This window comes from Qipengyuania mesophila (assembly GCF_019711655.1).
Lineage (GTDB): Bacteria > Pseudomonadota > Alphaproteobacteria > Sphingomonadales > Sphingomonadaceae > Qipengyuania > Qipengyuania mesophila.
Map to the genome: position 1 here is coordinate 448,677 of NZ_JAIGNU010000002.1, position 115,343 is coordinate 564,019.

100 protein-coding genes and 1 tRNA gene (2 of these 101 cut by a window edge) are annotated in these 115,343 nt (G+C 63.6%); 62 read left to right on the plus strand and 39 right to left on the minus strand.

Annotated elements, in window-relative coordinates; all coding sequences use genetic code 11:
- On the plus strand, positions 1-721 hold the 3' portion of the coding sequence (locus tag K3181_RS11880) for an SPOR domain-containing protein (RefSeq protein WP_221603312.1). 626 nt of this gene lie to the left of the window's left edge; only the last 721 of its 1,347 coding nucleotides appear in the window; its start codon lies beyond the left edge, outside the window; its stop codon occupies positions 719-721.
- 74 nt (positions 722-795) lie between these two features.
- Here K3181_RS11880 and K3181_RS11885 read toward each other — a convergent pair whose 3' ends face one another.
- Together K3181_RS11885 and K3181_RS11890 are read right to left on the minus strand one after the other, a co-directional pair.
- Complete coding sequence (locus tag K3181_RS11885) at positions 796-2,025, minus strand: dihydroorotase (protein WP_221603313.1); 1,230 nt, start codon at positions 2,023-2,025, stop codon at positions 796-798.
- Entirely contained in the window at positions 2,022-3,047 is a 1,026-nt protein-coding gene (locus tag K3181_RS11890) for an aspartate carbamoyltransferase catalytic subunit (RefSeq protein ID WP_221603314.1), read from the minus strand. Before K3181_RS11890 ends, K3181_RS11885 begins: the two co-directional genes overlap by 4 nt.
- A gap of 104 nt (positions 3,048-3,151) precedes the next feature.
- On the opposite strand from K3181_RS11890, the gene sppA reads away from it, so the two are divergent.
- The 3 genes from sppA to K3181_RS15660 all read left to right on the plus strand — a co-directional run bounded on the left by sppA (position 3,152) and on the right by K3181_RS15660 (position 6,049).
- Positions 3,152-5,032: a signal peptide peptidase SppA gene (gene sppA, locus K3181_RS11895; RefSeq protein ID WP_221603315.1), complete on the plus strand. Its 1,881-nt coding sequence runs from the start codon at positions 3,152-3,154 to the stop codon at positions 5,030-5,032.
- Between the two features lie 78 nt (positions 5,033-5,110).
- Positions 5,111-5,185 (plus strand) — tRNA-Val (locus K3181_RS11900).
- A 174-nt stretch (positions 5,186-5,359) separates the two neighbouring features.
- Positions 5,360-6,049: a helix-turn-helix domain-containing protein gene (locus tag K3181_RS15660; RefSeq protein WP_247715089.1), complete on the plus strand. Its 690-nt coding sequence runs from the start codon at positions 5,360-5,362 to the stop codon at positions 6,047-6,049.
- 167 nt (positions 6,050-6,216) lie between these two features.
- On the opposite strand, the gene dmeF is transcribed toward K3181_RS15660, so the two are convergent.
- The 9 genes from dmeF to K3181_RS11950 all read right to left on the minus strand — a co-directional run bounded on the left by dmeF (position 6,217) and on the right by K3181_RS11950 (position 19,974).
- Positions 6,217-7,179 carry a CDF family Co(II)/Ni(II) efflux transporter DmeF gene (gene dmeF, locus K3181_RS11910; RefSeq protein WP_221603316.1) on the minus strand — a complete coding sequence of 321 codons (963 nt, stop codon included), beginning with the start codon at positions 7,177-7,179 and terminating at the stop codon, positions 6,217-6,219.
- A gap of 150 nt (positions 7,180-7,329) precedes the next feature.
- The gene (locus K3181_RS11915) at positions 7,330-7,941 is read right to left on the minus strand and encodes a cation efflux transmembrane domain-containing protein (RefSeq protein WP_221603317.1); all 612 of its coding nucleotides are present in this window, start codon (positions 7,939-7,941) and stop codon (positions 7,330-7,332) included.
- Entirely contained in the window at positions 7,941-11,276 is a 3,336-nt protein-coding gene (locus K3181_RS11920; RefSeq protein WP_221603318.1) for an efflux RND transporter permease subunit, read from the minus strand. The genes K3181_RS11915 and K3181_RS11920 overlap by 1 nt, the downstream gene beginning before the upstream one ends.
- A complete protein-coding gene (locus K3181_RS11925; protein WP_221603319.1) occupies positions 11,269-12,417 on the minus strand; it encodes an efflux RND transporter periplasmic adaptor subunit in 1,149 nt (382 codons plus the stop codon). Before K3181_RS11925 ends, K3181_RS11920 begins: the two co-directional genes overlap by 8 nt.
- On the minus strand, positions 12,414-13,628 hold the full coding sequence (locus tag K3181_RS11930) for a TolC family protein (protein ID WP_247715090.1): 1,215 nt from the start codon (positions 13,626-13,628) through the stop codon (positions 12,414-12,416). Before K3181_RS11930 ends, K3181_RS11925 begins: the two co-directional genes overlap by 4 nt.
- 78 nt (positions 13,629-13,706) lie before the next feature.
- Positions 13,707-14,006: a hypothetical protein gene (locus K3181_RS11935; protein ID WP_221603321.1), complete on the minus strand. Its 300-nt coding sequence runs from the start codon at positions 14,004-14,006 to the stop codon at positions 13,707-13,709.
- 451 nt (positions 14,007-14,457) lie between these two features.
- Positions 14,458-17,523, minus strand: coding sequence for an efflux RND transporter permease subunit (locus K3181_RS11940; RefSeq protein WP_221603322.1), 3,066 nt, complete (start codon positions 17,521-17,523; stop codon positions 14,458-14,460).
- Between the two features lie 4 nt (positions 17,524-17,527).
- On the minus strand, positions 17,528-18,601 hold the full coding sequence (locus K3181_RS11945) for an efflux RND transporter periplasmic adaptor subunit (protein ID WP_221603323.1): 1,074 nt from the start codon (positions 18,599-18,601) through the stop codon (positions 17,528-17,530).
- On the minus strand, positions 18,598-19,974 hold the full coding sequence (locus K3181_RS11950; protein WP_247715091.1) for a TolC family protein: 1,377 nt from the start codon (positions 19,972-19,974) through the stop codon (positions 18,598-18,600). The genes K3181_RS11945 and K3181_RS11950 overlap by 4 nt, the downstream gene beginning before the upstream one ends.
- A gap of 210 nt (positions 19,975-20,184) precedes the next feature.
- Here K3181_RS11950 and K3181_RS11955 point away from each other — a divergent pair, with 210 nt between their 5' ends.
- Genes K3181_RS11955 through K3181_RS11965 form a run of 3 tightly spaced genes read left to right on the plus strand, consistent with a single transcriptional unit; the run spans position 20,185 to position 22,663 of the window.
- Entirely contained in the window at positions 20,185-20,583 is a 399-nt protein-coding gene (locus K3181_RS11955) for a PepSY domain-containing protein (RefSeq protein ID WP_221603324.1), read from the plus strand.
- A gap of 60 nt (positions 20,584-20,643) precedes the next feature.
- Positions 20,644-21,318 carry a response regulator transcription factor gene (locus K3181_RS11960; RefSeq protein ID WP_221603325.1) on the plus strand — a complete coding sequence of 225 codons (675 nt, stop codon included), beginning with the start codon at positions 20,644-20,646 and terminating at the stop codon, positions 21,316-21,318.
- On the plus strand, positions 21,311-22,663 hold the full coding sequence (locus K3181_RS11965; RefSeq protein ID WP_221603326.1) for a sensor histidine kinase: 1,353 nt from the start codon (positions 21,311-21,313) through the stop codon (positions 22,661-22,663). The genes K3181_RS11960 and K3181_RS11965 overlap by 8 nt, the downstream gene beginning before the upstream one ends.
- Positions 22,664-22,861: 198 nt before the next feature.
- Here the strand turns inward: K3181_RS11965 and K3181_RS11970 are convergent, their stop codons facing one another.
- Positions 22,862-23,743: an endonuclease/exonuclease/phosphatase family protein gene (locus K3181_RS11970; protein WP_221603327.1), complete on the minus strand. Its 882-nt coding sequence runs from the start codon at positions 23,741-23,743 to the stop codon at positions 22,862-22,864.
- 256 nt (positions 23,744-23,999) lie between these two features.
- On the opposite strand from K3181_RS11970, the gene K3181_RS11975 reads away from it, so the two are divergent.
- The 10 genes from K3181_RS11975 (at position 24,000) to K3181_RS12020 (ending at position 34,334) form a co-directional block, all read left to right on the plus strand.
- Complete coding sequence (locus K3181_RS11975) at positions 24,000-24,665, plus strand: hypothetical protein (protein WP_221603328.1); 666 nt, start codon at positions 24,000-24,002, stop codon at positions 24,663-24,665.
- A 76-nt stretch (positions 24,666-24,741) separates the two neighbouring features.
- Positions 24,742-25,314 (plus strand): RNA polymerase sigma factor, encoded by a 573-nt coding sequence (locus K3181_RS11980; RefSeq protein ID WP_221603329.1) that lies wholly within the window; start codon positions 24,742-24,744, stop codon positions 25,312-25,314.
- Positions 25,307-26,251 carry a FecR family protein gene (locus K3181_RS11985; protein WP_221603330.1) on the plus strand — a complete coding sequence of 315 codons (945 nt, stop codon included), beginning with the start codon at positions 25,307-25,309 and terminating at the stop codon, positions 26,249-26,251. The genes K3181_RS11980 and K3181_RS11985 overlap by 8 nt, the downstream gene beginning before the upstream one ends.
- A 62-nt stretch (positions 26,252-26,313) precedes the next feature.
- Positions 26,314-28,608, plus strand: a complete 2,295-nt coding sequence (locus K3181_RS11990) for a TonB-dependent receptor (RefSeq protein ID WP_221603331.1) — start codon at positions 26,314-26,316, stop codon at positions 28,606-28,608.
- The gene (locus tag K3181_RS11995; RefSeq protein ID WP_221603332.1) at positions 28,595-29,341 is read left to right on the plus strand and encodes a DUF2334 domain-containing protein; all 747 of its coding nucleotides are present in this window, start codon (positions 28,595-28,597) and stop codon (positions 29,339-29,341) included. Before K3181_RS11990 ends, K3181_RS11995 begins: the two co-directional genes overlap by 14 nt.
- 45 nt (positions 29,342-29,386) lie before the next feature.
- Complete coding sequence (locus K3181_RS12000; protein ID WP_221603333.1) at positions 29,387-30,559, plus strand: glycosyltransferase; 1,173 nt, start codon at positions 29,387-29,389, stop codon at positions 30,557-30,559.
- A 27-nt stretch (positions 30,560-30,586) separates the two neighbouring features.
- Complete coding sequence (locus tag K3181_RS12005; protein WP_247715092.1) at positions 30,587-31,522, plus strand: hypothetical protein; 936 nt, start codon at positions 30,587-30,589, stop codon at positions 31,520-31,522.
- Positions 31,506-32,027, plus strand: coding sequence for a DUF2141 domain-containing protein (locus K3181_RS12010; protein ID WP_221603334.1), 522 nt, complete (start codon positions 31,506-31,508; stop codon positions 32,025-32,027). Before K3181_RS12005 ends, K3181_RS12010 begins: the two co-directional genes overlap by 17 nt.
- A gap of 6 nt (positions 32,028-32,033) precedes the next feature.
- A complete protein-coding gene (locus K3181_RS12015) occupies positions 32,034-33,194 on the plus strand; it encodes a glycosyltransferase (RefSeq protein ID WP_221603335.1) in 1,161 nt (386 codons plus the stop codon).
- A 27-nt stretch (positions 33,195-33,221) separates the two neighbouring features.
- Positions 33,222-34,334, plus strand: a complete 1,113-nt coding sequence (locus K3181_RS12020; protein ID WP_221603336.1) for an LptF/LptG family permease — start codon at positions 33,222-33,224, stop codon at positions 34,332-34,334.
- Positions 34,335-35,630: 1,296 nt separating this feature from the next.
- Here the strand turns inward: K3181_RS12020 and K3181_RS12025 are convergent.
- The 5 genes from K3181_RS12025 to K3181_RS12045 form a co-directional block, all read right to left on the minus strand.
- Positions 35,631-35,864 carry a hypothetical protein gene (locus tag K3181_RS12025; protein WP_221603337.1) on the minus strand — a complete coding sequence of 78 codons (234 nt, stop codon included), beginning with the start codon at positions 35,862-35,864 and terminating at the stop codon, positions 35,631-35,633.
- A gap of 434 nt (positions 35,865-36,298) precedes the next feature.
- Positions 36,299-37,096 carry a hypothetical protein gene (locus K3181_RS12030; protein ID WP_221603338.1) on the minus strand — a complete coding sequence of 266 codons (798 nt, stop codon included), beginning with the start codon at positions 37,094-37,096 and terminating at the stop codon, positions 36,299-36,301.
- 2 nt (positions 37,097-37,098) lie between these two features.
- Positions 37,099-37,791, minus strand: coding sequence for a hypothetical protein (locus K3181_RS12035; protein ID WP_221603339.1), 693 nt, complete (start codon positions 37,789-37,791; stop codon positions 37,099-37,101).
- 206 nt (positions 37,792-37,997) lie between these two features.
- Positions 37,998-38,855 (minus strand): 3'-5' exonuclease, encoded by an 858-nt coding sequence (locus K3181_RS12040; protein WP_221603340.1) that lies wholly within the window; start codon positions 38,853-38,855, stop codon positions 37,998-38,000.
- Positions 38,856-38,932: 77 nt separating this feature from the next.
- Positions 38,933-39,826 (minus strand): 3'-5' exonuclease, encoded by an 894-nt coding sequence (locus K3181_RS12045; protein ID WP_221603341.1) that lies wholly within the window; start codon positions 39,824-39,826, stop codon positions 38,933-38,935.
- Positions 39,827-40,426: 600 nt separating this feature from the next.
- Between K3181_RS12045 and K3181_RS12050 the strand changes: the two genes are divergently transcribed.
- From K3181_RS12050 to K3181_RS12060, 3 genes are read left to right on the plus strand one after another with little or no spacing between them, the layout of a single operon-like run.
- Positions 40,427-42,127 carry a hypothetical protein gene (locus K3181_RS12050; RefSeq protein WP_221603342.1) on the plus strand — a complete coding sequence of 567 codons (1,701 nt, stop codon included), beginning with the start codon at positions 40,427-40,429 and terminating at the stop codon, positions 42,125-42,127.
- Positions 42,120-42,851: a hypothetical protein gene (locus K3181_RS12055; protein WP_221603343.1), complete on the plus strand. Its 732-nt coding sequence runs from the start codon at positions 42,120-42,122 to the stop codon at positions 42,849-42,851. Before K3181_RS12050 ends, K3181_RS12055 begins: the two co-directional genes overlap by 8 nt.
- Positions 42,848-43,345 (plus strand): hypothetical protein, encoded by a 498-nt coding sequence (locus tag K3181_RS12060; RefSeq protein WP_221603344.1) that lies wholly within the window; start codon positions 42,848-42,850, stop codon positions 43,343-43,345. Before K3181_RS12055 ends, K3181_RS12060 begins: the two co-directional genes overlap by 4 nt.
- 283 nt (positions 43,346-43,628) lie before the next feature.
- On the opposite strand, the gene K3181_RS12065 is transcribed toward K3181_RS12060, so the two are convergent.
- Positions 43,629-44,429, minus strand: a complete 801-nt coding sequence (locus K3181_RS12065; RefSeq protein ID WP_221603345.1) for a hypothetical protein — start codon at positions 44,427-44,429, stop codon at positions 43,629-43,631.
- A 313-nt stretch (positions 44,430-44,742) separates the two neighbouring features.
- Here K3181_RS12065 and K3181_RS12070 point away from each other — a divergent pair, with 313 nt between their 5' ends.
- The 4 genes from K3181_RS12070 (at position 44,743) to K3181_RS12085 (ending at position 46,556) form a co-directional block, all read left to right on the plus strand.
- Positions 44,743-45,612 carry a hypothetical protein gene (locus K3181_RS12070; RefSeq protein ID WP_221603346.1) on the plus strand — a complete coding sequence of 290 codons (870 nt, stop codon included), beginning with the start codon at positions 44,743-44,745 and terminating at the stop codon, positions 45,610-45,612.
- Between the two features lie 123 nt (positions 45,613-45,735).
- A complete protein-coding gene (locus tag K3181_RS15665) occupies positions 45,736-45,945 on the plus strand; it encodes an MFS transporter (RefSeq protein ID WP_345725495.1) in 210 nt (69 codons plus the stop codon).
- 12 nt (positions 45,946-45,957) lie between these two features.
- Complete coding sequence (locus K3181_RS12080; protein ID WP_221603347.1) at positions 45,958-46,152, plus strand: hypothetical protein; 195 nt, start codon at positions 45,958-45,960, stop codon at positions 46,150-46,152.
- On the plus strand, positions 46,125-46,556 hold the full coding sequence (locus K3181_RS12085) for an MFS transporter (protein WP_345725496.1): 432 nt from the start codon (positions 46,125-46,127) through the stop codon (positions 46,554-46,556). The genes K3181_RS12080 and K3181_RS12085 overlap by 28 nt, the downstream gene beginning before the upstream one ends.
- 147 nt (positions 46,557-46,703) lie before the next feature.
- Here the strand turns inward: K3181_RS12085 and K3181_RS15855 are convergent, their stop codons facing one another.
- Together K3181_RS15855 and K3181_RS12090 are read right to left on the minus strand one after the other, a co-directional pair.
- A complete protein-coding gene (locus K3181_RS15855; RefSeq protein ID WP_425594548.1) occupies positions 46,704-46,928 on the minus strand; it encodes an NTP transferase domain-containing protein in 225 nt (74 codons plus the stop codon).
- Between the two features lie 65 nt (positions 46,929-46,993).
- The gene (locus K3181_RS12090) at positions 46,994-47,437 is read right to left on the minus strand and encodes a PAS domain-containing protein (protein ID WP_221603349.1); all 444 of its coding nucleotides are present in this window, start codon (positions 47,435-47,437) and stop codon (positions 46,994-46,996) included.
- A 319-nt stretch (positions 47,438-47,756) separates the two neighbouring features.
- On the opposite strand from K3181_RS12090, the gene K3181_RS12095 reads away from it, so the two are divergent.
- Positions 47,757-48,440, plus strand: a complete 684-nt coding sequence (locus K3181_RS12095; RefSeq protein ID WP_221603350.1) for a response regulator transcription factor — start codon at positions 47,757-47,759, stop codon at positions 48,438-48,440.
- 191 nt (positions 48,441-48,631) lie between these two features.
- Complete coding sequence (locus K3181_RS12100) at positions 48,632-49,678, plus strand: MASE1 domain-containing protein (protein WP_221603351.1); 1,047 nt, start codon at positions 48,632-48,634, stop codon at positions 49,676-49,678.
- A 37-nt stretch (positions 49,679-49,715) separates the two neighbouring features.
- Here the strand turns inward: K3181_RS12100 and K3181_RS12105 are convergent, their stop codons facing one another.
- Together K3181_RS12105 and K3181_RS12110 are read right to left on the minus strand one after the other, a co-directional pair.
- Positions 49,716-49,988, minus strand: a complete 273-nt coding sequence (locus K3181_RS12105) for a hypothetical protein (RefSeq protein ID WP_221603352.1) — start codon at positions 49,986-49,988, stop codon at positions 49,716-49,718.
- A gap of 54 nt (positions 49,989-50,042) precedes the next feature.
- Entirely contained in the window at positions 50,043-50,663 is a 621-nt protein-coding gene (locus K3181_RS12110) for a TetR/AcrR family transcriptional regulator (protein WP_221603353.1), read from the minus strand.
- 129 nt (positions 50,664-50,792) lie between these two features.
- On the opposite strand from K3181_RS12110, the gene K3181_RS12115 reads away from it, so the two are divergent.
- The gene (locus tag K3181_RS12115) at positions 50,793-53,108 is read left to right on the plus strand and encodes a TonB-dependent receptor (RefSeq protein ID WP_221603354.1); all 2,316 of its coding nucleotides are present in this window, start codon (positions 50,793-50,795) and stop codon (positions 53,106-53,108) included.
- 49 nt (positions 53,109-53,157) lie between these two features.
- Here K3181_RS12115 and K3181_RS12120 read toward each other — a convergent pair whose 3' ends face one another.
- Positions 53,158-54,462, minus strand: a complete 1,305-nt coding sequence (locus K3181_RS12120) for a sulfotransferase family protein (RefSeq protein WP_247715093.1) — start codon at positions 54,460-54,462, stop codon at positions 53,158-53,160.
- Between the two features lie 129 nt (positions 54,463-54,591).
- Here K3181_RS12120 and serS point away from each other — a divergent pair, with 129 nt between their 5' ends.
- From serS to K3181_RS12135, 3 genes are read left to right on the plus strand one after another with little or no spacing between them, the layout of a single operon-like run.
- Positions 54,592-55,872, plus strand: coding sequence for a serine--tRNA ligase (gene serS / locus K3181_RS12125; RefSeq protein ID WP_221603355.1), 1,281 nt, complete (start codon positions 54,592-54,594; stop codon positions 55,870-55,872).
- Positions 55,872-56,633 carry a 5'/3'-nucleotidase SurE gene (gene surE / locus K3181_RS12130; RefSeq protein ID WP_221603356.1) on the plus strand — a complete coding sequence of 254 codons (762 nt, stop codon included), beginning with the start codon at positions 55,872-55,874 and terminating at the stop codon, positions 56,631-56,633. Before serS ends, surE begins: the two co-directional genes overlap by 1 nt.
- A 29-nt stretch (positions 56,634-56,662) precedes the next feature.
- Positions 56,663-57,724, plus strand: a complete 1,062-nt coding sequence (locus tag K3181_RS12135; RefSeq protein ID WP_221603516.1) for a potassium channel family protein — start codon at positions 56,663-56,665, stop codon at positions 57,722-57,724.
- A 3-nt stretch (positions 57,725-57,727) separates the two neighbouring features.
- Here the strand turns inward: K3181_RS12135 and K3181_RS12140 are convergent, their stop codons facing one another.
- Positions 57,728-58,126, minus strand: a complete 399-nt coding sequence (locus tag K3181_RS12140; protein WP_221603357.1) for a DUF1761 domain-containing protein — start codon at positions 58,124-58,126, stop codon at positions 57,728-57,730.
- A gap of 76 nt (positions 58,127-58,202) precedes the next feature.
- Here K3181_RS12140 and rimO point away from each other — a divergent pair, with 76 nt between their 5' ends.
- The 7 genes from rimO (at position 58,203) to K3181_RS12175 (ending at position 68,142) form a co-directional block, all read left to right on the plus strand.
- Positions 58,203-59,576 (plus strand): 30S ribosomal protein S12 methylthiotransferase RimO, encoded by a 1,374-nt coding sequence (gene rimO / locus K3181_RS12145; protein ID WP_221603358.1) that lies wholly within the window; start codon positions 58,203-58,205, stop codon positions 59,574-59,576.
- 240 nt (positions 59,577-59,816) lie between these two features.
- Positions 59,817-62,183: an EAL domain-containing protein gene (locus K3181_RS12150; protein WP_221603359.1), complete on the plus strand. Its 2,367-nt coding sequence runs from the start codon at positions 59,817-59,819 to the stop codon at positions 62,181-62,183.
- A gap of 386 nt (positions 62,184-62,569) precedes the next feature.
- Positions 62,570-64,012 carry a glucose-6-phosphate dehydrogenase gene (gene zwf, locus K3181_RS12155; protein WP_221603360.1) on the plus strand — a complete coding sequence of 481 codons (1,443 nt, stop codon included), beginning with the start codon at positions 62,570-62,572 and terminating at the stop codon, positions 64,010-64,012.
- Entirely contained in the window at positions 64,002-65,819 is a 1,818-nt protein-coding gene (edd, locus tag K3181_RS12160; RefSeq protein ID WP_221603361.1) for a phosphogluconate dehydratase, read from the plus strand. The genes zwf and edd overlap by 11 nt, the downstream gene beginning before the upstream one ends.
- 2 nt (positions 65,820-65,821) lie before the next feature.
- Positions 65,822-66,793, plus strand: coding sequence for a glucokinase (gene glk / locus K3181_RS12165; RefSeq protein ID WP_221603517.1), 972 nt, complete (start codon positions 65,822-65,824; stop codon positions 66,791-66,793).
- Positions 66,790-67,401, plus strand: coding sequence for a bifunctional 4-hydroxy-2-oxoglutarate aldolase/2-dehydro-3-deoxy-phosphogluconate aldolase (eda, locus tag K3181_RS12170; RefSeq protein WP_221603362.1), 612 nt, complete (start codon positions 66,790-66,792; stop codon positions 67,399-67,401). The genes glk and eda overlap by 4 nt, the downstream gene beginning before the upstream one ends.
- Positions 67,402-67,485: 84 nt before the next feature.
- Positions 67,486-68,142, plus strand: coding sequence for a L,D-transpeptidase family protein (locus tag K3181_RS12175; RefSeq protein WP_221603363.1), 657 nt, complete (start codon positions 67,486-67,488; stop codon positions 68,140-68,142).
- 8 nt (positions 68,143-68,150) lie between these two features.
- Here the strand turns inward: K3181_RS12175 and tilS are convergent, their stop codons facing one another.
- From tilS to K3181_RS12200, 5 genes are all read right to left on the minus strand, one after another.
- A complete protein-coding gene (gene tilS / locus K3181_RS12180; RefSeq protein WP_282099806.1) occupies positions 68,151-69,020 on the minus strand; it encodes a tRNA lysidine(34) synthetase TilS in 870 nt (289 codons plus the stop codon).
- Positions 69,021-69,090: 70 nt separating this feature from the next.
- Positions 69,091-69,996 carry a tetratricopeptide repeat protein gene (locus K3181_RS12185; protein WP_425594552.1) on the minus strand — a complete coding sequence of 302 codons (906 nt, stop codon included), beginning with the start codon at positions 69,994-69,996 and terminating at the stop codon, positions 69,091-69,093.
- A gap of 108 nt (positions 69,997-70,104) precedes the next feature.
- On the minus strand, positions 70,105-70,935 hold the full coding sequence (locus K3181_RS12190; protein ID WP_221603365.1) for a helix-turn-helix domain-containing protein: 831 nt from the start codon (positions 70,933-70,935) through the stop codon (positions 70,105-70,107).
- A 141-nt stretch (positions 70,936-71,076) separates the two neighbouring features.
- Positions 71,077-73,347, minus strand: coding sequence for a phosphoenolpyruvate--protein phosphotransferase (gene ptsP, locus K3181_RS12195; protein ID WP_221603366.1), 2,271 nt, complete (start codon positions 73,345-73,347; stop codon positions 71,077-71,079).
- Positions 73,348-73,418: 71 nt separating this feature from the next.
- Positions 73,419-73,574 carry a YdcH family protein gene (locus K3181_RS12200; protein WP_221603367.1) on the minus strand — a complete coding sequence of 52 codons (156 nt, stop codon included), beginning with the start codon at positions 73,572-73,574 and terminating at the stop codon, positions 73,419-73,421.
- A 166-nt stretch (positions 73,575-73,740) separates the two neighbouring features.
- Between K3181_RS12200 and K3181_RS12205 the strand changes: the two genes are divergently transcribed.
- Together K3181_RS12205 and K3181_RS12210 are read left to right on the plus strand one after the other, a co-directional pair.
- On the plus strand, positions 73,741-73,950 hold the full coding sequence (locus K3181_RS12205) for a YdcH family protein (RefSeq protein ID WP_221603519.1): 210 nt from the start codon (positions 73,741-73,743) through the stop codon (positions 73,948-73,950).
- A gap of 43 nt (positions 73,951-73,993) precedes the next feature.
- The gene (locus K3181_RS12210) at positions 73,994-74,497 is read left to right on the plus strand and encodes a DUF1465 family protein (protein WP_345725497.1); all 504 of its coding nucleotides are present in this window, start codon (positions 73,994-73,996) and stop codon (positions 74,495-74,497) included.
- Here the strand turns inward: K3181_RS12210 and K3181_RS12215 are convergent, their stop codons facing one another.
- Positions 74,498-75,961 (minus strand): glycerol kinase, encoded by a 1,464-nt coding sequence (locus K3181_RS12215; protein WP_221603368.1) that lies wholly within the window; start codon positions 75,959-75,961, stop codon positions 74,498-74,500. It abuts the gene before it with no gap.
- A 62-nt stretch (positions 75,962-76,023) separates the two neighbouring features.
- Between K3181_RS12215 and K3181_RS12220 the strand changes: the two genes are divergently transcribed.
- The 6 genes from K3181_RS12220 (at position 76,024) to K3181_RS12245 (ending at position 83,030) form a co-directional block, all read left to right on the plus strand.
- Positions 76,024-76,896 (plus strand): MBL fold metallo-hydrolase, encoded by an 873-nt coding sequence (locus tag K3181_RS12220; RefSeq protein WP_221603369.1) that lies wholly within the window; start codon positions 76,024-76,026, stop codon positions 76,894-76,896.
- Positions 76,881-77,570, plus strand: a complete 690-nt coding sequence (locus tag K3181_RS12225; RefSeq protein ID WP_221603370.1) for a DUF4230 domain-containing protein — start codon at positions 76,881-76,883, stop codon at positions 77,568-77,570. The genes K3181_RS12220 and K3181_RS12225 overlap by 16 nt, the downstream gene beginning before the upstream one ends.
- An 84-nt stretch (positions 77,571-77,654) precedes the next feature.
- The gene (locus K3181_RS12230) at positions 77,655-78,437 is read left to right on the plus strand and encodes a hypothetical protein (protein ID WP_221603371.1); all 783 of its coding nucleotides are present in this window, start codon (positions 77,655-77,657) and stop codon (positions 78,435-78,437) included.
- Between the two features lie 89 nt (positions 78,438-78,526).
- Positions 78,527-79,513, plus strand: a complete 987-nt coding sequence (nadA, locus tag K3181_RS12235; RefSeq protein ID WP_221603372.1) for a quinolinate synthase NadA — start codon at positions 78,527-78,529, stop codon at positions 79,511-79,513.
- Positions 79,514-79,536: 23 nt separating this feature from the next.
- The gene (locus K3181_RS12240; protein WP_221603373.1) at positions 79,537-81,654 is read left to right on the plus strand and encodes a prolyl oligopeptidase family serine peptidase; all 2,118 of its coding nucleotides are present in this window, start codon (positions 79,537-79,539) and stop codon (positions 81,652-81,654) included.
- Positions 81,655-81,713: 59 nt separating this feature from the next.
- Positions 81,714-83,030, plus strand: a complete 1,317-nt coding sequence (locus tag K3181_RS12245) for a DUF2254 domain-containing protein (RefSeq protein ID WP_221603374.1) — start codon at positions 81,714-81,716, stop codon at positions 83,028-83,030.
- A 4-nt stretch (positions 83,031-83,034) separates the two neighbouring features.
- Here K3181_RS12245 and K3181_RS12250 read toward each other — a convergent pair whose 3' ends face one another.
- Positions 83,035-83,943, minus strand: coding sequence for a DMT family transporter (locus K3181_RS12250; RefSeq protein ID WP_221603375.1), 909 nt, complete (start codon positions 83,941-83,943; stop codon positions 83,035-83,037).
- Between the two features lie 54 nt (positions 83,944-83,997).
- On the opposite strand from K3181_RS12250, the gene K3181_RS12255 reads away from it, so the two are divergent.
- Positions 83,998-85,110 carry an alkene reductase gene (locus tag K3181_RS12255; protein ID WP_221603376.1) on the plus strand — a complete coding sequence of 371 codons (1,113 nt, stop codon included), beginning with the start codon at positions 83,998-84,000 and terminating at the stop codon, positions 85,108-85,110.
- Between the two features lie 31 nt (positions 85,111-85,141).
- Positions 85,142-86,017, plus strand: coding sequence for an HpcH/HpaI aldolase/citrate lyase family protein (locus K3181_RS12260; protein WP_221603377.1), 876 nt, complete (start codon positions 85,142-85,144; stop codon positions 86,015-86,017).
- On the opposite strand, the gene K3181_RS12265 is transcribed toward K3181_RS12260, so the two are convergent.
- Positions 86,014-86,331 (minus strand): hypothetical protein, encoded by a 318-nt coding sequence (locus K3181_RS12265; protein WP_221603378.1) that lies wholly within the window; start codon positions 86,329-86,331, stop codon positions 86,014-86,016. The genes K3181_RS12260 and K3181_RS12265 overlap by 4 nt on opposite strands.
- Entirely contained in the window at positions 86,328-86,999 is a 672-nt protein-coding gene (gene lipB / locus K3181_RS12270) for a lipoyl(octanoyl) transferase LipB (RefSeq protein ID WP_221603379.1), read from the minus strand. The genes K3181_RS12265 and lipB overlap by 4 nt, the downstream gene beginning before the upstream one ends.
- 58 nt (positions 87,000-87,057) lie before the next feature.
- Between lipB and K3181_RS12275 the strand changes: the two genes are divergently transcribed.
- Complete coding sequence (locus tag K3181_RS12275) at positions 87,058-87,882, plus strand: glycerophosphoryl diester phosphodiesterase membrane domain-containing protein (protein WP_221603380.1); 825 nt, start codon at positions 87,058-87,060, stop codon at positions 87,880-87,882.
- Here the strand turns inward: K3181_RS12275 and K3181_RS12280 are convergent.
- Positions 87,879-88,472: a class I SAM-dependent methyltransferase gene (locus K3181_RS12280; RefSeq protein WP_221603521.1), complete on the minus strand. Its 594-nt coding sequence runs from the start codon at positions 88,470-88,472 to the stop codon at positions 87,879-87,881. The two genes, K3181_RS12275 and K3181_RS12280, sit on opposite strands and share 4 nt — an antisense overlap.
- Positions 88,473-88,609: 137 nt before the next feature.
- On the opposite strand from K3181_RS12280, the gene K3181_RS12285 reads away from it, so the two are divergent.
- Positions 88,610-89,977, plus strand: a complete 1,368-nt coding sequence (locus K3181_RS12285; RefSeq protein WP_221603381.1) for an MFS transporter — start codon at positions 88,610-88,612, stop codon at positions 89,975-89,977.
- A gap of 45 nt (positions 89,978-90,022) precedes the next feature.
- On the opposite strand, the gene K3181_RS12290 is transcribed toward K3181_RS12285, so the two are convergent.
- Positions 90,023-90,367: an arsenate reductase family protein gene (locus K3181_RS12290; protein ID WP_221603382.1), complete on the minus strand. Its 345-nt coding sequence runs from the start codon at positions 90,365-90,367 to the stop codon at positions 90,023-90,025.
- 154 nt (positions 90,368-90,521) lie between these two features.
- On the opposite strand from K3181_RS12290, the gene K3181_RS12295 reads away from it, so the two are divergent.
- Positions 90,522-92,645 carry a TonB-dependent receptor gene (locus K3181_RS12295; RefSeq protein ID WP_221603383.1) on the plus strand — a complete coding sequence of 708 codons (2,124 nt, stop codon included), beginning with the start codon at positions 90,522-90,524 and terminating at the stop codon, positions 92,643-92,645.
- On the opposite strand, the gene K3181_RS12300 is transcribed toward K3181_RS12295, so the two are convergent.
- Together K3181_RS12300 and K3181_RS12305 are read right to left on the minus strand one after the other, a co-directional pair.
- Entirely contained in the window at positions 92,642-93,190 is a 549-nt protein-coding gene (locus tag K3181_RS12300; RefSeq protein WP_221603384.1) for a (2Fe-2S)-binding protein, read from the minus strand. The genes K3181_RS12295 and K3181_RS12300 overlap by 4 nt on opposite strands.
- 22 nt (positions 93,191-93,212) lie before the next feature.
- Positions 93,213-93,980 (minus strand): class II aldolase/adducin family protein, encoded by a 768-nt coding sequence (locus K3181_RS12305; protein WP_221603385.1) that lies wholly within the window; start codon positions 93,978-93,980, stop codon positions 93,213-93,215.
- Between the two features lie 122 nt (positions 93,981-94,102).
- On the opposite strand from K3181_RS12305, the gene K3181_RS12310 reads away from it, so the two are divergent.
- The 9 genes from K3181_RS12310 (at position 94,103) to K3181_RS12350 (ending at position 105,550) form a co-directional block, all read left to right on the plus strand.
- Positions 94,103-95,452: an MATE family efflux transporter gene (locus K3181_RS12310; RefSeq protein ID WP_221603386.1), complete on the plus strand. Its 1,350-nt coding sequence runs from the start codon at positions 94,103-94,105 to the stop codon at positions 95,450-95,452.
- 65 nt (positions 95,453-95,517) lie between these two features.
- Positions 95,518-97,902: a chemotaxis protein CheA gene (locus tag K3181_RS12315; RefSeq protein WP_221603387.1), complete on the plus strand. Its 2,385-nt coding sequence runs from the start codon at positions 95,518-95,520 to the stop codon at positions 97,900-97,902.
- Entirely contained in the window at positions 97,899-98,333 is a 435-nt protein-coding gene (locus tag K3181_RS12320) for a chemotaxis protein CheW (RefSeq protein WP_221603388.1), read from the plus strand. Before K3181_RS12315 ends, K3181_RS12320 begins: the two co-directional genes overlap by 4 nt.
- 56 nt (positions 98,334-98,389) lie before the next feature.
- Entirely contained in the window at positions 98,390-98,755 is a 366-nt protein-coding gene (locus tag K3181_RS12325; RefSeq protein WP_221603389.1) for a response regulator, read from the plus strand.
- 10 nt (positions 98,756-98,765) lie between these two features.
- A complete protein-coding gene (gene cheB / locus K3181_RS12330) occupies positions 98,766-99,854 on the plus strand; it encodes a chemotaxis-specific protein-glutamate methyltransferase CheB (protein ID WP_247715096.1) in 1,089 nt (362 codons plus the stop codon).
- The gene (locus K3181_RS12335; RefSeq protein WP_221603390.1) at positions 99,845-100,708 is read left to right on the plus strand and encodes a CheR family methyltransferase; all 864 of its coding nucleotides are present in this window, start codon (positions 99,845-99,847) and stop codon (positions 100,706-100,708) included. Before cheB ends, K3181_RS12335 begins: the two co-directional genes overlap by 10 nt.
- A 102-nt stretch (positions 100,709-100,810) precedes the next feature.
- On the plus strand, positions 100,811-102,349 hold the full coding sequence (locus K3181_RS12340; RefSeq protein ID WP_247715097.1) for a putative bifunctional diguanylate cyclase/phosphodiesterase: 1,539 nt from the start codon (positions 100,811-100,813) through the stop codon (positions 102,347-102,349).
- A complete protein-coding gene (locus K3181_RS15670) occupies positions 102,346-104,148 on the plus strand; it encodes a methyl-accepting chemotaxis protein (protein WP_247715098.1) in 1,803 nt (600 codons plus the stop codon). The genes K3181_RS12340 and K3181_RS15670 overlap by 4 nt, the downstream gene beginning before the upstream one ends.
- 58 nt (positions 104,149-104,206) lie before the next feature.
- Positions 104,207-105,550 carry a methyl-accepting chemotaxis protein gene (locus K3181_RS12350; RefSeq protein ID WP_221603391.1) on the plus strand — a complete coding sequence of 448 codons (1,344 nt, stop codon included), beginning with the start codon at positions 104,207-104,209 and terminating at the stop codon, positions 105,548-105,550.
- Positions 105,551-105,615: 65 nt separating this feature from the next.
- Here the strand turns inward: K3181_RS12350 and K3181_RS12355 are convergent, their stop codons facing one another.
- Positions 105,616-108,942: an amidohydrolase family protein gene (locus K3181_RS12355; protein ID WP_221603392.1), complete on the minus strand. Its 3,327-nt coding sequence runs from the start codon at positions 108,940-108,942 to the stop codon at positions 105,616-105,618.
- Between the two features lie 29 nt (positions 108,943-108,971).
- The gene (locus K3181_RS12360; RefSeq protein ID WP_221603393.1) at positions 108,972-110,000 is read right to left on the minus strand and encodes a LacI family DNA-binding transcriptional regulator; all 1,029 of its coding nucleotides are present in this window, start codon (positions 109,998-110,000) and stop codon (positions 108,972-108,974) included.
- A gap of 185 nt (positions 110,001-110,185) precedes the next feature.
- On the opposite strand from K3181_RS12360, the gene K3181_RS12365 reads away from it, so the two are divergent.
- The 3 genes in view from K3181_RS12365 to K3181_RS12375 are tightly spaced (at most 56 nt apart) and all read left to right on the plus strand, a layout consistent with a single transcriptional unit that may run on beyond the window.
- Positions 110,186-111,694, plus strand: a complete 1,509-nt coding sequence (locus tag K3181_RS12365) for a flavin-containing monooxygenase (RefSeq protein ID WP_221603394.1) — start codon at positions 110,186-110,188, stop codon at positions 111,692-111,694.
- A gap of 33 nt (positions 111,695-111,727) precedes the next feature.
- Entirely contained in the window at positions 111,728-112,486 is a 759-nt protein-coding gene (locus K3181_RS12370; protein ID WP_221603395.1) for a competence/damage-inducible protein A, read from the plus strand.
- 56 nt (positions 112,487-112,542) lie between these two features.
- Positions 112,543-115,343, plus strand: partial view of a DUF2339 domain-containing protein gene (locus K3181_RS12375; RefSeq protein WP_221603396.1) — the 5' portion only. It continues 148 nt past the right edge of the window; 2,801 of the gene's 2,949 nt are visible here — the first part of the coding sequence; the start codon lies at positions 112,543-112,545; its stop codon lies off the right edge, out of view.

Below are 115,343 nucleotides of genomic sequence, written 5' to 3' on the forward strand. Positions count from 1 at the left end.
ATTGGTTCGCCCCGAAGCCTTCACCACGCGAGTCGCAAACCTCCTCGGCGTCACGCCGCAGGTCGATCCGGGCCAGCCGCAGATGCTCGCGCTGGCCAACCACCCGAGCGTCGACATGCTCGCGGCGCAAGATGCTGGCGGGTATGAAACCTATGACGCCGCTCCGGCGCGCGACTACGCCTTTGCCCAAGAACTGCCGGCTGTCGCCTCTGCGCCGGACTATGCTTCCTCTGGGCCGGATTACGACGACAGCGGCGATGCTGCGATGGCCGATGCCGGGCTTGCGCCGGCATTCGACCGGGTTCGCTTCGTTTCGAGCGAAGTCGTCCAGCCGACGCCGCCCAAGGCCCGCTCGGTCGCGCCGCGTGTCGCGGGAACCGCCACGCCCGCTTCGACGCCGGCCCCGGCCAGCTTTGCCAGTGGCGAGTACAACGTCCAGCTGGGTTCGTTCTTCTCCATGTCGGACGCGCACGAAGCCTGGAAGACGTTCCAGAAGCGCTATCCCGAACTGGGCGATGCGGAACGCGTGATCACCAAGGCCCGCGTCAACGGCAAGATCTACTACCGCGTCGCAGCAACGGGCTTTGCAAAATCGTCGGCACAGTCGATGTGTCGGTCGGTCAAGGGCAAGGGTGGCGGCTGTATCGCCCATGCCGCCAGCCGCCCGCTTCCCGGAGCTCTCGGAGTCGTGAATTCGGACGTTCGGGTCGCAGCGCGCTAGGAAATATCCGGCGCCGCCCAACGTACCATCGAGTGCCCCGTCCGGAGCGATCCGGGCGGGGCTTTCTCGTGTGCTTAGCGTTTGATCGCCACGCCGCCCTTGTAGAGCTGGGCGACCCGTCCCTGCGTCGGCTGGCCGTCGAACGGCGTGTTGCCGGCGGTGGCTTCCATCTTGGCGCTCTGGATGACCCAGGGACGGTCGGGATCAACGATCGCGACATCGGCCTCCTGTCCGGTTGCGAGAGCGCCGGCCGGGGCGCCCAGCAGCCGCGCCGGCGCGGTAGCGACGAGGTCGAAGGCGCGGGGAAGGTCGATCAGCTCGTCGCGCACCAGCGACAGCGTCATGGCCAGCAGCGTCTCCGCCCCGGCCATGCCCGGCTCGGCATCGGAGAACGGCAGGCGCTTGTCTTCCGGCCCACGCGGGTCGTGACCGCTTGCGACGACGTCGATCGTGCCATCGGCTAGCGCCTCGCGGACCGCCTGCCGATCATCCTCGCACCGCAGCGGCGGAGACAGCCGCGCGAAGGTCCGGAATTCGACCGTGGCGAGATCCGAAAGCATGAAATGCGCGGGTGTGACGCCGCAGGTGACCTGTACACCGCGTGCCTTGCCCGCGCGCACCAGGGCAAGACCGGCGCGCGTCGTCACCTGCCGGAAGTGGATCCGGGCGCCTGCCATTTCGGCCAGCGCAATATCGCGGGCAAGCGCGATCGCCTCGGCTTCGGGGGGCGCGCTCGGCAGGCCGCGACGCGTGGCGATCTCGCCCGCAGTGGCAACGGCACTGCCGACCAGCGCCGCATCCTCTGCATGGGCGATCACCACCATGTCGAGCATGGCGGCATATTGCAGCAGCCGCAGCATGACGCCCGCATCGGCGATCCACTGGCGGCCCGTGGCGACGCCCCGCGCCCCCGCCTCGCGCATCAGCGCCAGCTCGGCGATCTCGCGCCCTTCCAGACCGCGCGTCGCTGCCGCGAGCGGGTGGACCCAGAAATCAGGCTTTCCGCTCTTGGCGATGTAGGAAACCCGGCTCGGCAGATCGAGCGGAGGCGACTGATCGGGCATCAGCGCGGCGCGGGTGATCCCGCCGAAATGGAAGGCCGGCTTGTCGATCGCGAAAACGCCGAGATCAACCAGACCGGGCACCACGAGACGCCCCCCGGCATCGACGATCTCGTCGCCGTCCTGCGGATCGACGCCGACGCTGTCGATCAAGCCGTCGACCAGTCGCAAGGCGCCGTCGTGAATGCCATCGGGGGTTACCAACCGGCCAGCGACTATCGTCAGGGGCTGTTGCTGCTTCATGCCGCCTCTCCCCAGCCTGCGACACCGCGTGCGCGGCGGGTGAGCACATCGAGCGCAGCCATGCGGATCGCGACTCCCATTTCGACCTGCCGGGTGATGATCGACCGGTCGATCATGTCGGCGACCTCGCTGTCGATCTCGACTCCGCGGTTCATCGGCCCCGGGTGCATCACCAGCGCATCCTTGGCAGCCCTGTCGAGACGCTCTTTCGTGAGACCGTAGAGATGGTGGTATTCGCGCGCCGATGGGATGAACTGTCCGCTCATCCGCTCGGTCTGCAGCCGCAGCATCATCGCCACATCGGCGCCTTCGAGCGCAGCATCGAAATCGTGAAACACCTCCGCCCCCATGGCTTCGATCCCGACCGGCATGAGCGCGGGCGGAGCACACAGCCGCACCGATGCGCCGAGCGCCTGGAGACAAAGCAGGTTGGAGCGCGCCACCCGGCTATGCAGGATGTCGCCGCAGATCACGATTGTGAGCCCGGTGAAATCCTCCGCCGCAGCGCCGCGAGCGCGCAGCGCATGGCGCAGCGCAAGCGCATCGAGCAGGGCCTGTGTCGGATGTTCGTGCTGCCCGTCGCCCGCGTTGAGCACGGGGCAATCGACCTTGTCGGCGATCAACTGGGTCGCCCCGCTCGAACCGTGGCGGATGACGATCGCATCGGCGCGCATGGCATTGAGCGTTATCGCCGTGTCGATCAGCGTCTCGCCCTTCTTCACGCTCGATTGCGCGGCATGCATGTTGACCACGTCGGCGCCCAGCCGCTTGCCGGCGATCTCGAAGCTCAGCAGCGTACGCGTGGAGTTTTCGAAGAAGGCGTTGATGACGGTCAGGCCCGACAGCAGGTTCTCGTGCTTGGTCGCCTGCCGGTTGAGCGCGACCCACTGTTCCGCCTCGTCGAGCAGGAAGAGAATCTCGTGCCGTTCGAGCTGGCCGATACCGATCAGGTCGCGGTGCGGGAACGCGAGGCCGCCCGCCGGATAGCGGGCCGCGTGCGGCGGGTTTGGCGTCGATGTCATTGAGACCACGCCCTTAGTCGAGCAGCCTGTGCCGCTCAAGCGCTTTCCGGTGGCAAAGTCCCGCGTGCTTCCCTAACTCGGCATGCAGACAGGAGATTTGACGCATGAAATTCGCTGGCAAGGTCTGGCGCCTCTTGGTCGGCATCAAGGACGGGCTGGTGCTCGTCTTCATGCTGCTGTTCTTCTCGGCGCTGTTCGCGGTGCTGACCGCACGACCAAGCCCGGCCTCGGTGCGCGAAGGCGCATTGCTGATCGCGCTCGACGGCGCGGTGGTCGAGGAACGTACCGAGATCGATCCGATCGAGGCGCTGCTTTCGGGCGAGGCGCCGATGGGCGAATACCAGGCACGCGACCTGGTCCACGCCCTCGACGAGGCCGCCGGCGACAAGCGCATCTCCGCCGTCGTGCTCGATCTCGACCGCTTTCTCGGCGGCGGACAGGTCCATATGCAGGAGATCGGCGAGGCGCTCGACCGGGTGCGCGCAGCCGAGAAACCGGTGCTTGCCTATGCCACTGCCTATACCGACGATGCCATGCTCCTCGCCGCGCATGCGAGCGAAGTCTGGGTCAACCCACTGGGCGGTGCCATCGTCGTCGGCCCCGGCGGCGAGCGGCTCTATTACGCCGGGCTGCTCGACAAGCTGAAGGTCAATGCCCGGGTCTACAAGGTCGGCGAATACAAGAGCGCGGTCGAACCCTACAGCCGCAGCGACATGTCCGAGCCGGCACGCGAGAATGCGCGCGCGCTCTATGAAACGCTGTGGGAGGAATATCGCGCCAATCTGAAGAAGGCGCGCCCCGGCGCCGATATCGCCCGCATCACCACCCGGCCGGTCGAGTGGATCTCCGCGGCGAAGGGCGACCTCGCCACCGCGGCCTTGCAGGCGGGCTTGGTCGACAAACTCGGCAGCCGGACCGACTTTGACAAGCGCGTGGTCGAACTGGTCGGCGCAGACGACTGGGGCGATGGCCCCAATGCCTATCCGCACACCGATCTCGCGGTATGGGTCGAGGACAATCCCCTCCCCCGCAAGGGCAAGCCCATCGGCGTGATCACCGTGGCGGGCGAAATCGTCGACGGCGATGCCGGCCCCGGCGTTGCCGGCGGCGACCGGATCGCCGGCCTGCTCGACGATGCGCTCGAAGACGATCTCGCTGGCCTCGTGGTCCGCGTCGATTCGCCCGGTGGCTCGGTTCTCGCCAGCGAGGCGATCCGCGAAGCGATCCTGCGGCACAAGGCACGCGACATCCCGATCGCGGTCTCGATGGCCAATGTCGCGGCGAGCGGCGGCTATTGGGTCTCGACCCCGGCCGACCGGATCTTCGCCGAACCCGAGACGATCACCGGCTCGATCGGCATTTTCGCGGTCGTCCCGACCTTCGAGCAGACCGCGGCGATGGTCGGCGTCACCAGCGACGGGGTGCGCACCACGCCGCTGTCGGGCCAGCCCGACTTCATTGGCGGCTTCACCCCCGAAACCGATGCGATCATGCAGGCCTTCATCGAGAACGGCTACGAAGACTTCCTCACCCGCGTGGGCGAGGCGCGCGGCATGACGCGCGACCAGGTCGACGCCGTTGGCCAGGGACGTGTCTGGGACGGTGGAACGGCGCGACAACTGCGTCTTGTCGATGAGTACGGCGGCATGGAGGAAGCGCTGCAATGGACCGCAGCGCAGGCCGATCTCGGCGACGACTGGCACGTCCAGTATCTCGGCACCAAGCCCTCGACCTATGACACGCTGCTACGCCAGTGGCTGATCGGTGACGGCGAGGAACGGGGATCGGGCGGCGATGTCTTCGCGCGCTTCGCGCAGGGACAGACTGCGCTGGTGACGCAGATCTCGGTCGATGCGCAACGCCTGCTCGGGGCCAGAGGCGCGCAGGCTTATTGCCTCGCCTGCCCAACGACTGCGCCGACCAAGGCGCAGGTTTCCGCTCCCGAGGGATGGCTCGCGAGGGTGGTCGCCCTGCTGTTCGGCTAGGATGCTTGCCACGCGCCGATTCGCACAGTAAAGGCGCGCCCCTGCCCTGCCGCTGCCTCGCCAGCGGCGCAGCCGGGCGGGCGCGTAGCTCAGTGGTAGAGCACACCCTTCACACGGGTGGGGTCGCAGGTTCAATCCCTGCCGCGCCCACCATCTTTTCAATGACTTAGAAGAGATGGCCCGCATTTCCATGAAAAAAACATGAAAAACTTGGGTGGCCATTCGCGAACATTGGCGGGGATCTCGGCGCGATAAGATTTCGAGCTGTCGCCAGCTCCATCGGACAGCATTTCCATAGCGAACCAGAGGGTTACCGCTTTTTCACGATTGGCTGACACACATGGCCATTCAAAATCGAGAGAAAGCATGCCGGCCCATCAACCGATCCTTCCAGCCCAAGCGGTCGAACTCGTTAAATCCAGGAATCTCGACAGAGCTGAGACTCTTCTCGCCGACTTCGCGGCCGCAGGCCTTATCAAGACTTATGCTCTTGTGCGGGAGATAAGACCCGCTGGGGGTCCAACCGAAATTGTTCGCGATGCGCAAATCCCGACTGAGGATTGGGAGATGATCATAGCAACTGAAAATATCCAAATCGCATTGAACGGCGGAACCGTCCGGCTCCAGGGTTCGTCGCTCCAGGGAGGGATACCGTCAGTGCTGATAACCGGGATCAGCTTCTCCGAAACGGCGCTCGTGAAGGTCCTTGATCGGTATTGTGCAGCCTCACCTGCCAGCATCACAAAGCAGGCCAGCGGCTGCAATGCGCAGGCAACAATGAAGTGCACCTCTTCTCCCGCTGAATCTCTCGAATCTCAGAAAGAGGTTGTTCAACCGATCAGGTCCGGCGACCTTACTGCGTCGGTCGCGCAAGCCGAGCAGGCGACGGGGCTGGGTCGAACCACAATCGACAAGCTAATGCGAGATGGGACGCTTGTTAGAAAGAAAGTCGGAAGACGAACTTTAATCACCGTGGAAAGCATCGAGCGTCTGGTTGGTGCAAAGGCAGCCGGTTAGTTACTGAGCTGGATGGGGAGGAGGTCGTGAGGGGTTATGGCCGCTTTGCGCCCCAATATCGGTCATTCCCGCTAATACAATTTGGTCCTAAAAGCCGTCGTTCGCAAAACTAAGCGTAAGCAGCGGAAATGCTGAGCGACTTGGAAGCAGTAGACCGCAGCATCACTTCACGCCGCGTGTCGCAGCCTATGCGCGCCCTCACAGGTGTGCACCTCGATGGTCACGTGTGCGTATTCCTCATGGGTCGCCAGCAGCTCGGCATATTCTTGCGGCGGGAGTGGACGATCGGCAACCAGCGAGACGATGACGGCATAGTGCCCGGGGCCGACCCGCCAAACGTGGAGATCGGTCACCACCGCATCTCCGTCCTCGATCGCTTCGCGAACTTCCGCAAGACGATCCGGGCCAGCTTCCGCGTCAATGAGGACACTTGCCGTATCGTGCATCAACGACCAAGACCACCGAGCGATAACGAACGCGCCGACGAGACCCATGGCAGCGTCCATCCAGGCCCATCCCAAATAGCGGCCGGCGAGTAGCGCGACGATCGCCATGACGGAGGTCAATGCATCGGCGAGAACGTGGAGGTAAGCGGAACGAAGATTGTTGTCGGTATGCGAGTGCGCGTGGCCGTGATCGTGCGAATGATCATGACCCTGATGATGGTGATGATGATCTCCGCCTAGCAGCCATGCGCTGGCCAAGTTGACCAGCAAACCGAGGACAGCCACCCAGATCGCCTCGGAATAGGCAATATTGGCCGGGGCGAGCAGACGCTGAAAGGATTCTACCGCAATACCGATCGCGAAGACCGCGAGAAGCAAGGCGCTCGCGAACCCCGCGAGGTCGCCGACCTTCCCCGTTCCGAAGGTGAAGCGGGGATTGCCGACATGCCGTTTCGCGAACCAGTAAGCGAAGGCTGCCACACCCAGAGCGCCAGCGTGTGTCGCCATGTGAATGCCATCCGCCAACAAGGCCATGGAACCTGTCCACAGTCCAGCGGCGATTTCGAGGACCATCATAGCCGCGGTAAGCGCTACGACCCATCGAGTTCGGCGAGCGTGACTGTCGTGCGACGATCCGAGAAAATCGTGCTTATGGACGGAGGGGTGGGTGTGATCATGATGCATGGCGTCGACCTATTGGCCAGAAGGATAAGCGGTCAACGACGGTTGACCGCAGTGTTGCGAGGGGAGGCTGATGCCTTCGCTTCAAGGCATCAGCCATAGCACAGGGCAGCTCTTTGGCGCCCTCCCGATAGACATCTGGACTTATCTCGCTCAAGCCTCGGCCTCGAGATCCGCAGTCTCGGAATTCGAAGCCTCCCATATCTCTTTGGCAGCGTCGAGATTCAGTAACGCGATACCCATACCAACAATTAGATCAGGCCAGAACGAGAGTGTCATCGCCGTGATGATGCCAGCTGCGATAATGGCTATGTTGGCCAAGACATCGTTGCGGGCTGATAGGAATGCTGCGCGGGTGAGTCCTCCATTCCCATGGCGATGACGAGCAAGACGAATCGCGCATGCGAAATTTACGAGCAGGGCACCCGCGCCGGTGATCGTCAAAAGATTCGCATCCGGCGTGACCGGCGCGCCGAACTTCGCCACAGCCGTCCAGACTGCTGCTATTCCGGGGACCAGAATCAGCAACGCTAGAAATTTGCCTGTCCGAGCTCTCGCTGCGGCCGTCCATCCGAGGGCTAGAAGGATCAGCAGGTTGATCGAAGTGTCTTCGAGAAAATCGACGCTATCGGCGAAAAGCGAGACAGATCCGATGGACAAGGCGGCCGCAAACTCGATACCGAAATAGGCGAGGTTCGCGATCGCGACGAAGCGCACTGCAGCACGCAGATCAGCGGTCATGTTGCTGTTTTCGGACTTGTCCATCAGTCGGTGTCCTTGATCGCTTCGCCATTCATGAATGGCCTGCGGCTTTCAGAACCAATTCCGCGCCTCACTGTCCTCATGAGCCAGTCTATGAGCTCGCGCCATCTTGAAGGGCCGCTCTCGTCCCCGTCTCCCTCGTTGAGGACGAGGCGAGCAATCGCAGGCAACACGAAGAGGGTCAGCGCAGTGGCCGTGATCAATCCTCCGATGACAACAGTCGCCAGAGGTCGCTGCACCTCTGCACCTGTTCCAGTCGACAGCGCCATTGGAACGAAGCCGAGTGAGGCCACGAGCGCAGTCATGAGCACCGGCCTGAGGCGCGCCAGCGCACCCTCGACGATGGCTTGATCAAGCGGGAGAGCTTCGTCGAGCCGCTGACGAATGGCTGTCATCATCACGAGACCATTGAGGACGGCTACTCCGGAAAGGGCAATAAAGCCCACCGCAGCCGAGATGGAGAATGGTATTCCTCTGAGAGCCAATGCGAACACCCCTCCAGCAAGCGCCATGGGGATTGCGCTGAATACCGCAAAAGCGGGTATCCATCCGCCAAGCGCCCAGAAGAGCAGCAGGAGAATCAGCGCGAAGCAGACGGGGACGATCAGCTTGAGCCGCGCCTGCGCCGCCTGGAGATTCTCGAATTGTCCGCCCCACGAGATCGACGCGCCTGGGGGCAAGGCAACCTGATTTTCCACCTTGGCCTGAGCTTCGGCAACGAAGGAACCCAGATCACGGCCTCGCACATTGGCAGAAATGACCACCAGCCGTCGGCCGTTCTCCCGCCGCACTTCAGCGGGTCCTTCGGTGACCTGAAAGCTGGCAAGCTCCCCGAGCGGGACAGTAATGGTGCCGCTTGGCAATTGCACAGGTAATGCCCCCAGCTGATCGATATCGTTCCGGACACGATCGGGCAGTCGCACGACCACATTGAAGCGACGGTCGCCTTGAAAAACGAGGCCGGAAGCCTGGCCGCCGAGCGCGATGGCGACCGTCTGTGAGACATCATCGGCGTTGAGGCCATATCTGGCAATGAGGGCACGATCGAGTGTGACGTCCAGCGTAGGGAACCCGCTAATCTGCTGCACCTTGATATCCTGCGCCCCGGATACGGCTCGAAGGACATCTGCGACGTTCTGAGCAGCCGAGCCTAGGCGTGACAGATCCTCCCCGTAGATTTTGACCGCGACATCGCCCTTCACGCCCGCAATCAGCTCGTTGAAACGCAGTTGGATCGGCTGACTGAACTCAGTCGTATTGCCGAGCAGGACCTCAAGCGCTTCTTCCATCTCGGAGACCAGCTTGGTCTTGTCGAGCGAGGGATCCGGCCATTCGTCACGAGGTTTCATGATGATATAGGTGTCGGAGGCATTGGGTGACATCGCGTCGGTTGCCGCTTCGCCGAGCCCGGTTCGCGCGAATACGTGACTGACCTGCGGAAATTTGCCGAGCACCTTTTCCACCTGGCGCTGCATCACCATGGCCTGCTCGACCGAAACGGAGGGAATCCGCACTACTTCGATCGCGAAGTCGCCTTCGTCGAGCTGAGGTGTGAATTCACTGCCTAGCGTTCCGAAGAGGAGAGCAGCCGCCGCGAATACCGCCACGCCGCCGCCAATCACCCGTCGCGGACGTGACAGCGCTGCCTTGAGCCACGGTTCATACCGGCTTTTCGCAGCCCGAACGACCCGAACCTCTCGTTCGGCGAGGCGACCGCGCAGGAGCAAGGCTATCATTGCCGGAACGAATGTGAGGGAAAGGATGAAGGCCGAGGCCAGCGCGAGCATGACGGTTATCGCCATTGGCGAAAAGGTCTTTCCCTCCACGCCGGTGAAGGTGAGCAAGGGCGCGTAGACCAGAAGGATGATCGCCTGACCGTATACTGTCGGCTTGATCATTTCCTGCGCGGCCTTGCGTGTTTCAGCAAGGCGTTCACCGAGGGTCAGAAGCCTGCCCTCATCATGCTGTCTGGCCGCCAGGCGAGCGATGCCGTTCTCCACGATGATTACCGCACCATCGACGATGAGACCGAAATCAAGCGCGCCCAGGCTCATCAGGTTGCCCGACACGCCGAGCCGATTCATGCCGATGGCTGCCATCAGCATGGAAATCGGAATCACCAGGGCCGCGATCAGCGCGGCGCGAATATTCCCCAGCAGGAGAAACAGCACCACGATGACAAGCAGCGCGCCTTCGGTGAGATTTTTTTCGACTGTCGCTATGGTCTTTTCGACAAGCGAGGAACGGTTGTAGACGGGCTCGACTGTGACCCCCGCTGGCAGGGTTTGTGCAACGGCCTTTAGCTTCGTCGTGCCCGCTTCAGCCACGGTGCGGCTGTTTTCACCGGTCCGCATCAGCAAAGTGCCGATCACGACCTCTTCGCCATCTAGGGATGCTCCGCCGGTGCGAAGATTGCCGCCGATCCGCACCGTAGCCACATCGGCAACCCGAACAGGCACATTCTCACGGGTCGCCACGACCGCGTTCCTGATATCTTCGACCCCTCCCAGTCGGGCGTCTTGCCGCACCAGCAATGCTTCGCCGCCACGATTTATGAAGTTCGCTCCCTTGATGACGTTGGCTTTCTGGAGGGCATCGGACAGGTCCTGAAAGGAAAGGCCATACGCGATCAGTCGATTGGGCTCGGGTTGGACAATGAATTGTTTTTCATAGCCACCGATTGAATCCACGCTCGCCACGCCCGGGACCTGCTGCATTGCGGGCGAGATGATCCAATCCTGGACCGATCTGAGATAGGCAAATCGCGCTTGCTTGGAGTCGAGCCGTTCGCCTTCCGGAGTTAGAAACGAGCCATCCGGCTGCCAGCCGGTGCCGCCCGCGCTGGTCTGACCCTTTGGTTCGAACGACACCGACCACATCAGAACTTCGCCCAGGCCCGTGGCGAGTGGTCCCATACTTGGTTCGGCGCCGGGAGGAAGCGAACCGGCGATTTCGCTGAGACGCTCGGCAATCTGTGTGCGGGCGAAATAGATATCGGTGCTTTCGGAGAAGACGGCCGTCACCTGGCTGAAACCATTGCGCGAAATGGAGCGCGTCATCTCCAGCCCGGGAATACCGGCAAGGCCTGTCTCCACTGGGAAGGTGACCTGGCTTTCTACCTGCGCTGGTGACAGGGCCGGTGCCACCGTGTTGATCTGCACCTGATTGTTGGTGATGTCGGGGACCGCATCGATTGGCAATTTGGTCAAATTGTAGGCTCCCAGCGCCGCGACAAGGGCGACGGCGACAAGGACCCCCCAACGGAAGCGAACGGCGAGATCGAGAACCGGCCTAAGTGGGCCATGGTTCTTCTCGGGCACGGTGTTTCCCTCACTCATCGCCCTCTCCCTGCTTCGCGATTTCCGCCTTGATGAGGAAGGCATTGCGCGAGGCAATCTGCTGGCCTTGTGTCACTCCTGAAAGTATTGTGACCCGGCCTGCAGACCGCTGGCCGGTCGTGACCGGGGCGACACGGAAACCCCGGTTGGTCCTAACGAACACGATCGATTGCCCATTCAAATCCTGCACTGCGTCCGCAGGCACGCTGAGCACGCTGCCGCTTGCGGCCTCGGTCGTCAGCCTGACTTCCACGAAGCTGTCCGGTTGCAAGCTTGGCGGTGCACTTCTTAGAGAAAGGACAGCGGTAGACGCGCGGGTCTGCAAATCCACCGATGGGGTGATCGAGCGAACCCTTGCATCGACCTGTCCTCCACCGGGAAGGCTGATCGTGGCCACGTCTCCTACCGCGACCTTTGAAGCGTCAGCGGGAGAAAGTGCACCTTCGATCTGGAGCCTTGAGGGATCAACGACACGGAACAGTTCTGTGCCGGCGGTCACATAGCTTCCGAGCACCGCCGGCGCTGCGGTCACACGCCCGCCGACAGGCGAGGTTACCGCAATCGAGCGCCCATTGCGTGTAACGCCGGCCGCCTGCACTGCTGCGCGCGCGCGCGTGAGTTCCGCGCTCGCCACGGAGAGCGCTGCTTGTGCGGCTTCGAGGTCCTGCCGCGCGGTGACGTTCGCTTCGAACAAGCGCTTTTCGCGGTCATAGGCTGCTCGGGCCTGCTGCGCTCGGGCGGCAGCTGATGCGACCTGTTCAGCAAGCGTTGCAGCCTCGGCGCTTTCGAGGAGGGCAACCGTCTCACCGCGCCTGACCGGATCGCCGAGCGTCTTCAGGATGCTAGCGACGACCCCGTTGGCGCGAGCATCGAGGCGCGCGACCGCACTGGGCGCGGCACGAACGGTGCCAGGCACGATCAGTTCGCCGGCATCACCTGCCTCGACGGACGCAAGAGCGATCTCTGCCGTCTGCATTTGCGCATCCGTAAGTCGTATTTCCGAGGGAATGCTTTCAGAGGCTGTCTGTGAAGGTGGCGGGGCGTCGGTGGGTGCGTTTCCGGCGCTACCCCAGATGATCCAGATTAGGATCGCTGCGATGGCGACCGCGCCCAGTGCGATGAAGGTTTTTCTGCGTGTCATGGCATGGTCTCCGGTGTGGCAGTCAGCCGCTGCAAGTTTGCGCCGGCCCTTGCTTGCGCTTCGTGCGCTTCGATGAGTGCCATACGGACGGCATCGAGCGTCGCCGCCGCGTCGAGCACGTCGATCAGCGTGAATTTTCCATTACGGTAGCCGATCTGAGCGAGGCGCAGCGCCTCTTGAGCTTGTGGCACGCTTCGTTCTTCCAGGGTCGCGACCCGCGCCGCGGCAGCCTGATATTCTGCCCGGGAGCTGGCGAGTTCCCTGGCAGCCTCTGCCATGGCTGCAGCGCGGCGAAACTCCGCTCCCCGTGCGCGCGCCTCCGCAGCCGAGATGGCGCCTTGATTGCGATTGCCGAGCGGGATGCTGATGGACGCTCCGGCGATGAATGCCCGGTCCCCGGTTTCTTCGAACCGCCGCACACCGGCGCTTAGCGATAGATCGGGCACTGAATTGGCGCGCTCTTGCGCGATGACCCGGTTGGCGGCGTCCGCTTCCGCACCGGCGAGTTGCACGCCAATCGTGTTCTCAGGTGCGATTGCAATGACGCCCGGGAATTGAGGCCATTCGGGCACAACTTCGTCGGGAGGCGATTGCGAACCCCACAGCGAAGCAAGGGTCGCCCTTGCCGAGAGATCTGCCGCTTCGGCCTCTTGCAGTCGCGCTTCGGCCTCACCCAGCGCCGCCTCTGCCCTTAGAGCGCGAAGAGGAGGTTCGCGCCCGGCGTCGACCAGCTCACGCGCGATGCGGGCCAGTTCGCGGTTGCGTTCGACCACACCCCGGGCGAGATCCAATCTGGATCTGGCACTGACTGCCGCCGCATAGTTTTGCCGAACGTCTGCACCGAGCTGCGCCATCGCAAGAGCTGCCCGCAGTTCGGTTACGCGCGTTTCGGCTTCGGCAGCGCGGATGCGGGCTCCACGCTTACCGCCAAGCTCGACACGTTGACTTGCCGCAAGCGTTGTTTCGGTAGAATTGAAGCCTCGAAAGGCGCCACTTCCCCCAACGTTTTCCACGTCGAGAGATACCTCCGGATTGGGACGGAGCGCCGCCTGACGCTCTAATCCTTCCGCAGCCTCGACGTCGGTCTCCAGCGCGCTAATGGTAGGCGACTCTGCTCCTGCGCGCTGGAGTGCTTCTTCCAATGTTATTGTTTGCGCGTTTGCGTAACCACACCACGTGATTGCAAAACCCGCAGCGATGAGCGCGACCATGCGCGCCAAGCCTTTGTGCATTTGAAACTCCGAATCTGAACCTCGTCGACCACGCCTTTCGCGCGGCGTCGCGTGAGGTCAGATTCGGGGCGGTCGCAGCAGAGAGCCTGTCGGCGATTCGGCTAAGAATGTTTCGATGAAGTCGACGACCATCGTTGTAGCTCGATAATCTGCGTCGGCAATGGAGCGATCTTCGAAGCGAAGATCGAGATGGAATTGATGCTGATGGGCTTCGCTTGTTCCCTTGTTCGAAGGGAAGAAATCCAGCGAATCCTCGAGCACGTCGAAGCTGCTGACGACCTTGGCAGCCGTAGAGTTGGACCCTGCAGCAACAGCTTCGGCACCGAGATGCCCGGCAGCATCGAGGGGCTGCAGCACATAGAGAAACGCTGCCGCAAAAAATAGCAGCAGCCGTCCAGTCCTCGATGTTCTCAGCGTAGCGAAGATGGCTCTAAACTCATTCCGAGTAGGATCACTTTCTCGATGAGGTAAGGGACTGTGCTTCGTTTGACAATCGCCAAAGGCATCTCGGAATCTTTATTTCCGCTTGCGACCTGCCTGACAGACGCGAATCAATGCGAGATTCGTGTGCCCGAGATAGAGGGTTAATCCGCCCGATGCGAGGCTTTGGCCTGATGCGAACTACCTGATTCCTTATGCCCCAAGCGGGAGGCCGTCGGTCCGCACCCAGCCCAATAGGCCGCAGAGCTGCCTACGGGGAGCAGCCCGTCTACAATGCGCCCTCATTTCGGACGTTCAACCGCGATAACGTATCGCCCAAAAGCTGACTTTCGGAATTAGGGTAGATCAGATTCTGCCCATACTCGGTCTAAACTGGATCTTTTGCGAACCCCTCGTCCTTCTCGCTTCTCATTGCCAACATCGCAGGCAGGAAAAGCAAAACCAACGGCACCGCAGCAAGCAAGCCAAAGATGATCGAGGTTGCCAATGGCTGTTGCAGACCCGCTCCCCGGCTGAACCCGATAGCTAGCGGGAGCAAAGTGAGGATCGCTATCAGGGCGGACATCAGGATTGGGCGCAGGCGCTTTGCCCCTGCCTCGCGCAGTTCGGCGAGGCCGATTTTTCGATCTTCTGGCAGTTCGGCGAGGTAGAAGATGATCAGTTCGCTCACCATACCGACCACCATCGTCAGCCCCATCAGTGCCGAGATATTGAGTTCGATGCCGGTGATCCACAGGCCCAGTAGGCTGGATGATGCAACCAGCAGGATTGTGGTGACCGCGGCCAGTCCCCAATAGAACCGGCCATAAAGGATCGTCACCAGCAACAAGGTAAGCAGGATCGCCGCTGAAAAGACCATGGCGAGGTCGGAGAAGCTCTGCTGCTGCTGACTGTAAAGTCCGCCATATTCCACGCGGATACCCGCTGGCAGGTTGAGCGCCTGAACCTTGCTCTGCACCTCGCTCATTGCCGCACCCAAGCTTCGCCCTTCGAGTCGCGCGGTCACGCCGATGAACGGCGCGAGCTGTTCGCGTGTGAGCTGCTTTGCGCCGCCGACGACCTCAACCGTGGCAACCTGAGCCAGTCGCACAGAATGCCCATCCGGCGCGCGCAGCACCATATCCTGCACCTGTGCGATATGCTGGCGCAGGTCTTCCGGGCCGCGTACGCGCACGCCCACCAGTTGCTCACCATCGCGGATCTGCGTGGCTACGGTCCCGTCAATCAGGGCCGAAAGCTGGTCCGATATGGCCTGTGGGTCGAGCCCCGCCTGCACCGCCGCGCCGCGATCAACCCGCACGGTGATATCACTGCCCGCAACGCGCAACCCATCGACTACCTCGACCACGCCCTGAATGCCTGACAGCGTGCTGCCGACCTGCTTCGCCGCCGCTTCCAGCTGGGTTTCATCGTTGGAGAACAGCTTGACCTCGATCGGCTGCGGCACGGCTGTTAGATCGCCGATAAGGTCTTCCATCAACTGCGCCGTTTCGACTTCCAGCGCTGGCACCTGTTGCGCAACCTTGTCGCGGATTTCGCTCATTACTTCTTCAATATTGCGGCGGCTACCGCCACTGAGGCGCACGAAATAATCGCCTTCCGATGCTTCCGTCAGCCCGCCGCCCAGCTGGATGCCGGTGCGCCGCGAATAGCTGGCCACTTCGGGTGTGGAGGAGATTATCGTTTCGACCTGACGCAGCATCTGGTCGGTATCGTCGAGCGCGGTTCCTGGCGGTGCGCGATAGTCGAGGATGAAGCCGCCCTCGTCCATTGCGGGCATGAAGCCGGAGGGGACGTGCGACCATGAGAGATAGCCGAGCACGCCCAGCACGCCGCCCACCAGCAGCACGGTGAGGCCGGGGCGCGCCAGCGCCTTGCCGCCAGAACGGTCATAGGCGCGGATGAGCGGGTTCATCACCTTCTCGCCCTTCTCGACCTGTTCGGCGTCCTTCTCCGTCAGCCAGCGCGAGGCCAGCAGCGGGATGGCGAAACGGGCATAGAGCAGTGAAACTACAAGACAGGCGACCATCGTGATCGCCAGCGATTTGAAGAACCCGCCCGTAACGCCGCTGATGAAGGCAAGCGGGATGAAGACAACGATGGTCGCGAAGGTCGAGCCGAGGAGCGGGCGGCCCATTTCCGCCGCCGCGCCCAGCAGATGCTGTTCATCGGTCGAGCTCTTCTCCTGCATCCGGCGCATCATGTGCTCCAGCACGACCACGGCATCGTCGATCACCAGACCGACTGCCGCCGCCATGCCGCCCAGCGTCATCATGTTGAAGCCAAGGCCCAGCAATTCCAGCGCCACGCAGGCGGCCGACAACACGGCAGGAAGCAACAGGCCAGTCAGCACCATTAGTCGCCACGATCGCAGGAAGACGAACAGCACCAGACCCGCCAGCAGCGCGCCGATCAGGATGGCGTCGCGCACGGCATTGGCGGCACCAGAGACCAGTTCGGACTGGTCGTAAAACGGCGTGACCTTCACCGATGGCGGGAGACCGGACTGATCGAGGCGCTGCTGCACGTCCTTCACGATCTTGACTGTATCGCCCTGCAAGGCCTGCCGCACATTCAGCAGCACCGCGCTCTGCCCACCGCTGTTGATGAGTGTGTAGCTGGGTTCGAGCGAACTGGAGATGCTGGCGATGTCACCAAGACGCACCACGCCGGGCCCGGCCTGACCGCCCACGGTGACAGGGGCGTCCTCCAGGTCGGCTATGGAGATCAGCCGGTCATCCACCAACACAAGGAACAGCTGATGCTGATCGGTCAGGCGACCCAGGCCGTTCACCGCGTTCTGCGCGGCGAGCGATTTGCTGACATCGTCCAGCGTCAGCCCCAGCGCACCAAGCCGGGCCGGATCGAGATTGACCGCAAATTCGCGCGGGGAAGAGCCAAGGATATCGACCCCAGCAACCCCGTCGACCGAGATCAGCGATGGTAGCAGCTTGAGTTCCGCCAGTTGCCGCAAATCGGCGGGCGAGAGACTGTCCGATGTAAGGGCGATGCCATAGACCGGGAAAATGGTCGGATCGGATCGCCGGACATCGAAACGTGCGCCTTGCGGCAGGTCGGGCAGGATGGAGGCCAGCGCCGCTTCCGTTTCCAGCGTGGCGGCGACCATGTCCTGCCCCCAGGCGAAATCGACCGCCACTTCGGCAGAGCCGCGACTGGTGGTGGAACGCACGCTTTTGGCGCCGGGGACCGCACGCAGAGCAATTTCCACCGGGCGTGTGATCGAGGCAGCCATGGTCGCCGCATCGCGTTCACCTGCATCGACCGACACGACAACGCGGGGATAATCGATAAAAGGAAACAGGCTAACCGGCAGACGCCAGCCCGACATGACACCGGCGATGGTAAGCAGCGCCACGGCCAGCAGGATCGCAGAGCCATGCTTGCTGATCGAGGAACGTGCAGTCTTCGCCATCCAATCAGTTACTCGATGCGGTGGCGGATGGTGTGGGTGCGGGAGACGGCTTGGCTGTTGTGACCTTAACACCGTCGCTCACTGCAGCAGCGCCTTTCACGACAACTACGTCGCCAACGGCAAGTCCGCTGGCAATGCCGACATTGTCGCCATCACGTGCGGCAACCGTCACTTCGACCCTCTTGGCCACGCCCTTGGTGACGGTGAAAACATAAGGCTGGCCAGCATCATCGAGCAGTGCTGCATAAGGGATAAGGATCGCATTTGGGTCGCTTGAAACGACGATTTCGCCCCGCAACGGCTCGCCCGGGGCAATTTCGGTCTGCGCCGGGATCGTAGCGAAGACAGAAGCCAGTCGCGTGGTCGGATCGACAACAGGATCGACGGCATTTACGCGCACGGAGAAATCGGCGCTGCCTTCGGAACCCAGGATGCGGATGGTGTCACCCACCCGCACCTGACGGGCCAGCACAGGATCAATACCGAACTGGCCTCGCACATCGGAATCGGCGGTAAGGCGGGCCACGGCTGTTCCAGCGGGGACAAGATCGCCGGTCGAATAGTCAAGCTGTGTCACCGAACCGCCAATCGGCGCGCGCAGCGTCGTGCTCTGCCCGCGCAGGCTTCGCACCGTCGCATTGGCAGAGGTTGCGCTGGCTTGCGCCAATTCGACGTCCGCATCGCTCATCAGCCCGTCTGCACGAAGCCGCCTGGCACGGGCCAGAGCCTCGTTGGCTTGATTGGCGGTGGCGGTTGCCTGCGCGATGCTGGCCATGGTTTGTGGGCTGGGGCGTAGGCTGACAACCGGCGCGCCTCGCCGAACATAGGAACCGAACGGGGCGTAGATGCGATCGACAATAGCATCGACCGGTGCGACCAACGCACGCTGTCCGGCGGCATCGGCAGACACCGTGCCATATACCGTCACGGTCTTTGCAAGATTGCCCAATTGCGCCGTTGCCGTCTCGACCGAGACTACCGGATCGGCTTGCTCCGTGGGCTGGGATTGAGAACATCCCGCAACAGCTAGCACCATGGCCGCAAGCATCGTTCGGGCTGAAAGCGGTTTAGTGGTCATGGGCGGTTCCAGTTTTGCCAGGGAATCCCGCTGGCGAGTTCCAGGGCGATATATTGTTCGGCAAGGCTCTGCTGCACGCTGGCAAGCAGCAACTGCTTGTCCCGCAGCGACTGGCGGGCGGTCATGGCGGTTGCGAGTGGCAAATCGCCTCGACCTGCCGCTCTGGCCGTGGCGTCCGAGAATTGCCGGAGCGGAGCGATTTCGGCTGAGAGCCGCGCTTCCTCTCGCTGCAAGTCGCCAATCAACGCCAGCGACTGCGCCAGATCGGCGCGCACGGCAAACAGGCGCGCATCATATTCAGTGCGCAATGCCTCCCGAGTAGCCCGCTCGATGGCGATCTGCCCGCGATTGCGGTTCCAAAGTGGCAGGGTGAAATCGAGCAGCGTGCCAATAATGCCATTGTCGCTGGAATCGCGCGTGACGCTGAAGCCTAGATTGAGCGACGGAAACTGATTGATGATCGCCTGCCGCACATGCGCCTCTTGCGATGCATAGGCCGCACGCAGCGCAGCAAGGTCAAGCCGTTCTTCTATCGCCGCATCAGTAACTGCCGTCAGACGAGGAGCGGCGGGAGCACTTTCGGGCATCGCCAGCTCGACCGCGAAATCGGGGGGCACACCTAATTGCCGCCGCAAATCCTGCTGTACCCCGGTCAGATCGATCTGCGCGGTGTAGGCTCTGTCAGCAGCATCCAGTGCAGCGATACGTGCAGCCTGCAACTGGTCTGGCGGAATATCTCCGCGCCCCGCAGCGCGCAGGGTTCTTTGCAGCAGATCCTCCGCGTCTGCGCGATTGGCCTCCGCCAGTTCCGCAATCCGTTGCAGATAGTAGACCCGCACCCCCAGCAGGCGCACCTGCTCCACCACCTGCCATTCTGCCCATGCCAGATCGAGCCGAACCTGATTGAGCCCCTCCTGCGCCGCATCCACCCGTGCGCCGCGGCTGCGGAGGCTGTTGATGTCCTGCGCGATCTGCGCTCCGATAGTGCCAGGGAGCGTAGTGGCAGGGCCGGAAATCACCCGGTCTGCTGACAATCCGACTGAGGGATCGGGGATCAGCCGCGCATCGAGCAATTGCGCCTCGGCCACGCCGGTTTGCTTGCGCAAAGCGATCAGATCGGGGTTATAGAGCAGCGCGATCAGGCCCAGCGCATCCCTATCCAGCGGTTGCGTCACATCCACCGGCCTACCAGCCAGAAACGGACGCTCGATCAGTGCGGCATCTTGCACCAGACCTTCCGGCGCTGTGGCGAGAATCGCGGCCTGATTATCGAGCGGTTGGGGCTGATAGGTCGCACAGGCAGACAGCGAGCCAAGGGCGGTCAGGGGTATAAGCGCGCTGCATCGATTTCGTATTGCATTGCGCAGCTTCAAACCTGTCCTCCATCAGATCTCTCAAACCTTTAAGGGCAGATGTCTCATCGGGTCCAGCCCGCTCCCCCCACCTTACTGAATTGTATGTTCCGTGCAGCTGCCGCCAATCTATTCTTACCAAATTGTATTTGGAGCGAATGACCGCCGCAATCTGGGCGCCGCCATAAGAAGCTCACGGTCCATTCACGGATCGAGTGAAGGAGCTGAAAAATGAAGACCATGACCACCAAGAACAAACTGATCGCTGCCGTGCTGAGTGTCGTAGCACTCGGCGGCATTGGCGCAGCAGGCATCGCCAATGCTGAAAGCCTAGGCATGAATGGCGCCGAGACCGAACGGTCCGAAGCGCAGGAAGATGCAGCTGAAGCGCGGATGCTCGCCAGCACGACAATCACGGCCAGCGATGCTGCACGAATCGCAGCGGAACACACCGGCCTGAAGGTCGCCGAAGTCGAACTTGACGATGAAGCGGCGACGCCCGCCTGGGAGGTGAGCGTCGGCTCGGGCGCGGATGAGCAGGAAGTGAAAATCGACGGCACATCCGGCAAGGTCCTCTCCGTCCAGGCGGACGATGAGGGCGATGAAAATGGCGAACAGGACGACGACTGATCGCATAAGGAAGCGGCGGGTTGCGGCCCGCCGCTTCTTATCTGCTAAAGCCACACCGACATGAAGATACTTGTAGCCGAAGACGACCACGAGACGGCCCAGTTCGTGGCCAATGGCCTGCGCGAACTGGGCCATGTCGTGGATGCCACGGGCGACGGCCGTGAAGCCTTCATGATGGCGGGCAGCGAGCCTTATGATGTGCTGGTGCTCGACCGGATGCTGCCAAGGATGGACGGCCTCGCCATCATTCGCGGGCTTCGCTCGATGGAAACTATGACGCCAGCGCTTTTCCTGACTGCACTAGATGGCGTGTCGGACCGGGTGGATGGTTTGGAGGCGGGCGGCGATGACTACCTCGTCAAACCTTTCGCCTTTTCAGAGCTTGCGGCAAGGGTGATGGCGCTTGGCCGTCGTCCGCGCCAGACTGCCAATGCGCAGACGGAACTAGCCGCAGGTGGGCTCAAAATGGATCTGCTCGCCCGCACGGTCACCCGTGATGGCAAGCCGATCACCCTGCAACCGCAGGAATTTCGCCTGCTGGAATTCCTGCTCAACAACGCCGGGCAAATCGTGACCCGCACCATGCTGCTGGAAGGTGTGTGGGGTTTCCATTTCGATCCGGCGACCAGCATCGTCGAAACCCACATCAGCCGCCTGCGGTCAAAACTGGACGATGGATTCGACCAATCGGCCATCCGCACAGTGCGCGGCGCGGGATACATTATCGATGGGTAACGCCAGCTTCTGGCGCTCTGGCGCGTTTCGCACCGCTATGCTGTCCGGGGTGTTGTTCGTGGGGATGACAGTGGTCTTGCTGGCGCTGGTATATCAAGTCGCCACGTCGACGATCGAACATCAGATTTCCGCATCTGTGGAAGCGCGCGCCCGCACTTTGGAGCAAGCGCTGGAGGAGGATGACGATGTAGAAGAGCTATCGCATATTGTCCCCGCGCAGGAAGAGCTGTTTCGCTATGTCGAAAACGCCGAAGGCAAGGCTCTGATCGCTGACCTCGTGCCCCGGCAGCACCTGATGGGAGCCGACGTCCTTTCAGCAGATCAGGTTCTTCACCATTTTGTCGAAGGAGAGCGGCTCGACGATTCCGGCATTATCGGCTTTGGTATGCAAAGTCGCAATGGCGGCTATGTCTATGTTGCGCAGGAGGATGAGCAGGTCAGCGAGTTGCGCGAGGCACTGCTTCAGGCTGGGCTAGTAGCGACCGGCCTTGCCATTCTCCTTTCATTCCTTCTGGGTTGGTGGATCGCACTGCGCACTTTCCGCCGTATCGAGGGGCTGAACAGCGTCGCAGCCAACGTCATGGGCGGCGATATGGCCCAGCGTATGCCGGTCAGCGCGAGACGGGACGAGATCGACCTGCTGTCCGCGCAGCTGAACCGTATGCTGGCCCAACTGGAAAGCGTGATGGGCGCGATCCGTCAGGTCACCAATGACATTGCGCATGACATGAGGACCCCTTTGGGGCGCCTCCAACGCAAGCTGGAGCAGGCCCAGGTCAAAGATGATCCTGATGCTGTCAATGCCTTGGTCAGCAGTGCACTCGATGAATCGCGGACGATGCTCGACATGTTCGGTTCGATGCTGCGGATCGCCCAGATAGAGGGCGGCGGGCTGCAGAAGCATTTTGTGCGTTTCGATCTCTCAGCCATGCTGATGGACCTTGCCGAAACGTATCGTCCCGCCATAGCCGATGGTGGCCGAGAGCTTGTAGCGAATATTCAGTCAGGCATAGAAGTGTTCGGCGATCGCGCGCTTGTGCAACAGATGTTCTCCAACTTGGTAGATAATGCGGCGGTACATACCCCTCGCGGAACTATCGTTCGCGTTACGTTGGAAAGACGAGGAAATGATTGGATGGCCAAGGTCGCTGACACTGGCCCCGGAATCGATCCGGAGCATCGACCCCAAATTTTCGACCGCTTCTATCGTGCCGACGCATCCCGAACCACACGTGGCAGCGGTCTTGGTCTTGCACTGGTGAAAGCCGTGGCTGAAGCGCATGAATGGGACATCTCGATTGCCAACGGAGGTGGTTTGGCATTGGAGATCCGTCCAGTGAAATAGGTAAGCGACCCGCATGTCGAGTTCGGATCGATCGAAAAGCGTCTTTTCTCTACATCTTGCCGAAAGGAGACAGCCTCCTTGCGGCCCCATGCCCGCCTGTCGGCAAGGCACCCTCACTTCGGACACTAGTGCGTTCGTTGACAGGGCCTGAAAGCGGCCCTTCGACCATGTTGCCAGGCTACAATCCGTGTGCTCCCACTATTCGGATAGTTGAAAGCGTACGACAAAGCCGGCGTGGTCCGACAGTGCATCCGGACCATTCACCGGGAAGGGCACGCTCGCATCGAGGATTTCGAAATGCCGCGATCGACCGTCCGCAAAAATGATCATGTCCTTATTGCGTGCCACGACACCGTCGGCCTCCTCAAGCGATCCGGGATCGACCTTCAGACCAACCAGCGCCTCCTTCAGAGCGTCACGCGAAGATGCGCCCAGCGGGGCATGCGCATCGAACACCGCCTGCCGGGATGGCACTAGGCCGACGTTGGTGTCGCCACCAAAAATCGTCGACGTTCCCGCGCTGATGTTTTGCAAGACAGTCTCTCTTAGCGCTGCAACCTGCCAGACATGGGCTCGGTCAGCTCTGGCAACCGAAACATGGGTCGAATTGCGCGAATTGAGGTGCGTGTTGACCACCGCCACCGGTTCGCCTTGTCCGGGGACGGCGACCCAGGCGATCATCACCCCTTTCGAGGCGAGGCAGTCGAATCCGGCGCAGGCTCCCGCTGGGAAAGCGATGCTCTCGCTGCGAACGATTGGATAGTCCGACAGGATGAGCAGGCCGCTGTCGAGCACCGGAGCGCTTTCCTCGCCACGATCCCATCGGCTCGCCGCGGCAAAGTCGGCTCCGAGAAGCGTGTTCCCGCGATCCGGGGCCCGGGTAGGCCCTCTCGCCATGAAGCGGTAGCCGGCAGCGGCGGCAATCGAACGTGCTTGGGGTGTGAAGGCTTCTTGCAAGAGCACGATGTTCGGCTGCCTGCCCGCTGCGCGCATCGCGGCCAGTCGCTCGCCGATTGCCGCAACCGCGTCGGCCCGGCCAGTGGCCAAGGGCCATGGCTGGGCCTTGATGTTGTAGGTCATGACCGAGAGATTGCCATCCTCGGTTGTCCGAGCCGTCACGGCTGGTGCAAGTCGACCCTGCGGACGTGGCGACACGGGCGCCATTACGCACATCGCAAGGAGCACCCAACCGAAACCGCGCCAGACTATCATGTGAATTCCCGCAACGACCTGCATGGGCCAGACGGTGCCGAAGAGAGAAACCCGCATCTGATGCGGAATTCGCCGTGCCGCATCGTCTTGCCTGTGAACCGAACACTTTGGCGGAGACGGATTCATGCGGCTGGCAATGCTGATCCCGATTGCGGGGGCTGCGACCCTCTTGGCTACTCCGGTGTGGGCGAATGACAGAGAACTGAATGCACGATCGAACGCGGGCGTGTCGCAGATTGAATACGTCGTTCATGGGCAGCGCGACATCGCACGACGTCGCGGATTTGATGCGGAATGGGACGGGAGTTCGCTGCACTTCTCACTCGATCGCATTCGTCGCGGCGACAAGAACGAATTTCCACAATCGACAACTGGCAGCCCGTGGGCGCGCCAGATCTCGCTCGACGGCCGCTACGAACATGAAATCGCAAGCGGCCTGTCGGTCTCGATCAACGGCCGGGCGACATACGCAAAGTCGGGCACGGTGGACGGTCCCCTCCTGACGCGCAGATCGGCCGTCCTGTCGCGCGAGATCGGCGTTTCGCTCCTTTCGCCGACCACCTACCTGGCACTTTTGCAATTTCGCAGCGGCGGGTGGGATGGTGCAGTGCTTGGCGATACCGCGAACCGGATGGCCAACGGGGAAGCAGCCGCCCGCCGCGGATTGGCACTCGAGGCCGGTTTCGGCGGCATCGGCCGGCCGCGGCTCGCCCTACGGATCGAAAACGCTCGTGCCGGCACGCTGGGCCTCGACAACCGCGCGTTCGTGTCGTGGCGTGCGAGCTTCTGACATGATCGGCCTTGCTGTGCGGCCCGCGGTGCCAAATGCATTGCCAGAACGATACCGGAGTTCCTATGCTCGCTTGATGGAGGGTGCGCTTTCTGAAGCTGAGGACAGCGGGCTGCGGAAGCTTGCCGCTGAAATGCGCCCGCAATTGGTGCGCTTTATCGTGTCGCGAGGCTGCGAACCGGACGAAGCGGAGGACGTCTACCAGGATCTGTTCGTCAAACTTGCCGGCTGGCGCGGCGGCCCGGTCGCGAACGCGCGTGCGTATCTCTTCCAGATGACCAACAATCTGGTCCGTGATCTGAGGCGTGGTGCCCGCCGGCAACAGGGCCGCGACGATGGATGGGCACGCAGCCAGTACGGCCAGGACCTGATGAGCGATCCGCAACCGACGCCCGAACACACGGCGCTCGATCGCGATTTCCTTGCCAAGGTCGAACGCGCCCTTGCCGCAATGCCGCCGCGCACGGTCGAGATCCTGCGCCTCTATCGCGTTGATGGCGTGGGCCAGAAAGCGATCGCCAGCCGCCTCGATATCAGTCTGAGTGCGGTCGAGAAGCACCTGCAGCGCGCCTACCGTGAATTGCAGCTGGTCCGTGCCACGCTCGAGGGCGAGACGCGGGCAGCCCACATGGAGGACAGCCATGTCTGATCGCATTCCGGATCAGTTGCGCGCCGCTGCGACAGCCTGGCACCTCAAGCTGGCAACGGCTTCCGAGGAGGACTGGCTTGCGTTCACCGACTGGCTGGAGGCCGATCCGGCGCATAATCGGGCTTACGAGGATGTCCTCGCCGCTGAGGACGAAGTCGATGCGGCGCTGGCAGTGGCCGCTTTTCCCGAGCCCGTTGTCATTGATGACGTCGAAGAGCCTGCTGAACTTCCCGTATCCGGCGCTGGATGGAAGTGGGGCGCGCTTGCGGCCAGCCTCGTTGCCGCTGTCGCGCTGACCTTCCAGCTTCTGCCACGCGATGACAGATATGCAATCGAGACGTCGGCGGGCGAGACGCGGACCGTCGCCCTTGCCGACGGGGGAGAAATCGCGCTCAACGGCGACACGCGCATAATCCTCGACCGCGGCGATCCAAGATTTGCCGAACTGCGATCGGGCGAAGCTCGTTTCGAAATCGTCCACGATGCATCCCATCCCTTCGTCGTGACCGTGGGTGAGGACCGGCTGGTCGACATCGGAACAGTGTTCAATGTCGCGCTTGACGATGCGAGGCTGCGCGTGGGGGTGAGCGAAGGATCGGTCCGCTATGAAGCCGCCGGCGCTGAGGTCGAACTACGTCCCGGCGACGTTCTGACTGCCGATGGGAGCGGCGCGAAGGTCGCCCGCCAGTCTGCGGCAAGCATCGGGAGCTGGGCGGATGGCGCGCTGGTCTACGAGGCGGCCCCTCTGGTCGATGTCGCGGCCGATTTGACTCGTGCCACGGGCTCTAGCTTCACTGTCTCCGATGCCTTGCAGGCCCGGCGCTTCAGCGGTGTAATCCAGACGACCGGCGATGCCGAAAGCGTCGGTACACGCGCGGCGGACGTCCTTGGTGTATCCGTAGCCAGGAATCGGGACGGCTGGATCTTCAACCCCTGACAATGCGACCCCATGCACCGATCCTCCTGGCACTCCCTCTTGTCGTGGCGAGCGCCCCCGCCATGGCAGCCGATGCGATCGAGTTCGACATTGCACCGGGGCGGCTCGATCGCGCGCTGATGCTCTTCGCACGGCAGGCGGGTGTGTCTATCAATACCGGTATCCCGGGTCTCGCCAGCGCCCGCACCCGAGGCCTCAAGGGGCGACATTCGGTTGAAGGCGGGCTCAGGATCCTGCTGGCGGGAACTGGTTACGGATTCACCCTGTCAGGCAGCACGGTGCGCATCGCCCGCCTGCCACGCGCGGAGCGTGCGCCGGCGCGTCCTGCGCCGGGGCCTGCACCTGCCCCCGCGCCTTCTCTACCGCCACCCGAGCCGATCATCGTTACCGCGAGCAAGCGCGATGCGCTCCTGGTCGACTACCCGGGCACTGCACATGTCGCCACGCTCTCGTTGCCGGACAGCCTGCGCCTTGGAGCACGCGGCAGCGCGACGCTGCTCCGCGAATTGCCCGATCTAACGTCGACCAATCTCGGTGCGGGACGGAACAAGATTTTCATCAGAGGCATCGCCGACAGCAGCTTCAACGGCCAGAACCAGGCGACGATCAGCCAGTATTTCGGCGAGAGCCGGCTGATCTACAGCGCGCCCGATCCCGATCTTACTCTCTACGACATCGAACGCGTCGAGGTGATCGAAGGACCGCAAGGGACGCTGTACGGCGCGGGATCGCTGGGCGGTGTCATCCGCCTCCTGCCGCGCCCGCCCGATCCGCAGGAAGCCGAAGCGGCTGCTACGGCAGGGCTCACATTCACCGGGGGAGAGGTGGGCTACGATACGGCGCTGATTGGCAACCTGCCCTTGGGTGAGACGTCCGCCCTGCGCGCCGTGGGCTATCGCATCATTTACCCCGGCTACATCGACGACCCGCAGCGCGGCGTGTCCCACACCAACCGGACGTCGATCGGGGGTGTTAGGGTGGCGGCGCTGACCCGACCGGCCGAATGGCTGGAGCTGGAAGCCGGGATCGTCGCCCAGAACATTGGCACGCGAGACGGGCAATATACGAACACCGGCACTAACGATCTTGTGCGCACTTCGGCGATCGCCCAGCCGTTCGACAATGACTACCGGCTGATCTACCTGACCGCCCGGGCCGATGTGCTGGGCGCGGAGCTCGTCTCGAACACCAGCTATGTCGATCATGCGATCGATACGGTGTTCGATGCCACCCGCCCGTCGGACACTGCTCCGCGCGCGTTCGAGGACGACAACAAGGTCTCGCTCATCACGCATGAAAGCCGCCTCTCCGGGTCGGGCGGCGCCTTTTCGAGCTGGGTGCTCGGCGTCAGTTTCGTCGACAATGTGAACCGCGTCTCACGCGCCTTGGGGGATCCGTCCGATCCCGAAATTTTTGCGGAGTCTCGCTCTGAAACCTTCGATGTGGCTCTCTTCGGGGAAGCCAGTATCGACGTGTCCGATCGCCTTACGCTGACTGGCGGGGCACGGCTATCCTACAATCGACAGGTGGAGGAGGCCCAGAGTTTCGGAATTGCGATCGATCTCGAGCCACGTCGGTCGGTCTGGCGAGTCTTGCCGACTGCAGCGATTTCCTGGCGCCCGTTCGACGATTGGCTGGTCTATGCCCGCAGCCACGAAGGCTACCGTCCGGGTTCCCAGCGGATCGTATCGCAGGGCGGTAGCGTGGATGCGGTTCAATTCGACCCGGATGACCTCCTCACAGTGGAGGCCGGGGTTCGCTTCGGTACGTCGGTGGATTCGCGATTTTATGGGGGATTGGCTTTTGCCCATTCGCGATGGGAGGACGTCCAGGCTGACCTGATCACCGAAGATGGTTTCCCGTATCTCGCGAACATCGGCTCGGGTTTCGTCAACTACGTCTCGGCGCGTGTCGGCTGGCGTCCGTCGAGTGGACTGACTCTCGATCTGAGCGGGTTCGCCTCATCGAACAAGATCAGCGAACCGGCGCCTGAATTCGCCGCACTCGATGAGGGCGACCTGCCGAACATCGCGGAAAGCGGCGGCCGGCTCGCGGCTAGTTACAGAAGGAGTTTGGGCGCAGCGAACCTCCAGCTGGACGGCAGCGTCGGCTACATCGGCAAATCCTATCTCGGGATCGGCCAGGCGTTCGAGCGCGAGCAGGGCAAATATTTCGATACGACCGTTGGCGGTCGGCTCGAATTCGGCAATTGGGGCTTGGCGCTCGATATCGACAATATCCTCGACAGCCGTGCGAACCGCTTTTCCTTCGGCAATCCGTTCACGCTGGCGAGCGAAGACCAGCGCACCCCCCTCCGCCCCCGCACCATACGGATCGGCCTCGATGCAAGGTTCTAGCTCGAAACGCCTGCTCGCCTCGATCCACGATGTCGGCCCGGGATCGGAAGCCGCTGTCGACAGGCTTGTCGCAACCTTCGAGCGACACCTCGGTGGCTTGAACTTCGCCATGCTCGTAGTCCCGGACCACTGGGGTCGGCACCCGCTCGCTGGCAATGCCGCCTTCGCTCGCAAACTTCGCGACTGGTCCGATGCCGGGGTGGAAATGTTCGTCCACGGCTGGTTCCACAGGGACTCCGCAGACCATTCCGGCGTCGCGGCCCTGAAGGCCCGACACATGACCGCTTCGGAGGGCGAGTTCCTCGGTCTCTCCGCCGATGAGGCGGCCCGCCGGATGCGTGATGGCAAGTCATTGGTCGAAGAGATCATCGGGCGGGAGGCGGCCGGCTTCATCGCTCCGGCCTGGCTCTATGGCCAAGGCGCGATGACCGCTCTGCGAGCGAGCGGCTTCGCCCTGGCAGAAGACCATTTGCGCGTCTGGATTCCGGAAACAGGGCTGACGCTATCGCGCAGCCCGGTGATAACCTGGGCGAGCCGGACGCGGGCACGAACCGCGTCGTCACTCGCCGTCGCGCGACTGGCGCGGTCGACCTTCCATCCCCTGCGTGACGTGCGCCTGGCGGTCCATCCGGGAGATGTCTCGAAGCAGTCCATCATCGACAGCATCGAGGCGACGCTCGCAGCATTCACAGCACGGCGGCAAGCGGGGCGCTACAGCGATCTGCTCCGCTGATCGACGGGATGTGCGGGATTGGCGCCAGTGTGGCGTCATGCTGGTATGCGCATCGCCATACCCATCCACAGCTTCGAGCCTGGCGGGGTGGAGCGTGTCGGTCTGAGGTTGGCCGAACAATGGCAGGCAGCGGGCCAGGAAGTTATCGTCGTCCTTGGGCGATCCCGAGGCCAGGCCAAACTCTCGGCACCGGACCTGCAGTATCGAACTCGCCGCGAGCCAATCGCCACCGATCGCTGGGAAACGCTCTGGATGATCTGGTCCATGCTGCGTTTCCTGCTGCGCGAACGGGTCGACGTCGTCTTCTGTCCCGGCAACACCTACTCGATCGTGTGCGTCGCCATGAAGCTGCTGCTGCGCAGGCGCTGCCCGCCGGTATTGGTCAAGATCAGCAACGATCTCGAGCGGCGCGACATGCCAGCACTCTATCGCGCAGCGTACCATTTCTGGCTGCGGGTCCAGGGACGCTGCCTCGAAAGCTTCGTCGGTATCGGCGACCCCATGAGAGCCGAGATTAAACATCGGCTTGCCGTCGAATCCGGCAGGATCACGGTGATACCGGACCCGGCCATTTCTGAAACGGAACTCGCGAGACTTTCGCGGCCCAGGCAAAACCAGGGACAGGGAAGGGACGGGTGCCGCTACCTGAATATGGGCCGGCTGGTGACCCAAAAGAACCAGGCGCTCCTGCTACGTGCCTTTGCCACCGGGTGCCGGCCGGGCGACAGTCTGCTGATTGCTGGCGAAGGCCCCGAGCGGGCGCGACTATCGCGGCTTGTTGGCGACCTCAGGCTTGAGCAGCGCGTCCGGCTGCCAGGACATGTCGACGATCCGGTGGCCGCGTTCGCGGATGCCGACGTCCTCGTCATCTCCTCCGATTACGAAGGCGTGCCTGCCGTGGTGATCGAGGCGATAGCGGCGGGTGTTCCGATCATTTCGACCGATTGCAGTTCCAGCATGGACTGGCTCACTGGCAGCGGAAAGTTCGGTCTGCTCGTGCCGCGCGGAGACGACCGGGCGCTAGCCGAGGCGATCTGCCAGGCTCCCGGCCTCAACCCGGATCGCCGGGCAATGAGACGATTTGCCCAACAGTTCACGATCGAGCGATCGAGCGGCAGCTATCTCGAGCAACTGGATCGGCTGGCCTGCAAGGCTCGGCAGCGCCGCATCGCCGAAATTCGCTCACAGGTGCGGGATTGGCGTCGGCGTGGCGTCTAGCATCGCAGAGGCAAGACAAGGCAGACCATGACCGAGCCCGCAGTCGCGCTGCGATCGAGCGAAGACATCGTTTTCGAACCGCAGGATCGCAAACCCAACTTGTCTCTTTCCCGCATCGCCGGTGCCGTGCTGTCGCTGGCTGTGCTCGGCGCGTCGGTCTACCAGCTGCGCACCCTTAGTTTCGCCGAGGTCGTCGACCTCCTGCCATCATCGCCCCTGTTCTGGGCGGTATTCGTCATCAGCTACATGGCCGGTCCATTCAGCGAATGGATAATCTTCCGGCGGATCTGGCACATCGGGCCGATGGCGCTCGGGGCGCTGGTGCGCAAGCTGATCTACAACGAACTTCTCGTCGGCTATCTCGGCGAAGTCTATTTCTACACCTGGGCCCGTCGTCATTTGTCCCTCACCGCCTCCCCCTTCGGTGCGGTCAAGGACGTCGCGGTCCTGTCGGCCGTGGTGGGGAATGTCTCAACCCTCGCATTCCTCGCCGCGGCCGCCCCCCTTCTCAAGTCGCTGCCACTTGGGGAACATAGCGAAGCGATCGCCTGGTCCCTTGCTTTCGTGATTGGGACCTCACTCGCCGCAATGTTGTGGCGCAAGGCGATCTTTTCGCTCGACCGGTCGGAATTGCTTTACGTGGCCTGTGTTCACACCGGCCGCATTCTCGTTACCACTGCCCTGTCTGCGTTCCTCTGGCATCTCGTTCTCCCCACCATACCGCTGGTGTGGTGGCTGTTGCTGGCAACGCTCCGCTTGCTGATTTCGCGTCTGCCCTTCGTGCCGAACAAGGATGTCGTGTTTGCCGGCGTCGCCGTTCTGGCCGTCGGTCAGGAGGTGGAGATCGCGGCGCTGTTGGCGCTGATGGCAACGCTGATCCTGACCACGCATATTGTTGCCGGAATCGGCTTTGCCGTTGGCGACCTCGCATTTGGAGACTCCGAAAATGCGCGTCGCCGCTAGCATTCTCGTGCTGCCCCTTCTGGCCTCGGCGACCCTTCCGTCGACACCCGACCTGGGAAAGGAAGAAGGCCGCTGTCGGCCGCAGGAAGCGGGACCCTCTTTCGTCGTGGAGGTCCGCGGACTCAAGGATCGCACGGGCAATCTGAAGCTCGAGGTTTATCCTGCCAATGACAAGGATTTCCTCGAAGACGACAACATCCTCGTTTCTGCCGGAAAGACCTTTCGCAGGGTGGAAGTGCCGGTCCCGAATTCGGGCACGCCATCGCTATGCGTGCGCCTCCCGGCAGCGGGGACCTACGGCGTATCGATTCTTCACGACAGGGATTCAAACCGAAAGTTCGGCTGGCGGGTCGACGGGATCGGATTTGCCGGCAATCCCAAGCTCGGCTGGAGCAAGCCGAAAGTGGCGAATGCCTCCGCACGCGCAGGAAGCGGGCCGACGCGCATCGCGATAGTCATGAACTACCGCAAGGGTTTTTCCATGCGTCCCCTGGAAGGCAGGTAGGCGCCCATGAGACTCGTCGACGTCTGCGGTTTCTACACACCGCTCGGGGGCGGGATTCGTACCTATATCGATCAGAAGCTGGAGCTGTCCGACGGGGCAGGCGTCGATGTCACCGTCCTCGCCCCCGGCCTGCGCGACGAGACGGTCGAGGTTTCCCCCCGCGCACGCATCACATATGTCGCATCGCCGCGCTTCCCGCTGGACCGCAAATATTTCGCCTTTGCCGACGAGCAGGCTGTCCATGCCGCATTAGACCGGCTCGAGCCCGACTTCATCGAGGCATCTTCCCCGTGGCGAAGCGCCGATTATGTCGCCAGTTTCTCGCGCGCAGTCCCACGCTCGCTGGTCATGCACTCCGACCCGCTTTCCGCCCATGCCTATCGCTGGTTCGAGCGGGTCGCGGACCCGCCCAGCGTCGATCGTGCGTTCGACTGGTTCTGGCGCCGCCTGCGCATGTTCGGTTCGCAGTTCGATGCGGTCGTCTGCGCGAACAGCGATCTTGCCGCGCGTCTCGTCTCGGGTGGGGTCGAAAATGTCGTCACCGTCCCGATGGGTACCGAGAAGGGCCTGTTCTCACCCACGCGGCGTGACGAAGCGGTCCGACGCAGGCTGCTCGCGGCCTGCGGCATGGGACCCGAGGCGACCCTGCTCATCGCCGCCGGGCGCCTGGCTACCGAGAAGCGCATTCCGATGCTCGTCGAAGCGGCCACGCTCGCCGGTCGAACTCGTCCGATCGGGCTCGCCATTTTCGGCGAAGGCCGCTGCCGCGACCAGATCCTGCGTGCCATCGGCGGCAATCCGCACATCCGCCTGTTCGAGCCGATCCGCGACCGCACGCGGTTCGCCACCATCCTCGCCAGCGCGGACGCGCTTCTGCACGGCTGCGAAGCGGAGACCTTCGGCATGATCGCGGCGGAAGCAAATGCCAGCGGCCTGCCCGTCATCGCTCCGGCAGCCGGCGGGGTGGCCGACTTCGCACGGCTCAATCCTGGGCTATCGTTCCGGCCACGGGATGCCCAGGATGCTGCACGGGCGATAGAGTCGTTCTGCTCCTCAGGCCTCCTGCAAGAACCCGTCGCACCACCGCGTGGCATGGAAGACCATTTCGCCGAACTCTTCGATCACTACTGGCGGCTTTCGCAGGTCCGTCCCGCCATCGCCGCCTGACGGGAAGGCCGTATGCCGGGACTCCGCATGCTGGATCTCTACCTCTTGCGCTTGTCGTGCGGAACATTGGGTTCCGTGATGGCCATCGTCATGTCGCTGATGGTGCTCGAGCATCTGCCGCGGCTGATCGACATCACCAGTCTATCGGGACATCGCGGTTACATCGTGGGGCAGACAATTCTCGGATTGCTTCCCGAATATGCCGGCATTGGCCTCATCTTCGGCCTCTTCCTCTCGATCGCACTGATGATCAGGAAGCTCGCCCTGCGCGGCGAGCTGGATGCTATCGAGGCCATGGGCGTTTCTCCGCACCGGTGGCTGCGAATGCCGTTGCTGCTGACGCTGCTGTCAGCCCTGTTCGTCCTGCTCAACCAGGCATGGCTGATGCCAGCGGGTGAACGAAGGATCGACGAAATCGGGCGCCGGATGGCCGTCGGAGAATTCGGATACAACCTGGCAGCCAATGAATTTCATGCGATGGCGGACGATGTCGTACTGAGGTTTGCAGGGATCGATCCCGATGATGGTAGCCTGATGGGGGTCTTTATCAGGTCTCGTGAAGGCACATTCGAGGCGGCTTCGGGTCGCCTCTCGCTTTCCGATCGAAGGGACGTGGTCCTAGCACTGCGCAATGGCCAGTTTATCGAGCCAGGCGGAAGGGTGATGAGTTTCGCCGCAATCGACGTACGCATTCCCAGCCGCCGAAGGCTGGACGCGGGCCCCACTCTGCAAGAGGTTCCGTCGCGCGGTGTGCCACTGCAAACGCTGATTGTTTCAGGTACGCCGTCCGATCTGCGGGTGGTATTTGCACGATTGATGTGGGTGGTCTTGACCGTGTTGGTACCCTTCATCGCGCTAGCGCTTGCGAGACCACCCCTGCGCTCGACGAGTGCTCTTGGCGTCTTCATCGGTACATGTCTCATCGTCGTGCTGATCAAGTCGATTGACTGGTATTCGGGTCATTACTCGGATCATGCAACATCAGAGGCGGCTCTAATCATAGCTATCTGGTTGGCGGGAACAGCAATAGTGGTGCTGAAACTGGAATGCAGAGACATTCTCGCCCAAGCGATACCGCGCACGAAGCGAGTGCTTCACGTATACGCGGCAAAACGACGCCGGTATCTCCAATCGTCGTGATCGATCGTTTCGCTAATGGCACCTCTCCGCCGCATGGAACCGATAGAGGACGGTCTGCGATCGGCCCCATTGCTGACGGGGCGGCTTTTGCCTCCTTACGCTCTGAAGGCATGATTCCAGAACTCGGCGCGAGAATACGGCTTGCGATTCGTGGGCCCCCTCAAGGTCAAGAGCATCGGAAACAACTTGGGCATTGCGGCAATCACCTAACATCGGTGCCCCAACTCGACGATCCGCCCACGAACCAGCGACAACCTACTTAGGCTGGATTCCTGCGTGTTGCTTAGTTGGACAAGCGCTTATGTCGCGATGATGCAAATGCGCTGCGCGCATTTGGAGGACGATGTTTCTGAGAAGCTTTTGGCGATGCTTTTCGGATCTGAAGCGGCGCTGCACTTCGGACACCTGCAACGAGCCGAGGCAAATCGACTGGTCTGAATTTCCTGTAATAGCCCTTCCTCTTTTTCGGAAGCGGATCCTTACCGGCAGACTTCGCCCGCTTTCTTGCGGTCGGCCCCAACGAGCGGGAAATTATGATCCTGCGGTGCGAGATCGGTCCCTGTGGCGCATGATCTATATGGAAGTGCTTTGCGAATGGCGCATCGATACCTTTCGCAAGATAGGCAGCAGCCCTCGGACCGTATCGCACCCTCCCCATCCTGATCGAACCGGCTCGGGCAACGAAGAATTCCCTTTGGTACTGTCGCCGCAGGAAATAAATCAGGCGCTCACATTTTCGGAAGGGCCATCGGAGCATCCAGTGCACATGGAGCGGGCCATGATGCCTTCGTCCGGAATTTAAAGCTGTTGGCGGATTTTCGAATACCGCAATTGCGTCGAAGGGTGAGAACTTCCTGGCTCCCTTGACCATATTATTCCATCGCCGCCTCGTATTGCCCCAGAGCTTCTTGCGAAAAATGTCATAGGGCTTCTCGCCCGACCTGCTGACAGGAGGGAATTTTATCGTTATGAAAACATTGAGCGGCCTTCGTGCCGCGTAGGCAAAACGCTCTGCATGAAGGATAGCGCGGGCGCTTTCGGGACGCAGGCAAGTCCCCTTCCGCATGCGCTTCATGAATGGGGTTATATCCGATTTTCGCATCTAAGATCGGATAGCTTCCGTATCTTATCGAATCCTTATTTATCATCTAGTTATTATAGAACCGTCGGTACTACGCCCCCGGTGCAGGATTCCCCTATTGGGGAGGAGGGCAGAATGGTGAACGCCACAGTCCTGACTTCCACGCGCGAATGCGGATGTAAAAAAGGGGCGCGCATTCGTGCGCCCCTTTCTAGTCAGATTATAATCCGGCTGCTCGCTGCCTGTTCCAGCGCCCTCCACGATAGATAGCTTGCGAGTAAGGTCCGCCGCGTACGCGGTGGGCATGATGCGAGCAGCCAGAATATCCATGCGGCCTGCGTTTCGGTGCGTAGCTGGAACAGGCGCTGGATCACCGATGGATTGGGTCCCGAAAGCTCGCGGCCGCCGATCCGCGCGGCATGGACCAATTGGTCGTGGGGGATGTTCACGTGAATATTCCTCATCAGACCCGAGCGGGGAATGAAGTCGAAAAGGCTACTCGTGACACGCGTAGCCTGACGTTGCCCCTGCCTTAAACCAGCTGGCGCAGTCGTGTGGATCAGAGCGGTGGTGTCGGGGGTGAACAACCTTCCGATATCCTCGCGCATGCGACGCGGCTCGTATCCCGCCCCATATCCGTGAGCGTGTGAGGCGAATGCCGCTTCGTTTCGCCACCGCGGGGTGACGATGAACGCGCCGAACCCGAAGGGTGCGAGTGGCTCGTGCCTCAGAGGCGGAAGTTGCAGCGAGAGAACAACCATACGCTCGGGCATGGTGGAGGTACGACGATATGGCATGAGTAATCCTTGAACATGGCTGCGGGCGGAACCCGGTGAAGGCGCCGCCCGCAGCAATCTTGGGTGGATGGTGTCGAGTTTGTCGCTCAGCCGAGCTCGATGGTTTCGTCGGCGAAGCGCAGCCGCAGGATGTGCTCGGTGAGCGCCTGCGCGCCACTCCCTCTTGCCAGCTCCACCCAGGCCTCCCACCGGTCGAGCCGATGGATCAGCCAGGTGAACAGGCGATCGCGGGCGTATTCGTCGGCGAACGTCATGGTCCACAGCACCCGGCCAAGCGGGATGTTTTCGCCGGTCGGGATCCCGATGAGCTTGATACCCGGATCACGGTTGATACGCTCCCGCACGAACCTGCCCGGCAGGTCGAGCGCAAAGCTCTCGTTGACCTTGAATACCCGCTCACGTTGCTCGCAAGTGTCGCCGCCATCGATGCCGTGCCACCGCGCGATCGTCGGAAGCCCGATCGGAATGGGTGCCGCTTCGGCCCCACGCGTGCTGGCCAGCGCGACGAGGATAGCCCTCCCCTCCGGTGTCAGGTCGCCGGTCAGGCCTTCTGAGAGCTTGTGCCCTTCGAGCCAAAAGCCGTAGTGGCGCGCGACATCCCACGCGCCATCGAACAGATCGTTCACCCGTTCCTCGACATGGACGATGCGCCGATCGAGCGCAGCGAGCACCGCGAGCAGGAATTCCGTCATGGCGGTGAACTGCCAGTCCGAGCCCCGCGCCATGCAGAGCCGACCGCACCAGATGTATTCGCGCAGCGACGACCAGCGCCGCCCGAGCTCATCGATGAGGTGCGGGAAGCCGTCCGGGTCCGCAATGCACCAGTAGCCAAACGGCAAATTCGGGTTGCGACGCTGCTCGTAGGGGATGTCCTGCTGGTCCATGGTCAGCGCCCTCCCGGCTTGCCGAGCCGCGGCGACGGCGGCGCCAGCGCGGGTTCGGCGCGGAGATCGCTCCCTGCCTCGATCGACCTGAGCTGGCGTGCCAGCGCGATGGTCTCCTCGTACATATAATCGATGCCGCGATAGACCTCGCCCTCCTCGCGCGCGAGGACCGGCTTCGAACCCGATGGCACCAGGTCACCCGGCTTGTCGGCCGCGAAGCCGAACCACCACGCGTCATCCGCCGTCTGATCTTCGGCGCCCGGCGTATTGCGCAAGGAGCCCCGCTCTCCGATGCGCGCATGGCACACGCGCACCGCCTCGGGTTCGTAGCGGGAGCAGATTTCCGCGTAGTCGATCCCGCGGTGCGGTGTAAGCCCGGCGCTCGCCGGTATCGCGTCCTCGCGGTAGCCGTAGAGCGGGTGACCGCGCTCAACCGCTACGAACCCACCCCAAACGCCCGAAGCCTGGCGCAGAAGGATACAGTCGAGGCCGGTTGCAGCATCGCGCCAGGCGATCTTGTCAAACTGCTCGTTGCTCCACGGTCCCTGGCCGCGCGGACGCCGATCTTTGATGATGTAAAGCTGCTCGGGTCTAACCTCATGATCGCCGATGGCGATCCGTTCGGGCAGCTCAACAAGGTTGGTGTTTTTCGCGGTCGCGATAGCGCGGCCGGCGTTGGTTTTCTTCTTCGGCATTTTCAGATCCTTCTTAGGCATAAAAAATGCCGCTCATCCTTCCCGGATGGGCGGCTCTCGCTTGATCTGCTTGGCGACAGATCCGTCGCAGCACGGCTGGTGATGATCGAGGCCCGTGCCTGCTGCTCTTGCTGTTCGCTACGTCATATTTTCCTCCTCAGTTCTGGTATCATCACAGTCCCGCCCAGCCCGGGGCAGGTTTGCTGTCATTCACGCGGAGCGCGATAGACTGTCCCGCGCAGTCCGCTCGCTGCCTTTTGTCCCCTTGCCCACGGCGCGAAACTTCGCCGCGTGAACTTACTGCCGGGGATCGCCGCCGCCACCGCATCGGCGACAGCCATGATGGTGCTGGGTTGATCGCATTCGATTACGCAATGCGTAGCGAGATGACGCACAGCGATAACCGCCGTGGTCAGTACGTCGGCGAGCACCTGGTCGCGTACCTTGGGCCAATCGCCTTTCTCGACGAGCTCACCGATTGTCATGCTCGGCGACGGCTTTGCCGGAATAGCGGTAGCTGCAGCGTATTCCGGCAGGTGGGGCGACCTGGCCTGCACGGTCACAGCGCGGCACAGATCGATTCGTTCCCTCGCATGCGGGGAGCCGTCAGTTAGCTGGCGCGGCAGGACCAGTGCGAACTCACCGGCCGACCGGCGCAGCACCGCAAGGTCCTTGACCTCCCCGCCCCATGTTATGAGCTGCGCTGTCGGAACCTGGTGCAGCGCTTCTAAGAACCGGGCGATCATCTCCTGCTCGCTCGCCTCGTCCTCGGCCAGAACCACGACGCTTTCGACCGCCGGAACCTCTTCTCCTGGATCGAAGCGCAGCTGTAGCCACGAGGCAGCCGCAATGCGATGGAAGGGCCAGCGGATCGTCGGCTCGGCGCTTTCGCCTTCGGCGACACGGTACCCATCGTATCGGCTCCTGTCCCAGCGGTATTCGAAATCGGCGACGATGATGCGCTGCGGGCAGCGGTTTGCTCGCCTGTCTTCGCAGGCCAGTTCGAGGAACTTGCGAGCTTCGCGTTCGAGGGTTTCTTCGAAGCTCAAGTTGTCGATGTGCATGATATGTATTCTCCATAAAAAACCCGCTCGGATGGCGGGTCGTCGGCACGAATTGTGAAGCGGTGAAAAGGTGCTCCTCAGCGGTGGCGCTGGCATGCCGTGATGGTGCGCGTCGTCATGGCCGGCAGGCCCGAACGGTAGCCCCAAGCCTTTTCATGCTCGACGCGCTCGGGCGCCAGCTCGATCTGCCAGAACGGACCGTCCGGGTTCCACCTGTAACCGCGAGCACGTAGCAGCTCTTTCTTCGAGAACGGCGCGCGCTCGGCCTGCACGATCACCGAGGGCGTGTCGGCGGCTTCGATCAGGCGCTGCAAATGCGTGCGGATTGACCCGCCACCGGGATCGCGTTGGCGGCGCTGCAAAAGCCAGAACAATGCCCAGACATCGGCAGCGGCCCTATGCGCATCGCTGAACCATCCGACGTGAGTCAGAAGCGCCGATTGCGAGCGCCCCTCGTAACCGAGCCGAAGCCAGTCGATCTCGTTGCACGAGCAGGCCCAGGCGCGGCCTACGAGATCCGGGTAGCGGCGCTCAATGAAGCCTAGGTCGAAGGCAGCATTGTGAGCGACGATGAAGTCAGCACGATCGAGCAAGCCGAAGGCGAACTTGTCGTTGATTTTCTGACCTTGCAGATGCTGTGCCGCAAGGCCCGTCACCATCGTGATCCGCGGGTCCAACTCCCGCACCGGGTCCTGCAGCCAGCTGAACGGTCCGAGGTGTCCGACGACCTCGCCGCCCTCGTCAACGAAGCAGAGCATGATGGCGAGTTCGATGATGACATCGTTCGCAGCTGACAGGCCACTGGTTTCGGTGTCGACAATCGCGATGCATTTCCCATCGGGCACAGGTCCCATGTGCGGCATTGATGGAAAGGGTTTCGGGACGCGCCGTAGCACGCGATAATCGTCTTGTGTTTCAAGCTGTGTCGCCAGCGCTTCCGCGTCTGGCGACAAGTGGTCCTTGTTGATCATTTCGCTTTCTCCGGTTTCGTGTCGAAACCGGCGAGGCGGGAGCCGAGCGTTCACACTCAACTTTTCCCTTCACCTGCCGGCTTCAACCGGCAGGCCAAGATGATGTCGTTTTCTTGCGGCACGACGCTGTCAGCTCAGGGTCCGCGCTTCTTCCAAGGCGTTGCGACGCCGCCCCAGACCGCTGGCGGTCGCACCCAAGGAGGTTGTCAAACCGACGTGCGAGACTGCTGGTCGAGCTACACTTGGAGGACCCATGCGGGTCCGAACAAGCGCATCAAAATCGTTCGCGCCGACAGGTGCGGATGACTTTGAGGTATTGCGCCTCAAAAAACGAATGCGAAGCCAAACAGCAGATGGGTTCGCGCCGGCCGAAATCCTTGGAAAATGATCGGCTATTCGATCGCCAAGCCGTCTTATTGAAAAGATCGGAGGGCGAGGAGGCGAGGGTCTCGCACAAGGTTGGGGCGAACAGGTCAAGAGAACAGGTTCGCACTCGTGAGGGTCGAGTTTCGGGCAATCGCCCCCTTTTCCTTCGTTGGCCCAAAAAAAATTGAGCCCCGTTTGGGGTGACCAGTTTCCCGTCCTACAATTAGGCGGGTGATGACCCTACCCACGAACCTCGATGCTCTTCTTGAGTACATTCGCAAAACGCCGTTGCGAGAGCATGAGGATATCCCGAAGATTTCCGAAACACTCAACCGCGTCCTCAAACTCAAGGACGAGAAAGACGAGCAGGGAAAGCTCACCCAGGCGGCTAAGGATGCTCGCCAGACCCTGAACAATCCGCGCCTCAAGACATCGCACAGAAACACCCGGCGAAGAGCCATTCAAATCGCTTATGAAAACCAGTCGCAGGTCTTGCGCGAAGCGATCACGACCGCGCTCTATGAGACTCTCAAAGCTGAGCAAATCAAGATCGAACTCGACCGCTTCGCACCGGAAGAAGTCTCGTCGGATTGCCTTAATCCGTCGCGCGAAACGCATGAAGACGAGCAAGTCGCGCGCTTCCTCGGCCCCTTGATCAAGGCGCTCAGGAAGCACCGCATCGCCCCTTCGAACGTTCAGCGAGCGCCTGCCTACATCACCGACCTGGTTGCAAGGATCTATGCCAGCGCCATCGCAGACCCCGAACTTGAGGATGAGAACGGGCTTCTAGTCCTCATGGCTAAGGCGGGCATATTCGAGCTCTATCGAGGCGAGATGAGCGAGGCCGAATTGGCCGTATTCGACTTCGTAACCAGCGCTCCGCAAGGCGACGAGGTCACCCAGATCCAGCAATCCTTCCACCAACGCTTCCCGGATGTAGAGCCTGTCAGCACTGCATTCATCGAGGGGTGCATGCGACTGCGCGACATGACGAGCGAGCTTTCCGACGGGGCTTTCGAGGCGAGCCAGGACGCAACTCAAACGTACCTGCAGAACGAAGCGCGTGTGGTTGCCAGCATACTGGGATGGGACGAACGGCGTATGCTTGGAGCTCAGGCTATCGTACGCTTCATTCGCGAGCAGCGAGACCGCGAAAACGGTCACACCGGGCGCGCTGCATTCCTCGTATTCCAGGTCCAGCTGATGCTCGACAAGCTCAGACCCGAGGCGAGCGAGGCGCAGCAGTGGCTGCCTCGTTTCACCGAATGGATGATCGAATTCGCAAGCCAGATGCGCGGCGTCGTAGGCAGCGAAACCGTCTTCTTCGCGCTCATGTACGCGGCCTTTGAAAATAGCTTGGCTAAGGTCAAACTGGAGGAGCTGACGAACAGTTCGAAGTTCATGGAGCAGCTACAAGAGGCCGAGAGATCGCGCCGCGCGGCCGCAGCGTCAGGCGCGAAATACAAGCTGACCGCAAGCGGTCACGCAGTGACGGAAGACGATGAAGACTATCACTATATCCCCGGCCCCCCGATCATTGGCGAAGCCGCCCTTTTCGGCAAGATCATACCGATTGGAGACGAATTCCCGAGGCTCGAGACCGGTCGGCCGCTTCGCTTCGTAGGCGAGGAGTATCCAGACGAGAAACAGGCGATCAAGCCTCGCGAGGAGGATGACGACGATGAAGAGAACATGCTTGGCACGGCGTTCTCCGAAAAGCTCACATTTGTAGCTTCCACAGGGCACACGCCTGTGGACGTCTCTTCCTCGACCCCCGAACCCGTCGACGGCGCCAACTGCAACGGGCACGCGGAGCCTTGGGCTGGGGTGAATGATCTGGGCAAGAATGAAGCGCTTGGCGGTGCCGTTCCTGCACCAAAGCCTTCTCAAGCCTTGCCGCTGTTCGACGAGGACGAGGAGGATTGGGATGAGTGATCAGCTGGCCAAAATCGACCCGGCCGCGATGGCCTTGCGCGAAGCGCTGGACGCAAAATGGGTCGACAAAACCGCGGTGCTGACGGTCAACCATCCTAGCGGATCGGTGCTTGCGCCTACGATCATTATCGCCAGGCGGGCGGGCGGAACCGGCGCGAGCATGTTGGCGCTGGTGCTCGAATTTCTGCTTCAGCACAAGGCGCTCATCATCGAGGTAGGAGGCAACCGATGTCCCGCATTCAAGCATCGGTCGCCTGAGAACCACCGCCACTTCCAGTCGCAGGACGCAGACCGCATCGCTCATGCCATGGACGCCAGGTTGGACCATCCTGGCCGCATTGCCATCCTTGAATTCGAACCCGCTCTTTACCGTGACACCCTTCCGGTGGCGTGCAGGCTGGCAGAGATGGAGCCACTCTGTCCACCGATGCTCTTCTACATAGCGTGCCGGAATGAGAGCTCGCCACTGTTTGCAGAGAAGGCAGCCCAAAGGGGGCTCAACGAGCTATTCATGTGCCGGCAGGCGGAGCAGAGGTGCGAGCCGCAGAGCGATGAATTCTTGGTGCTCCCTTGGCTCGACCAGGCCATCACCGGCCCCTTGTGGAGGGAAGGCATCACCCTGCCGGAGGCAATTACCCGGTGCAGGGGTGTGTGGACCAAGGAGGAGACGCGGGTGAATCTCGAGGCATTCGTTGAGGCCATTCTGAAAAGGTCTACCGTATGACATATCTGGAAGACCTGTGGCGCCGCCTGTTTTCAAAGGAAATCACGACGCTCGAACACGAGGTGATGAAGGGCGTTTCGGCACAATTCGGCCGAGATGCGTCGGTCACCATGCTTGCCGCGATCCTCGTTCGGATGCTTTTCCTGGTGTTGATCGAACACAAGGCGAGCCCGTTCACAGTGCTGCGCGGCTTCGCTCGAGCAATGGAGGAAAACCGCCAGAAAACTGTGCTGATCAGCGAGACCTACGAGGCGCTCTATCGCGACCTTGTCAGCCTAAGAGGCGATGTAAACGCGGCGCGCTTAGCCCTCAATGACGCGCGCGACCTTGCGCATGCGAAGGTAGGTTACGATCCTTTGCTCGGCTTCAGACCAGCCGAGCAGACGGGGCCTGCCCGTGAACAGTCGCAGGTGCCGATCGCGTTGCTGATCGGCGGATGCTTTGCTGGTGCCTTTCTCGGGTGCATCATCGCATTCCTAGTTCTTCGGGGATAATGCGAGAAGGTCCAGGCCTGCTCGCAGGCCGGCCAGTGGTCGGGCAACACGATGCGCCACCTAATCCTTGGACATTCCCGAGGAAGATCTAGAGTCCCTATCGACCGGATCCATGATCCACGCCCTCGACGCTCGTGTGTGGCAATCGCCCACCTTCATGCGCCGAAGACTTTGCACTCCAAAACCACTGCGCCTCCCCCCATCGTGACCGGGGCCAACAGCGATACAGCGGACCATCGCGACAGCAGTACGGCTAGCTAGTCTCGCACCGAGGGGCCCGATGTCATGTGCTTTCAACGTCAATCGAACGAGCGCCCTGGCAGGTGATCCGATCAAAGCGCCTCAGCAGATTGCGGACCTTATCGCTCGAGGCCTCCAACGGCTTGATGAGTTCGATACTATGGGAAAGGCTTCGCTCTAGCTCAATCTGGTCACCAAGCTGCAGCTCAAGCACATCCAAGATGGAAGCCGCGCGCTGCGTATGTAAGATTGTCCGGTTGATTTCCGGCATGTCCCATCTGAGCGCTCGATCGATCACGAGGATCGCCGCGCTGGGATCGCGAAGGTCTCGCAGGCACTTTGCGTAATCGCTGGCAAGTTCCGGTTCGAGGCGCCCTTGGATTGGCGTTTGTTCGACCCAATGAGCCAGCAGCGTCCTGCGGCCTTCGAGCAATTGCGGATCGGAGATCAGCTCGAGAATCGTGCGGCGCTCTCTCGACCTTGGCACCGCTGGACGTCTGAGGGCATCGGCAAGTTTTGTTCCGTCGGCTCGGCACCAGTTATCGCCAAGCCCCTTGCTTAGAAGCAGTTCCAAATCGTGCACGCTTGGTCGGTCCGCAGCCGATAACAAGCCGAGCAGCTCGTCACTGGCTTCGATATTCCCGCGTGTGATTTTTACCGTTTGCTCGACACCGCCTCTATCAAGAACCAGATCGTGCGGCTCACATTCGAGTACACTTAGGATCGGGAACGCCTTCTCGCTTTCGTGGGGCACAAACTCGCAACCCACGAGCGCTTCGCAAACCTGCTTTGAAATGGCTGATCGAATAGCCGCCTCGATCGCGATCCCGCTGACTTCACTCATAAACCTCGCACCCCGTAAGTCGTCGCGGCGCTATCCGCCGAGGCGCAAATATTCTGTTAATCCGACTTCCACCCGGCTGCCATCGAGGCTGCTCGAATGCGTCTCTTTGCACGAAGCTCTAGGGTATCTTTCTAGGCCATCCTAGAATGGGCGTCTGATGATTGAAATTGCCTCGATACCGCCAAATGCCGGTCCGTCAGACCGCCTAGTCCCGCGTGGAAGGGCGTTCTTCGCTGACCAGCGGTCGTTAGCCGCAGAGGGGTACGCTCGACTTATGCGTTGCCAAGCTCTAATAAGCGATCTGGTTGTTGAGATGGGTTTGGGAAGTGTGGCGGAAGTCGACCACGTTTCCGGGCATGGGTATGCCAACATAGCGGTGAGGGTGTTCCACGACGATGCGGGAAACGCTTCACCATTCCTACTATTCCCGATCGATATTGTCAGCAGCTCGGACAAATCCACGATTGCTAGTCTCGTCGCGAGATCCATCGGAGAAATGGTTGCGTTGGAGAAGCAATCGCTGAAGGCATGCCGCATGGCACTCAAGACGCTCGCCCCGATGTTCGTTGATCGTGGGCAAGCAACTCTCGAAAGGTTGGACTTCCTGTTCGATGGGTCAGGAAATCGAAAATTCCATGCCGAGCTCATGCTCGTGCAAAAAGACCTGTCCACGGTGCGATGCCGGGAGGTTGCAGAAGACGTCCCGACGTTGGTCAAACTGATACGTCACTCCTTGATCGAGCACGATCAGAATATGACTGTGCTGGAGGAGATCGGCTCTCCCTTGAACCGGCTCCGAGCGACCTCGCTTGCTGCGTCGGTGCTTGATCTGATCGGCCTCGATCGGGTTGAATTGATGCTCGACATCAACGGAGACGATAAGCTCGAATTCTTAGTCGCCGACACCTCCCTCCCTTTTGCATCTGGCAGCTTTCAATTCGAGATGGGCATCCTTCAATGCTCCCTCGCGATGAGAAACCAACAATGTTGGTTCGACAAAGATCGTCTGTACCTCGCCAATTCGCCAGAACTTCCAGCGTCAATACAGGTCGGGCTTGCTGGAAAGCCGCTCACCGATTTCCTCTCAATCGAAGGCCTCGAGTTTGAGGCTGAAATATTCTCTGTCAGTAGATTGGCGAGGTTCTTAGTCATCGAACTTGGCCTGCCTCAAAAGACAATTTAGGTTGAATTCGTTGTCGCTCGCGCAACCACTGCCACTCAAAGACGGAGAGAACGGGCCTCCGAACTTGAATGACGATATGGCTGAACCCGCACCAGCATTGTTGCGATACCGGACTATAGAAAGGTGACGCGCGCCTCGGCTCTTGTCCGGCGATCTTCTGATGCGCCTATCGTCGATGTCATTTCCGATCCTGGCAACGGACAGATTTCAGACGATCCTCGAACGAGGTTTGGAAGGAGACATCCGCTCATTTGTTTCTCCGCATTGCCAGCGGCAGCCAGTTTCCTATCCCTGTGGTACTCGCCGCCGCCGATCAACCGACGCCCTTTTTGAGGACCCACCAGAATGACATCACCGGAATCGAACCGAATTTGCGTCATCCCCGGAGAAGGCGCAGCTGCAGAAGCGATAGAGGCGGTTCTGGCATTGATCGAGAAGCTCGATACCGGCCTGTTGCAGGGCTACGCTGAGATAAAATCGAAATTCGATCGAATAGATGTGGTCGCTCGGCCGTGGGTCAGGGACAGGGTCCGGGCATAGTTGCTACACCCGGGCTCGCTGAATGTGACTTAGGCGCGGGAGCCCTCAAACGGCATCGAACCGGCCTCTGGCTTCTTTCCGTGGCCGTGCTGTCGCTTTCAGACACATTGCCGCTCGTTGTGCTGGGATTTTTCGGTCTCGGTGCGTCGCAGTCCGGCTATCAGATGGGCACGCAGACCATCGTACTCGAATTCGGTGACCGCGACGACATGCCGATGCGCATAGCTGCCGCGACGACCGCGGAGGCGATCACGGCGACGCTCGGACCGCTCGTCGGTGGCTTCGTCGCCGAAGCCATTGGCTTGCCGTGGGTGTTCGGGGCGACGGGCGTGCTTCTGGTGGCCGCATTGGTCTTGCTGCTCGGCCTCGTTCGGGAACCACGGGCCGTCGTCAGCACTCGTTAGACTTCGCGCTTCCTGACTTCACTTCCTTCCGAGTGTTTCGGTTAAACGACCAAAATGGGGCCGATAGCGGACGGTCTGCTGTCAGCCGAATTTCTGAACGAGCTGCCATTGAGGTAGCCAGTTGAGGTCTGCGCTCCGCAATCGCCATCACCACGTTCGAGTGCAAGTAGTGCTTTTGCCTGATGCTATCTGACGCAGGTGCATTGTGCTCATTATCGGCATATCGGCGAGCCCAATAACGACACGATCGTGGCGCATCGCGGCAACTACACCCGCGGCGATCGATGTTCCCATGCCCTTTGAGGCATTGGCATTTACGACTTCTTCCCAACCGCCCGGTACGCGGACAGACGAGACTCTTTCGTGCAGCAAAGACGCGGACGAAGTTCACAGAAAACACTGCACCCACACTCGCTTCTCAACTAGCCGGGTCGGCATCAGCGATGATTTAGTTGTTCGCCTCCACTCGTGATATCCTGGGATGTGCACAGAATGGAGACCACTTGACCTGTCTGCGCGCAAAGAGGGCGCAGGTTCACGGCCCATAGGCGCCGAGAGCCTTTTGCGGTCGGGCACTCGGCTTCGAAATTCACCACACCTCCCTGAACCGCATCGTAGAAGTGCTCCTTGACGAGGGTGAGCAAAGCACTTGGCCATAGGTCCCACCAGAATTTTCCAATGACCCAACCCAGTTGGTCAATTTCCATTGCGTTCAGGCCGTTGCAGTTCATGAATTCCAGATGGCCATCCACGCTGAAAATTTTTATGCAGTCCTTGGATTGAGCAAGCATTGCAATCGCCAGTTCGCTGCCGCTTAGCCCGACGGCCTCGACGGTCGAGATTGCTCTGGAATCGATGGAATTGTGGGACATCGCGGTCATAAGTTGGTACCTGGAATTTGGCGAGCTCGTAAAAGCCGTCAGTGCTCCCGCTTCTGTAAGGTGGAAATAACTTAGTGGTGTGAACGCGGCGCGACGAGATTCTACGCAGTTTGCCGAGGTTGCGATGATGCAATTGGCCATGTCTTTTGGGAATGTGAGAGGTGTCTTACTCGCCTGGTGAGTGGGCTTCGATCCCATGCATCGATTGAACCAAACCCTTGGCCGAGAGGCGGCTTGAGTGTGTCTCTGCAGCAGAGGCCAGGATCAGGCATGCATTTCAGAATTTTAGAAATGCAGGAAAAGGATATGGAAATAAGATGTGCGCCAAGATAACCTTTCCTACAGGGCGATCAAAGAAGGTATGATGGCAAAGCCTGGTTCAAGCACTGAAGCGCGAAAATCGATCTACTTGATCGACGACGATCCGATGTTTCGAAGGTGGCTTCATGGTGAGCTCACCGATTTCGAATTGACTGTCTGGCCTTTTGGCTCTGCGGCTGACTTCCTCGAATACGCTCCCACTGCGGCTCCAGCACCGATTATTATCGATCTTCGCATGCCCGAAATGGATGGGCTGCAGCTTCTCCAAGAGCTCCGTAAACGAGGAATCGGCTGGCCGGTTCTCATATCGACCGCGCATGCCGATATCCGAGCTGCGGTTTCAGCTATGCAATTGGGGGCTGTCGATTTTCTCGAAAAGCCCTTTGCGATTAAAGCCCTGCTGGATCTCGTCGAAGTGGCGTTCGATTCCATGGGCGATCAAACCTCGGCGTTAGAGAAAGAACTAATCGCCTTTAGAAACCTGTCTCGCCTCACCAATCGCGAGCGAGAAGTTGCCATCCACCTCAGCCATGGCCTTTCGAACAAGGAGGTGGCGCGCCAATTCGAGATCAGCCCGAGAACTGTGGAGGCTCACAGAAGTTCGATATTTTCCAAACTTGAAATCAAGAGCATAGCAGAGCTCGTACGAATGCTTTTTGCGGCAAATGTAGTGAAACCCTAGATTATTTTGGCAAACCTCGAAGAAATATGGTGAGATCGGGTGGAAAGGTCGGGTTTGCGTGTCGCTAGAGATGTCAATTTCGATTGCCACAGAATTTGCGCGAGGAGCTGGCTAGAGGAACGTTCTCGGTACCTGAGATCTCTATTTAGCCATAGGCATTCCGTAAATCTTTCTTCTAAGGCAGGCTGGGCATGAGTTTTTTGCGTCGACGGGAGATCGCCTTCATTCTGGCAGTGACTGCCTTGTTCGGCGGCCTTGCCTATCTCGGTATCTCAGTCAGTCGCGAGAATGGGCGAGTGGCATTGCTGTGGATGCCCAACGCGATTGCCGCCGCCTGGCTGCTTCGCGCGCGGTGGGCTTCGAGCGGCCCCCTTATTGCTTCCTGTGCTCTGATGAATATCGCCGTGAACCGGTTTGTCGGAGATTCTTGGCTAATAGCGATTGGCCTCTCGGGCGCCAATGCCTTGGAAATTGCCTTAGTTGTCTGGATCATTCGAAAGCAAGTCCAGCGTCGTCTGGATATGAGCGAAATCTCCGATCAGGTTTGGCTTCTCGTGGCCTCGCTGATCGCATGTTTCGGGTCCGCAACTATGGCAAGTTTCGTTCTGGCAGGAGGTGAAGGGGCTTTTGCGATTAGAGATTGGACGAAATGGGCACTAGCGGATGGTCTTAGTCTTCTGGTGCTGCTTCCTGTTCTATTGGTCGGGGCCGATATTTGGGGGGCTCGAAAGAGTTTCACGCGGAAATTTGTGACGGAATGGCTTGTCATGATCGCGGTGGTAGCCACCGGCAGCACTATCGTCTTCGCGCAAAGCTCTTATCCGTTTCTCTTTCTCGTTACGTCACTGATCATATACGCGGCGTTCAGAACAGGCCTCGCAGGAACAGCTGCAGCGCTCTTGATTGTTACGATAGTCGCGTCGATCGCTTCCGCCGCTGGAAGAGGCCCGATCTCGCTGGTTCGCGGTGGAATTGAGGCGCAGTTTTTTGCCTTTCAGGTATTCCTGGCCGCAAATCTGGTCATGGGCCTTCCGGTCGCTGCTATGCTGGCCGGAAGGGCGCGGGACAGGCTCGAGTTAAAGAAAAGCCGCGATGCCAGCCAGCATATCTTAGACAATATTCGCGACGTCATCTTCAGCACAGATAAAGGGGGGAGGTGGAGCTCGCTAAACCCAGCGTGGGAGACGATCACTGGGTACTGCTCGGAGCAGAGCCTCGGGACCATAAGGACCGCCTGAGCGGGCGGTCCTCCATGGCATTCTCAACGACACGAAGTCAGGCGGCTTTTGCGGTGGTCTTGCTCCGAGCCGCGGGCGCCTTGGTGGGCTTGGGAGAGCCTGCCCCGGCCTGTTCTTCTGCACTCTTTTTGTCGAGCACCTTCTTGGCAACATATCCGCCCACGCCGAGCGCAACCATGGCGGGAAGGCTGATCCGACGCAGGACGGTGGTTGCCACGACGCCCAGCGCCGCGCCGCTCGCTCCACCGATGGCGTTGGTCTCCTTGGCGAGCCTGTCGCCGACGAAAGCTCCGATAATCTTGCCGATCATGTGATCATTCTCCTTTGCGAAACCAACGGCTTCGCCGCCGCGCGGTTCCGTCGGTCAGGAATGCCCCGAGCCGACCCCGCGCGCGAGGAGATCGTTGGCGCGGCGGGCAATGACGTCGAACGGGGGATCGCCTTCGCGCGCCCAGATGACATAGCGCAGACCGAGAAAGACGTTCATCCCCATGACCGCCCACGCCTCGACCGAGCCGAGGCCCTGCGCCAATTCGCCCGCCTCCCCTCCGGCCTGGAGACGCTCCTCTATTCGCGATCCGATCGTCTCGTAATGCTCGCGGTAGCTTTCGGGATCGACGAATTCGGCCTCGTCGATAATGCGGTAGATTTCCTTGTGCTCGGCAGCGAAGGCGAGGAAGGCGCGCAGGGCGACGCGTTCGATCTCGAGCGCCCCCATCGCGGGATCGAGCGCCTCGCGCGCGGCCTGCGCCACGCCCGTACTCATGTCCGAGACCAGCGCCCGGAAGATCGCGTCCTTGCTGTCGAAATAGGTGTAGAAGGTACCCAGCGCCACGCCTGCGCGGCGGGTAATGCCGCTGATCGAGGCATCATGGAAGCCGTGGTCGGCGAACTCGCGCGTGGCGGCATCGAGGAGCTTGCGCAGCGTCTTGCGCCCGCGGTCGGTCCGCGGCTCCTTCCCCGTCATGGCCACATCGCTGGTCATCGCGGAACACCCCCTCCAATGGGCCTACGCTATCTGCCCCCATGGCATCAATCAACATCTAACTTGAAAGGTGGTTCACGTTTCAGTATTGAACTCCCCATAAGAATGTTCGGGAGGGAAAAACTGATCATGCGTTCCACCAATTTCCTCGCCGCGAGCCTGCTCGCCGGCGTCGCTTTCGCCGCCCTGTCCGCAGCCCCCGCCTCGGCCCAGGAGGTCGGTGACACCGCGCCCGCGCCGCTGGTCGAGGAAGGCAACACCATCGTCGTCACCGCGCGTCGCCGCGAGGAGCGCATCCAGGACGTGCCCCTCGCGATCACCGCCCTTTCGGGCGAGGAATTGACCAAGGGCGGGACGCTCGAGATCACCGAGATCGCGCAGGAAGTCCCGAATCTCACCCTCGAGGTCAGCCGCGGCACCAATACGACGCTCACCGCCTTCATTCGCGGCGTCGGCCAGCAGGACCCGGTCGCCGGTTTCGAGGCGGGCGTCGGCCTCTATGTCGACGACATCTACCTCAACCGTCCGCAGGGCGCGGTGCTCGACGTCTATGATGTCGAGCGGGTCGAGGTGCTGCGCGGACCGCAGGGTACGCTCTACGGCCGCAACACGATCGGCGGCGCGATCAAATACGTCACCGCGCGCCTGCCGGACGACACCGAGGTCAAGGTGCGTGGGACCTATGGCTCCTACAACCAGGCCGACCTGATCCTCACGGCCTCGACACCGCTCAGTGATGGCCTGAAGGTCGGGGTGAGCGGCGCGCGTCTTTCGCGCGGCGGCTTCGGCGACAACCTCACCCAGCCCGGGGTCGAGAACTACAACAAGGACGTCTGGGCGGCGCGCGGCACCATAGAGTTCGACAACGGCCCGCTCTTCATCCGCCTGTCGGGCGACTACGTGAAGGACAATTCGGACCCGCGCCAGGGGCATCGGCTGCTCACCGGTCGCTTCTCGGGGGCACCGGTCCTCGACAACGTCTACGACACGCGCGCGGGCCTCGACGTGGTCGAGCAGGAGGTCGAAGCCTATGGCGGCGGCCTGACCGTGGCCTATGAAGTCAGCGACACGGTGACGCTCAAGTCGATTACCGGTTTCCGCAAGGATAGGTCGACCACGCCGATCGACTTCGACAGCCTTCCCGCCGCCGACCTTGACGTCCCCGCCATCTACCGGAACAAGCAGTTCAGCGAGGAACTGCAGCTGCTCTACGAGGGCGACCGCCTGTCGGGCGTGCTCGGCGCATACTACCTCGACGCCAACGCCTTTACCGCCTTCGACGTCGCGCTGTTCACCACCGGCGCACTGATCGGTCTGCCCGGCCTCAATGCGCAGACGCTGGGCGATGTCGATACCGAGACCTATTCGATCTTCGGCGATTTCACCTACGACATCACCGATCAGATCAGCCTGTCGCTCGGCGGTCGCTACACCTGGGACAAGCGGGACAGCCGCATCCTGCGCACGACCTTCATCGGCGGGTTCTCGGACCTCTTCCCGCCGTCGACCGCGACCGCCATCGCCGTGACCAGCGACTTCACCGGCAGCGCGACTTTCAAGGAATTCACCCCGCGCGCTTCGCTTGCGTTCAAGCCAAACGACAACCACACGCTCTATTTCACCTATTCGAAGGGCTTCAAGGGCGGTGGCTTCGACCCGCGTGGCCAGTCGACCGCGGCACCTGATCTCGATGGCGACGGCGACATCGACTACGCCGATCAGTACGCCTTCCTCAGCTTCGCGCCCGAAAAGGTCGACAGCTATGAAATCGGCTGGAAGGCCTCGCTGCTCGACGACCGCCTGTTCATCAGCCTCGCCGCCTTCAAGGGCGATTACACCGACGTCCAGATTCCCGGCTCCGTCGGCTTCGATACCGACGGCGACGGCACCAACGACAGCTTCATCGGCATCACCTCGAATGCGGGCGACGCCGATGTGAACGGGTTCGAATTCGAAGGCCGCGCCATCGTCGGCAAGGATTTCGCCGGACCGGGCAGCCGCCTGACCTTCAACTGGGCGCTGGGCATCCTCGACGCGAAGTACAACACCTTCATCGACGCCTTCGGCAACGATGTCGCCGACCAGCGCGTGTTCCAGAACACGCCCGACATCACCGCCAATGCCGGCTTCGACCTCGGACTGCCGGTAGGCAACGGCATCGTGGATTTCCTCGGCTCGGTCTCGCTGCGCTCGGACTCGAGCCAGTTCGAACTGCCCGGGCCGCTCGATCAGGACGGCTTCGCCCTTGTCGATGCCAGCATCGTCTATACCGACGACAGCGATCGCTGGTCGATCGGCCTTCACGGCAAGAACCTGTTCGACAAGCGCTACATCGTCGCCGGCTACGACTTCGTCACCGGCACCGTGCTCGGCCTCGAAGGGAATTTGACCGGCTTCTACGGCGACCCGCGCCGGGTCTTCGTGACCGGCCAGTTCAAGTTCTGATCCGGCACTCTCTCGACTTCAGGGGGCGGGGCTTTGCTCCGCCCTTTTTCTATCCGGCCACCCGCCTCAGGCGCGCCGGCTGGGCCGCGTTCTCCACCGGTATGCCGTAGGTCTCGGCATAGTTGGCGAAGCGCTCGTCGACCTCGCCTTCCGCCAGGCCGAATTCTTCGAGGCTGTAGCGATGCGGCCGTCGCTTGAGCCGCGCCGAGCGGTCGAGATAGGCCTGCATCCCGCCAATCGCCGGTTCGATGTCGAAGCCGAGGAAGCGGTAGACGCGCTCCATCGTGGCGCGCCAATCGTTCTCCATATCGTCGTACTGGACGTCGATCATGCGCTCGCGCGGGATGCTGTCGCGCGCGGCACGCATCCGCTCGATCATCATCGCCGTCTTGCCGAGCCACTCGCGCCCGGTCTCTACCGGATCGTTCTGGTCCGAATAGATGATCGTCTGGTTCCAGGCGAGCGAGGCGGCACTGCCGACGACCCTCTTGGGATCGCGATGGGTGAAGATCAGCCGCGCATCGGGGAAGACTTCGAGCAATGCGGGCAGGTCGAGCATGTGCTGCGGCGTTTTGAGTATCCATGGACGGAGCGAGCTTTCCTGCTGCGACCAGCCGATCAGCCGCAGAAGGTCGGCCATATGGCGATAGGCGGGCACGGCGGACTCACCGGCACACCATTTCGAGTAACCCGGCACATGCCACTGCGCTTCCCATTTCATCCCGTACATCGAAGCGGCGATGAGCCCCAGCTCCTCCTCCGGCTCGAAGGGCCCGGTGGGGTGGATCGACAGCGTGCGCGGATTGGCGAGCCGTGCGACCTTGAGGATGCGGCTGGCGAGCTTCAGGCGGAAGTCCTCCTCCTCGCCGTCCATCACGGCTTCGTACCCGGGACGCGGTACGGGGCTGATGGTCTCGAAGCTGCGGAGATGGGCGAAGCGCCGGTCGCTGGCAAGCAGGCGATGAAGCCGGGTCGTTCCCGAGCGCATGGGGCCTACAATGACTACCGGGTTCTTCAGCGGACGCGCGAGTATCTCGGGGTGCCGCTTGAACCACATCTGGGTGTAGAGCCGGTCGCGCAGCACGTGATGAAACATCTTCATGGCGGAGAAATCGCCGGCCGTATTGAGGCGCGCCTCGCGCTTCACGCTGTCGAGCAGCACTTCGAAGGGGCGTTCGAACCAGCGGTCGCCGAAATCGTCGAGCCCGGTTGCCCGCGCTGCCTCTTCGAGCAGGTAGTCCTTTTCCAACCTGACGGGATCAACCCAGCCCAGCTTGCGCCCCGCCCTGATGGCGCCTTCGGCGATATCGATGAAGCGCGTACGGCGCGGCGGCTGGATCGGTCGTTCGGTCAAGCGGTCTGCCTTCAAGCTTTTGGATTGGCCCAAGAACGGGTGGCGGCGAGAGTGGTGCCCGAGAAAGCGCAACCGGGTGGCGGCGAAGTGACTGGCCAAGCCGAACCCGAGAAGGCATAGGCGCGGACCATGCACGATATCGCCTTCATCCGCGCCAATCCGCAAGCCTTCGATGCCGCTCTCGCCCGCCGCGGCGCCAAGCCGGTGGCCGATACGATCGTCGCGCTCGACGCCAAGAAGCGTGAGGCGACGACCAGGGTCCAGCAGGCGCAGAGCCGCCGCAACGACGCCTCTAAGGCGATCGGACAGGCCATGGGCCAGGGCGACAAGGAGAAGGCCGAGGCGCTCAAGGCCGAGGTCGCCGAGATCAAGGCCGGCATGCCCGAATGGGAAGCGGCCGCCGCCGAAGCGGGCGCCGAGCTCGACGACATGCTAGCCCGCCTGCCCAACCTCCCCGCCGAGGATGTGCCTGAGGGCGCGGACGAGAACGACAATGTCGAAATCCACCAATGGGGCGACCGGCGCGAGTTCGATTTCGAGCCGAAGGAGCACGCCGACCTCGGCCCCGCGCTGGGCATGGATTTCGAGACCGGCGCGAAGCTCTCGGGCGCGCGCTTCACCTTCCTGCGCGGCGATATCGCCCGCCTCCACCGCGCGCTCGCCCAGTTCATGCTGGACAAACAGACGCGCGAGAATGGCTACACCGAGTGCAACCCGCCAGTCCTGGTAGGCGACGATGCCATGTATGGCACCGACAAGCTGCCCAAGTTCGCTGAAGACAGCTTTCGCACGACCGACGATCGCTGGCTTGTTCCGACATCAGAAGTTCCGCTGACCTACTCGGTTGCCGGTGAAATCCTCCCCGACCTTGTAGAGCCGATCCGCATGACCGCGCATACGCTGTGCTTCCGCTCCGAAGCTGGCTCTGCCGGACGCGATACGCGCGGCTTCATCCGCCAGCACCAGTTCGAGAAGGTCGAACTGGTGAGCATCTGCCGTCCCGAAGACAGCGAGGCCGAACACGAGCGCATGACGAAATGCGCCGAGGGTATCCTCGAGGCGCTGAACCTGCCCTATCGCCGCATGCTGCTGTGCACCGGCGACATGGGCTTCGGCGCGCGCAAAACCTACGACCTCGAAGTCTGGCTGCCCGGCCAGGGCGCCTGGCGCGAGATCTCGTCGTGCTCGAACACGGGCGATTTCCAGGCCCGCCGGATGAATGCGCGCTACCGTCCCGAGGGGGAGAAGAAGACCGTCTTCGTCCACACGCTCAACGGCTCGGGCCTCGCGGTCGGGCGCACGCTGGTGGCGGTGATGGAAAACTACCAGCAGGCCGATGGCAGCGTTACCGTTCCCGAGGCGCTTGCTCCCTATATGGGCGGTATTGCCAAGCTGGAGCCCCTGTCCTGATGCGTATCCTCCTGACCAATGACGACGGCATCCGCGCTCCGGGTCTCGAGGTTCTCGAAGGCATCGCACGCCAGTTCAGCGACGACATCTGGATCTGCGCCCCCGACGAGGAACAGTCGGGCATGGGGCACGCGCTCACGCTCACCCGCCCCGTCCGCCTGCGCAAACACGACGAGCGGCGTTTCTCGGTCACCGGCACGCCCACCGATGCCGTGACCATGGGTATGCGCAAGGTGCTCGGCGGCCTGCCCGACGTGATCCTCTCGGGCGTCAATCGCGGGGCGAATCTGGCCGACGACATCACCTATTCGGGAACGGTCTCGGCGGCTATCGAAGGCGCGCTGGCCGGGGTTCGCTCGATCGCACTGAGCCAGGTCTATGCGAAGGAAGGAATGGGCGAGGACGTTCCCTTTGGTGCCGCGATCGAATGGGGCGCGAAAGTGCTCGCCCCGCTGCTCGACACACCGCTGCCCAAGCGCACGCTGGTCAATGTCAACTTCCCGCCGCTTCCCGCTGGCGAGGTCAAGGGCATTCGCGCGGTGCGGCAAGGCTTTCACGACTACTCGCGCGGCACGGTGGTCGAGGGGCGCGACCCGCGCGGCTTCAAATACTACTGGTTTGGGCTCGAAGCGATCGAGCACACACTCGACCACGGCACCGATCTCGAGGCGATCGACGAGGGCTATATCTCGGTGACCCCGCTCCAGCTCGACCTGACTCACCACGCCTCGCTGGGCGCATTGGCGGAGCGCTTCGCCTAGTGGCCGACGCGCGCACCAAGCAGCTGCGGATGAGCAAGGGCATAAAGCCCCTGCGCCGCGCGGTGCGCTTGCCCGTCTGGGGCGATCTCGGCATTCGCCTCGGCCTCGCGCTGCTGCTGATCTTCACCGTGGTCATGATCCACTGGTGGGACCGCGAGGGTTTGGTCGACAACCTCGACGGCGAAGTGAGCTTCCTCGACGTCGTCTATTTCACAATGATCTCGATCACCACCACCGGCTTCGGCGACATCGCCCCGATCTCCGATCGCGCGCGACTGGTCGAGGCGGTAATCGTGACGCCGGTCCGTTTCGCTGTGCTCTTCATCTTCGTCGGCACGGCCTATAACTTCCTCATCAAACGCACATGGGAGCAGTGGCGCATGGCCCGTATCCAGGAACAATTGTGCGACCATATCGTGGTTCTGGGCTTCGGCATCTCGGGCTCCGAGGCGGTCGCCGAACTGATCGAACGCGGCACCGAACCGAGCCGGATCGTCGTGATCGACCCGAGCGAGGACCGGCTGAGCGAGGCCGAGGCGCTCGGCTGCAACGTCATGGCGGGCGACGCGACGCGCGATGAAACGCTCAAGGCCGTGCGGATCGCCGAGGCCTCCAACGTCCTCATCTCGGCCGGTCGCGACGACACGACCATCCTCATCACCCTGACCGCGCGCGCGCTGGCCCCCGAGGTACCGATCAGCGTCGTCGTGCGCGCCGACGACAACGAGTCGCTCGCGCGGCAGGCCGGCGCCAGCAATGTCATCAATCCGGTGCGGTTCACCGGACTGCTCCTCGCGGGCAGCGCCAAGGGCGAGCATATCGCCGAATATCTCGCCGACCTCGCCAGCATTTCCGGTCGCGTCCAGCTGATCGAGCGACCGGTAACCGCCGAGGAGTGCGGCAAGACGCTTGCCGGACTGCAATCGGGCGGTCGCGGCCTCAGGGTCTACCGCGGGGGCAAGGCACTCGGCTTCTGGGAGCCTGAGTGCCAGACGCTGCAGCCCGGCGACGTGGTGGTCGAAATCGTACCCACAGCCAATGGTGAAACGCAGGGCGATGGTCACGATCGCGACGATCGCGAGCGGAGCTGATCGCTAGCGGAAGAACAGGAAGACGCCGCCCATGGCCGCCATGCCGACAATCAAGTGGCCGGCATCGATCAGGAAATGCGTCAATGTCTTGCGTAGGTAGAGGTAGTTGATCCCGACCGCCGGGGCCATGATCGTCGCGCCGAAGCCGACGGCCATCATCATGACCGCGCGGTCGCTGGCGCCGCTGCGCGCGATCGCATGCCAAAGGGTCAGCGCGATCACCAGTTCGGCAAGATAGGTCAGGCCGAAGATCAGCGGCATATTGGTACCCTGGAGCTGATCGTCGCTCATCCCTGTGGCCTTCTGCCAGGCCTTCCCGAACAGCACGCCGTACCAGATTGCTCCGACGAGGAAGAAGGCCAGCGCGCCCAGCAGGACCGCCCAGAGGTTGATTTCACCCATATCCGCTCCCCCGGGAACCCTCGACGAGCAGGACGCTAGCGTAAAACCACGTTCGGGTGTAGGGGCGCGCGCAATCATGAGCACTATCACGACCCCGATCCCCGACCAGAAGAAGGTCGGCATGGTTTCCCTCGGCTGTCCCAAGGCACTGGTCGACAGCGAGCGCATCCTCACGCGCCTGCGCGCCGACGGCTATGCCATGAGCCCCGACTACGCCGGTGCCGACGTGGTGCTGGTCAACACCTGTGGCTTTCTCGATTCCGCCAAGGAGGAGAGTCTGCAGGCGATCGGCGAGGCGATTGCAGAGAACGGCCGCGTGATCGTAACCGGTTGCATGGGCGAAGAGGCCGACGCCATTCGAGCCGCACATCCGAGCGTGCTCGCGGTGACCGGGGCGCATCAGTACGAGGCGGTCGTCGAGGCGGTTCACGAACATGCCCCGCCGAGCCAGGGGCCCTTCATCGACCTGATCCCGCAGCCCGACGTCAAGCTTACGCCGCGCCACTACAGCTATCTGAAGATCTCGGAGGGGTGCAATCACTCCTGCGCCTTCTGCATCATCCCCGACCTGCGCGGGAAGCTCGCCAGCCGGCGCATCGATGCGGTGTTGCGCGAGGCGGAAAAGCTGGTTGCGGCGGGCACGAAGGAATTGCTCGTCATCAGCCAGGACACCAGCGCCTATGGCGTCGACACGCGGCACGAGAGTCGCAGCTGGAAGGGCCGTGACGTACGTGCGCACATGACCGATCTCGCGCGCGAGCTGGGCCAGCTCGACATCGGCGGCGGCGTGCCGCCCTGGGTGCGGCTGCACTACGTCTATCCCTATCCGCATGTCGACGCGGTGATTCCGCTGATGGCTGACGGCCTGCTGACCCCCTATCTCGACATTCCCTTCCAGCACGCTAGCCCCAAGGTCCTGCGTGCCATGAAGCGTCCGGCGAACGAGGCCAAAGTGCTCGAGCGGCTGAAAGGCTGGCGCGCTATCTGCCCCGAGATCGCGATCCGGTCGAGTTTCGTGGTCGGCTTTCCCGGCGAGACCGAAGAGGATTTCCGTTATCTGCTCGACTGGCTCGAAGAGGCCCAACTCGACCGCGTCGGTGCCTTCCGCTTCGAACCCGTCGAAGGTGCGCAAGCGAATGCCCTGCCCGATCCCGTGCCCGAAGAGATCAAGGAAGAGCGCTATACCCGGATCATGGAAGTGACCGAGCGGATCAGCGCCGCCAAACTCGCGGCCAAAGTGGGGCGGACGATCCCGGTGATCATCGACGAAGTCGGCGAGCCGGACGAGGACGGCGACATCGGCGCAACCGGGCGCAGCCAGGCCGACGCCCCGGAGATCGACGGCGCAGTTTACCTCCGCAACGTCCCTAAGGAGCTGGCCTCCGGCGATATCGTAACTGTCTCAATTGAGGACAGCGACGCGCATGACCTGTTCGGAGTGGTAGCCTGATACACCTTCGCCGGTAGTCAACCATATGGGCAAACCGCGACCTTGGTACCCTATGCTGTTCTTCTAAAATAAGAAAATTGCGGCACCGAGCGATCCGTAGGGCCCGTGGCGCGATTTTTCTTCACGCCGAATCCTAAAGCGGAATTTACCTTCGCAAACCGCAGCCTCGTTGGCTTACGAGGTGTCCTCGCCGCTCACATCAAAACTTTCTTAAACTTAAGACCCGCATAAGGGCGCCCGATGGGTGACCAACGCATCTCGAAACTGGCCGAGCCGATCCTCGGCCGTTACCGTTCGCTGCTTGGCGGACGGCTGTTCGAGCGCATGCGCAATGTCCTGTGGGCGGGGCTGATATCGCTTGCGCTTTACGGGATTTGGTTCCTCCAACCGGCTGATCAAATGTTCTGGCTGATCCAGTCGCGGATTGCCGAGCGAAGCCCCTCGGGTGATATCGTTTTCATCGGGTCGGATGAAGTGCTGAACGATCCGCGCTCGCCGCAAAGGCGCTACGAACTGGCCGAGGCCCTCGACGAACTCGACCGCAAGGGCGTGGGCAAGGTCTATCTGGATATGACCTTCGCCGAATCCGACGATCCCGAGGCGGATAAACGGCTCGCGCGTGCAATCGCGGACCTCGGACCACGGATCACGCTTATCGATCGGAAGGTCTACGGGGCGACTGTGGATGGGGCTATACGAGCCACTTCGCCCGCGATCGCAGGCGCTGCACGGCGAGTCGTCTCTGACCAAACCGATCGCGACTTTACCGGCCTGGCGTGGGAACTCCACTACAGCTACGTTGTAGATGGCAAGCCAATACCTTCCGCGGCATCTTCAATGGCGGGAGTCGGTGGTAACTCAGACGCAGTTTTTTCCGTCGATTATGGCATTCCACCTTCACGTATTCCCGCGCTTCCCATAGCGGCATTGTCCGACAAAGCTGCCTTCGCGCCGACCGATCGCGTCGAGGTCACAGGGAAGACTGTGGTGATCGGTCACAGTGGACAAGTCTCGGGAAATCAACAGATAATACCAGGGCTGGCAAACGCACCTGCAAGCTTCGTAGATATTTATGGCGCAGAGACATTGAAGTCCGGCCATACAAGAACTCTCAGCGGCCTACCCATCGTATTAATATTTTCCACCCTTTTGATGGCCGCATCATTTCTAAGCAAAACACGAAAACGTCGCTGGTTATCTTATACTTGCATCACTGCATTTGCGCCGGCCCTCCTGGTCGCGGCGGCTCAGATCGGCCTGCGCGTAGAACTTTCCTATGGCGCCGCTGTCCTGATCATTTACGCTATCTTCCGCTCGCGAGTGCGCTGGAAACGGCGTCTCGAAATGGTCAATCTGGAAACTGGGCTCCCAAAGATACGAGCCTTGGAAGCGCGTCTCGTCCGCGATTCGATCGCCAGCGGCCACATAGTCATTGCCAAGATCCAGAATTACGAGCGGGTCCTGAAGACGCTCCGGTCGGAGGACAAGGGCAGCTATGTCCTCAAACTCGTCGATCGGCTGCGCGCCGCCGATCCCAACTTGGCCGTCTACAACGAAGGTCATCATCTCGGTTGGCACGTAGCAACCGAAGAGACTGAAGCAGTCGTCGAACATCTCGAAGGCCTGCGCGCGATCTTTGCGGCTCCCGTCCAGGTGGGCGGATTTTCGGTCGACGTTGGCATCACCTTCGGCATTGCTTCGATCGATGGCGATCCTCCCGCTCGCATGGCGGCCGCCATTGCCGCTGCCGAGGATACGTCCGAAGCAGTCAATCCGATCGCCATCGCCGAGACCGGATCGCAGACAGATCTCTTGTGGGACATCTCGCTCCGTGCGCGCATCGACGAGGCAATGGAAGCAGGCGAGATATATTGCGTCTACCAGCCCAAGATCGATCTCGGCACGGACTCGATCGTGGGAGTGGAGGCCCTGGCGCGCTGGCACGACCCGGCACGCGGTTTCATATCGCCCATGCACTTCATTCAGCAGTGCGAGAAAGCCGGGCGGATGGAACACCTGACCCGCTACGTCCTCCAAAGCGCCTGCTCCGCCGGGCAGCTGCTGCATTTCCGCGGCCACACGATTTCGATGTCGGTCAATATCTCCGCAACCTTGCTCGGCGACATGCGCATCGTCGGGCTGGTGCGCAACGTCCTTCAGGCAACGCGGTTCGCCCCGCAATCGCTGACACTCGAGATAACCGAGACCGCGCGAATCTCGGACCATAGCGTGGCGGCAAGCATCCTAGAGGAACTGAAGGCAATCGGCGTCCGGATCTCGATGGACGATTTCGGCATCGGCGCGGCCAGTTTCGAAGCATTCTACGAACTGCCATTCGACGAGATCAAGATCGACCGGCTGTTCGTCTCGAATATCGGCAAGGATCCCAAGGCCTTGGCGATCGTCTCCAGCATTGCCGCGATGGGTCGTGATGCGCGAATCACCGTCGTGGCAGAGGGTCTGGAGAACCCGCAGGACATACCCCTCCTCGAGAATGCAGGCTGCCAGCAGGTCCAGGGCTTCGCCTTTTCGCGTCCGCTACCCCTATCCAATCTCCTTGAATATCAGAATCTTAGCATAGAGAGGCCGGCTGCAAACATGGTTTAGGCTTTACAAACAGACATGGTTAATGACATATAACTCTTGAGCAATCAGGAGGTACGACCATGTGGGATTTCTGGGGTTGGCTTTTCGGCAAGTAAGCCCAAGCCATCATATTCATTTCGAAAGGGCCCCTGACGGGGCCCTTTCTCGTTTCTGGCCCCGAATGACGAAGCCAGAGTCGGCGCGTCGATGGGCATGCCCTCGAGAACGACCCAGCCTCACCAACAATTGCTCTACTGTCGCGTAGCAGCAGTCCGACATTCCGATCTTTCCGCGCGGGCGAGAGTAGCAAAGCACAAGAATAGGAATGCAGTCGGCTGGCGCGCGCCTGCCTGCGCTGTTATCCGCCTCTTCCGAGAGGAGAAACCGATGATCGTCCGGCCCGCTGCATGAACGCACCCGCAGATCGCCTGCTCTTGTTCGGCGCGACGGGCGATCTTGCCCAGCGCATGCTCCTGCCTTCGCTTTGCGCGCTCGACGCCGATGGGCTGCTGGAACCGGAACTGAAGATCGTCGGCACGGCGCGTTCGGAAATGTCGACCCACGACTATCGCGATTTCGCCCGCGAAGCGCTGGAGAAATACCTGCCCGACCATCGCCGCGGAGGTGTGGCGGAATTCCTCAACCGGCTGAGCTATATCCCGGTCGATGCGACGACGCTGGAGGGCTATGACCAACTGGCAAGGGAAGTCGGTGTCTACGAGAAGGGTCTGGCGATTTTCCTGTCGACCGCGCCGAGCCTGTTCGAACCGACCATCGACGGACTCGTCCACGCCGGATTGACGCAGGGCAATGTCCGCATCGGCCTCGAAAAGCCGCTCGGCACAGACCTCGCCTCGAGCAAGGAGATCAACGACGCGGTGGCCAAGGCGTTCTCCGAAGACCGCATCTTCCGCATCGATCACTATCTCGGCAAGGAAACCGTCCAGAACCTGCTGGCGCTGCGCTTTGCCAACCTGCTGTTCGAGCCGGTGTGGAATTCGACCTATATCGATCATGTCCAGATCACCGTGGCAGAGACGGTCGGGCTGGAGTCACGCGTCGCCTATTACGACGACAGCGGGGCGCTGCGCGACATGGTCCAGAACCACATGCTCCAGCTGCTCGCACTGGTGGCGATGGAGCCCCCGACCAGCTTCGATTCGACCGCGGTTCGCGATGAAAAGGTGAAAGTGCTCCGCGCCCTCCGCCCTATCGCCAAGGACGAGACCGTGACCGGCCAGTACCGCGCCGGCGTGGTCAATGGCGAAGCCGTGCCCGGCTACGACGAGGAACTCGGCAAGGACAGCGACACCGAGACTTTCGTTGCCCTTAAGGCGCATGTCGACAACTGGCGCTGGAAGGGCGTGCCGTTCTATCTGCGCACCGGCAAGAGGCTGCCCGAGCGCGTGACCGAAATCGTCGTCCAGTTTCGTTGCATCCCGCATTCGATCTTCGAGGGGCGTGGAGCGAGCACCCAGCCCAATCGCCTCGTCATCGGCATTCAGCCCGAAGAGAACGTCCAGCTGTCGATGATGGCCAAGGTTCCCGGGCTCGACCGCGAGGGCATCCGCCTGCGGCAGGTGCCGCTCGACATTGCCATGCCCGACGCCTTTTCGGGCGCGGTCCGCCGCATCGCCTATGAACGGCTGCTGCTCGACCTGATCGAGGGCGACCAGACGCTCTTCGTTCGCCGCGACGAGGTCGAAGCGCAGTGGGAGTGGATCGACGCCATACGCGCGCTGTGGGAGAGCGAGGACATCAAGCCCAAGACTTATGGCGCGGGCAGTTGGGGCCCGAGTGCGGCCATCGCGCTGGCCGAACGCGACGGGGTGAGCTGGCATGACGAATAAACCGCTCAACGATACGATCCATCGCGTTACCGAGCGGGTGATCGCCAATTCGCGCGACAGCCGGGCCGCCTATCTCGAGCTGATGGAGCGCGAGGGCGATCGGCAGGTCAATCGCGGATCTCTTTCGTGCTCGAACCTCGCCCACGCCTTTGCCGGCGCGGAGGAGGACCAGGCCGCAATTATGGCGGCCAGGGGCCCGAATCTGGGCGTAGTGACGGCCTATAACGACATGCTCTCGGCCCATCAGCCCTACTACCGCTATCCCGAGCGGATGAAGATCTGGGCGCGCGAGGTCGGCGCCACCGTCCAGGTCGCCGGCGGTACACCGGCCATGTGCGACGGCGTGACCCAAGGCGAGGCGGGCATGGAGCTGTCGCTCTTCAGTCGAGACACCATAGCGCTTTCGACCACGATTGCGCTGAGCCACGCCATGTACGACGGTGTGGCGCTGCTCGGCATTTGCGACAAGATCGTGCCCGGCCTGCTGATGGGCGCGCTGCGCTTCGGCCATTTGCCCGCGATCTTCGTGCCCTCCGGCCCGATGGGTACCGGCATCTCCAACAAGGAAAAACAGCGCGTCCGCCAACTCTATGCCGAAGGCAAGGCGAGCCGCGAGGAATTGCTCACCAGCGAAATGGGCAGCTACCACTCGCCGGGCACCTGCACCTTCTACGGCACCGCCAATTCCAACCAGATGATGATGGAGATGATGGGCCTCCACGTGCCGGGTGCAGCCTTCGTCCCGCCAGGTGCGAAGCTGCGACAGGAACTGAGCCGTGCCGCAACCCACCGGCTCGCCGCCATCGGCAAGAGGGGCGAGGATTTCCGCCCGCTCTCCCGCGTGGTCGACGAAAAAGCGATCATCAATGCGGCCATAGGCCTTCTCGCCACCGGCGGATCGACCAACCACGCAATCCACATTCCCGCCATGGCGCGCGCCGCCGGTATCCGGTTCGACTGGACCGACTTGGCCGAACTCTCCTCGGCTGTGCCGCTGGTTGCACGGGTCTATCCCAACGGCTCGGGCGACGTGAACCATTTCCACGAGGCCGGCGGCATGGGCTACGTCATAGGGACATTGCTCGACGAAGGCCTAGCCCACGCCGACATCACGACCGTTTGGGATGGCGGCTTCGAATCCTATTCGCGCGAACCCGGTATGGACGGCGACGCGCTGACCTGGCGCGATCCGGGACCTTCGGGCGACACCGAAATGCTGCGCCCTGCCTCGGGGCCCTTCCAGAGCGATGGCGGGATGCGACTGGTCCAGGGCAATCTCGGGCGTGCCTGTTTCAAGTCCTCCGCCGTCGAGCGCGAGCGGTGGACGGTCGAAGCCCCGTGCCGAATCTTCGAGGACCAGCCTTCGGTCAACGAAGCGTTCCGCAAGGGCGAACTCGACAAGGACGTCGTCGTGGTCGTCCGCTTTCAGGGACCACGCGCCAACGGCATGCCCGAACTCCACAAGCTTACACCCGCGCTCGGCGTGCTGCAGGATCGCGGCTACAAGGTGGCGCTTGTCACCGACGGGCGCATGTCGGGCGCATCGGGCAAGGTCCCCGCCGCAATTCACTGCACGCCGGAGGCACTCGGTGGCGGCCCTCTGGCGAAGCTGCACGATGGCGACATCGTGCGCGTTTGCGCGGCTACGGGCGAGCTTTCGACCCCGTCCGATCTCGACAGCCGCGAGCAGTCGCCGGCTCCCGATCCCGAGATCGGCATGGGCCGCGAACTCTTCGCCATGTTCCGGGCCGGCGCGGACGGCGCCGAGCAGGGTGCATCGCCCATGCTCGCCATGGCGGGGCTGTGACCATGGAACTCGTCAGCGTCGATATCGGCGGCACGCACGCCCGCTTCGCGATCGCCACGGTGGCCGATGACGGCTCGATCACCCTCGGGGAGCCGGAGACGCTCCACACCGAAGACCACGCCAGCTTCCAGACCGCGTGGGAGGATTTCCGCGAGCGGATGGGCGGCACCCTGCCCCCGCGCGTGGCGATGGCCATCGCCGGGCCCGTGGGCGGCGAGGTGATCCGCTTCACCAACAACCCGTGGATCATCCGCCCCGCACTCGTCCGCGAAAAGCTCGGCGTCGAAGACTATTGTATCGTCAACGATTTCGAGGCGGTCGCGCATGCGGTGGCGCGCGTCGGCGACGATCAGTTCATCCACTTGACCGGCCCCGACAAGCCGCTCGCCCCGACAGGGCGCCTCAGCGTTCTCGGCCCAGGGACCGGGCTGGGTGTTGCCCATCTCTACCGCGAGCCCGATGGAACCTACCGCGTCTCGGCAACCGAGGGCGGCCATATCGACTTCGCGCCTCTCGACCAGATCGACGACGCGATCCTCGCCCGGTTGCGCAAGCGGCATACTCGCGTCTCGGTCGAACGCGTCGTGGCCGGTCCGGCCATTTCCGACATCTACCAGACACTCGCCGCGATGGAGGGCAAGCCGGTCGCCGAGGAAGACGACATAGCGATCTGGAAACGGGGCCAGGACGGCAGCGACAGCCTAGCCGCAGCGGCCGTCGACCGGTTCTGCCTGTCGCTGGGCAGCGTCGCTGGCGATATCGCACTCGCTCAGGGCGGCTTCGGCGGCGTCGTCATCGCAGGAGGGCTCGGCTATCGCATCCGCGACACGCTGGTGAAGTCTGGCTTTGCCGAGCGGTTCAAGGCCAAGGGTCGCTTCCAGGAGCTGATGGCGTCGATCCCGGTCAAGCTCATCACCCATCCGCAGCCGGGCCTGTTCGGAGCCGCTGCAGCATTTGTCAGGGAACACGCATGACCATCGCCGACATCATGCAGACCGCACCGGTCATTCCGGTGATCGTGGTTGACGAGCTGGAGCATGCCGTGCCGCTGGCGCGCGCGCTGGTCGCGGGCGGACTTCCCGTACTCGAAGTCACGCTGCGTACCCCCGTCGCGCTCGATGCGATCCGTGCGATGAGCACGGTCGAGGGCGCGATCGTCGGAGCCGGCACGGTAACCAACGGCCAGGAGCTTTCCGAAGCGATCGATGCGGGAAGCCGGTTCATCGTTTCGCCGGGCCTCACCGAACCGCTCGGCAAGGCCGCGAACGCTGCCGGAGTTCCTTTCCTCCCCGGGATTGCCAATGCCGGCGACATCATGCGCGGGCTCGATCTCGGCCTGACGCATTTCAAGTTCTTCCCGGCCATGGCGGCAGGCGGGCTGCCCGCGCTCAAGGCGCTCGCGGCGCCGTTCGGGCAGTGCCGCTTTTGCCCCACCGGCGGGATATCGCTGACCAATGCCGCCGAATGGCTCGCCTTCGATCCCGTGCTGTGCGTGGGCGGCAGTTGGGTCGCACCGCGCGGCCCCGTCGACGAGCGCCAGGTGGAACGCCTCGCACGCGAAGCCGCGACACTGGCGGATTAACCAGTTCGCGGGTCGTTTGTGCCCGCGCGGGACGCCAACCGCGCGTTGCTGGAAAATTCATCCCTTCGTGGGCATAGTCCCGCAATGGATGTGATTCTGAAGTGGATCGGTGGGGGAACCGTGGCAGTTGGCCTGGTGCTCGCTGGCGTCGCTCTGGGCGGCCGCGCAACTGCCGATGACGAGCAGGTCCAAGCGCCTGTGGCTTCGACGCAAGCGGCTTCCAAGCCCGTCTTCGCGCATGGCGCGATTGCCGCAAAGGCCGCCGCCGATGCGGAGCGGCTTTACACCGTCCGCCGGATCCTGCCGATCGATGGCCCGATCAAATATGGCGAATGGCACTGGGACGACGAAGGTGTGCCCGACGGTCCGCTGCTCGTGACGGTCGATCTCGATGCACGCGTCATTTCGATCTTCCGGGGCGGCTTCGAGATCGGCGCGGCGGCGGTGATGCTCGGTACAGACGAGCACCCGACTCCACTCGGCGTCTTCCCGATCCTGTGGAAGGACCGGCACAATGTTTCGGAGAAATACGGCGATGCGCCGATGCCTTGGAGCCTGTTTCTAACCAACGACGGGGTGGCTATCCATGGCGGGCATTTGGTCGAGAACGGCTATGCCAGCCACGGCTGTATCGGCGTGCCCGACGAGATCGCCAGCCGCCTCTTCGCCATCGCCAAGAAGGGCGACAAGGTGGTGATCACCGACGGTCAGCGGATCGGCCTAGGCGACAGCATCATCTGACATCACCCTCAGCCGCTGCGGCGCGGCGGTTCGGGCGTGCAGACGTAGACATCCTCCATCTGCTCGATCAGCACGCCGGCGATATTTCCGCGTTTGCTGAACGTCTTGAGAAAACCGATGATATCGCCGTGCGTAACGCTGCTACCCAGCGCTTCGATCGCGCGCGTCAGAAGCCTGGCCGAGGTATCTTGCCAGTTCGTCACCGGCACCGTGATGCGCCCGTCGCCGAGCGAGGCCTTCGAATCCCACAATTGATCTGCGATCGACTGTAAGGTGTTGTCCGCTTCCTCGAGATGCGCGGCCGATTGCGCCAGCGCGAGCGGGTCGATCCAGTCGGCCCGTTCGAGCTCACGGCGGATCCGGACCCGGTCGAAACTCGCATCGCGATTGCTCGGATCCTCGACGAAAGGTAGGTCGAGGTTCGCTACGATTTGCCGCAGCTCAGCCTTTCTAAAACCGAGCAGTGGCCGGATGATCGGTACCGGACACCCTTCCATGATCGTGTAGGAGCGAATTCCGGCGAGGCCTGCTAGGCCGCTTCCGCGGTTCAGGCGCATGAGCAGCGTCTCGGCCTGATCGTCGGCGTGGTGTGCGGTGGCGATCGCCGCCAGCTTCCTCTCCGCTGCCCACTCGCCAAGCGCGGCATAGCGGGCGGCACGAGCACGATCCTGCACATTGCCCTCCGCGACATGCACTGTGAGAATGCTGCACGTGATGCCGCGCGCCCGGCACACGCGCTCGACCAGCGCGCATTCCTCTGCCGCTTCGGGCCGCAGGCCATGATCGACCGTTGCCACCTCGATCATGTCGTCCATCAGATCGTGCGCCAGAGCCAGCAGCGCCATGCTGTCCGCGCCCCCCGAGACGGCGAGACCCAATTTGCCGATGGGTCTTTGCGCGCGGAAACCGGCTTCGAACCGCGCGAGGATCGCTTCGTCTACGAAAGCGTCAATCGCACTTCACCTTGCCACGCACGGCATCGTACTCGCTCTGCAGCCGCCCGGTAGCCAGCGCGGGATAGGTTTCGGAAAATTCGGCCAGCGCGATGCAGGCGCGGCGCGTGTCGTTCATCGCGATCATCGCCTGAGCGAGGTAGAACAGGCTGTCGCCTGCGCGCGCACCGGTCTTGTCTTCCTGATAATTCTTCAGGAACCACGGCGCGGCTTCCTTGGCCTTGCCATCGTCGAGATAGGCGCGTCCCAGCAGGTTGCGCCCATAGGTCGTGCGCCAGTGCTTCGGGTTCTTCTCGACGAACAGCGTGAGCTGCTGCTGCGCTTCGGGATAGAAGCCCGCATCCCACAGACGGAAACCGTAGGAATATTCGTCATCGGCCGGATCGTCGGTTTGCGGTTTGGCGATCGCCTGCACTGCGGCGAGCCGTTCGGCAGTCGGGCCGGCAGGCTTGGTCGTCGATACCGAGCGCGAAGCGCCGGCATTCGTCCCCGATGCAGGCTTAGGCGCGGCTTCGACTATCGCGCTGGCACTCTTCGCTCCTTCGAGCGCCTCGATCCGCTGGGTCAGCAGGCGGATGGTGTTGCCGTTCTCTTCGTTGAGCGCGGTCTGGCGCTGCAACTGCGCTTCGAGCGCGTCGAGCCGCGCGAGAATATCGGTCACCGCGCTCGTCGAGGGGTTCGCCACGGTCGAACGCACCGTGGGCTGGGCGCTGATCTCGGGTTCGAAGAAACGCCCGTCACCGCCCGGAAACACCTTGCGCTGCAGGGCGTGGACCTCGGCTTCGAGGCGGCGCAGGCGCGCTTCGTCATTGCCGTCCTGCGGCAAGGCCGGCGTTGCGCCGGCCAGGAGAGCGACGCCGGCTCCCATCAGGGACAGGTTGCGGGCGAACGATCCGAACATCATCGGTAGGCTCCTCGTGGGATATCCGTAGGTTGCGAAAGTGCCCTAGCCCCGCGAATCTGTCGAGGTCATGAAGCGGGCTTATCCCCTTTCGGGAGGGAGGAGGGTTCAGCCCCCGCTGGCAGGCGGCTCGTCGGCAGCGGCGGACCTTGGGGCTCGCGCGAGCAAGGCGGCGGCGGTGACCGGCACGTCCTTGATCACCTCGTCGTCTTCCGAGAGCTTGGGCACCGGACGGCCCCCGACGGTTATCGCCAGAGCATAGGGCCGGCCCGTCCAGACCTGGGGTCCGTCGGCGTCGGCAGGAATTGTATAGCTGTCGCCCTTGTTCATTTGCGCTTCGTAGAGCCGCTCACCCGCGGCATCGTAGAACTTGACCCAGGTGCCGTCCATTTCGCTGGTGAAGACCACCGGACCTGAGGCGGCCGGTGTCGCGGCCTCGCTTGCCGGCGCGCTCGGCTGCTGCGGTCGCGATGCGACCTGCGTAGCGGGATCCTGCAGCGGCGCTGGCCCGAGGCCCGGCGCGAAATAGCTGCGGTAGAAGGCGTAGATCCCGCCAACGAGCAGGACGGCCGCGAACAGCGCGAACCAGGCCAGACCGCGACCCGGGACACGCGCCGGGTCACCGGGTTCGAACCGGGTCGGAGCAGCGCCGCGATCCTCGCCTTCGGCCAGTTCGATGCGAACCTGATCGACGATCTCCCGCTCGTCGAGCCCGACCAAGCGGGCATAGGTGCGCGAAAAGCCCACAGCATAGGTTCGTGCCGGAAGATCGGCGAGTGCGCCGTTTTCGATCGTCAGGAGATGTCGCTGCGGAATCCGGGTTTCGGCGGCAACCTGCGCCAGCTCCAGTCCTGCTGCTTCGCGCGCACGCTTCAGCCGCGCGCCGACACCGCCGGCTTCGACCGCCGGTTCTTGTTCAATGGATTCGTCGTCGCTCATGCGGTCCCCGAATAATGCGATCCCGCGGTTTTCCCGCCTTTGGTCTTGACGCAGGAAAAGCGAACCCGCGGCACGCCTGTCAAGCATCCATCATAGCACAGCTGCCGACTACCGACGAGAAGAGGCGGTTTCGCGACGAAATCAGTCAAGGTCGATGTCGTGCTCGCTCGCCCAATTCTGCAGGGCACTGCGCATGTCGGGTGGCGGCGCAGCCAGCCAGCGCGACATCTGCTCGGTCAGTTCGACGAGATCGACCTTGCGGACCAGCTCCTTGATCGGACCGACTGCCGCAGGCGTGATCGAGAGCCGGCGATAGCCGATACCGAGCAGCGCCAGCGCCTCGAGCCGCCGCCCGCCCATCTCGCCGCATACGCCGAGCCTGACATTGTGGCCGACCAGCGTTTGCGACACCCGCGCCAGAAAGCGCAGGATCGCCGGGCTCAGCCAGTCATAGCGCGCGGCCAGCTTGGGGTTGGCGCGGTCGGCGGCGAAGAGGAATTGCGTCAGATCGTTCGTGCCGACCGAGATGAAGGAGAGCTTCGGGGCCAGCACGTCGAGCACCTCGGCGAGTGCGGGCACCTCGAGCATGCAGCCGTATTCGATCGTTTCGGGGAGCAGCTTGCGCCGTTCACGCAGGAAGGCGAGCTGGTCCTCGAACACCCGCCTGCCCGCATCGAATTCCCACGGCTCGCTGACCATCGGGAACATGACCGACAGAGCGCGCCCCGCCGCCGCTTCGAGCAGCGCCCGCGCCTGCGCCTTGAGCAAGCCCTCGCGTTCGAGCGAGAGCCGAAGGGCGCGCCAGCCCATTGCCGGATTCTCGTCGCGTTCGGCCACGGCATTATCGAGATAGGGCACCGCCTTGTCGCCGCCGATATCAACGGTGCGGAACACCACCGGCTTGTCGCCCGCGGCATCGAGCACATCGCGATAGAGGCGCATCTGCCGGTCGCGCTGTGGCAGGGTCGACGAGACGAGGAACTGGAATTCGGTACGGAACAGTCCGACCCCGTCGGCGCCGCTCATTGCCAGCGCGCTGATGTCGTCGCGCAGGCCGGCATTCATCATCACGGTGATGCGCGTACCGTCGCGGGTGAAAGGCTCGACGTCGCGCAATTCGGCATAGGCCGCCTGCTTCTCGCGCGTGCGGGCGAAGCGCGTCTCGAAGGCGTCGAGCACCTGCTGGTTGGGGCGCAGGGTAACGGTGCCCTTGTCGGCATCGAGGATGACTTCGTCGCCTTCGGCCACGCGCGTACGGATCCCGGTGACGCGGCCGAGCACGGGCACACCCATGGCGCGCGCGACGATCACCACATGCGCGGTCAGCGAGCCTTCCTCGAGCACGACACCTTTCAGGCGGCGGCGATCGTATTCGAGCAGTTCTGCCGGTCCGAGATTGCGCGCGAAGAGGATCGTGTCGCGCCTGAGGCCCTGTGTCGCGGCGGTCCCGAGCTGGCCCGAGACGATCCGCAAGAGGCGGTTGGACAGGTCCTCGAGATCGTGCATCCGGTCGGCCAGCAGCGGATCGTCAATCTCGCGCATGCGCATGCGCGTGCGCTGCTGAACCCGCTCGATCGCAGCCTCGGCGGTCAGCCCGCTGTCGATCGCCTCGTTGATCCGGCGGCTCCAACCTTCGTCATAGGCGAACATCTTGTAGGTCTCGAGGACCTCGACATGTTCGCCGCCCTTCCCGAATTCGGGTTCCTTGGCCATCGCATCGATCTGGTCGCGCATCTTGTCGAAGGCGCGATAGACCCGCTGGCGTTCGGCCTCGATATCCTCGGCCACGACCTGGTCGATCTCGATCCGCGGCTGGTGGAACACCGCCTGCCCGGCCGCGAGGCCTTTTACCAGGGTCAAACCTTCGAGCACGTCGTTCTCGATATGCGCGATATCGAGATCGATCGCCCCTTCGTCGTCGACCAGTTCCTTATGCGCGATCAGCTCGGACAGGACCATGGCGGTGGTCTGCAGCGCCTCGATCTCGACATCCTCATAGCGGCGCGGTTCAACGTGCTGGACGCACAGCACGCCCACCGCGCGCTCGCGATAGACGATCGGCACGCCGGCAAAGGAGTGGAACTTTTCCTCGCCCGTTTCCGGGCGATAGGCGAAGTCGGGATGCGCCTTGGCCTCGGCCAGGTTCAGCGTCTCGATGTTGTTGGCGATGGTTCCCGTGAGGCCCTCGCCGACGGCCAGCCGGGTGACGTGGACCGCTTCGGGATTGAGGCCGCGCGTCGCGTAGAGCTCGAGCGCGCCTTCGCGCAGCAGGTAGATCGAGCAGACTTCGCTCGTCAGGCTTTCGGCTATGATCTCGACCACGCGGTCGAGCTTGTGCTGGGCATGGGTGCGCCCAGCCATGACCTCGTGCAGGCGGGTGAGGATCTGGCGGGCGGAGGCTGCGGCTGACATGGCCGAAGCCTATAGCAAATAAGTCGAAATGCGGAAGCGGGACACGGGGCCCCGCTCCGCAGTTTCCGCAATCAGCAGGAAGCGAGCTCTTCCTTGATCCGGAGCTTCTGCTTTTTGATCTGCTGGATCATCGCGATGTCGGGCGCCGGCCTCGTCTGTTCCTGGTGCAGGCGGGCTTCGAGACCGGCATGCTTGGCTTTGAGCGCATCGACATGGGATGATTGCATCGGAGTAGTCTCCTTTACGGTTGTACGACCTCAGGAGCGACTCGTGCACAAGCGCGGAACGAGCCGCAGACCAAGTATCAAACCACAGGATTGATAATTTACAAAGCGCCGAGTTGGGGGCATGCGGCAGGTCGGTCGCGACGGGCGACAATCGGGAATTGGCGGCGTGAACGAACAGGAATTGCGCAAGAGACTGGCACTGCTGCGCAGCGAACACCGCGATCTCGACGTGGCGATCGCGGCGCTGGGAGATGCCGGCGCGGAGCGCGGCTTCGTCGACCAGTTGCAGATGGCCCGACTGAAGAAGCGCAAGCTGGCGCTGAAGGATCGCATCGCCGCGATCGAGGACCTGCTGCTGCCCGACATTATCGCCTGAATCCCTATTGTCTCGCTGCCTGGCGTTTCACTGCGGGACGGGCGTGGTAAATCTGCTGGCCGCCCGTCGCGACGATGCGTACGGCATTCCCATGCCTGCTCGCGATCTCAACGAAGAAGTCATCGAGGACCTCTACACCGAAGCGCTCGTCCTCGCCGACGACGCGCGCGCTGCCTTCGACCTGCGGTTCACCGAGCGGAGCGCAAATCCGGACGATATGACGCGCGTGGCCCTCTCCATCGAAGGCCTGCGCACGACGACGCGGCTGATGCATGTTCTGGCCTGGCTGCTCAACCAGCGCGCTTATCTCGCCGGCGAACTGACCGAACAGCAGATCGCGCGGTGCGGCGCGCTGCCCGAGGAACGGGCGAGCGACGCTGACAATCTCGCGCGGCTCGAGCCGGCGACCTGCGCCCTGATCGAGGAAAGCGAGCGACTGCATGCACGCGTTGCCCGGCTCGATCGCGACTGGCGGATCGATCGGATCGCGGCTCCGCCCGTGGCCGCGCTGCACGGGCGCCTCGCCGAGGCCTTTGCCGTCGGCTGATCAGGCGGCAGCAAGCGCCTTCGCGTAACGCGAAAGTCGAGCGCTCCGAACCGCATCCGCCATCTGCGGAGCAAAGCACCGTGTCCCGCCGCGCATTGCCTGAGCGGCGACCTCGAGGCTTGCGTGCATGCCGCAGCCCACGGCCGCAAGCATGGCCGCCCCGAGCGCAGTGGTCTCGACGAAATCGGGTCGTTCGACTTCGAGATCGAGGATATCCGCGAGGTCCTGCGCCATCCAGTCGTTGGCACTCATGCCGCCGTCGATCCGCAGCCGCGACCATGGGGCGCCATCGGCGGCGAAGGCGCTCGCAAGATCGTGCGTCTGGTGCGCCATCGCCTCGAGCGCGGCGCGCGCGATCTGCGCCCGGCCGCTGGCGAAACTGAGGCCCGAAATGACCCCGCGCGCTTCGGGTGCCCAATGCGGTGCTCCTAGACCCGCGAGCGCCGGAACGATCACGACCTCGCCGCTATCCTCGATCGAACGCGCCAGCGCCTCGGTCTCCGACGCGCTGCCGATCAGGCCGAGCTGGTCGCGCAGATACTGGACCAGGCTGCCGGCAACGAAACAGGCCCCCTCGATCGCATAGGTCCTCTGCCCCGCCTGCTGATAGAGCACGGTGCCGAGCAGGCGATTGTCCGATCGCGGAATCTCCTGCCCCTTGTTCGTCAGCACGAAGGCGCCGGTACCATAGGTCGCCTTGGTCTCGCCGAAAGTCAGGCAGCCCTGCCCAATCGTGGCCGATTGCTGGTCGCCCGCAAGGCCGCAAATCGGGATGGCCGCGCCGAGACAATCTGTTTGACATTCGGCCAGCCGGCCATGCGTGTCGACCACTTCGGGCAAAGCGGCGCGCGGCACGCCGAAGAGTTCGCACAGCTCCTCGTCGAACTGCGCCCCGTCGAGCGCCAGCAAGAGCGTGCGGCTGGCATTGCTCGCATCGGTGAGATGCGCCCCGATCGAGAGCTTGTAGACCAGCCAGCTTTCGACCGTCCCGAAGGCCAGCGTGCCCTTCCCGGCCGCGCGGCGCACCACTTCGTCATGGTCGAGCATCCAGCGCATCTTGGTGCCCGAGAAATAGGGATCGAGCAGCAGGCCGGTGCGCCGCTGGACTTCCGCTTCGTGACCATAATCCTTCATGCCAGCGCAGAATTCGGCCGTGCGGCGGTCCTGCCAGACGATCGCGCGCGCCAGCGGTTCGCCAGTCTCGCGGTCCCATGCGACCACCGTCTCGCGCTGGTTGGTGATGCCGATCGCGGCAATCCGCTCGGGTGCCTCGCCCACGACTTCGCGAGCGCAGGACAGCGTCTTCTCCCAGATTTCGCCCGCATCGTGCTCGACCCAGCCGGGCTTGGGATAATGCTGCGTCAGTTCGGCCTGCGCGACACCCTCCAGCGTCCCATCGGGCGCGAAGATCATCGCCCGGGTCGACGTGGTTCCGGCATCGAGGACGAGGATACGGTCGGCCATGCTCTCTCCCTTGCAGATGGCGGGACGTGACATGGCGCAGCCTTGTCCCCATATGCAAGAGCATGGCAGGACCTCCTCCCAAACCTTGGCCCACCGGGCAGGCGATGCAGCTCGAGCCGCTGGTGCGGCGCGTGCTCGCTCCCAACCCCTCGCCCTACACCTATACCGGTACGCAGAGCTACATCGTCGGTTTGGGCGATGGCTGCGCGGTGATCGATCCCGGACCGGACGATCCGGTGCACCTGTTGGCGCTGGATGCGGCAATCGGCGAGGAGCATGTCTGCGCGATCATGTGCACGCATACCCACCGCGACCATTCCCCCGCAGCGAAGACGCTCGCCGCACGCACCGGCGCGCCAATCGTCGGCTGCGCCCCGCTGGTGCTCGACGACAGCGGCCCACGCGCCGATGCGGCCTTCGACCGGACATACGAACCCGACCGCGTCATGGAAAACGGCGAGGCGATGACCGGCCCGGGCTGGACGCTCACCGCCGTTGCCACTCCGGGACACGTATCCAATCATTTGTGCTTCGCGCTGGAAGAAAGCGGTGCATTGTTCACCGGCGATCACATCATGGGCTGGTCCACCAGCGTCGTTATCCCACCCGATGGCGACATGGGCGATTACATGCAGAGCCTCGAGAAGCTCTATGCGCGCGAGGACCGGGTCTATTATCCCGCTCATGGCGAAGCGGTGGACAAGCCGCGCCAGCTGGTGCGCGGGATGATCGGACACCGCCGCCAGCGCGAGAGCCAGATCGTTCGCCACCTCGGCGAGGGCCCGCACACATCGGCAGATTTTGTGCCGAAGATGTACAAGGGGCTCGATCCCAAGCTCCACAAGGCGGCGGAGATGTCGGTCACCGCGCATCTCATCGATCTGGAACGCCGTGGGCTCGTCGCCCGTTCGGGCGATATATGGCAGACGATCTGAAAACCCGCGAACCCACTGTCCAGCCCGAGCTGCAACGCGACCAGCCGCTCGCCCGCGTCCAGGCACTCCCGTGGTTGATCGTCATCGTCCTCCTCGCCGCAGTCGCATGGCTGGGATGGCGGGCTTTCTTCTACGAGGAAGAAGGCGATCCGGTGGGCAGCGCCATGCTCGCCTTCGAGAAGCAGAATTCGCTGACAGTCTTCTCGTCGCGCTTCGAGGTGGTCGCCGAGAGCGTCGACCGGCGCGGCGTGCTCAATCTCGACCTGCTCGAAAGCCGCCAGGCCGCGATCATCCCGGCCACCGTCGAATACCGGCTCGATCTGTCGAGCATGGATCGCGACCGGTTCGAGTGGAATCCCGAAACCGAAACGCTCTCGGTCGAACTCCCGACGTTGCGCATCTCGCGCCCGAATCTCGACGAAGCGGCGCAGAAGACCTTCACCGAAGGGACCTATGTCAGCCGCGATGCCAGTGCCGACCTGGCCCGCAACAATTCGCAGCAGGCAGAGCGCAAGGCGGCCGAATTCGCCAAGAACCCCGAAGTGCTGGCGCTCGCCCGCCAAGCCGCGAAGGAGGCCGTGCGGCAGAATCTTGCGATCCCGATGCAGGTTGCAGGCTATGGCGATGTCAGGGTAGAGGTGCGTTTCGACGGAGAGCAGATTCCAGACCGCTAAACGGTACTTTCCTCCGCCTTTGGATCGCAGTATTAGACATGCAATACACCGGACAATGCGGGTCGCGCATTGTGGAGGGAACTCATGGCTACGATTGCTGGGGGCGGTCCGCGCCCCGTTACGGATGTTGCGGAGCGCCGCTTTTTCCTGATCATGGCGCTGACCATGGCGGCGACGATCGTCGCAGGCTTTTCACTGAACCTGGCGATGGGCCGGTCGAGCTTCGCCGTACCCCTTCCCTACCACGTCCACGCCGTGATCTTCATGTCGTGGATCGGCCTCTACCTTGCCCAGCACGTGACCGCGGCGAAGGGCAACTGGGGCTTGCACCGGCAAGTCGGTCGGCTCGCTTATCTGTGGGTCCCACTGATGGTCCTCGCGGGCTGCATGATCATGATCACCGTCGCCCGGCGCACCGGCGGTCCGTTCTTCTTCGACGTGAACGAATTCCTCGTCAGCAACCTCGCGCTGCTGCTGTGTTTCGGCGGGCTCGCCTGGTGGGCCCTCAGGCGGCAGCGCCATACCGGCTGGCATCGCCGGCTGATGCTGTGCGCAATGGCGATCCTTACCGGCCCCGGGCTGGGGCGCCTGCTCCCGCTGCCGCTGATGATCCCCAATTCGTGGACGATCACCGTGGCCGCGACGATGATCTTCCCGGTCATAGGCATGGTGGCCGACAAGCGCAGCCGGGGGCGCGTGCATCCAGCCTACTGGTGGGGTCTCGGCATCTATGCCGCGGTGTTCGTCGCCTCCATGGCGGTGGCTTATTCGCCGCTCGGCTATGCCTTCACCGATTGGGTCATCGCTGGGACGCCGGGTGCGGAACGCCCGATGCAGGCCTTCCTGCCGCCGGGCTTTTCCATGTGATCGCCGCACAACCGGACTTGTCCGGAACGCACTCGCCATCGGGCCCGTTCTGTCTATAAGCGCCCAAACGCCAGAGAACGGGATCACCGATGACTGCCGAAACCAAGCTGCCTGCCGGACAGGACTTGCTCTCCGAGATCGATCGCCTCCGCAAGGAGAAGAACGCGATCATCCTCGCGCATTACTACCAGACCGCCGACATCCAGGACATTGCCGACTTCGTCGGCGACAGCCTCGAGCTCTCGCGCAAGGCGGCCGAAACCGATGCAGACGTCATCGTCTTCTGCGGGGTCAAGTTCATGGCCGATACCGCCAAGATCCTGTCCCCTGAGAAGATCGTCGTGCTGCCCGACATGGATGCCGGCTGCAGCCTCGAGGACAGCTGCCCGCCCGAAAAATTCAAGGCTTTTCGCGAAGCGCATCCCGACCATATCGCGCTGACCTACATCAACTGCTCGACCGAGGTGAAGGCGCTCAGCGATATCATCGTGACGAGCTCGTCCGCCGAGACGATCATCAGCCAGATCCCCGAGGACCAGAAGATCATCTTCGGCCCTGACCGGCACCTTGGCGGCTACATGAGCCGCAAGTTCGGCCGCGAGATGCTGCTGTGGCCGGGCGTGTGCATCGTCCACGAGGCCTTCAGCGAGACCGAGCTGCTCAAGCTCAAGGCGCAGCACCCCGATGCGCCGATCGCCGCGCATCCGGAATGTCCGCCCACCATCGTCGACCATGCCGATTACGTCGGTTCGACCAGCGGCATCCTCCAGTTCGCGCAGACCTTCGAGGGCGACACGCTGATCGTGGCGACCGAGCCGCACATCATCCATCAGATGGAAAAGGCGCTGCCCGAGAAGACCTTCATCGGTGCCCCCGGCGCCGACGGCAACTGCAGCTGCAACATCTGCCCCTACATGGCGCTCAATACGATGGAGAAGATGTACGCCTGCCTGCGCGATCTCGAACCGCGCATCGAGATCGAGGAAGGGCTGCGGCTGAAGGCCAAGCAGAGCCTCGACCGCATGCTCGAGATGGCCAGCGGCACGATCGGCAAGGGCGATCTGGGCAAGGTTTGAGAGAACAACAGGGAGAGAATACCATGGTCGCACGTCTGGCGCTGGCCGCCGCGCTCGCACTCACCGCTGCCCCGCTCGCGGCGCAGGATACCGACGCGGACGATCCCTATATCTGGCTCGAGGAAATCCAGGGCGAACGCGCGTTGGCCAAGGTGGACCAGTGGAATGCCGATACCGAGGCGGTGCTGACGGTCCAGCCCGAATATCCCGTGGCCCGGGCCTGGGCGAAGCAGATCCTCGACGACACGCGCCAGATTGCCATGCCCGATGCAATCATGGGCGACCAGGTTACAAACCTGTGGCGCGACGCGGATAATCCGCGCGGCCTTTGGCGCATCGCCAGCCTCGACAGTTACATGGCGGGCACGCCCGAGTGGCGCGTGTTGATCGATGTCGACCAGCTCGGCCGCGACGAAGGCAAGAGCTGGGTGTGGCACGGCGCGAACTGCCTCGCGCCCGATTACACGCGCTGTCTCGTCTCGATCAGCGCCGGCGGCACCGATGCCGACGTGGTGCGCGAGTTCGATATCACTAGCGGCCAATTCGTCGAGGGCGGCTTCACCCTGCCCGAGGCCAAGTCGAACGTCGCCTGGTACGATCAGGACACGCTGTTCGTCGGCACCGACGAGGGCGAGGGATCGCTCACCGATTCCGGCTATCCGCGGCTCGTCAAGCTGTGGCAGCGCGGGACCGACTTCGCGAGCGCCCGTCAGGTCGCCGAGGGCGAACAGGCCGATATCAGCGTTTCGGGCTTCTCCGTGCTCGATGGCGACAAGCGCTGGCGCTTTATCAATCGCAGCCCGAGCTTCTGGACCAACGAATTCCAGCTGGTGAAGGACGACGGCACGACGGTTGCGCTGCCGCTGCCCGAAGATGCCGAATTCGAGGCCGTGCTCGACGGGCATGTCATTGCCAAGCTCAATTCGCCGCTCGCAGCGCGCAATCGAGAGGCGCAGCCGGGCATGCTGGTCGCGTGGCCGCTGGAGGATATTGCCGCGGGCGAAACGCCCAAGCCCCTGATCGTGTTCGAGCCCAGCGAGACCCAAGCCGTCGAAGAAGTCGCCGCATCTGAACACCGGCTGTGGGTCAAGGTGCTCGACGATGTCTCGGGCAAACTGATCGAGGTTTCGCCGGGCGAACCGGGCTGGTTCACGCGCGAAATGGACCTGCCCGACAACAGCACGATCCAGATTGCGGAAACCACCGGCAAGGGCGACACCGCCTTCATCACGGTGGAAAGCATGCTCACCCCGCCGACGCTCTACGCGGTGCCGAGCGAGGGCGCGCCGGTGGCCATCGCCAGCGAACCGGCGCAGTTCGATGCGTCGAGGTTCACCGTCGAGCAGAAATTCGCCACCTCGAAGGACGGTACCAAGGTCCCCTATTACCTCGTCCGTCCCAAGGGCGTCGAAGGTCCGCTCCCCACGCTGATCCACGCCTATGGCGGCTTCCGCGCGGCGCAGACGCCCAAGTATCTCACCGCCGAGCCTTATCGTAGCGGCCCGCTGGCCCTGTTCTGGGTCGAAAGCGGCAACGCCTATGTCCTCGCCAACATCCGCGGCGGGGGCGAGTACGGCCCGCGCTGGCACGAGGACGCGCTGCGCGAGAAGCGCCAGAACAGCTTCGACGATTTCCATGCCGTGGCCGACGATCTCGTCGCCAATCGCCTCACCAGGCCCGGCCGCATTGCCGCCTCGGGCCGCTCGAACGGCGGCGTGCTGGTCGGCGCGGTCGCCAACCAGCGCCCCGACCTCTACGGCGCGATCATATCGGGCAGCCCGCTGATCGACATGCGGCGCTACAACAAGCTGCTGGCCGGTGCCTCGTGGATGGCCGAATACGGCAATCCCGACGTACCCGAAGACTGGGCCTTCATGAAGGAATGGTCACCCTATCAGAACATGAGCGACGAGCCCGGCGTCCCCGCAGCCTTCTATTATCTCTCGACGCTCGACGATCGCGTGCATCCCGGCCATGCGCGCAAGGCCGCCGCCAAGCACGAGGCATACGGCCAGACCTTCTACTACCACGAATACCGCGAGGGCGGTCATTCGGTCGGCGCCGATCACGAGGAAGATGCCAAGCGGGCCGCGCTGCTGCTCGCCTATCTCAATCGCGAGATCGGCAGCGGGGCGGAGTAAGGCACGCAAATGCGGCTCACGCGTTCATCCCCTGACCGAAATTGGCAGGGGATGGGTGCTTGACCGCCGACATACGCTTTTTCTGGGCGCGGCTTAACGCGAATTACTGGTTCTATCCGGCGCTGTTTTCGATCATCGGGGGCGTCCTGGCCTTCGTCATGGTCTGGATCGACCGTGCCGGATTTGCCGAGTTCCTCAACGAGGTCGACTGGATCGTCCCCGCCCGACCGCAGGGGGCCGCGAACATGCTCACCGTGATGGCGGGCAGCATGATCGGGGTCGCCTCGACCGTGTTCTCGATCACCATCGCCGCCGTCGCCTACGCCAGCGGCAATTATGGCCCGCGCCTGTTGACCAATTTCATGGAGGATCGCGGCAACCAGCTGAGCCTGGCGACCTTCATCGGCAGCTTCGTCTATGCGCTGATCGTTCTGCGCGCCGTCCGTGCCGAGGACGAGACGCCTGCGGCGGCAGCCGATGCGGCGGCCACGGCCTTGCCGGGCTTTACCCCGCAACTCTCGCTGCTCGTCGCCTATGCTCTGATGGGGCTGTGCGTGGCGGTGCTCGTCTTCTTCCTCAACCACATTCCCTCGAGCATCCGCATCAACAAGGTGCTCGAGGGAATCGGCGAACGCCTATTCGACGCGATCCGCGAGACCTATCCGGTCGAGGATCAATTCCGCGACGCGCTCCAGCCCAAGGGGGGCGAGGCGCTCACCGCATGGGATACGGGCTATGTGCAGCTGATCGATTTCGACGACCTCGCGCGGATCGCACGCAAATGCGGCGGCACCTTCTCGCTCCGCGTGCGCACCGGGGACTTCGTCCATCGCGACATGCCCTTCATGGATGTCGAGGGGTGCAATCCCGAGGACATCGAGGGCCGCGTACGCGACTGTTTCACACTCGGCTCGACACGCACCCCCGAGCAGGATCCGCAGTTCCTGATCGACGAATTGGTGGAAATCGGCCTGCGCGCCCTGTCGCCCGGCATCAACGACCCATTCACCGCGATCAACGCGCTCCACTGGCTCGGCGCGGCGACGGCCGAGATCGGACGCCGCGATCTGCGCAAGGAGATTTGCGGGCAGGATGGGGAGGGTTGCCCGGTCATTCCCCTCCCCGACGATTTCGACCATTACGTCAGCCGGGGATTCGGCGCCATGCGCAGCGCGGTCGCCGCCTCGCCGATCGCGGCCGAAGTGATGCTCGATACGCTCGCCAATGCGGCGATGCCGATACGCGACGAGAAGCGACAGGCGCTGCTCAAGGAACAGGCCGAAAAGCTCGCCGAGCAAGCGCGCCTCACTCTGGTCGGTCCCGATTTAGAGCGCTTCGAGACCCACCTGACCGAATTCAACCGGACCTTCTGGTAGCGCGTCAGCGAACCCGGCCGACCTTGCCCGGTACCCGCGCGAGGACCAATGCCGCACCGACGAGCGCCATTCCGATTATATCGAGCGGCACGAGCAGTTCGCCGAAGACGAGCCAGCCCACCAGCGCCGCGATGGCAGGCTGGGTGAGCAGCGCCATGCCGATGATCAGCGGCGGGAAGTGCCGCAGCGAGTAGACCAGCAGGCCCTGCCCGACGATCTGGCTGCTGAGCGCCAGGACGAGCACCGGCGTCCAGCCCGCGGCACCCGGCAACACCGGCTCGCCCACCGCGAGCGCCATGCCGAGCAGCAGCGGAGTGGCGGCGATGCTGACCAGGAGCAGCACCGCCCATGGCCCCAGCACCGCCCGCGCGCGCTGCGCCGGCAGCAGGTAGAAGGCATAGAATAATCCGGCCGCAAGGCAGAACAGGTCGCCGACAAAGCTCGTGCTCGAAATCTCCAGGCTGCGCCCGAGGAGGATGGCCGCGCCCGCTAGCGCAGCGGCCACGCCGGCCGCTTCGGTGCTCAGCGGAGCACGGCGCGCGGCGATCAGGCCCCAGACCATCAGGATCACGCTCCCCGCATTGCCGAACAGAGTCGCGTTGGCGAGACGGGTACGCTCGATTCCGATATGCCAGCTGGCGAGATCGAAGGCGAAAAATGCGCCGGCGAGCATGCACAGCAGCGCGAGCTTGCGATTGAACGGCCCCGGCGATCGCCCCCGCCAGGCCAGCAGCGCGAGCAGCGGCAACGGCAGCAGCAGGCGCCAGAAGGCTGCCGAGACGGGGCCGGTATCGGCCAGGCGGACGAGCCATGGCCCCAGCGCCAGTGCGACATTGCCGGCGATGAGCGCGGCGAAGTGCCACGCTCCGGCCTGAAAGCCATTCTTGTCCGGCGGGGCGGTTGCGCGGTCCATGACCCGCCCCTAGCTCAATGACCAAGTCGCGCCAGCAAAAAGGATTTGTCCAGCATGCACGATAGTCTGTTCCAGCCGCTGACCATGGGTGCCCTCGAGGCGAAGAACCGCATCTTCATGGCTCCGCTCACGCGCGGTCGCTCGACCCAGCCCGGTTCGGTCCCCAACGAGATGATGGCAACCTACTATCGCCAGCGTGCCAGTGCGGGCCTGATCATCTCGGAAGCAACCGGGATCAGTGTCGAAGGCCTTGGCTGGCCCGCCGCCCCCGGCATCTGGAGCGATGAACAGGTCGAAGGCTGGAAGCTGGTGACTGATGCGGTACACGAGGAAGGCGGCCTCATCGTCCTCCAGCTGTGGCACATGGGACGCCTGGTCCACCCGCTGTTCCTCGGCGGCAATTCGCCTGTCTCGGCGAGTGCGACGACCGCCCCCGGGCATGCGCACACGTTCGAGGGTCGCAAGGACTACGAACAGGCGCGCGAGGCGACCACCGAGGATATCGAGCGCATCGTCGAGGATTACCGCCACGCCGCCGAAAACGCGAAGAAGGCCGGCTTCGACGGGGTCCAACTGCACGGCGCGAATGGCTATCTGGTCGACCAGTTCCTGCGCGACAGCACCAATCTGCGCAACGACGAATATGGCGGCAGCCCCGAAAATCGTACGCGTTTCCTGCGCGAAGTCCTGACCGCCCTGATCGACGTCTGGGGTGCGGATCGCGTCGGCGTGCGCCTCTCGCCCAATGGCGAGACGCAGGGCTGCGACGACAGCGACCCTGCCGCGACCTTCGGCGCCGCCACCCGCGTCGTCGAGGAACTCGGCCTTGCCTTCCTCGAGCTGCGCGAGCCGGGTCCCGAGGGCACTTTCGGCGCGACCGAGGTTCCCAAGCAGAGCCCGCTCATTCGCCAGCTCTATTCGGGCGCCCTGGTGCTCAACAGCGATTACACGCCCCAGGGTGCGGTGGCGGATATCGACGCCGGCCGGGCCGATGCGATCAGCTGGGGTCGCGACTTCATCTCCAACCCCGACCTGCCCGCGCGCTTCCGGCTGGGCTCCGCAATCGCCCCTAATGTCAATGTTCCGCATAGCTGGTATGGATCTGGGCCGGAGGGTTACGTCGATTACCCGATGCTAACCGAGCTGGAGCAAGCTGCCGCTGGGTGATTCGCCGTGCGGCGAGAAACTGGAGGCAGGTTTGCGCTCGTGGATCCTGATCCCGGCGGATAGCGAAAAGGCGCTCGGTGCAGCGGCCGGGGCAGGTGCCGAGGCCGTAGTCATCGACCTTGCCCGCCCCTTGCCGCCTGCCCAGCAGGCCGCCGCAAGGACCGATGCGGCTGATTGGTTGCGCGCGCATCGCGAACAGGTGCTCGCGCAACGCAGGTTCGAGCGCTGGGCGCGCATTCCCGGTCTCGATACGCCGCATTGGCGCGAAGACCTCGAAGCCGCAATGAACGGGTCACCGCATGGCATCGTGCTGTCGCACTGCCGCAGTCCGGAAGACATTCGCCAGCTCGCCTCGGTGCTTTACGAGATCGAAGACCAATTGGGGCTGGCCGCCAATGTCACGCGGATCGTGCCGCAGCTGGGTTCGACCCCGGCCTGCGCCCTCGCGCTGGGGCGCCTCGTCGACGAATTGCACCCCCGGGTCAGTGCGCTGACCTGGGATGCCGTCGCGCTGGCCCATGCCATCGGTTCGCGCCGGCTGCGCGGCCCCGGAGGGCGCTGGAGCGACCCGCTCGCGCAGGTGCGCGGACAGCTGCTGCTCATCGCGCATGCCCGCGGGCTCGGGGCGATCGAATATCCGTTTCGCGAGATCCGCGACGAGGATGCCGGACTGCGGATTGCCGAAGCGGCCAGGGCCGACGGCTTTACCGGCATGTTCGCGATCCACCCTTCGCAGGTCGCGGGCATCAATGCCGCTTTCGCCCCGATCGAAAGCGAGACGAGCGAGGCGAGGAAGGTCGTCTCGGCATTCGCCACCAATCCCGGCGCGAGCATGGTGACGGTGGGCGATCGCCGGGTCGGGCCGACCGAACTGCTGCGTGCCAAGCGCCTGCTCGGCGAGGATTAGTCCTCGGCAGGGGCCTCTGCGGCGGGCTCCGCCGTCTCCGCCGGTGCCGCCTCACCATCGCCTTCCGCGCCATCGGCCTCTCCCTCGCTCGCGGCAGGCGTGGCAGCCTGCGATGCGGGCTCTTCGCGGATGGAAGGCGCCTGCGAACGCAACCGGTCGAGCGGGAGCATGTCGTCGCTGATCGTGCCCCCCAGCACCTCGCCCTGGGCATTGCGCCCGGCCTCGGCCTCGGTCTCTTCGGCAGGTGTATCGTCGCCGCAGGCCGACAGGAGCACCGCGCCGGCGGTTAACAGGACAGCAGTTCGAAACGTCATGGCAGCGCGCAGGCCCTCCCTTCGAGCGCTTCGAGGAAATCGCCGAAGCGCGCCCGCAATGCCTCATCGAAGGCGGCGGGCGCAAGGTCGATTCCGAGCCGCTGGAGGCTGGTGACGCCGAACTCCTCGATCCCGCAGGGAACGATGCCGGTGAAATGCGAGAGATCGGGGGCCAGATTGACCGAGAAGCCGTGCATCGTCACCCAGCGCCGCACGCGCACGCCGATCGCGCCGATCTTGGCCTCGCGGCCATCGATATCGCGCGTCCAGATGCCGATCCGCCCTTCGCTGCGCCAGCTTTCGACGCCGATCTCGGCCAGCGTCGCGATCACCCAGCCCTCGACCGAGTGGACGAAGCAGCGCACGTCACGGCCGCGTTGCTTGAGATCGAGCATGACATAGCCGACGCGCTGGCCGGGACCGTGATAGGTATAGCGTCCACCGCGGCCCGCCTCGACCACCTCGAAGCGCGGGTCGAGCAATTCGGCCCCGTCGGCGCTGGTCCCCGCGGTATAGACCGGCGGGTGTTCGAGCAGCCAGATCATCTCCGACGCCTGCCCCTCGGCAATCGCACGGTTGCGCTCGGTCATGGCATCCAGCGCGTCGCGATAGCCGACCTGCCCCGGCTCCGCGCGCCATTCGATGGTTTCGGGTGAAGGCGTGGACATGCGCGATTGCGTGGCGACTGGCGAAGCGCTTATCAAGGGGCAAAGGAGAGAGGCCCGCATGAAATTCGATCTCGACACTGCGTGGAAGGATGCCACCGGATTGCTGTCGCGCAATTTCGGGCTGCTGGCGGTGATCGCCGGCGTGTTCTTCTTCCTCCCCTATGCCGGGATCACCCTTGCCCTGCCCGAAGTGAGCCAGCTGCAGAATGCGCAGGCGACCGGCAATCCCGAGGTCATGATGGCTGCGGTGACCGACCTCTACGTCGGATATTGGTGGGTCTTCCTGATCCTCGCCGTGGTCCAGGGCGCCGGACTTCTGGCGATGCTGGCGCTGGTCCGGCGGCGCGCCAACCCCACGGTGGGTGAGGCATTGACCACCGGGGCGCGATCGGTGCCCAGCTATATCGCTGCACAATTGATGCAATCGGCGCTGATCGTGATCGTGGCGATGCTGCTGGTCGGGTTCGGCGCGGTCACCGGCCTGCAGATGCTCGCGGCGCTCGGCGGGGTGATCGCCTTCGTCGTCATCTGCTATCTCGTCACCAAGCTCTCGCTCGCCGCGCCGGTGATCGCGATCGAAGGGGAACTCAACCCGCTCCGGGCCCTGCAGCGCTCGTGGTCGCTCACGCGCGGCAACAGCATGCGCCTGTTCGCCTTCTACCTGCTGTTGCTGATTGCCTTCATCGTCCTGTCGGCGGTTCTCTCGCTGGTCTTCGGCCTCGGCTTCGCGCTGTTCGGCGAACAGGCGGCGCTGCTCGGCGAAGCCGTCGTCTCGGGTTTCGTCAATGCGACGATGATCGTGATCATGGTCTGCGTGCTCGCGGCGGTGCACACGCAGCTCAACCGCCTGGCGAGCGAGCCGGACGGCGCGGTCGAAGCCTAGTCGTCGCTTTCCTTCCAGCCCCAGAAGAGCTGGCAGGGAAGCACGTTCCACAATTCGAAACCCCGGTCGATGCGGCGGAAGTGCTTGGCCATGAAGTCGCGCGCCTTGGCCGAGAACTGGTAGACGAGGAAAGCGCCACCGGGACGGATCACATCGTGGGTCGCCTTGGCGATCGCCGGACCGACCCCGTCGGGTAGCGTCGAGAAGGGCAGGCCCGAGAGGACGTAGTCCGCCCCGTCATGACCATGGGCCTTGACGATTTCGACCACATCCGCCGCCGAACCATGCACCGCGTGGAAGCGGCTGTCGCGGTAGTGCTTGCGGAGATAGTCGATGTAGAGCGGATTGGTGTCGATCACGATCAGCGTGCCGTCGCGGCGCAACCGGTCGAGCACCGGCTGGCAGAAGGTGCCGACGCCCGGCCCGTATTCGACGAAGACCTCGCACCGCCCCCAGTCGACCGGCGCCAGCATCTTCTCGATGGTGAAGCGCGATGAGGGAATGATCGATCCGACCATGCGCGGATGCTCGAGGAAGCCGCGGAAAAACACGCCCCACTGACCGAAGAAACGCGCAGCCTTCTGGCGCATGCTGGGTCGTTCGATTACGCCAACGCTTTGATCCGAATTCAAGTGAGACTTCCTTGCGACCACAGGCAACAAGCCTGCGGTCTGGCAGCCTGTCTTCGCCATTGCAAGCCGCCCGACCTCGGCTTACCCGACGTGCTATGGCCGAAACCGATCCCGCCTCCACGCTCGCCCGGCCCGCGCCGGCGGCCTCCTCCGCCATTCCCCGCGGGCGCATGGCGTTGCTCTTCACGGTGATGCTGACCACGGCAGCGGGAAACACCGCCATGCAATCGGTGATGCCCTCGATCGGCACCGAACTGGGTGTGGCCGACGTGTGGATCAGCCTGGCCTACAGCTGGTCGGCGCTGCTGTGGGTGATCTGCGCGCCGCTGTGGGCCGACCGTTCCGACCGGCGCGGCCGCAAGGCGATGATGGCGCTGGGCCTGGTCGGCTTCATCGTCAGCTTCACGCTGTGCGGCGCGATGCTGTGGCTCGGCCTCAACGGCATTCTCGGGGCGACCGCGGCGCTGCTCGCCTTCGCCTCCGCGCGCAGCCTCTACGGCGGCTTCGGCAGCGCCGCCCCGCCGGCGGTGCAGGCCTATGTCGCCAGCCGCACGCCGCGGGCGCAGCGCACGCAGGCACTCTCGCTGATCGCCTCAAGCTTCGGTCTCGGCACGGTCATCGGGCCCGCGCTCGCCCCGCTGATGGTGCTCCCGGTGATCGGGCTGACCGGGCCCTTCCTGATCTTCTCGGCCATCGGCGTGATCGCGCTGGTCCTGTTGCGGCTGCGGCTGCCCGACGACGAACCGCAGTTCCCCGCTCGCGGAACCACCGCGGCCTATGCCGGCGGTGCCAATGCCACCAATGCGGATCCCGATCCCGACCGCGACGGAGAGGCGCAGGAAGTCGAGCCGCAGGCCTCCGCACGCAAGCTGCGCTGGTTCGAGCCGCGGCTGAGACCGTGGATCGTCTGCGGCCTGCTCGGCGGACACGCGCAGGCCATGGTGCTCGGCATAGCGGGCTTCCTCGTGCTCGACCGGCTCGGCCTGCGAGCGACCCCGGCAGAGGGCACCGGCCCGATCGGGCTAGTGCTGATGGCGGGCGCACTGGCCACCCTGCTCGCCCAATGGGGGATAATCCCGCGCTTCGATCTCGGCCCGCGCGCCGCCACGCTGCTCGGCATTGCCACCGCAGCGGCGGGCACGGTGCTGCTCGGCGTCGCGCAGGACCTGCACCTCATCGCCCTGTCCTTCGCGCTCGCCTCGCTCGGCTTCGGGCTGTTCCGCCCCGGCTCGACGGCGGGTACATCGCTTGCGGTCACGCGCGAGGAGCAAGGACAGGCGTCGGGCATCACCGCCTCGGTCGCAGGGGCAAGCTACATCTATGCCCCCGCGCTCGGCGTGTGGTCCTACAATCACTCGGAATGGGTCGGGTTCGGCCTGATCGTCGGCCTGTGCCTGACCGTCTTCGCCTATGGCTGGGTCGCGCTGCAGCCCGATAGCGAACTCACGCGCGAACGGCGCTAGTTTGTTCGCCTGACGGCTCGGCCGTTCCGTCCCGCACGCAACAAACTAGAGAATTTCGAGCACATTGTCCTGCGGGCGGCACAGGCGCACGCCCTTGTCGGTTTCCACCAGCGGACGCTCGATCAGGATCGGATCGGCCGCCATCGCCGCCAAGACGGTATCGGCCGGCGCGTCCGGCAGGCCGCGCTCTTCCGCATCCGTTCCGCGCAGACGCAGACCCTGGTTAGGCGTGATGCCCGCGTCGCGATAGAGCTGCGCCAGCTTCTCTGCGCTCGGCGGGTCCTTGAGGTACTCGATCACCTCGACCTCGACCTTCGACAGGTTTTCGAGGATCGCGAGCGTCTTGCGCGACGTACCGCATTTCGGATTGTGCCAGATGGTCGCTTTCATGGGTCGAATCTCCTGCTGTCCCGTGGCTGCCTAAGCGAGCTCCGCCAAGACCGGAAGCAAGGCCTGCGATTTTTTCACGCAAAACTTGCAAATGCGAATAGGTCTCAATAGCAGGCCAATTATTGAGAATCACACGCAAGACTGAAGGTACTCCATGAGGGATCGTTTTTCGCGCGCCGCACTCCTCGCCGGCGCAGCATTCCTAGCTACGGCAACCGCGGCCCAGGCCGATGATATGGCCCAGCCCGAGCGCGACTATCTGCCTAGCGACATCGTCGTGACCGGCACCTTCGAGGGCTATGATGTCACCGACGGTTCGACCGGGACCAAGACGCCGACCCCGTTGATCGACGTGCCACAGGCGGCCACGATGATCACCGAAGACCAGCTCGAAGACCAGGCCATAACGCAGCTCAACGAAGCGCTTCGCTATGTCCCGGGCGTTTCGCTCGATACCGGCGAGGGCCATCGCGACCAGGTCTACATCCGTGGCCAGGCGAGCACCGCCGACTTCTATCTCGATGGCCTGCGCGACGACGCGCAGTATTATCGCTCGCTCTACAATGTCGCCCGAGTCGAAGTTCTCAAGGGATCGAATGCGCTGATCTTCGGCCGCGGCGGCGGCGGCGGAATCATCAACCGCGTCAGCAAGACGGCCAAGTTCACCGGTACCGAACTCGGCTTCGATGCTTCGGTCGACAGCTTCGGCGCATTCGCACTCAGCGCCGACGTCAATGAAACACTCTCGGACACGGTCGCGCTGCGCCTCAACACCACCTACGAGGAGTTCGCCAGCCACCGCGATTTCTACGACGGGCGTTTCATCGGCGTTTCGCCCACGGCAAGCTTCCGACTGGGTGAAACCACGACGCTGACCGCGCACTACACCTACGATGACGATTCGCGCGTGACCGACCGTGGCATTCCCTCGCTCGACGATGGCGATGCCAACACCGCCGACGGCCCGCTCCGGGGGTTTGACAAGACCTTTTTCGGCAACCGCGACTTCAACCGCGCCACCAACATCGCCCACATCGCGCGCTTGCGTCTCGATCATGAGTTTTCCGACGAGTTGAGTGTCAATGTCAGCGGCCAGTTCGCCGACTACGACAAGTTCTACGCCAATGTCGTGCCGAGTGGCAGTGACGGCACGGTCGTGGATCTCGGCGGTTACACCAGCACGACCGACCGGCAGAACTGGATTGGCCAGGCGAACCTCGTCTGGGATACCGATTTCGGCGGCATCGGTAGTACCTTCCTCGCCGGCTTCGAAGTCGGCGACCAGTCGACCAATTCCCTGCGCACCGAAGTCGATTTCGGCGGCGGCGTCGAAGATATCACCCGCCCGCTCCAGCGTCTCATTCCCGTTCCGGCCGTGGGTATCGGGCGTACCACGAACTCCAGGGAAACCGATCTTGGCACTTTCTCGGCCTATGTGCAGGAACAGCTCGATTTCGGCATCGTCCAACTGGTCGGCGGCCTGCGCTTCGATCGCTTCGACCTCGAAGCGACCGATCTGATCGACCCCACGGCTCCGGTCACTACCGATCGCGTCGACGAGAAGTGGAGCCCGCGCCTCGGCGTGATCGTCAAGCCGCAGGAAAGCCTCTCCCTCTACGCCAGCTATTCGACGAGTTTCCTGCCGCAGTCGGGCGACCAGTTCAGCTCGCTGAGCAGCACCGATGCGCAGCTCGAACCGGAAAAGTTCGAGAACTACGAACTAGGGGCCAAGTGGGCGATCACGCCCAAGCTGTTCGCGACAGCGGCAATCTTCCGTCTCGACCGGTCGAACACCACGGCTGCCGACCCAGCCAATCCGGGCTTCGTCATCCTGACCGGATCGAGCCGCGTCGAGGGGTTCGAGGCCAGTCTCGCCGGTGAAATCCTGCCGAACTGGCAGGCAAGCCTAGGCTACACCTATCTCGACGGTGAGATCCGGACCGACACCGATCGGGCGGCTGCCGGCACCCCGCTCCAGCAGTTGCCCACCCACCAGATCGCGCTGTGGAACCGTGTCGACCTCACCGAGAACTTCGGCCTGGGCGCTGGCGTGGTCTACCAGGACGAGCAGTTCGCAAGCATTAGCGGCGATGTCATTCTGCCCGATTACGTCCGGGTCGATGCCGCCGCCTATTACGCCGTCAGCGAGAGGGTGAGCATCCAGCTCAACATCGAGAACCTGTTCGATGTGAACTATTACCCAAGCGCCCACGGCGACAACAACATCCAGCCCGCCGAGCCCTTCAGCGCGCGGATCGGCGTTCGCCTGGCGCTCTAGTCGTTGCGTTCGGGGGCGCTGATTGCGGGGATCTCCCGCGCGGCGTCCCCGGCGCTCACGCCGGGGGCGGGAGCGGCGCTGATCGTTTCGGCCCGCCGCGCGACCCGCCCGGCGCGCTCGATCGCCCGGACCAGACGCGGATAGACGCCGCAGCGGCACAGATTGGGGATCGCCGCCTTGATCTCCGCCTCGCTCGGGGTCGCGGTCTTCGCCAGCAGCGCGCTCGCCGCCATCACGATGCCCGGCGTGCAATAACCGCACTGGATCGCCTGTTCGGCGATCATCGCCTGTTGCACCGGGTGCGAACGGTCGCGGCTCAGACCCTCGATCGTGGTGATGAAGCGCCCCTCGGCTTCGGCAATGGTGATCAGGCAGCTGCGCAGCGCCTCGCCGTCGACATGGACCATGCAGGCGCCGCAATCGCCGATCCCGCAACCATATTTGGTCCCGGTGAGATTGGCAGCGTCGCGCAGTGCCCACAACAACGGCGTGTCGGGGTCCATCAGGAAGCGCACCGGCTTCCCGTTGACGGTCATGCTGGTCATGGGGCGCTTCTAGCGCGGGCGGTCAGTATTTCCAGCTGTCGTCCAGCTTCGACACGCGGCGCTTCCACGCCTCGAAATCGAAGACGCCCGCCCCGCCCTGCGAAGCCATGACCGAAAGGTCGCGCTGGTGGACGTCGACGACGTCCTGCGAAATGATATTCGCCTCGCCCTGGCTGAGCGTCGCCACCTGGATCTCGCAGGCGCGCTGCAGCGCCCACATCTTCACGAACATGCCCGGAATGGTCTTGTCCATCACCACCGGGCCGTGGTTGCGCAGCATCAGGATCGAATGATCGCCGAGATTTTCGACCAGCCGCTCGCCCTCTTCCGGACGCACGGTGACCCCCTCGAAATCGTGATAGCCGATCTGGCCCTGGAAATTGCAGGCGTAGAAATTGGTCGGCAGCAGCCCGCCCTTGTGGCTGCACACTGCCATGGTGGCGGTGGTGTGGACGTGGCAGATCGCATTGGCGCGATTGCCCAGCGTCTTGTGGAAATAGGCGTGCTGGGTGAAGCCTGCCTTGTTGACCATGTATTGCGAGGGGCCGACATTGTTGCCCTCGACGTCGATCTTGACGAGGTTCGACGCGGTCACCTCGTCATAGAGCAGGCCGAAGGGATTGATGAGGAACACGTCCTCTTCGCCCGGCACCGCGACCGAGATGTGGTTGTAGATGCTCTCGCCCCAACCCAGGTGGTCGAAGATGCGATAGCATGCGGCGAGGTCCTGCCGCGCCTGCCATTCGGCATCGCTGCATTCGAAATCGCGGGTCTTCATCTGCGTGGCCATGGCGTGCTCTCTCCGTCAGCAGTCCTGTTTCGCAACCTGTATCGCATGGCGGGCCGCGAGTCCGCAAGCAAGGAGGAGTTGGCGCTAGGCAAGCCGCCCCTGCCCCGCTAACGCCCCGCTCGATGAGCGAGACGGCCAAACTCACCCGGGGGAGCATTCGCGGCCATCTCGTCGGGCAGACTTTGCCGATGATCTTCGGCGTCGCGGCGATCATGTCGGTGGGACTGATCGACGCCTATTTCATCGGTCGGCTGGGCGCCCAGGAGCTCGCCGCAGTGAGCTTCATCTTCCCCATCACCATCGCGCTGTCGAGCCTCGGCGTCGGGGTCATGGTGGGGATCAATTCGGTCATCTCCCGCGCGCTCGGCGAAGGCGACGTCGCGCGGGCCGAACGACGCGCCAATTTCGGCGCGATCTTCGCGCTGGCCACCGGCGTGATCCTGGGGCTGGCGCTCTACCTGCTGCTCGATCCGCTGTTCGGGCTGATGCAGGCCTCCGACGCGCTGCTCCCACTGATCCGCGAATACATGCGCCCCTATGCGCTGGGGCTGCCGGTGATGCTGCTGCAGATGGGGCTCAACGGGGTGCTCCGCGGACAGGGCGAGGCGCGCAAGACCAGCTACGTCTCGCTGACCTTCTCGATCGCCAACTGGATACTCGACCCGATCCTGATCACCGGCGCCTTCGGGATCGGCGGATTCGGCATCGCCGGCGCCGCCTATGCGACCATCGCGGGCTTCTTCCTCGCCATCCTCGTCGCGCTGTGGCTGATCCGGGGGGCGCAATTGCAGATCCACCCCGCGACCATCCGCGATTGCGACGTCGCCGCCTCGAGCAAGGCGATCCTCTCGGTCGCCGGACCCGCCGCTTTCTCCAATGCGATCAATCCGATCGGCCTCTCGGTCCTCACCGCGCTGCTCGCCAGCCAGGGCGAGGCGGCGGTGGCCGGCTTCGGCGCGGCTGGACGGCTGCAGAGCTTCGCGGTCGTGCCGCTGCTCGCGCTCTCGGGCTCGATCGGCGCCATCGTCGGCCAGAACTGGGGCGCCCGCCGCGCCGACCGCGCGCGCCGGGCGATGTGGTGGTCGGCGCTGTTCTGCCTCGGATACGGGACGGCGATAGCGCTGGTGCTGTTCTTCACCGGCGACTGGTTCGCCGACTTCTTCACCGACGATCCTGCGGTCATTGACGAATTCTCGCGCTACCTCGCGATCTCGGTCTGGGGCTATGCCGGTTTCGGCCTGCTGATCGTCGCCAACGGCGCGCTCAATGCGGTGGACAGGGCCGGATTTGCCCTCACCCAGAGCGCAGTGCGCGTGTTTCTCGTGATGCTGCCCTTCGGCTGGCTGCTGCGCGCGAACTGGGGCTCGTCGGCGATCTATGCCGCCGAACTATGCGCCAATCTCGCGGGCGGCGCCCTGGCCGCCTATGTAGTCTGGCGAGTGCTGCGCTCGGGGCCCGAAAAGAGGCCCTGAACCCACACCAAACGTTAACCATCCTCGTCCATAGCCGGTCTCATCGTACGAGGGGCTTTTTGATCATGGACGACCTGCTGGCGGATTTCGTCGCGGAAACCCGGGAAATGCTGGAGGCGAGCGGCGGCGAGATCGTCGCTTGGGAGGCCGACCCTGCCGACAAGGCGCGGCTCGATACGATTTTCCGTTTCGTCCACACGGTGAAGGGCAATTGCGGCTTCTTCGACTTCCCTCGGTTGGAAAAGCTGAGCCATGCCGCCGAAGACGCGCTGGCCGATTGCCGTTCGGGCCGCCGCGATCCCGATCGCGCGCTCGTTTCGGCGGTGCTGGCGATCATCGACCGCATCAGCGAGATGACCGATTCGATCGAGGCGGGCGAAGACTTTCCCGACGGCGGCGACGACGAGCTGATCGAAGCACTGCAACCGAGCGAGACGGTCGAGATCGTCGGCGAATCCAGGGAAGCCCCTTCCGCGCCGATGTCCGCCGACAGCGAAGAGACCGCCGCCCCCAAGGCGGCACGCAGCGCCGGCGTCCAGCGTTCGATCCGCCTGCCCACCGAATTGCTCGACGAAGTGATGAAAGGCGTGTCGGACATGGTCCTGGCGCGCAACGACCTTGCCCGGCGGCTGCGCGACGCGGGCGAACAGCCCGAGATCGACGGCCCCTTCGACCGGCTGAGCACCATCCTCGCCGACGTCCGCACCGCGATCACGCGCATGCGCATGCAGCGGCTCGAACATCTCTTCAGCTCGCTCCCGCGCCTCGTCCGCGACCTGTCGAACGAACTCGGCAAGCAGGTCATGGTCGATTTCGAGGGCGGCGAGGTCGAACTCGACCGCGAGATGGTCGAAATGGTCCGCGACCCGCTGACCCACATCATCCGCAATGCGCTCGATCATGGTCTCGAAGGCCCCGGCGAGCGCATCAGGGCCGGCAAGCGCGAGCTCGGCCTGCTCAAGTTCGCCGCACGCCAGTCGGGCAACCAGATCACCCTCGCGATCACCGATGACGGGCGCGGCATCGGCACCGACCGCCTCGCCGCAAAGGCGGTTGCCGCCGGCATCTACAGTCAGGCCGAAGTCGACGCGATGTCGGAACGGCGCAAGCAGCATCTCATCTTCGAACCCGGCCTCTCGACCGCCGACAAGGTCAGCGCGGTTTCGGGCCGCGGGGTCGGCATGGACGTCGTGCGCGCCAATCTCGAGCGCGTCGGCGGATCGATCGACGTCGTCAGCAAGCCCGGCGAAGGCACCAGCTTCTACCTCAAGCTGCCGCTGACGCTCAGCATCATCGCCGCGCTCACCGTGGGCAGCGGCAGCCAGCGCTACGCGGTCCCGCGCAGTTTCGTCGAGGAAATCGTGTTCGGCTCCAGCGAACATGTCGAATTCGCCGAGGCCGGCGAACGCCAGCTCGTCACCTTCCGCGGCAAGCGTGTGCCCTGCCTCTCGCTCGGCACCATCCTCGGCACCAAGGCGCTCGAGGACATCGAGTGGCGGAACAAGACGCTGGTGCTGATCCGCCTCGCCAGCGAGGAGGTGTTCGCGCTCGCCGTCGACCGCGTCTACGACCACGAGGACGTGGTAGTGAAGCCGATCGCACCCGCGGTCATGGAAACCGGCCTCTATGCGGGCACGACGCTGCTCGACGACGGTCGCCCGATGATGCTGCTCGACCTGCCGAGCATCGCGCAGAAGTACCAGCTGGTGAACGAGATGCGCAGCGCGACCCGCGTGGTCGAGGAGGAGCAGGTCGAACAGCGCAAGAGCCAGCCGATCATGCTCTTCACCGGGCTCGACGGCCGCCGGCGTGCGGTCCGGCTCGAACTGGTGCGCCGGATCGATACCGTCGCCCGCGAAGCGATCGATATCGAAGGGGCCCGTGCCCAGGCGGTCATCGATGGCGCGATCTTCACGCTGGTAGGCCACGAATACGGTCCGCTGCCGGAAGAGAAATGTCGCCTGCTGCGCCTGTCGGACGGCGATTGCGAAGTCGCCTACGCGGTTCAGGAAGTGCTCGACGCGGCCGCCATGGACGGCGACATCATTCCTTCAGCGGCCGATCCCTCGATCGAGGGTGTGACGCTGATCGGCGACAAGCCCGTGCCGGTGATCGACGGCCACGCGCTCTTCGCCAGCCATCGCCGCCCCCAGGCCAGCGCCCAGCCGATGACCTGCCGCCTGCCCGCGCGCAGCGACTGGGCGCGCACGATCCTCGAGCCGCTGGTCGAGGCGGCCGGCTACCGCATCGCCACCGACGCGCAGGAAGAAGCGGATGTCGCGATCGAGCTGGCCGAGGAGCAAGCGACGCCCCCGGGTCCCGCACGCCGCGTGATTCGCCTGCGGCCCGAACCCGAAGCACCCGACGGTGCGAACGACAGCATCTATCGCTACGACCGCGAGGCCCTGCTCGCCGCGCTCAAGCAAGCCCGATCGGGGAAGACCGCATGAACGAACTCCTGCTCCTGTGCCGCATCGCCGGGCGCAACGCCGCAATCCCCGCAGTTCGCGTGCAATCGGTGATCGAAGTCGGCGACATCACTCCACTGCCCGGTGTGCCACGCTTCATTCGCGGGCTCACCGCGCTGCGCAGCCAGGCGCTGACGGTGATAGACTGCTCGGTCGCGCTCGGCTTCGAAAGCCAGCCCGAGAACCCCGAGCAGCGCGCGGCGGTGGTCGATGTCGATGGCCATCTCTACGCCCTGCTGGTCGAGGCCGCCTATGATGTCGGTGAAGCGCGTAGCGATGCCATCGAGGTACCCGGCGGCTTCGGCGCCGGCTGGCAAGCCGCCGCGCGCGGGCTGGTGGAAACCGATACCGGCCCGACGCTGCTGATCGATATCGAAACGCTCGTTTCGGGCCCCGTCGCCCAGGCGGCTTAAGCGAATAGTTACCCTCCGGCGATAGGAAACGCTGGAAAACACCAGAGGTCATTCACATGAAATCCTGCCTTATCGTCGACGATTCGCGTGTCATCCGGAAGGTTTCGAGACATATTCTCGAGACGCTGGGCTTCGCCGTCGAGGAAGCCGAAAACGGCCAGGAAGGCCTCGACAAATGCGCCGAGGCCATGCCCGACGTGGTCCTGCTCGACTGGAACATGCCGGTCATGACGGGCATCGAATTCATCACCCAGCTGCGTCAGCGGGACGGTGGCGACAAGCCCAAGGTGGTCTTCTGCACCACCGAGAACGACGTCGCGCACATCCGCGAAGCGATCAGCGCGGGCGCCGACGAATACGTCATGAAGCCGTTCGACCACGAAACTCTGCAGATCAAGCTCCAGCTTGTCGGCATGGCCTGAGGAGGCTTCCATGGGCGCTCCTCTGCGTTCCGAATTCCGGGGTACGGGTGCCACCAGCGGGACCTGCGCCGACCCGGTGCGGGTGATGATCGTCGATGATTCGCTGACCGTCCGCACCGTCTTCTCGCGCATGATCCAGCAGGAAGACGACATGCACATCGTCGCCACGGCGAACACGGCGGAGAGCGGGCTCGCCGAACTCGCCAAGGCCGGACCCGACGTGATGCTGCTCGACCTCGAAATGCCCGGCATGGGCGGCCTCGAGGCGCTCCCGAAGATCATGACTGCGGCGCCCGACACCAAGGTTCTGGTGATTTCTTCGCTGACGGCGGACGGTGCGGAGTCGACCGTCAAGGCGCTCTCGCTGGGCGCGGCGGATACCATGCTCAAGCCGCGGCCGGGCGGGTTCGACGACGAGTACCGCTCCACGCTTCTCGGCAAGATTCGCGCGCTGAAAGGCCGTGCGCCTGATGCGCCGGATGCTGCGCCCGCCGCGACCCGGCGGTCCGGCAAGGCGCCGCAGGTCGTCGCCATCGGTGCCTCCACCGGCGGCATCCACGCGCTCAACCTGTTCCTGGAAAAGGTACCGGCGAATTTCGACCTCCCGATCCTCGTTACCCAGCACCTGCCGGCGAGTTTCATTCCGGTATTCGCCCAGCAGGTGGAAGCCGCTGCGGGACGCCGTGCCGTGCTCGCCGACGAGGGCATTCCCGTCGAACGCGGCGTGATCTACATCGCCCCCGGCCACGGCCACATGGTGGTCCGCAAATCGGGGGGCCGCCGCGTTCTCGGCCTCGCCTATCACCCGGTGAAGAGCGGCTGCATGCCCTCGGTCGATCCGATGTTCGAGACGCTGGCCGAAGCCTATGACGGCCACGTCGCCGGCGTGCTGCTTTCGGGCATGGGCCGCGACGGTACCGAGGGTGCCCACTCGATCCTTTCCGCAGGGGGAACAATCTACGCCCAGAGCGCAGAAACATGCGCCGTCTGGGGGATGCCGCGCGCGATCGCCGAACAGGGTCTGGCAGCCGCCGTCCTTCCCCCCGCCGAACTTGCCGAAAAGCTCATCGCGAGCACAGGAGCCGACGCATGGCAGTAGACGACGCTTCGCACCACATCATTGGGGAACTTCTTGCGCAGCGTACGGGACAGCAACTGACGGAAGGCCGTCGGTGGCGCGTCGCCAGCGCCCTGTCGGGCCTGTTTCGCGAATTCGGTATCGAGAATGTCGACCAGCTCGCCTGCATGCTCGAGCGCCCGGGCGAACACCGCCTCGCGACCAGGGTGGTCGAGGCACTGCTCAACAACGAGACTTATTTCTTTCGCGACCACGCCTATTTTTCGGTGCTCGCCAACCAGGTGCTGCCCGATCTCGCGCGCAAGCGCGAGAACAGGAAGCGTCTGTCGATCTGGTCGGCCGGCTGCTCGACCGGGCAGGAGGCGCTCAGCCTGGCGATGATCTTCGCCGAACAGCCGGGTCGCTGGAGGGACTGGACGATCGAGATCCTCGGCACCGACGTGTCGGGCAAGGCGATCGAAACGGCCCGCAGCGGGCTCTACACCCAGTTCGAGATCCAGCGCGGGATCAGCGTCGCGCAAATGCTCAACTTCTTCGCCGAGAGCAACGGGCAGTGGCAGGCCGCGGACAAGATCCGCTCGATGATCCGCTTCCAGCAGCACAATATCCTCGACTATCCGCCCTCGCCGGGACGGTTCGACCTGGTGATGTGCCGCAACGTGCTGCTCTATTTCGACCCCGAGACGCGGGCCACGGCCTTCAGCCGACTCGCGAGCGGGATCGCTCCCGATGGATGGCTGATGCTCGGCGCGGGCGAAACCGTGGTCGGACAGACCGAGCGGTTCAAGCCGGCCCAATTCGGATCGTCGCTCTACAGCCCGGTTCTGGAGGAATATCCGAAGGCCGAACCCCGCCTGCGCGCGGCTTCTTTCTGACGCCTCGGCACGCGTATAAGCAAGGTAAACCGGTGGTTTACGCTTCCTTAGCGAATGCGCTCTAGGCGGTAATCTGACGACAAAGGGGGCGCGTGTCAGGGGATGATTTCGAGTTCGCACGGGTTTCGCGAGAGCGATAGTACGCGGACCGTGATCTTCGCGCCGATGGCCGTTCTGGCCGTCATTTTCGTGCTGACCTGGGCGGCGGCGCTCGCCAATCGCTATTTCGAATTCGTTTCGCTCGCCACGCTCCTCGGCGTGGGCGCGCTCGCCTTCGGTATCGCGACGGTCGTTTGCGCCTTTGTCGGTCTGCGCCACCTCAACCGGGTCGAACGGCTGGCGCGCACCGATAGCCTCACCTTGCTGCCCAATCGCCGTGCCCTGCACCTCGACATCCAGCATGAATACCGGCAGGGCCACGAGGTCGCACTGGCGATGATCGACCTCGACGGATTCAAGCTGATCAACGATCACTACGGCCATTTCGTCGGCGATGCCGCGATCCGCGAATGCGCCGATATCTTCAGGCAGATCAGCGATGGCGAGGCCGGCGTCTACCGCCTCGGCGGCGATGAATATGCCATGATGATCGGCGGACCGGTGGCGGGCACGCTGCTGGAAGGGCTCTGCCGGCGAATCATCGAACGACTCGCCAAGCCGATCCATGTGGAGGACCGCCGATTGACGCTGGGGGCCAGCATCGGCCTCGCGCGCCGGACCGTGCAGGACGATGTTCCCTCGTCGGAACTGCTTCGGCGCGCGGACATCGCAATGTATGCCGCCAAGCGCGGCGGCAAGATGCGCTGCACCTGGTTCAGCCCCAGCTTCGACAAGAGCCGCGAACAGCTCAAGGAAATGGACGACGAATTGCGGCAGGCGCTCGCGCGGAACGAGTTCCGCCTGCACTTCCAGCCGCTGGTCGACAGCAACACGCGCGTGATCGTCGCGGTCGAATGCCTGCTTCGCTGGGAACGCCCCGACGGCAAATGTATCGGCCCCAACGTCTTCATCCCGGTGGCGGAAGAGAGCGGGCTGATCAATTCGATCGGCCTGTGGGTCCTGCGCGAAGCCTGCCGCAACGCGCTCGAGTGGAACGGGATCACGCTGTCGGTGAACATCTCCGCGGCGCAACTCCGCAATCCCGAATTCCCGATCCAGCTCGGCCACATCCTCGAGGAAACCGGCTTCGATCCGGAACGCCTCGAGCTCGAAATCACCGAAACCTGCCTGGTGCTCGACCCGGTCGTCGCGGAGCGCAGCCTCGCGCTCATCCGCAGCTTCGGGGTCAAGATCTCGCTCGACGATTTCGGCACCGGCTATGCCTCGATCGGCTTCCTGCGCCAGTTCCGCTTCGAAAAGCTCAAGCTCGACCGCAGCCTCGTGGTCCAGGCGAGCGAGGACGACGGCAGCCGTGCGATGATGCTTTCGAGCATCACCGTCGCGCGCGCCATGAAGATGGGCGTCACCGCAGAGGGCGTCGAAACCGAAGAACAGGCCGCCATGGTCCGCGCCGCCGGCTGCGACCAGATCCAGGGCTGGCTCTATTTCAAAGCGATGCCCGCTGAAGACATCGCCCAACACCTCGGCAAGCCCATCGGGCGGTCGCGGAAATCCCAAGACAAAGGAAGCAAGGTCGCATGAGCGCTCTGCAGGATATCGCCAGCGGCATGACCGCCGAACAGGATACCGTGCCCGACATCCATCTGGCCGATGCGATCGGTGTCGGTTCGATTGGAATCGCCGGCGAAGAGGATGACGGCAATACGGCTCGGGGCCTCAACCGCTGGCTGTCGGACAAGTCGGTCGGCCAGAAGCTCTGGGCCATCGCCTCGACCAATATGGCGGTCGTGCTGTTGTGCCTTCTCGCGACCTGCCTCGGCGGCTATTTCGCGCTTCAGGCACGCGCCGAGCGCATGACGCTTTCGGCTGCGGCGGTGACTGCCGAACGCATGGTGGCCGATATCAACACCGGCCGGCTGTTCGTGCAGCGCTATGCCGTATCCGGCGAACAGGCAGACCTGGCCGCGGCGCAGGACGCATTCAACGAAACCGACCGCGACCTTGCCCGACTGGAAACCCATGTCGCCGCAGCCGCTCCGGCAGTGCTGTCGCAGGTCGAACGGCTCGACACGATGCTCGCCGCGCTGCGCAGCCGGGTCAAGGCGGCGGAGTTGTCGCGTGGGACCCAGGCGCAATGGCAGGCATTTTCCGACAGCGTCTATGGCGAGGGCCAGGATTTCGTCGAGCTGGCGAGTGCCACCCGCGGCGAGATCGAGGACATCGGCGCAACCGCCGACACGGAGTCGCGGACCATGGTGATGTGGCTCTTCGTCGCCTTCTTCACGGTCACGGTCCTCGCGCTCGGCATCGCCTGGACGAGCGCGCGCTTCATCGGCCGCGACGTGTCGGGCACGCTGCGGCGGATGACCGACGTCGCCTCGCGCCTCGCCAGGGGCGAGAAGGACATCCACATTCCCGCGACCGGCCGCCGCGACGAGATCGGCGATCTGGCGCGCTCGCTCGAGGTCTTCCTCCAGGCCGCATGGCAGGTCGAGAGAATGTCGAAGGAACAGGACGCCCTCCGCCGCGAGCGCGGCCAGGAGATGGTTCAGTTTGCCAAGCGATTTGAAGCGACGGTCGGCGAAGTGGTCAACGGCGTTGCGTCGGCCTCCGCGCAATTGAAGGAAACTGCCGGGTCGATGGCCGCGACCGCCGAACAGGCGTCGCTGCAAACCACGAGCGTCACCGCCTCGATGGAACAGGCCTCGCACGGGGTTACCGCCGCCGCCGCCGCTTCGGACGAATTCGCCATGTCGATCGGCGAGATCAGCCGCCAGGCCGCGCATTCGGCCGAGCTCGCGCGCAAGGCGACTCACGCGGCCAATGGCGCCGACGACACGATCTCGGCGCTCGCCAGCTCGGCCGAGCAAGTCGGCAAGATCGTCGAACTGATCCAGTCGATCGCCCAGCGCACCAATCTGCTCGCGCTCAACGCCTCGATCGAGGCCGCGCGCGGGGGTGAAGCGGGCCGCGGCTTCGCGGTGGTCGCGAGCGAGGTCAAGGAACTCGCCGCGCAGACCAGCCGGGCGACCGAGGAAATCGCGCAGCAGATCAACGCGATGCAGGATTCGACCGGCGCCAGCGTCGGCGCGCTGCGCTCGATCGCGGGGCAGATCAAGGAACTCGAATCGACCGCCATCTCGATCGCCAGCGCAGTCGACCAGCAGTCGGTCGCCGGGCAGGACCTTGCCCGGAGTATCGACCTCGCCGCGCGTTCGACCGACGAGGTTTCCTCCAACGTGTCGCAGGTTCGCGAAACCAGCCTCGCCACCGGCGCTGCCGCGAGCCAGGTCCTCAATTCCTCGACCGAACTCGAAGCGCAGGCCAGCACGCTTAAATCGCAGGTTTCACGCTTCCTCGAGCACGTGCGCGCAGCTTAACGCGATTTCAAGCAATTCCCCCTTAGGGTTGATGCAGCCTTAAGGGGGGTGCTCGAGGATGAACGCGCATAGCTCGATCATAGCCGACGATCTGGTACAGGAAATCGCCGATGTCGACATCGGCTACGTGCAATCGGAATATCAGCCCTCGCCCCTGTCCGACTGGTTCATGGGAAAATCGCTCGCGGCCAAGGCGAAGTTGGCATCCGCTCTCACGCTCGGCGGCGTGCTGGCGATCGCCGTCCTCGCCCTGGCGGGACTGACATTCCCGAGCTTCGCCGGAGCGGCGCGGGTCGGCGTGATCTCGATCGCCGCCGTCACGCTCGCCGGCGGATACTACAGCCTCAAGCTCATCCTCGACCAAGTCATCGCGCCCTTCCTGCGGGTCGCCAACGACATGCGGCGCCTCGCCCAGGGCGAACGCGACATCACCGTTTCCGGACTCGGCAGAAAGGATGAGATCGGCAGCCTCGCGCGGTCGCTCGAAGTCTTCCTCAAGTCCGGCCACAAGCTCGACGAATTGTTCGCGGACCGCAAGCAGGCCGCCAAGCAGCGCAAGGCCGATCTGATCCGCATGGCAAGCGACTTCGAGAGCGGCGTCGGCGATGTCGTGAGCGGTGTCGCCACCGCCGCCAGCCAGCTCAATGCGACCGCCTCGGGAATGGCCTCGACCGCCGAACAGGCGGCCGGCCAGTCGCATCGCGTATCCGCCTCGATGGAACAGGCCTCGCACGGGGTCACAGCGGCCGCCGCCGCGTCTGACGAATTCGCCATGTCGATCGGCGAGATCAGCCGCCAGGCCGCGCATTCGGCAGAACTCGCCCGCAAGGCGACGCATGCCGCCAATGGCGCGGACGACACGATCTCGGCACTCGCCAGCTCGGCCGATCAGGTCGGCAAGATCGTCCAGCTCATCCAGTCGATCGCCCAGCGGACCAATTTGCTCGCGCTCAACGCCTCGATCGAGGCGGCGCGTGGCGGTGAGGCCGGGCGCGGCTTTGCGGTGGTCGCGAGCGAGGTCAAGGAACTCGCCGCACAGACCAGCCGGGCGACCGAGGAAGTCGCCAAGCAGATCAACGCGATGCAGGATTCGACCGGCGCCAGCGTCGGCGCGCTGCGCTCGATCGCGGCGCAGATCAAGGAACTCGAGGCGACGGCGGTCTCGATCGCCAGCGCGGTCGACCAGCAATCGGTCGCCGGGCAGGACCTTGCCCGGAGCATCGACCTCGCCGCGCGCGCGACCGAAGAAGTCTCGGCGCATATCGAAGAGTTCCGTGAAACCAGCCTCGCCACCGGCACGGCCGCGAGCCAGGTGCTCAACTCGGCTACCGAGCTGGAAGGTCAGGCCGGGGCGCTCAAGAGCCGGGTGGACGGTTTCCTCGACCATATTCGCGACGCCTGACCGCGGCTGGACAGGCGCGCAGGAATGGGCGGCCCGGACTTGCTCCGTGCCGCCCTTTTTTCATCCTATTCCCACCAATAGGGCAGACGGCGATTGTTGCCCGTCTCGACCTCGTTCATCGTCCGCGAATCGTAGAGCCGACCGCCGAGCATCACGCGCTCGATCTTGTCCGAATTGCGGATGTTCTCGCTAGGGTCGGCATCGAGCACGATGAGATCGGCGAGCTTGCCGACCTCGAGGCTGCCGATGTCGCGGTCCATGCCCAGCGAGCGCGCCGATTCGATCGTGCCGGCACGCAGCGATTCGACCGGCGTCATGCCGCCACGCACGAAGCTCCACAGCTCCCAATGCGGGCCGACCCCGGCCTGCTGTCCGTGCGCACCGATGCTGATCTTGACCCCGCGCTGGGCAAGCTTGCGCGCCTCGCGAGCGCTGTCGTCATCGACGAAGGCCCAGTCGGGCGCAGTGATCCGCCGTGCGGTATCCGCGATCAGCTGGCGCTGCGGCGTGTGGATCATCAGCGGGTTGTCGAACACATTGGTCGCCTGCCGCCAGTAGGGATCGCCCGCCAGGCCGCCATAGGTGACCACCAGTGTCGGGGTGTTGTTGGTCTGCGATCCGCTCCAGAACTGGAGCACGTCTTCGTAGAAGTGCTCGGCCGGAACATTGTGCTCCACGGTCGAATTGCCGTCCGCGATCAGGTTCATGTCCATGCCGAACAGCGAACCGCCCTCGGCCACAACCAGCATGTTCTCGGCGCGCGCGGCGGCCACGACCTGCTGTCGCTGGTCGCGCCGCGGCTGGTTGTAGTTCTTGATCGAGATCCCGCCCTGCGCCTTGATCCGGCGGATATGGTCGAGCGCGTCTTCGTAGCCGTCGATACGCGCGTAGACGCCCGGCGCCTTGGCGCCATAGACCACCTCGCCGGTCGAGAAGATGCGCGGGGCCAGCAGCGATCCTGCGCGCTGCCGTTCCGAGGCGGCGAAGATCATGCTCGCCTGCGAGGACGGATCGTGGATCGTCGTCGTGCCCATGGCGAGGTTCTGGACCAGCGACCAGTTCTGCTGCGGCACGAGGTCACCCGTCCCCTGCGGCCCATGCGCATGCGCATCGACCAGGCCGGGCATGATCGTCTTGCCGCTCGCATCGATCACCGTCGCGCCTTGCGGGATCGCGACCGAAGCGGCCGGCCCGATAGCGGCGATACGGTCGCCCGTGATGACGATGGTGCCATTGGCGATTTCGCCCGCGCCATCGCCGGTCATGGTGAGTATCTTGGCGCCGGTCAGCGCGACCGTTCCGCGCGGCTTGTCGGCGGCGATGGTCCGCTCGAGCGATGTGCCGCTGGTCGGCGGGACGAATTTGGGCGCGTCTTTGTCCTTCGGCGCATTGGCGAACATCGAGGCGAGGCTGGCACGGTATAGCACCGGCCCCATTGACCAGGTCAGCATGTCGCCGCCCTCGCTCCAGCCGATATAGTCCGCCCCGCCCTTCGACGCGCGCACGACCGGAAGCGAGCTGGCCTTCTCGCCCACGGTCACCGCCTGCCCGCCGGGCATCAGCGGCATGGCGAAGACTTCGTAATTCTCGCGGAAGGCGACGAAATCGCCGCGCGGGCTGACGTGGTATTCGGTCGCCAGCTCGCCCTCGGCATGGACCTGCCGTGCCTCGCCGTCGAGATCGGCGGAGATGAGCTGGAGCTTGCCGTCGTTGCGGCCGAGCATGAAGACACGGTCGCTGGACGCGCCGAATTGCGGGCTCGACATGTCGCGTGCCACCAATTCGGGCGTGCCGCCCGAAGCAGCGATCCGGTAGATGCCTTCGTTCTCGGAGAATTCGGGCGAGGTCAGATAGCCGCCCGAGCGCTTCTCGAAGACGATCGTATTGCCATCGGGCGAGAATTTCGGGTTGGCATAGTGGCCGGGCATGCGCGTGATCGCGCGGGCGCCCGAGCCGTTGGCAGCGGCGGTCATGACCTGCCCTAGACCTTGGTCGGTCCATCGGACATAGGTGAGGCGCTTGCCGTCGCGCGACCACGAGGGCCACAATTCGAGCGCAGCGTCGTCGCCTGTCGTGAGCCGTCGCGCGGTGCCGCCCGCGACCGGCTTCGCATAGAGCTTGCCAAGGCTTTCGAACACGACCGTCCGGCCATCGGGCGACACGCTGGCGAAGCGCGGGATCTTGGCGGTGAAGCTGTCGGGCGACACCGGGATCACCGGATGCGGAGCGTCGGCCACGCCGCGCGTATCGTCGATACTGAAGGGAATGACGGTCGCACCGCTGCCGTCGGCTGCGACGCGGCGGATCTTGCCGCCTGCCCACAGCACAAGCGAGTTGCCGTCGGGCATCCAGTCCATCAGCGGATAGAAGCCATGGACCGCCCAGGTTTCCTGCATGTCGAGGTCGAGATCGCCATAGATCATGCGCTGCTGGCCGCTGGCGAGATCCTTGACCCACAGCTCGGTCTGGTCCTTGTCGCGGCGGATAAAGGCGATGCTCTTGCCGTCGGGCGAGGGCTGCGGACGCACCGCGCCGCCAAAGCCGCTGACCGCCGTGGTCACCTCGCCCGTCGCGAGTTCGTAGCGTTCGATGGCGAAGGTGCCCTGCGTCGAATCCTGCGCGTATTCGAAGATCGGCCCCGAGGTGACGTTGCGCGAATAATAGACCGCCTTGCCGTCGGGCGAATAGACCGGCTCACCGAGTTCCTTCTGCAGCGCCTCGCTGGCGCGCTTGACCAGCTTGACGCCCCCGCCACCCGAGACATGGTAGAGCCAGATCTCGCCCGTTCCGAGCGAGCGCTGCGTCGTGAAATGCTTCTTGGCGACGATGTAATTTCCGTCGGGCGACCAACTTGCCTGGTTGAGCAGGCGGAAATCTTCCTTGGTCAGCTGGCGTTTGTCCGAACCGTCGGCATTCATGATCCAGATATTGTCGCCGCCGCCGCGGTCGCTGGTGAAGGCGATGCGACGTCCGTCGGGCGAAAAGCGCGGCTGGACTTCCCAGGCGAGGCCCTCGGCGATCCGAGTCGGCGTGCCGCCCGCGATCGGCATGGTGTAGATGTCGCCCAGCATCGAGAACGCCAAGGTACGTCCGTCGGGGGCGACGTCGACATCCATCCAGGTACCCTCGTCGGTGCGGATCGGCACCTGCCGGATCACCGCCCCGCGCGGCGCGGTGATGTCCCACTTCTCCTCTTCCTTGGCCTCGGCTGCGGGATTGGCGCTCGCCGGTGCCGCCGCCACCGCCATTCCGCTACCCTCTGCCGGGCCGGTGTCCGCCGAGGCGTCGACCTCCTGTTCCTCGACCGGGTTGGGGCTCGGCTGCGGATCCTGCGCAAAGGCCGCCTGGCCGGCGAAGAGCACGGCAAGGACGGAGGCGATGCTGGTCTTCATTTTTCTCTCCTCACTGAATTTGGCTTGGGTCAGCGCACACTGGCGCGCTCGACCAGATGGACGGCGACGCGCCGCTCCGGACGCTCGTCTTCGGATGCAAGGGCGGTCTCGACGAGCAGCTTGCCCGCCTGCGCGAAATCGGGCTCGACCGTGGTCAAAGGCGGCGCGCTGAATTCGCCCGAACCGAGACCGTCGAAGCCGATCACCCCGACCGTTTCGGGCACCGCGATGTCGCGCGCGGCCAGTTCCTCCAGGGCTCCGAGAGCCATGGCATCGCAGGCGAAGAAGAGCCCGTCGAAACGTTCGCCCGATTGAACCAATTGTGCGATCGCATTGCGGCCCTGCGATACGCGATCCTCGCCCTCGCTCACCACCGGATCGCGCGGGATCAGCCCGGAATCGATCATCGCCGTGCGATAGCCTTCGAAGCGCTCGTGGAACTGGCGCTGCGAGGAACCGGTATCGCCGACGAAGACGATGTCCTGCGCGCCGCCCCGGACGAGCCGCTCGACCGCCAGGCGACCACCCTCGCGATTGTCCGAACGCACCCAGACGCTGTCATCGAAAGGAGACCCCCAGAAGGCCATGCCCCCCGCCCCTTCGGCGCAACTGCGGAAGTATTCCCAAGCGGGTTCGTTGGTCGCGGTGCCGAGGACGACGACGCCGTCGGCCTGCCGCCGCGCCACATAGTGGCCGAAGAACTCGTCGGGGCTGGCCTGGAACGAAACCAGTGCCTCGTACCCGCGCTCGGCCGCCGCCGCGCAGGTGCTGCCGAGCAGCGTGTAGTAGAAGGGGTTGACCGCGGTCGGGCCATGCCCCTGGCGCCCGATCACGACGATGGCGATGGTGCCCGTCTCGCCGCGGCGAAGGCCGGCCGCGCGGGCATTGACCTGGTATCCGAGCTGTTCCGCAGCCAGTTCCACGCGGCGGCGGGTCGCTTCGGTGATGGTCTCCGATCCGGAAAGGGCGCGACTGACGGTCGACTGGCTCACACCCGCGAGCTCGGCCACATCGATCGAGGTGACGCGCCGCGGCCGGGACTTATCGCTGTTCGACATATGCTGAAGGTACTCCCCGTCGCAGCCGCCCTAACCCACGCAATCGTCGAAAGCGAGAGCGAAGCCCCGGTAACGCGGACGGACCGATCAGAATCGAGCGAAAACGCCAGTTAGGTTGCGCCCTGCAACTGAGGCTGGCGCTGCGCTGCACTCTGGGTTACGTTCGCCCGACTTGGGAGAGTGAAATGACGAATACGGCGACCGATTTCGACGTGATGATCGTAGGTGCGGGGATTTCCGGCATCGGCATGGCGGCGCATATGAAGGAGAAGGCGCCGAACCACGGTTTCGTCATCGTCGAGAGGCGCGACAACCTCGGCGGGACCTGGGACCTGTTCCGCTATCCCGGCATCCGGTCGGACAGCGACATGCACACGCTGGGTTTCGATTTCGAGCCCTGGAAGCACGAGAAATCGATCGCTGACGGCCCCGCGATCCTCGAATACCTCGACCGGATCGTCGATGAGCGGGGCATCCGCGAGCACATCCGGTTCGGCCACAAGGTGCTCGCCGCCGACTGGCGCGAAAACGAGGCGCGCTGGCATGTGACGCTGGAGACCGCCGAGGGCGAGAAGAAGCACCTCACCGCCAACTGGCTCTATCTCGGCTCGGGCTATTACGACTACGACGAGCCCTATGATCCCGGTTTCGATTTCGGCGAGTTCGAAGGCCAGGTTATCCATCCGCAGTTCTGGCCGAAAGACCTCGACTATGCCGGCAAGAACGTGGTCGTCATCGGTTCGGGCGCGACGGCGGTGACCATCGTCCCCTCGATGGCCGACAAGGCTGCCAAGGTCACCATGCTCCAGCGCACGCCGACCTGGATGTTCAGCCGCCCGGCGAAGGATGCGCTGGCCAATTTCCTGCGCAAGATCTTGCCCGAAAAGCTCGCCTACCGGATCACCCGGTGGAAGAACATCACGATGCAGGACTTCAGCTTCAAGATGGCGCGCAACAAGCCGCAGAAGGTGAAGGACGGGCTGCACAAGCGCATCCGCAAATCGATGGGCAAGGACTACGATCTCGCCCCCTTCACCCCGCCCTACAACCCGTGGGAGCAGCGGCTATGCCTGGTGCCCGACGACGACCTGTTCCAGGCGCTGAAGAGCGGCAAGGCCGAGGTCGTGACCGGCCAGATCAAGGCCTTCGAGAAGGGTGGTGTTCGCCTGACAGACGACAGTTTCCTGCCGGCCGACATCGTGATCACCGCGACCGGCCTCAAGCTCGCCGTGGCAGGCAAGATCGCGCTGTCGAAGGGAGGCCAGCCGATCGATCTGGCGCGGCATTTCTACTACAAGGGCTGCATGTTCTCGAACGTGCCCAACCTCGCGGTGGTGTTCGGCTATCTCAACGCCAGCTGGACGCTGCGGGCGGACATCAATTCGGACTTCGTCTGCCGCGTGCTCAATCAGAGCAAGGCCAAGGGCGTCGACGTGGCCGAACCGGTCCTCACCCCGCAGGCCGAAGCCGCGATCGAGGAAGACGACATCTTCGACTTCTCCTCGGGCTACATCCAGCGCGGCAAGCACATCATGCCGCGCAACGCGGTGGCCTATCCCTGGCGGCTCAACCAGGAATACGTCATCGACCGCAAGCGGATGAAGGAAGACCCGGTCGATGACGGCCTGCTCGAGTTCCGCCGTCACGGCGCCAATGCGCGCAGCGTGGACGAACAGCTCGAAGCTGCGGAGTAGCATTCGCTCGCCAACCGCGTTACCCACCGGCGCATGACCGAACGCATCTATACCGCGGGCCTCGTCGTGATCGGCGACGAGATCCTTTCTGGGCGCACGCACGACAAGAACATCGCGCAGGTTGCCAGCTGGTTGCAGGTGCAGGGCATTCGCCTGTCCGAAGTGCGCGTGGTGCCCGACGTGATCGAGCGGATCGTCGAGGCGGTGAACGCGCTGCGCGAGGGCTATGACTATCTCTTCACCACCGGCGGGATCGGCCCGACGCACGACGACATCACGGTCGATGCCGTGGCCGAGGCGCTCGGCGTGCCGGTCGTCGTCCACCCGCAGGCACGGGCGATCCTCGAGAAATACTATGCCGACAAGCCGGGCGGGCTGACCGAGGCGCGGCTGCGCATGGCCCGCGTCCCCGAGGGCGCAGAGCTGATCCCGAACCGCATGTCGGGTGCGCCGGGGATCAAGCTCGGCAATATCCATCTGATGGCCGGCGTTCCGCACATCACCGCCGGCATGCTCGATGCGCTGACGGGGACGCTCGAGGGTGGTGCACCGCTGCTGTCCGAAACCGTGGGATGCTGGACTCCCGAAAGCGAGGTTGCGGACATCCTACGACAGGTCGAACAGGCGCATGCCAAGTGCCAGATCGGCAGCTACCCCTTCTTCCGCGAAGGTCGGGTCGGCGCTAATTTCGTAGTCCGTTCGACCGACGAGGGCGATCTCAAAAGTTGCGTCGATAGCCTCTGCGACGGCCTCGCCACCGCCGGTTTCGACTTTACCCCCGGCGGAATCTGATCGGACATTGCACCGCGCCGCGCCCGCGCTAGCGTGGCACGCGGAGGGATCGCACGATGGAATGGATTGTCATCCTCGCGCTCGGCGCTGTGGTCGTGCATCTTTGGCGGAGGCTAGATAGCGCCGAAACGCGGCTTGGATCGCTCGATGCCGTGCAGGACAGGATGTACGACCTGCTGCTGGATCTGCAGCGGCGGGGTGTCGAGGCGGCACCCGAGGCTGAGCCGGAGGAGGTCGCGGAGGTCCAGCCCCCTCCGCCTCCCGCGCCGCAGAGCATTTCCATCCCCACTGTCAGGCTGATACGCGAAGAGGCGGAGCCGGTCGCGCTGGGGGAGGAACCCGAGCCGCAGCGAGAGCCGGAATCTGCTGAGGAACCGGCCATCGTCGCCGACGAACCCGAGCCAGCCCTCGCCAGCCGCTTCAGCTTCGACCTGGAGGATATTTTCGGGCGGCGCTTGCCGATCTGGGCAGGCGGCGTCACGCTGGCGGTCGCAGGTGTTTTCCTCGTGCGCTACTCGATCGAGTCCGGCCTGCTGACGCCGCTCGTGCGCGTCATCATGGCGTTTTTCTTCGGCTTCGCATTGCTCGCAGGGGCCGAAGCAGCCTTCCGGTTCCGTGAGCGCGTGGCCGATCCGCGCGTGACGCAGGCGCTGGCGGGCGCAGGCCTCGCGACGCTGTACGCGGGCTTTTACCTTGCCGGCACGCAATACGGGCTGGTCGGGCAGACGGTCGCTTTCCTCGGCCTCGCAGCAGTAACGGCAGGCGCCATCGCCCTGTCCTTCCGATTCGGGCTGCCGAGCGCCGTGCTGGGCCTCGTCGGCGGATTTGCCGCGCCTGCACTCGTCGGCGGCGAGGAGGCGAACCTGCCGCTACTGTCGCTCTACCTGGGCCTCGTGACCGCAGGGCTGACGGTCTCCGGACGCAGCCAGAGCCGCCCGTGGATGGGGATCGCGGCCCTTGTCGGCGGCCTCGGCTGGGGCGCGCTCTTGCTGCTTTCGGGCGATCCTGGAGTGGCGGAAATCCTCGCGCTCGGCCTATATTTCGTGGTCCTGGGAGCCGTGCTCCCCGCCCTTACCGGCGCCGAGCGCTGGGAGCGCCCCTTGCGCCTCGCCTCGGCTTTCGTTGCGAGCGTGCAACTGGCCTTGCTCGTCGACCAGGGCGGCTATGCCCCGCTCGCCTGGGCTCTCCACATACTGCTCGGCGCGACACTCGCCTTCTTCGGCTGGCGCAATTCCGTCATGCGCGAGGCCAATGCCATCGCCGCGGTGGTCGGCGTGCTTCTGCTCGCCCAATGGGACGATGCAGCGGGCGGGATGTTCGCATCGGTAGCCGTGGGCCTCGCGGCGGTCTTCGCGCTCGTGCCGCTGGCGCATATCTGGCGGGGCGAGGACCGGCCGATCGACCTGTGGCAAGCCTGCGGCGTCGCGCTTGGCATCGGCGCGGTGACCTATGGCACATTCGGGAGCTTCGACGTCGACCTCAGCGAGCCGCTGCTTGCCCTCGCCAGCGCGGCGCTCGCGCTGGTCCCCGGTGTCGCCGCATGGCGCAAGTGGCGCAGCGATGCGCTCGACCTGACCATCGCGCTTGCCAGCGCTGCCACACTCGTTTTCGCGGCGCTGCTGATGGTGACGCCTGCCTGGACCGCACCGGCGATGGCCGCCGCCGTCTTTGCCGGGCTCTTCGTGCTCCTGCGCGGTAGGGGAGAAAAGCACCTCGCCACCGTACTTTGGGCCGCGGCATTTGCCACCCTTCTGGCCCTGCCCTTCACCGACAGGTTCTACGGAGAGATCGAGCATCTGAGTGGCTGGAGCCCGGAAAGTCTTGGCTTCACCGGGCTGCTCCGGTGGCTGGCGGTCACTCTGCCCTTTGCCGCTCTGGCATGGCGCGTGACCTCGAACGACACCGCCCGACGCGGTGCAGAGGCACTCGCGGCATTCTTCGCCTATGGCACGCTCGCTCAGGTGCTCCCCGAACAGGCGCTCGCATGGAGCGCGGCCTTGCTCGCACTCGCCATCTACTATCTCCAGCGCCCGCGCATTGCCGCACAGGTGGTCGCGCTCGCCATTTCCGCACTCTGGGCCATCGAGCCATTAGGCCTGTGGCTCGAAGCCGGTGTGACCTCGCTCGCGGGCGATCCCGTCTACCTGAGCGACCTGCCCGTGCCCGCCGTTGTCGGTCTGAGGCTGCTGCCGATTACCGCCGCGCTGTTCGCACTGCGGTGGCCGCCCATCGAGGGCCTGCCGCGTCCGATGCGCCTGCACTGGCTCGCGCTTCCCATGATGCTCGTCATCGCGCACATTACGTTCAAGGAGGTCTTCGCGATCGAAACGCAGACCCGCTTCGTCGCAATGGGCCTCGCCGAGCGGACCCTCTGGCAAGCGCTGCTGGTCGGGCTCGCGTGGATCGCTGCGACCGGCGTTGCCAAGCTTGGCGCCAGCAGGACCCTCGCCATCGGCCTCGCCGCACTCTCCTTTGTCCACTTCGCTCTTTACACGGGCCTTCTGCACGATCCGCTGTGGGACCGGCAGGCGCTCGGCCCGCTCCCCATCGCGAACCTCGCGCTGGCCGCCTATGCCATCGCCGTGGCAGCGGCGCTGTCGCTGCGGCTCTGGCTCGGCGAACGCGCGCGCCTTGTCGCCGATGCAGTGGTCATGGCACTCGTCAGCATCGGTGCACTCACATTGCTGCGGCAGGTCTTCGCAGGGTCTATTGCCGTCGAGGCGCCCATGACCCAGACCGAGGACCTGCTGCGTTCGCTGCTGGGTATCGTGCTCGCCCTCTTCTTCCTCTTCCTCGGCAGCAGGCTGCAGGAACGCAGTTGGCGCGTCGGATCGCTTGTCCTAATGCTGATCGCGGT

Excerpts from the sequence above, each read along its gene's own strand:
- K3181_RS12265 (WP_221603378.1), bottom strand. The coding sequence starts at position 86,331 with ATGACGTTTCGAACTGCTGTCCTGTTAACCGCCGGCGCGGTGCTCCTG.
- eda (WP_221603362.1), top strand. The coding sequence starts at position 66,790 with ATGACCATCGCCGACATCATGCAGACCGCACCGGTCATTCCGGTGATC.
- K3181_RS11965 (WP_221603326.1), top strand. The coding sequence starts at position 21,311 with ATGGGTAACGCCAGCTTCTGGCGCTCTGGCGCGTTTCGCACCGCTATG.
- K3181_RS12115 (WP_221603354.1), top strand. The coding sequence starts at position 50,793 with ATGCGTTCCACCAATTTCCTCGCCGCGAGCCTGCTCGCCGGCGTCGCT.
- K3181_RS12055 (WP_221603343.1), top strand. The coding sequence starts at position 42,120 with ATGAGTGATCAGCTGGCCAAAATCGACCCGGCCGCGATGGCCTTGCGC.
- K3181_RS12080 (WP_221603347.1), top strand. The coding sequence starts at position 45,958 with ATGACATCACCGGAATCGAACCGAATTTGCGTCATCCCCGGAGAAGGC.
- K3181_RS12355 (WP_221603392.1), bottom strand. The coding sequence starts at position 108,942 with ATGAAGACCAGCATCGCCTCCGTCCTTGCCGTGCTCTTCGCCGGCCAG.
- K3181_RS12140 (WP_221603357.1), bottom strand. The coding sequence starts at position 58,126 with ATGGGTGAAATCAACCTCTGGGCGGTCCTGCTGGGCGCGCTGGCCTTC.
- K3181_RS11955 (WP_221603324.1), top strand. The coding sequence starts at position 20,185 with ATGAAGACCATGACCACCAAGAACAAACTGATCGCTGCCGTGCTGAGT.
- K3181_RS11995 (WP_221603332.1), top strand. The coding sequence starts at position 28,595 with ATGCAAGGTTCTAGCTCGAAACGCCTGCTCGCCTCGATCCACGATGTC.
- cheB (WP_247715096.1), top strand. The coding sequence starts at position 98,766 with ATGGGCGCTCCTCTGCGTTCCGAATTCCGGGGTACGGGTGCCACCAGC.
- K3181_RS11945 (WP_221603323.1), bottom strand. The coding sequence starts at position 18,601 with ATGACCACTAAACCGCTTTCAGCCCGAACGATGCTTGCGGCCATGGTG.
- K3181_RS12005 (WP_247715092.1), top strand. The coding sequence starts at position 30,587 with ATGACCGAGCCCGCAGTCGCGCTGCGATCGAGCGAAGACATCGTTTTC.
- ptsP (WP_221603366.1), bottom strand. The coding sequence starts at position 73,347 with ATGTCAGCCGCAGCCTCCGCCCGCCAGATCCTCACCCGCCTGCACGAG.
- K3181_RS15670 (WP_247715098.1), top strand. The coding sequence starts at position 102,346 with ATGAGCGCTCTGCAGGATATCGCCAGCGGCATGACCGCCGAACAGGAT.
- K3181_RS11990 (WP_221603331.1), top strand. The coding sequence starts at position 26,314 with ATGGCAGCCGATGCGATCGAGTTCGACATTGCACCGGGGCGGCTCGAT.
- K3181_RS12185 (WP_425594552.1), bottom strand. The coding sequence starts at position 69,996 with ATGTTCGGATCGTTCGCCCGCAACCTGTCCCTGATGGGAGCCGGCGTC.
- K3181_RS12250 (WP_221603375.1), bottom strand. The coding sequence starts at position 83,943 with ATGGACCGCGCAACCGCCCCGCCGGACAAGAATGGCTTTCAGGCCGGA.
- K3181_RS12070 (WP_221603346.1), top strand. The coding sequence starts at position 44,743 with ATGGGTTTGGGAAGTGTGGCGGAAGTCGACCACGTTTCCGGGCATGGG.
- K3181_RS11925 (WP_221603319.1), bottom strand. The coding sequence starts at position 12,417 with ATGACACGCAGAAAAACCTTCATCGCACTGGGCGCGGTCGCCATCGCA.
- lipB (WP_221603379.1), bottom strand. The coding sequence starts at position 86,999 with ATGTCCACGCCTTCACCCGAAACCATCGAATGGCGCGCGGAGCCGGGG.
- K3181_RS12065 (WP_221603345.1), bottom strand. The coding sequence starts at position 44,429 with ATGAGTGAAGTCAGCGGGATCGCGATCGAGGCGGCTATTCGATCAGCC.
- K3181_RS12135 (WP_221603516.1), top strand. The coding sequence starts at position 56,663 with ATGAGCAAGGGCATAAAGCCCCTGCGCCGCGCGGTGCGCTTGCCCGTC.
- sppA (WP_221603315.1), top strand. The coding sequence starts at position 3,152 with ATGAAATTCGCTGGCAAGGTCTGGCGCCTCTTGGTCGGCATCAAGGAC.
- K3181_RS11980 (WP_221603329.1), top strand. The coding sequence starts at position 24,742 with ATGGAGGGTGCGCTTTCTGAAGCTGAGGACAGCGGGCTGCGGAAGCTT.
- K3181_RS12100 (WP_221603351.1), top strand. The coding sequence starts at position 48,632 with ATGAGTTTTTTGCGTCGACGGGAGATCGCCTTCATTCTGGCAGTGACT.
- K3181_RS12230 (WP_221603371.1), top strand. The coding sequence starts at position 77,655 with ATGGCTACGATTGCTGGGGGCGGTCCGCGCCCCGTTACGGATGTTGCG.
- K3181_RS12295 (WP_221603383.1), top strand. The coding sequence starts at position 90,522 with ATGAGGGATCGTTTTTCGCGCGCCGCACTCCTCGCCGGCGCAGCATTC.
- K3181_RS12285 (WP_221603381.1), top strand. The coding sequence starts at position 88,610 with ATGGCCGAAACCGATCCCGCCTCCACGCTCGCCCGGCCCGCGCCGGCG.
- K3181_RS11920 (WP_221603318.1), bottom strand. The coding sequence starts at position 11,276 with ATGAGTGAGGGAAACACCGTGCCCGAGAAGAACCATGGCCCACTTAGG.
- K3181_RS12365 (WP_221603394.1), top strand. The coding sequence starts at position 110,186 with ATGACGAATACGGCGACCGATTTCGACGTGATGATCGTAGGTGCGGGG.
- K3181_RS12360 (WP_221603393.1), bottom strand. The coding sequence starts at position 110,000 with ATGTCGAACAGCGATAAGTCCCGGCCGCGGCGCGTCACCTCGATCGAT.
- K3181_RS12255 (WP_221603376.1), top strand. The coding sequence starts at position 83,998 with ATGCACGATAGTCTGTTCCAGCCGCTGACCATGGGTGCCCTCGAGGCG.
- K3181_RS12010 (WP_221603334.1), top strand. The coding sequence starts at position 31,506 with ATGCGCGTCGCCGCTAGCATTCTCGTGCTGCCCCTTCTGGCCTCGGCG.
- K3181_RS12150 (WP_221603359.1), top strand. The coding sequence starts at position 59,817 with ATGGGTGACCAACGCATCTCGAAACTGGCCGAGCCGATCCTCGGCCGT.
- K3181_RS11960 (WP_221603325.1), top strand. The coding sequence starts at position 20,644 with ATGAAGATACTTGTAGCCGAAGACGACCACGAGACGGCCCAGTTCGTG.
- K3181_RS12215 (WP_221603368.1), bottom strand. The coding sequence starts at position 75,961 with ATGGCCGACCGTATCCTCGTCCTCGATGCCGGAACCACGTCGACCCGG.
- K3181_RS12290 (WP_221603382.1), bottom strand. The coding sequence starts at position 90,367 with ATGAAAGCGACCATCTGGCACAATCCGAAATGCGGTACGTCGCGCAAG.
- K3181_RS12015 (WP_221603335.1), top strand. The coding sequence starts at position 32,034 with ATGAGACTCGTCGACGTCTGCGGTTTCTACACACCGCTCGGGGGCGGG.
- K3181_RS12030 (WP_221603338.1), bottom strand. The coding sequence starts at position 37,096 with ATGGACCAGCAGGACATCCCCTACGAGCAGCGTCGCAACCCGAATTTG.
- K3181_RS12350 (WP_221603391.1), top strand. The coding sequence starts at position 104,207 with ATGAACGCGCATAGCTCGATCATAGCCGACGATCTGGTACAGGAAATC.
- K3181_RS12325 (WP_221603389.1), top strand. The coding sequence starts at position 98,390 with ATGAAATCCTGCCTTATCGTCGACGATTCGCGTGTCATCCGGAAGGTT.
- K3181_RS12305 (WP_221603385.1), bottom strand. The coding sequence starts at position 93,980 with ATGGCCACGCAGATGAAGACCCGCGATTTCGAATGCAGCGATGCCGAA.
- K3181_RS12000 (WP_221603333.1), top strand. The coding sequence starts at position 29,387 with ATGCGCATCGCCATACCCATCCACAGCTTCGAGCCTGGCGGGGTGGAG.
- nadA (WP_221603372.1), top strand. The coding sequence starts at position 78,527 with ATGACTGCCGAAACCAAGCTGCCTGCCGGACAGGACTTGCTCTCCGAG.
- K3181_RS12275 (WP_221603380.1), top strand. The coding sequence starts at position 87,058 with ATGAAATTCGATCTCGACACTGCGTGGAAGGATGCCACCGGATTGCTG.
- K3181_RS12300 (WP_221603384.1), bottom strand. The coding sequence starts at position 93,190 with ATGACCAGCATGACCGTCAACGGGAAGCCGGTGCGCTTCCTGATGGAC.
- K3181_RS11985 (WP_221603330.1), top strand. The coding sequence starts at position 25,307 with ATGTCTGATCGCATTCCGGATCAGTTGCGCGCCGCTGCGACAGCCTGG.
- K3181_RS12090 (WP_221603349.1), bottom strand. The coding sequence starts at position 47,437 with ATGACCGCGATGTCCCACAATTCCATCGATTCCAGAGCAATCTCGACC.
- dmeF (WP_221603316.1), bottom strand. The coding sequence starts at position 7,179 with ATGCATCATGATCACACCCACCCCTCCGTCCATAAGCACGATTTTCTC.
- K3181_RS12320 (WP_221603388.1), top strand. The coding sequence starts at position 97,899 with ATGAACGAACTCCTGCTCCTGTGCCGCATCGCCGGGCGCAACGCCGCA.
- K3181_RS12045 (WP_221603341.1), bottom strand. The coding sequence starts at position 39,826 with ATGATCAACAAGGACCACTTGTCGCCAGACGCGGAAGCGCTGGCGACA.
- K3181_RS12175 (WP_221603363.1), top strand. The coding sequence starts at position 67,486 with ATGGATGTGATTCTGAAGTGGATCGGTGGGGGAACCGTGGCAGTTGGC.
- K3181_RS12035 (WP_221603339.1), bottom strand. The coding sequence starts at position 37,791 with ATGCCGAAGAAGAAAACCAACGCCGGCCGCGCTATCGCGACCGCGAAA.
- edd (WP_221603361.1), top strand. The coding sequence starts at position 64,002 with ATGACGAATAAACCGCTCAACGATACGATCCATCGCGTTACCGAGCGG.
- K3181_RS12190 (WP_221603365.1), bottom strand. The coding sequence starts at position 70,935 with ATGAGCGACGACGAATCCATTGAACAAGAACCGGCGGTCGAAGCCGGC.
- K3181_RS11970 (WP_221603327.1), bottom strand. The coding sequence starts at position 23,743 with ATGACCTACAACATCAAGGCCCAGCCATGGCCCTTGGCCACTGGCCGG.
- K3181_RS11915 (WP_221603317.1), bottom strand. The coding sequence starts at position 7,941 with ATGGACAAGTCCGAAAACAGCAACATGACCGCTGATCTGCGTGCTGCA.
- K3181_RS12225 (WP_221603370.1), top strand. The coding sequence starts at position 76,881 with ATGGCAGACGATCTGAAAACCCGCGAACCCACTGTCCAGCCCGAGCTG.
- K3181_RS12050 (WP_221603342.1), top strand. The coding sequence starts at position 40,427 with ATGACCCTACCCACGAACCTCGATGCTCTTCTTGAGTACATTCGCAAA.
- rimO (WP_221603358.1), top strand. The coding sequence starts at position 58,203 with ATGAGCACTATCACGACCCCGATCCCCGACCAGAAGAAGGTCGGCATG.
- glk (WP_221603517.1), top strand. The coding sequence starts at position 65,822 with ATGGAACTCGTCAGCGTCGATATCGGCGGCACGCACGCCCGCTTCGCG.
- K3181_RS12020 (WP_221603336.1), top strand. The coding sequence starts at position 33,222 with ATGCTGGATCTCTACCTCTTGCGCTTGTCGTGCGGAACATTGGGTTCC.
- K3181_RS12240 (WP_221603373.1), top strand. The coding sequence starts at position 79,537 with ATGGTCGCACGTCTGGCGCTGGCCGCCGCGCTCGCACTCACCGCTGCC.
- K3181_RS12040 (WP_221603340.1), bottom strand. The coding sequence starts at position 38,855 with ATGCACATCGACAACTTGAGCTTCGAAGAAACCCTCGAACGCGAAGCT.
- K3181_RS12315 (WP_221603387.1), top strand. The coding sequence starts at position 95,518 with ATGGACGACCTGCTGGCGGATTTCGTCGCGGAAACCCGGGAAATGCTG.
- K3181_RS11940 (WP_221603322.1), bottom strand. The coding sequence starts at position 17,523 with ATGGCGAAGACTGCACGTTCCTCGATCAGCAAGCATGGCTCTGCGATC.
- K3181_RS12340 (WP_247715097.1), top strand. The coding sequence starts at position 100,811 with ATGATTTCGAGTTCGCACGGGTTTCGCGAGAGCGATAGTACGCGGACC.
- K3181_RS11930 (WP_247715090.1), bottom strand. The coding sequence starts at position 13,628 with ATGGTCGCGCTCATCGCTGCGGGTTTTGCAATCACGTGGTGTGGTTAC.
- K3181_RS12370 (WP_221603395.1), top strand. The coding sequence starts at position 111,728 with ATGACCGAACGCATCTATACCGCGGGCCTCGTCGTGATCGGCGACGAG.
- surE (WP_221603356.1), top strand. The coding sequence starts at position 55,872 with ATGCGTATCCTCCTGACCAATGACGACGGCATCCGCGCTCCGGGTCTC.
- K3181_RS11885 (WP_221603313.1), bottom strand. The coding sequence starts at position 2,025 with ATGAAGCAGCAACAGCCCCTGACGATAGTCGCTGGCCGGTTGGTAACC.
- K3181_RS12200 (WP_221603367.1), bottom strand. The coding sequence starts at position 73,574 with ATGCAATCATCCCATGTCGATGCGCTCAAAGCCAAGCATGCCGGTCTC.
- K3181_RS12280 (WP_221603521.1), bottom strand. The coding sequence starts at position 88,472 with ATGCGCCAGAAGGCTGCGCGTTTCTTCGGTCAGTGGGGCGTGTTTTTC.
- K3181_RS12060 (WP_221603344.1), top strand. The coding sequence starts at position 42,848 with ATGACATATCTGGAAGACCTGTGGCGCCGCCTGTTTTCAAAGGAAATC.
- K3181_RS12105 (WP_221603352.1), bottom strand. The coding sequence starts at position 49,988 with ATGATCGGCAAGATTATCGGAGCTTTCGTCGGCGACAGGCTCGCCAAG.
- K3181_RS11975 (WP_221603328.1), top strand. The coding sequence starts at position 24,000 with ATGCGGCTGGCAATGCTGATCCCGATTGCGGGGGCTGCGACCCTCTTG.
- K3181_RS12110 (WP_221603353.1), bottom strand. The coding sequence starts at position 50,663 with ATGACCAGCGATGTGGCCATGACGGGGAAGGAGCCGCGGACCGACCGC.
- K3181_RS12310 (WP_221603386.1), top strand. The coding sequence starts at position 94,103 with ATGAGCGAGACGGCCAAACTCACCCGGGGGAGCATTCGCGGCCATCTC.
- K3181_RS12335 (WP_221603390.1), top strand. The coding sequence starts at position 99,845 with ATGGCAGTAGACGACGCTTCGCACCACATCATTGGGGAACTTCTTGCG.
- serS (WP_221603355.1), top strand. The coding sequence starts at position 54,592 with ATGCACGATATCGCCTTCATCCGCGCCAATCCGCAAGCCTTCGATGCC.
- zwf (WP_221603360.1), top strand. The coding sequence starts at position 62,570 with ATGAACGCACCCGCAGATCGCCTGCTCTTGTTCGGCGCGACGGGCGAT.
- K3181_RS12220 (WP_221603369.1), top strand. The coding sequence starts at position 76,024 with ATGGCAGGACCTCCTCCCAAACCTTGGCCCACCGGGCAGGCGATGCAG.
- K3181_RS11890 (WP_221603314.1), bottom strand. The coding sequence starts at position 3,047 with ATGACATCGACGCCAAACCCGCCGCACGCGGCCCGCTATCCGGCGGGC.